General features: G+C 45.0%; 105 protein-coding genes. 60 read left to right on the forward strand and 45 right to left on the reverse strand.

The features are described 5' to 3' along the window. Window positions 1-209 precede the first annotated feature (209 nt). A complete protein-coding gene (locus FFR00_RS15885) occupies window positions 210-668 on the forward strand; it encodes a hypothetical protein (protein WP_137674398.1) in 459 nt (152 codons plus the stop codon). Between the two features lie 2 nt (window positions 669-670). Beyond that, window positions 671-1,483 (forward strand): bifunctional DNA-formamidopyrimidine glycosylase/DNA-(apurinic or apyrimidinic site) lyase, encoded by an 813-nt coding sequence (gene mutM, locus FFR00_RS15890; protein WP_137674399.1) that lies wholly within the window; start codon window positions 671-673, stop codon window positions 1,481-1,483. Here the strand turns inward: mutM and coaD are convergent. Beyond that, window positions 1,480-1,965, reverse strand: a complete 486-nt coding sequence (gene coaD, locus FFR00_RS15895; protein ID WP_137674400.1) for a pantetheine-phosphate adenylyltransferase — start codon at window positions 1,963-1,965, stop codon at window positions 1,480-1,482. The two genes, mutM and coaD, sit on opposite strands and share 4 nt — an antisense overlap. A gap of 120 nt (window positions 1,966-2,085) precedes the next feature. Between coaD and FFR00_RS15900 the strand changes: the two genes are divergently transcribed. Together FFR00_RS15900 and FFR00_RS15905 are read left to right on the forward strand one after the other, a co-directional pair. Continuing rightward, complete coding sequence (locus FFR00_RS15900; protein ID WP_137674401.1) at window positions 2,086-3,123, forward strand: glycosyltransferase family 9 protein; 1,038 nt, start codon at window positions 2,086-2,088, stop codon at window positions 3,121-3,123. A gap of 4 nt (window positions 3,124-3,127) precedes the next feature. Next, on the forward strand, window positions 3,128-4,201 hold the full coding sequence (locus FFR00_RS15905) for a glycosyltransferase family 9 protein (protein WP_137674402.1): 1,074 nt from the start codon (window positions 3,128-3,130) through the stop codon (window positions 4,199-4,201). A gap of 2 nt (window positions 4,202-4,203) precedes the next feature. On the opposite strand, the gene FFR00_RS15910 is transcribed toward FFR00_RS15905, so the two are convergent. Together FFR00_RS15910 and FFR00_RS15915 are read right to left on the reverse strand one after the other, a co-directional pair. After that, window positions 4,204-4,989, reverse strand: coding sequence for a glycosyltransferase family 2 protein (locus tag FFR00_RS15910; RefSeq protein ID WP_137674403.1), 786 nt, complete (start codon window positions 4,987-4,989; stop codon window positions 4,204-4,206). Further along, entirely contained in the window at window positions 4,986-6,026 is a 1,041-nt protein-coding gene (locus FFR00_RS15915) for a glycosyltransferase family 9 protein (protein WP_235836246.1), read from the reverse strand. The genes FFR00_RS15910 and FFR00_RS15915 overlap by 4 nt, the downstream gene beginning before the upstream one ends. Before the next feature lie 110 nt (window positions 6,027-6,136). Between FFR00_RS15915 and FFR00_RS15920 the strand changes: the two genes are divergently transcribed. Further along, complete coding sequence (locus tag FFR00_RS15920) at window positions 6,137-6,862, forward strand: 3-deoxy-D-manno-octulosonic acid kinase (protein WP_161985189.1); 726 nt, start codon at window positions 6,137-6,139, stop codon at window positions 6,860-6,862. On the opposite strand, the gene waaA is transcribed toward FFR00_RS15920, so the two are convergent. The 6 genes from waaA to rfaD are packed head-to-tail and all read right to left on the reverse strand — an operon-like array spanning window position 6,852 to window position 12,876. Then, window positions 6,852-8,108: a lipid IV(A) 3-deoxy-D-manno-octulosonic acid transferase gene (gene waaA / locus FFR00_RS15925; protein WP_137674406.1), complete on the reverse strand. Its 1,257-nt coding sequence runs from the start codon at window positions 8,106-8,108 to the stop codon at window positions 6,852-6,854. The genes FFR00_RS15920 and waaA overlap by 11 nt on opposite strands. 19 nt (window positions 8,109-8,127) lie before the next feature. Next, window positions 8,128-9,459: a 3-deoxy-D-manno-octulosonic acid transferase gene (locus FFR00_RS15930; protein WP_137674407.1), complete on the reverse strand. Its 1,332-nt coding sequence runs from the start codon at window positions 9,457-9,459 to the stop codon at window positions 8,128-8,130. A gap of 2 nt (window positions 9,460-9,461) precedes the next feature. After that, entirely contained in the window at window positions 9,462-9,866 is a 405-nt protein-coding gene (locus tag FFR00_RS15935; protein WP_137674408.1) for a GtrA family protein, read from the reverse strand. A 3-nt stretch (window positions 9,867-9,869) separates the two neighbouring features. Then, complete coding sequence (locus FFR00_RS15940) at window positions 9,870-10,802, reverse strand: glycosyltransferase family 2 protein (RefSeq protein WP_137674409.1); 933 nt, start codon at window positions 10,800-10,802, stop codon at window positions 9,870-9,872. 37 nt (window positions 10,803-10,839) lie between these two features. Beyond that, entirely contained in the window at window positions 10,840-11,871 is a 1,032-nt protein-coding gene (gene waaF, locus FFR00_RS15945; RefSeq protein WP_137674410.1) for a lipopolysaccharide heptosyltransferase II, read from the reverse strand. 48 nt (window positions 11,872-11,919) lie between these two features. Beyond that, window positions 11,920-12,876 carry an ADP-glyceromanno-heptose 6-epimerase gene (gene rfaD, locus FFR00_RS15950; protein WP_137674411.1) on the reverse strand — a complete coding sequence of 319 codons (957 nt, stop codon included), beginning with the start codon at window positions 12,874-12,876 and terminating at the stop codon, window positions 11,920-11,922. 156 nt (window positions 12,877-13,032) lie between these two features. Between rfaD and FFR00_RS15955 the strand changes: the two genes are divergently transcribed. From FFR00_RS15955 to FFR00_RS15980, 6 genes are all read left to right on the forward strand, one after another. Next, a complete protein-coding gene (locus FFR00_RS15955; RefSeq protein WP_137674412.1) occupies window positions 13,033-13,677 on the forward strand; it encodes a TetR/AcrR family transcriptional regulator in 645 nt (214 codons plus the stop codon). An 82-nt stretch (window positions 13,678-13,759) separates the two neighbouring features. Continuing rightward, window positions 13,760-14,953, forward strand: coding sequence for a glycine C-acetyltransferase (locus tag FFR00_RS15960; RefSeq protein ID WP_137674413.1), 1,194 nt, complete (start codon window positions 13,760-13,762; stop codon window positions 14,951-14,953). A 2-nt stretch (window positions 14,954-14,955) separates the two neighbouring features. Further along, on the forward strand, window positions 14,956-15,981 hold the full coding sequence (tdh, locus tag FFR00_RS15965) for an L-threonine 3-dehydrogenase (protein ID WP_201798763.1): 1,026 nt from the start codon (window positions 14,956-14,958) through the stop codon (window positions 15,979-15,981). A gap of 189 nt (window positions 15,982-16,170) precedes the next feature. Further along, the gene (locus FFR00_RS15970) at window positions 16,171-17,589 is read left to right on the forward strand and encodes a capsule assembly Wzi family protein (RefSeq protein ID WP_137674415.1); all 1,419 of its coding nucleotides are present in this window, start codon (window positions 16,171-16,173) and stop codon (window positions 17,587-17,589) included. Continuing rightward, window positions 17,570-18,118, forward strand: coding sequence for a hypothetical protein (locus FFR00_RS15975; protein WP_137674416.1), 549 nt, complete (start codon window positions 17,570-17,572; stop codon window positions 18,116-18,118). The genes FFR00_RS15970 and FFR00_RS15975 overlap by 20 nt, the downstream gene beginning before the upstream one ends. A gap of 132 nt (window positions 18,119-18,250) precedes the next feature. Next, complete coding sequence (locus FFR00_RS15980; protein WP_137674417.1) at window positions 18,251-19,426, forward strand: CDP-glycerol glycerophosphotransferase family protein; 1,176 nt, start codon at window positions 18,251-18,253, stop codon at window positions 19,424-19,426. 15 nt (window positions 19,427-19,441) lie between these two features. Here the strand turns inward: FFR00_RS15980 and FFR00_RS15985 are convergent, their stop codons facing one another. Then, window positions 19,442-19,870: an adenylyltransferase/cytidyltransferase family protein gene (locus FFR00_RS15985; protein WP_016400128.1), complete on the reverse strand. Its 429-nt coding sequence runs from the start codon at window positions 19,868-19,870 to the stop codon at window positions 19,442-19,444. A gap of 194 nt (window positions 19,871-20,064) precedes the next feature. Between FFR00_RS15985 and FFR00_RS15990 the strand changes: the two genes are divergently transcribed. Both FFR00_RS15990 and FFR00_RS15995 read left to right on the forward strand, forming a co-directional pair. Next, entirely contained in the window at window positions 20,065-20,838 is a 774-nt protein-coding gene (locus FFR00_RS15990; protein ID WP_137674418.1) for a glycosyltransferase family 25 protein, read from the forward strand. A 42-nt stretch (window positions 20,839-20,880) separates the two neighbouring features. Then, window positions 20,881-21,903 carry a glycosyltransferase family 9 protein gene (locus tag FFR00_RS15995; RefSeq protein WP_137674419.1) on the forward strand — a complete coding sequence of 341 codons (1,023 nt, stop codon included), beginning with the start codon at window positions 20,881-20,883 and terminating at the stop codon, window positions 21,901-21,903. A gap of 34 nt (window positions 21,904-21,937) precedes the next feature. On the opposite strand, the gene FFR00_RS16000 is transcribed toward FFR00_RS15995, so the two are convergent. Further along, on the reverse strand, window positions 21,938-23,062 hold the full coding sequence (locus tag FFR00_RS16000) for a glycosyltransferase family 9 protein (protein WP_137674420.1): 1,125 nt from the start codon (window positions 23,060-23,062) through the stop codon (window positions 21,938-21,940). Between the two features lie 24 nt (window positions 23,063-23,086). Further along, window positions 23,087-24,865 carry a polysaccharide deacetylase family protein gene (locus FFR00_RS16005; protein WP_137674421.1) on the reverse strand — a complete coding sequence of 593 codons (1,779 nt, stop codon included), beginning with the start codon at window positions 24,863-24,865 and terminating at the stop codon, window positions 23,087-23,089. 256 nt (window positions 24,866-25,121) lie between these two features. On the opposite strand from FFR00_RS16005, the gene FFR00_RS16010 reads away from it, so the two are divergent. Both FFR00_RS16010 and FFR00_RS16015 read left to right on the forward strand, forming a co-directional pair. Then, window positions 25,122-28,163, forward strand: a complete 3,042-nt coding sequence (locus tag FFR00_RS16010) for a bifunctional diguanylate cyclase/phosphodiesterase (RefSeq protein ID WP_137674422.1) — start codon at window positions 25,122-25,124, stop codon at window positions 28,161-28,163. A gap of 113 nt (window positions 28,164-28,276) precedes the next feature. Then, complete coding sequence (locus tag FFR00_RS16015; RefSeq protein WP_137674498.1) at window positions 28,277-28,969, forward strand: class I SAM-dependent methyltransferase; 693 nt, start codon at window positions 28,277-28,279, stop codon at window positions 28,967-28,969. 408 nt (window positions 28,970-29,377) lie between these two features. On the opposite strand, the gene FFR00_RS16020 is transcribed toward FFR00_RS16015, so the two are convergent. From FFR00_RS16020 to FFR00_RS16065, 10 genes are all read right to left on the reverse strand, one after another. Further along, window positions 29,378-29,788 carry a GNAT family N-acetyltransferase gene (locus FFR00_RS16020; protein WP_137674423.1) on the reverse strand — a complete coding sequence of 137 codons (411 nt, stop codon included), beginning with the start codon at window positions 29,786-29,788 and terminating at the stop codon, window positions 29,378-29,380. Then, entirely contained in the window at window positions 29,785-30,978 is a 1,194-nt protein-coding gene (gene fabV, locus FFR00_RS16025) for an enoyl-ACP reductase FabV (RefSeq protein ID WP_137674424.1), read from the reverse strand. Before fabV ends, FFR00_RS16020 begins: the two co-directional genes overlap by 4 nt. A gap of 101 nt (window positions 30,979-31,079) precedes the next feature. Beyond that, entirely contained in the window at window positions 31,080-32,723 is a 1,644-nt protein-coding gene (locus FFR00_RS16030; RefSeq protein ID WP_161985190.1) for a diguanylate cyclase, read from the reverse strand. A gap of 188 nt (window positions 32,724-32,911) precedes the next feature. Beyond that, window positions 32,912-34,384 (reverse strand): dihydrolipoyl dehydrogenase, encoded by a 1,473-nt coding sequence (locus FFR00_RS16035; RefSeq protein ID WP_137674426.1) that lies wholly within the window; start codon window positions 34,382-34,384, stop codon window positions 32,912-32,914. Between the two features lie 74 nt (window positions 34,385-34,458). Next, a complete protein-coding gene (locus FFR00_RS16040) occupies window positions 34,459-35,187 on the reverse strand; it encodes a glutathione peroxidase (protein WP_137674427.1) in 729 nt (242 codons plus the stop codon). Between the two features lie 267 nt (window positions 35,188-35,454). Beyond that, window positions 35,455-36,312 (reverse strand): ABC transporter permease, encoded by an 858-nt coding sequence (locus FFR00_RS16045; RefSeq protein ID WP_137674428.1) that lies wholly within the window; start codon window positions 36,310-36,312, stop codon window positions 35,455-35,457. Window positions 36,313-36,314: 2 nt separating this feature from the next. Then, window positions 36,315-37,556: an ABC transporter permease gene (locus FFR00_RS16050; RefSeq protein WP_137674429.1), complete on the reverse strand. Its 1,242-nt coding sequence runs from the start codon at window positions 37,554-37,556 to the stop codon at window positions 36,315-36,317. A gap of 43 nt (window positions 37,557-37,599) precedes the next feature. Further along, on the reverse strand, window positions 37,600-38,646 hold the full coding sequence (locus FFR00_RS16055) for an ABC transporter substrate-binding protein (RefSeq protein WP_137674430.1): 1,047 nt from the start codon (window positions 38,644-38,646) through the stop codon (window positions 37,600-37,602). A gap of 18 nt (window positions 38,647-38,664) precedes the next feature. Continuing rightward, window positions 38,665-39,774, reverse strand: coding sequence for an ABC transporter ATP-binding protein (locus tag FFR00_RS16060; protein ID WP_137674431.1), 1,110 nt, complete (start codon window positions 39,772-39,774; stop codon window positions 38,665-38,667). A gap of 207 nt (window positions 39,775-39,981) precedes the next feature. Then, window positions 39,982-40,881 carry a LysR family transcriptional regulator gene (locus tag FFR00_RS16065; RefSeq protein ID WP_137674432.1) on the reverse strand — a complete coding sequence of 300 codons (900 nt, stop codon included), beginning with the start codon at window positions 40,879-40,881 and terminating at the stop codon, window positions 39,982-39,984. A 126-nt stretch (window positions 40,882-41,007) separates the two neighbouring features. Between FFR00_RS16065 and FFR00_RS16070 the strand changes: the two genes are divergently transcribed. Next, entirely contained in the window at window positions 41,008-42,003 is a 996-nt protein-coding gene (locus FFR00_RS16070; RefSeq protein ID WP_137674433.1) for an NADP-dependent oxidoreductase, read from the forward strand. 55 nt (window positions 42,004-42,058) lie between these two features. Here FFR00_RS16070 and FFR00_RS16075 read toward each other — a convergent pair whose 3' ends face one another. After that, on the reverse strand, window positions 42,059-42,676 hold the full coding sequence (locus FFR00_RS16075) for a glutathione S-transferase family protein (RefSeq protein WP_137674434.1): 618 nt from the start codon (window positions 42,674-42,676) through the stop codon (window positions 42,059-42,061). 106 nt (window positions 42,677-42,782) lie between these two features. On the opposite strand from FFR00_RS16075, the gene FFR00_RS16080 reads away from it, so the two are divergent. From FFR00_RS16080 to FFR00_RS16120, 9 genes are all read left to right on the forward strand, one after another. Then, window positions 42,783-43,664, forward strand: coding sequence for a LysR family transcriptional regulator (locus tag FFR00_RS16080; protein ID WP_137674435.1), 882 nt, complete (start codon window positions 42,783-42,785; stop codon window positions 43,662-43,664). A 28-nt stretch (window positions 43,665-43,692) separates the two neighbouring features. After that, entirely contained in the window at window positions 43,693-44,637 is a 945-nt protein-coding gene (locus tag FFR00_RS16085; protein WP_137674436.1) for a chemotaxis protein, read from the forward strand. Between the two features lie 62 nt (window positions 44,638-44,699). Continuing rightward, the gene (locus tag FFR00_RS16090) at window positions 44,700-45,416 is read left to right on the forward strand and encodes an ABC transporter substrate-binding protein (protein ID WP_137674437.1); all 717 of its coding nucleotides are present in this window, start codon (window positions 44,700-44,702) and stop codon (window positions 45,414-45,416) included. A gap of 84 nt (window positions 45,417-45,500) precedes the next feature. After that, on the forward strand, window positions 45,501-46,319 hold the full coding sequence (locus FFR00_RS16095) for a DUF2797 domain-containing protein (RefSeq protein ID WP_137674438.1): 819 nt from the start codon (window positions 45,501-45,503) through the stop codon (window positions 46,317-46,319). 40 nt (window positions 46,320-46,359) lie between these two features. Then, window positions 46,360-46,644 (forward strand): hypothetical protein, encoded by a 285-nt coding sequence (locus FFR00_RS16100; RefSeq protein ID WP_137674439.1) that lies wholly within the window; start codon window positions 46,360-46,362, stop codon window positions 46,642-46,644. 45 nt (window positions 46,645-46,689) lie between these two features. Continuing rightward, the gene (locus FFR00_RS16105; protein ID WP_137674440.1) at window positions 46,690-47,442 is read left to right on the forward strand and encodes a DUF2796 domain-containing protein; all 753 of its coding nucleotides are present in this window, start codon (window positions 46,690-46,692) and stop codon (window positions 47,440-47,442) included. 1 nt (window position 47,443) lies between these two features. Further along, complete coding sequence (locus tag FFR00_RS16110; RefSeq protein ID WP_137674441.1) at window positions 47,444-48,160, forward strand: ABC transporter ATP-binding protein; 717 nt, start codon at window positions 47,444-47,446, stop codon at window positions 48,158-48,160. Further along, entirely contained in the window at window positions 48,147-49,373 is a 1,227-nt protein-coding gene (locus FFR00_RS16115; RefSeq protein ID WP_137674442.1) for an ABC transporter permease, read from the forward strand. Before FFR00_RS16110 ends, FFR00_RS16115 begins: the two co-directional genes overlap by 14 nt. Window positions 49,374-49,385: 12 nt before the next feature. Then, complete coding sequence (locus tag FFR00_RS16120) at window positions 49,386-49,865, forward strand: DUF3299 domain-containing protein (protein WP_137674443.1); 480 nt, start codon at window positions 49,386-49,388, stop codon at window positions 49,863-49,865. Here FFR00_RS16120 and FFR00_RS16125 read toward each other — a convergent pair. Then, complete coding sequence (locus FFR00_RS16125; RefSeq protein WP_137674444.1) at window positions 49,862-50,107, reverse strand: DUF6868 family protein; 246 nt, start codon at window positions 50,105-50,107, stop codon at window positions 49,862-49,864. The two genes, FFR00_RS16120 and FFR00_RS16125, sit on opposite strands and share 4 nt — an antisense overlap. A 71-nt stretch (window positions 50,108-50,178) precedes the next feature. Further along, the gene (locus tag FFR00_RS16130; RefSeq protein ID WP_137674445.1) at window positions 50,179-51,138 is read right to left on the reverse strand and encodes a DUF2914 domain-containing protein; all 960 of its coding nucleotides are present in this window, start codon (window positions 51,136-51,138) and stop codon (window positions 50,179-50,181) included. Between the two features lie 329 nt (window positions 51,139-51,467). Between FFR00_RS16130 and FFR00_RS16135 the strand changes: the two genes are divergently transcribed. Beyond that, the gene (locus FFR00_RS16135) at window positions 51,468-52,211 is read left to right on the forward strand and encodes a gamma-glutamyl-gamma-aminobutyrate hydrolase family protein (RefSeq protein WP_137674446.1); all 744 of its coding nucleotides are present in this window, start codon (window positions 51,468-51,470) and stop codon (window positions 52,209-52,211) included. A gap of 20 nt (window positions 52,212-52,231) precedes the next feature. After that, on the forward strand, window positions 52,232-53,509 hold the full coding sequence (locus FFR00_RS16140) for an FAD-binding oxidoreductase (protein ID WP_137674447.1): 1,278 nt from the start codon (window positions 52,232-52,234) through the stop codon (window positions 53,507-53,509). 84 nt (window positions 53,510-53,593) lie between these two features. On the opposite strand, the gene FFR00_RS16145 is transcribed toward FFR00_RS16140, so the two are convergent. After that, window positions 53,594-54,610 carry a substrate-binding domain-containing protein gene (locus tag FFR00_RS16145; protein ID WP_137674448.1) on the reverse strand — a complete coding sequence of 339 codons (1,017 nt, stop codon included), beginning with the start codon at window positions 54,608-54,610 and terminating at the stop codon, window positions 53,594-53,596. A 308-nt stretch (window positions 54,611-54,918) separates the two neighbouring features. On the opposite strand from FFR00_RS16145, the gene hemB reads away from it, so the two are divergent. Next, entirely contained in the window at window positions 54,919-55,926 is a 1,008-nt protein-coding gene (gene hemB, locus FFR00_RS16150; RefSeq protein ID WP_255437913.1) for a porphobilinogen synthase, read from the forward strand. A gap of 40 nt (window positions 55,927-55,966) precedes the next feature. Continuing rightward, window positions 55,967-57,259: a hypothetical protein gene (locus FFR00_RS16155; protein WP_137674449.1), complete on the forward strand. Its 1,293-nt coding sequence runs from the start codon at window positions 55,967-55,969 to the stop codon at window positions 57,257-57,259. A gap of 36 nt (window positions 57,260-57,295) precedes the next feature. On the opposite strand, the gene FFR00_RS16160 is transcribed toward FFR00_RS16155, so the two are convergent. The 4 genes from FFR00_RS16160 to purE all read right to left on the reverse strand — a co-directional run bounded on the left by FFR00_RS16160 (window position 57,296) and on the right by purE (window position 61,052). Further along, window positions 57,296-58,195 (reverse strand): DMT family transporter, encoded by a 900-nt coding sequence (locus FFR00_RS16160; protein WP_137674450.1) that lies wholly within the window; start codon window positions 58,193-58,195, stop codon window positions 57,296-57,298. A 49-nt stretch (window positions 58,196-58,244) separates the two neighbouring features. Further along, complete coding sequence (locus FFR00_RS16165; protein WP_137674451.1) at window positions 58,245-59,261, reverse strand: GGDEF domain-containing protein; 1,017 nt, start codon at window positions 59,259-59,261, stop codon at window positions 58,245-58,247. A 202-nt stretch (window positions 59,262-59,463) separates the two neighbouring features. After that, on the reverse strand, window positions 59,464-60,540 hold the full coding sequence (gene purK, locus FFR00_RS16170) for a 5-(carboxyamino)imidazole ribonucleotide synthase (protein WP_137674452.1): 1,077 nt from the start codon (window positions 60,538-60,540) through the stop codon (window positions 59,464-59,466). A 14-nt stretch (window positions 60,541-60,554) separates the two neighbouring features. Then, the gene (purE, locus tag FFR00_RS16175) at window positions 60,555-61,052 is read right to left on the reverse strand and encodes a 5-(carboxyamino)imidazole ribonucleotide mutase (protein ID WP_137674453.1); all 498 of its coding nucleotides are present in this window, start codon (window positions 61,050-61,052) and stop codon (window positions 60,555-60,557) included. A gap of 308 nt (window positions 61,053-61,360) precedes the next feature. On the opposite strand from purE, the gene FFR00_RS16180 reads away from it, so the two are divergent. Continuing rightward, window positions 61,361-62,155 carry a hypothetical protein gene (locus FFR00_RS16180; protein ID WP_137674454.1) on the forward strand — a complete coding sequence of 265 codons (795 nt, stop codon included), beginning with the start codon at window positions 61,361-61,363 and terminating at the stop codon, window positions 62,153-62,155. Between the two features lie 4 nt (window positions 62,156-62,159). Here FFR00_RS16180 and gppA read toward each other — a convergent pair whose 3' ends face one another. Continuing rightward, window positions 62,160-63,647, reverse strand: a complete 1,488-nt coding sequence (gene gppA / locus FFR00_RS16185; protein ID WP_137674455.1) for a guanosine-5'-triphosphate,3'-diphosphate diphosphatase — start codon at window positions 63,645-63,647, stop codon at window positions 62,160-62,162. A gap of 21 nt (window positions 63,648-63,668) precedes the next feature. Then, window positions 63,669-64,958, reverse strand: a complete 1,290-nt coding sequence (gene rhlB, locus FFR00_RS16190) for an ATP-dependent RNA helicase RhlB (protein WP_137674456.1) — start codon at window positions 64,956-64,958, stop codon at window positions 63,669-63,671. A gap of 194 nt (window positions 64,959-65,152) precedes the next feature. Between rhlB and trxA the strand changes: the two genes are divergently transcribed. From trxA to fre, 6 genes are all read left to right on the forward strand, one after another. Further along, the gene (trxA, locus tag FFR00_RS16195; RefSeq protein WP_137674457.1) at window positions 65,153-65,479 is read left to right on the forward strand and encodes a thioredoxin TrxA; all 327 of its coding nucleotides are present in this window, start codon (window positions 65,153-65,155) and stop codon (window positions 65,477-65,479) included. 203 nt (window positions 65,480-65,682) lie between these two features. After that, window positions 65,683-66,948, forward strand: coding sequence for a transcription termination factor Rho (gene rho / locus FFR00_RS16200; protein ID WP_137674458.1), 1,266 nt, complete (start codon window positions 65,683-65,685; stop codon window positions 66,946-66,948). A gap of 39 nt (window positions 66,949-66,987) precedes the next feature. After that, window positions 66,988-67,890 (forward strand): hypothetical protein, encoded by a 903-nt coding sequence (locus FFR00_RS16205; protein ID WP_137674459.1) that lies wholly within the window; start codon window positions 66,988-66,990, stop codon window positions 67,888-67,890. Window positions 67,891-67,920: 30 nt separating this feature from the next. After that, entirely contained in the window at window positions 67,921-69,387 is a 1,467-nt protein-coding gene (gene ubiD, locus FFR00_RS16210) for a 4-hydroxy-3-polyprenylbenzoate decarboxylase (RefSeq protein ID WP_137674460.1), read from the forward strand. Continuing rightward, a complete protein-coding gene (locus FFR00_RS16215; RefSeq protein WP_201798760.1) occupies window positions 69,387-69,659 on the forward strand; it encodes a 2Fe-2S iron-sulfur cluster-binding protein in 273 nt (90 codons plus the stop codon). Before ubiD ends, FFR00_RS16215 begins: the two co-directional genes overlap by 1 nt. Window positions 69,660-69,663: 4 nt before the next feature. Beyond that, window positions 69,664-70,359: an NAD(P)H-flavin reductase gene (gene fre / locus FFR00_RS16220; RefSeq protein WP_137674461.1), complete on the forward strand. Its 696-nt coding sequence runs from the start codon at window positions 69,664-69,666 to the stop codon at window positions 70,357-70,359. Window positions 70,360-70,432: 73 nt separating this feature from the next. Here the strand turns inward: fre and FFR00_RS16225 are convergent, their stop codons facing one another. The 4 genes from FFR00_RS16225 to hemC are packed head-to-tail and all read right to left on the reverse strand — an operon-like array spanning window position 70,433 to window position 74,475. After that, the gene (locus tag FFR00_RS16225) at window positions 70,433-71,602 is read right to left on the reverse strand and encodes a heme biosynthesis HemY N-terminal domain-containing protein (RefSeq protein WP_137674462.1); all 1,170 of its coding nucleotides are present in this window, start codon (window positions 71,600-71,602) and stop codon (window positions 70,433-70,435) included. Continuing rightward, the gene (locus FFR00_RS16230; protein WP_161985191.1) at window positions 71,602-72,777 is read right to left on the reverse strand and encodes a uroporphyrinogen-III C-methyltransferase; all 1,176 of its coding nucleotides are present in this window, start codon (window positions 72,775-72,777) and stop codon (window positions 71,602-71,604) included. Before FFR00_RS16230 ends, FFR00_RS16225 begins: the two co-directional genes overlap by 1 nt. Further along, window positions 72,764-73,531: a uroporphyrinogen-III synthase gene (locus FFR00_RS16235; protein ID WP_161985192.1), complete on the reverse strand. Its 768-nt coding sequence runs from the start codon at window positions 73,529-73,531 to the stop codon at window positions 72,764-72,766. Before FFR00_RS16235 ends, FFR00_RS16230 begins: the two co-directional genes overlap by 14 nt. A gap of 11 nt (window positions 73,532-73,542) precedes the next feature. Beyond that, window positions 73,543-74,475, reverse strand: coding sequence for a hydroxymethylbilane synthase (gene hemC, locus FFR00_RS16240; protein ID WP_137674465.1), 933 nt, complete (start codon window positions 74,473-74,475; stop codon window positions 73,543-73,545). Window positions 74,476-74,724: 249 nt separating this feature from the next. Here hemC and FFR00_RS16245 point away from each other — a divergent pair, with 249 nt between their 5' ends. Next, window positions 74,725-77,199, forward strand: coding sequence for a class I adenylate cyclase (locus FFR00_RS16245; protein ID WP_137674466.1), 2,475 nt, complete (start codon window positions 74,725-74,727; stop codon window positions 77,197-77,199). 3 nt (window positions 77,200-77,202) lie between these two features. Here the strand turns inward: FFR00_RS16245 and cyaY are convergent, their stop codons facing one another. After that, on the reverse strand, window positions 77,203-77,523 hold the full coding sequence (cyaY, locus tag FFR00_RS16250; protein WP_174235967.1) for an iron donor protein CyaY: 321 nt from the start codon (window positions 77,521-77,523) through the stop codon (window positions 77,203-77,205). An 80-nt stretch (window positions 77,524-77,603) separates the two neighbouring features. Here cyaY and FFR00_RS16255 point away from each other — a divergent pair, with 80 nt between their 5' ends. The 7 genes from FFR00_RS16255 to uvrD are packed head-to-tail and all read left to right on the forward strand — an operon-like array spanning window position 77,604 to window position 84,381. Further along, the gene (locus FFR00_RS16255; RefSeq protein ID WP_137674468.1) at window positions 77,604-77,732 is read left to right on the forward strand and encodes a lipoprotein; all 129 of its coding nucleotides are present in this window, start codon (window positions 77,604-77,606) and stop codon (window positions 77,730-77,732) included. A gap of 28 nt (window positions 77,733-77,760) precedes the next feature. Beyond that, a complete protein-coding gene (lysA, locus tag FFR00_RS16260) occupies window positions 77,761-79,014 on the forward strand; it encodes a diaminopimelate decarboxylase (RefSeq protein ID WP_137674469.1) in 1,254 nt (417 codons plus the stop codon). A gap of 4 nt (window positions 79,015-79,018) precedes the next feature. Beyond that, a complete protein-coding gene (gene dapF, locus FFR00_RS16265) occupies window positions 79,019-79,849 on the forward strand; it encodes a diaminopimelate epimerase (protein ID WP_137674470.1) in 831 nt (276 codons plus the stop codon). Continuing rightward, on the forward strand, window positions 79,846-80,550 hold the full coding sequence (locus tag FFR00_RS16270) for a DUF484 family protein (protein WP_137674471.1): 705 nt from the start codon (window positions 79,846-79,848) through the stop codon (window positions 80,548-80,550). Before dapF ends, FFR00_RS16270 begins: the two co-directional genes overlap by 4 nt. A 9-nt stretch (window positions 80,551-80,559) precedes the next feature. Then, window positions 80,560-81,453, forward strand: coding sequence for a tyrosine recombinase XerC (gene xerC, locus FFR00_RS16275; protein WP_137674472.1), 894 nt, complete (start codon window positions 80,560-80,562; stop codon window positions 81,451-81,453). A 12-nt stretch (window positions 81,454-81,465) separates the two neighbouring features. Then, on the forward strand, window positions 81,466-82,173 hold the full coding sequence (locus FFR00_RS16280; protein ID WP_137674473.1) for an HAD-IA family hydrolase: 708 nt from the start codon (window positions 81,466-81,468) through the stop codon (window positions 82,171-82,173). A gap of 33 nt (window positions 82,174-82,206) precedes the next feature. Further along, the gene (gene uvrD, locus FFR00_RS16285; protein WP_137674474.1) at window positions 82,207-84,381 is read left to right on the forward strand and encodes a DNA helicase II; all 2,175 of its coding nucleotides are present in this window, start codon (window positions 82,207-82,209) and stop codon (window positions 84,379-84,381) included. A 29-nt stretch (window positions 84,382-84,410) separates the two neighbouring features. On the opposite strand, the gene rarD is transcribed toward uvrD, so the two are convergent. The 3 genes from rarD to FFR00_RS16300 form a co-directional block, all read right to left on the reverse strand. Next, window positions 84,411-85,319, reverse strand: coding sequence for an EamA family transporter RarD (gene rarD, locus FFR00_RS16290; protein WP_137674475.1), 909 nt, complete (start codon window positions 85,317-85,319; stop codon window positions 84,411-84,413). A gap of 96 nt (window positions 85,320-85,415) precedes the next feature. Beyond that, window positions 85,416-86,012, reverse strand: a complete 597-nt coding sequence (locus tag FFR00_RS16295; RefSeq protein ID WP_137674476.1) for a hypothetical protein — start codon at window positions 86,010-86,012, stop codon at window positions 85,416-85,418. Window positions 86,013-86,125: 113 nt separating this feature from the next. Continuing rightward, entirely contained in the window at window positions 86,126-86,590 is a 465-nt protein-coding gene (locus FFR00_RS16300) for a thioesterase family protein (RefSeq protein ID WP_137674477.1), read from the reverse strand. A gap of 143 nt (window positions 86,591-86,733) precedes the next feature. On the opposite strand from FFR00_RS16300, the gene recQ reads away from it, so the two are divergent. The 4 genes from recQ to polA all read left to right on the forward strand — a co-directional run bounded on the left by recQ (window position 86,734) and on the right by polA (window position 93,416). Then, window positions 86,734-88,521: a DNA helicase RecQ gene (gene recQ, locus FFR00_RS16305; RefSeq protein WP_137674478.1), complete on the forward strand. Its 1,788-nt coding sequence runs from the start codon at window positions 86,734-86,736 to the stop codon at window positions 88,519-88,521. A gap of 32 nt (window positions 88,522-88,553) precedes the next feature. Beyond that, a complete protein-coding gene (locus tag FFR00_RS16310; protein ID WP_137674479.1) occupies window positions 88,554-89,975 on the forward strand; it encodes a YdiU family protein in 1,422 nt (473 codons plus the stop codon). After that, window positions 89,963-90,271, forward strand: a complete 309-nt coding sequence (locus FFR00_RS16315) for a hypothetical protein (protein ID WP_137674480.1) — start codon at window positions 89,963-89,965, stop codon at window positions 90,269-90,271. Before FFR00_RS16310 ends, FFR00_RS16315 begins: the two co-directional genes overlap by 13 nt. 388 nt (window positions 90,272-90,659) lie before the next feature. Continuing rightward, window positions 90,660-93,416 carry a DNA polymerase I gene (gene polA / locus FFR00_RS16320; RefSeq protein ID WP_137674481.1) on the forward strand — a complete coding sequence of 919 codons (2,757 nt, stop codon included), beginning with the start codon at window positions 90,660-90,662 and terminating at the stop codon, window positions 93,414-93,416. Between the two features lie 742 nt (window positions 93,417-94,158). On the opposite strand, the gene FFR00_RS16325 is transcribed toward polA, so the two are convergent. Further along, window positions 94,159-95,229, reverse strand: coding sequence for a glycoside hydrolase family 43 protein (locus FFR00_RS16325; protein ID WP_201798761.1), 1,071 nt, complete (start codon window positions 95,227-95,229; stop codon window positions 94,159-94,161). A gap of 283 nt (window positions 95,230-95,512) precedes the next feature. After that, on the reverse strand, window positions 95,513-96,148 hold the full coding sequence (gene yihA, locus FFR00_RS16330) for a ribosome biogenesis GTP-binding protein YihA/YsxC (protein WP_373681412.1): 636 nt from the start codon (window positions 96,146-96,148) through the stop codon (window positions 95,513-95,515). 137 nt (window positions 96,149-96,285) lie between these two features. Between yihA and FFR00_RS16335 the strand changes: the two genes are divergently transcribed. From FFR00_RS16335 to hemN, 5 genes are all read left to right on the forward strand, one after another. Continuing rightward, the gene (locus tag FFR00_RS16335) at window positions 96,286-96,903 is read left to right on the forward strand and encodes a cytochrome c (RefSeq protein WP_137674483.1); all 618 of its coding nucleotides are present in this window, start codon (window positions 96,286-96,288) and stop codon (window positions 96,901-96,903) included. 108 nt (window positions 96,904-97,011) lie between these two features. Further along, window positions 97,012-97,644: a methyltransferase domain-containing protein gene (locus FFR00_RS16340; RefSeq protein ID WP_161985193.1), complete on the forward strand. Its 633-nt coding sequence runs from the start codon at window positions 97,012-97,014 to the stop codon at window positions 97,642-97,644. 10 nt (window positions 97,645-97,654) lie between these two features. Next, complete coding sequence (gene yihI / locus FFR00_RS16345) at window positions 97,655-98,179, forward strand: Der GTPase-activating protein YihI (protein WP_137674485.1); 525 nt, start codon at window positions 97,655-97,657, stop codon at window positions 98,177-98,179. A 5-nt stretch (window positions 98,180-98,184) separates the two neighbouring features. Beyond that, window positions 98,185-98,631, forward strand: a complete 447-nt coding sequence (locus tag FFR00_RS16350) for a DUF2489 domain-containing protein (protein WP_137674486.1) — start codon at window positions 98,185-98,187, stop codon at window positions 98,629-98,631. Window positions 98,632-98,643: 12 nt separating this feature from the next. Continuing rightward, on the forward strand, window positions 98,644-100,017 hold the full coding sequence (gene hemN / locus FFR00_RS16355; RefSeq protein WP_137674487.1) for an oxygen-independent coproporphyrinogen III oxidase: 1,374 nt from the start codon (window positions 98,644-98,646) through the stop codon (window positions 100,015-100,017). Window positions 100,018-100,044: 27 nt separating this feature from the next. Here the strand turns inward: hemN and znuA are convergent, their stop codons facing one another. Next, entirely contained in the window at window positions 100,045-100,926 is an 882-nt protein-coding gene (gene znuA / locus FFR00_RS16360; protein ID WP_137674488.1) for a zinc ABC transporter substrate-binding protein ZnuA, read from the reverse strand. A gap of 112 nt (window positions 100,927-101,038) precedes the next feature. On the opposite strand from znuA, the gene znuC reads away from it, so the two are divergent. From znuC to aroE, 6 genes are all read left to right on the forward strand, one after another. Next, complete coding sequence (znuC, locus tag FFR00_RS16365; protein WP_235836247.1) at window positions 101,039-101,806, forward strand: zinc ABC transporter ATP-binding protein ZnuC; 768 nt, start codon at window positions 101,039-101,041, stop codon at window positions 101,804-101,806. Window positions 101,807-101,808: 2 nt separating this feature from the next. Continuing rightward, complete coding sequence (gene znuB, locus FFR00_RS16370) at window positions 101,809-102,597, forward strand: zinc ABC transporter permease subunit ZnuB (protein ID WP_137674490.1); 789 nt, start codon at window positions 101,809-101,811, stop codon at window positions 102,595-102,597. Continuing rightward, on the forward strand, window positions 102,597-103,172 hold the full coding sequence (locus FFR00_RS16375) for a Sua5/YciO/YrdC/YwlC family protein (RefSeq protein ID WP_137674491.1): 576 nt from the start codon (window positions 102,597-102,599) through the stop codon (window positions 103,170-103,172). The genes znuB and FFR00_RS16375 overlap by 1 nt, the downstream gene beginning before the upstream one ends. Window positions 103,173-103,200: 28 nt before the next feature. After that, a complete protein-coding gene (hemF, locus tag FFR00_RS16380; RefSeq protein WP_137674492.1) occupies window positions 103,201-104,139 on the forward strand; it encodes an oxygen-dependent coproporphyrinogen oxidase in 939 nt (312 codons plus the stop codon). 118 nt (window positions 104,140-104,257) lie between these two features. Next, entirely contained in the window at window positions 104,258-104,638 is a 381-nt protein-coding gene (gene maoP, locus FFR00_RS21990) for a DUF413 domain-containing protein (RefSeq protein WP_137674493.1), read from the forward strand. A 99-nt stretch (window positions 104,639-104,737) separates the two neighbouring features. Then, window positions 104,738-105,556, forward strand: a complete 819-nt coding sequence (gene aroE, locus FFR00_RS16390; protein WP_137674494.1) for a shikimate dehydrogenase — start codon at window positions 104,738-104,740, stop codon at window positions 105,554-105,556. Here aroE and FFR00_RS16395 read toward each other — a convergent pair. After that, complete coding sequence (locus tag FFR00_RS16395) at window positions 105,546-105,989, reverse strand: GNAT family N-acetyltransferase (RefSeq protein ID WP_373681413.1); 444 nt, start codon at window positions 105,987-105,989, stop codon at window positions 105,546-105,548. The genes aroE and FFR00_RS16395 overlap by 11 nt on opposite strands. Window positions 105,990-106,091: 102 nt before the next feature. On the opposite strand from FFR00_RS16395, the gene FFR00_RS16400 reads away from it, so the two are divergent. After that, window positions 106,092-106,352 (forward strand): DUF1488 domain-containing protein, encoded by a 261-nt coding sequence (locus FFR00_RS16400; RefSeq protein WP_137674496.1) that lies wholly within the window; start codon window positions 106,092-106,094, stop codon window positions 106,350-106,352. Here FFR00_RS16400 and FFR00_RS16405 read toward each other — a convergent pair. Continuing rightward, the gene (locus FFR00_RS16405) at window positions 106,349-106,885 is read right to left on the reverse strand and encodes a gamma carbonic anhydrase family protein (RefSeq protein ID WP_137674497.1); all 537 of its coding nucleotides are present in this window, start codon (window positions 106,883-106,885) and stop codon (window positions 106,349-106,351) included. The genes FFR00_RS16400 and FFR00_RS16405 overlap by 4 nt on opposite strands. Window positions 106,886-107,315: the final 430 nt, after the last annotated feature.

Here is a 107,315-nt window from a genome sequence, read left to right on the forward strand (position 1 = left end):
GCGATATACAACACGATGAGACCGCACCTGAGTTTAAATATGGAAACGCCCAATCAGGTGCATAATAGAAAAGGCCAGCTACTGGAGCTGGCCTAAAAACCGTCAACCTATTTTAGGACGGGTCATTTTTTTAGTGCTTTGCAGGCTTGCTTGCCCTTTACTCAACAATTACTTCGCGCTTATGATGAAGTGAGAAAGGGAGATGTGCGATGAAAATGAGCCGCCGTGGCTGGAACAACATCATAATATTTGCTGTTGCCTCAATGATTTTGATTTTTAAGTACGTAGAGTTAAACAATCAGCAATCGGAGTCTGAACAGCAACTTGCTGGCCAGCTATTGCCTCAAGGCGCGACCATACTTCGCATAGAGCTACCTGAGTTGGTGATTGAGCGAGTGGGTACCCAATGGCGCAGTGAGCCGCCTACAGAGCGCTCTATCGCGGTGATAGATGCTTGGTTACATATCACCCTAGAGCCATGGCAAAACGCCTTAGGTGGCGCCGCGAGTAGCCAAGGCGTACATATTTACCTTGCCAATTCGGCTGCTCCTATCGAGTTAACCTTATTTGAGTTAGGCCAGCAACGTTGGCTGACTAATTGGCAAGGCCAACTATTGAGCCTTGACGAAGACAGCTACCACGCCCTTTTTCCTACTACGAGTTTATAAACATGCCTGAGTTACCCGAGGTTGAAACCAGTCGACGTGGTATTAGCCCGCATATCGAACAACAAGTCATCAGTGAGATCATTGTGCGCCAAGCTAAATTGCGTTGGCCGGTGCCTGAGCTTATCCAATGCTGTGTAGGCTTGAAAGTATTGGCGGTAACACGCCGCGCTAAATACTTGCTGATTGAAACTGAAGCCGGCCACATTATTATTCATCTTGGCATGTCTGGTAGCCTGCGCATTGTAGATAGCGGTTTGGCCGCTGAAAAGCACGATCATGTTGATATTGTATTGGCCAGCGGTAAAGCGCTTCGTTTGAACGACCCTCGCCGCTTTGGCTGTGTGTTGTTTAGCCAGTTGCCTATCGAGCAGCATAATTTATTGGTTAATTTAGGGCCAGAGCCTTTAACCGACGAATTTACTTTTGAGCATTTGGCTGCCCACGCGGCTAAACGTAGCGTAGCGGTTAAGCAGTTTATTATGGATAACAAAGTGGTGGTGGGGGTAGGGAATATCTACGCCAACGAAGCATTGTTTAGAACCGGTATTCATCCAAAACGCGCTGCCAACAAAGTCAGTAAAGTGCGTTTAGAGCTGCTCGCCGACAACATTAAGCAAGTATTAGCCGAGGCGATTGAGCAAGGTGGGACGAGTTTAAAAGATTTTACCAACGCTGACGGTAAGCCCGGTTATTTTAAGCAGACATTGGCGGTGTATGGCCGTGAGGGCGAGGCTTGTGATAGTTGTGGAGAGTTAATTAAGGCACTACGTATTGGTCAGCGTAATACCTTTTATTGTCCGCATTGCCAGCGTTAACTCGCAGCAAGTTTAGCGCTGACAGCTTGAGCAACTTGTGGTGATACAAAGCGTTCAATATCGCCACCGTGTTTAGCTACTTCTTTAATCAAGCTCGATGAAATAAACGAAACCCCTTCGCCTGGGGTTAAAAATACGCTTTCTAGGTTTGGGTCTAACTGGCGGTTCATATCCGCTAGTTGCATTTCATACTCAAAATCTGAGCCGGTACGCAAGCCACGCAGCAATACGTTCGCATCTTGTTTTTTGGCTAAATCAACCAATAAGCCAGTAAAACCAATCACTTCAACATTATTTGCTTTGGTTACGGTTTGTTCCAACAACGCTACCCGTTCTTCTAAACTAAACAGTGGTTGTTTGCTAGGGCTGGCGGCCACTGCCACAATCACTTTGTCGAACATTTTTGCAGCGCGCTTTATTAAATCACTATGGCCATTGGTTACAGGATCAAAGGTGCCAGGATAGATAACCCGAGTTGTCATGAGTATTTGCCAAAAATTAATGTTAGCTGGATTATAACCCGCTCAATCGATTGGGGAAAATTCTTGAGCATACCTGCAAGATTGGTCACAATGCGCAAGCTTGGTCATTAGGGTAGAAAAATGCAAAAACTGTTGGTAGTGCGAAACGATAAAATAGGCGACTTCATGTTGGCATGGCCCAGTTTCGCTTTACTAAAGAACTCCCTACCCAATTGCGAAATTAGTGCTTTGGTGCCTAGTTATACGGCACCTTTGGCAGAGTTATGTCCCTGGATCGACAAGGTGATTATTGACTGTGGAGCAGAGGCTGATGGCCAGGCTCAAGCAAGCTTGTTACAGCAGGTTAAACAGCAGCAGTTTGATGGTTACTTGTGTTTTTTCTCGACTATGCGCAATGCTTGGCTAGGCGCAAGAGCGGGTATTAAGCATCGTTGCGCACCCGCCACTAAGTTGGCTCAGTTTTTATTTACTCAGCGAGTAAAACAGCGTCGTTCTCAATCACGTAAACCTGAATTTGAGTATAATCTCGATTTAGCTAAGGCTTTTTTAGCGAAACACCAAATCGACGCTAAAGCGTCAGACGCCCCTTTCTTGTCTTTTTCGCCCGCACAAATAGAGGCGCGTAAAAATAGCGAATTTACCGGATCGCAGCCCATGGTGATGGTGCACATTGGCAGTGGCGGCTCAGCCAATAATTTAAGCGTGGAGCAGTATTTTAGTTTAATTGATTGCTTAGCTAAGCTAAATCTTGAGCTACATTTTGTGATTACCGCTGGCCCCGGAGAGTTGGTAGCAGCGCAAGATCTGGTGAATCAATTGGCAAAAGCCGAAGTCTCACATCAGCTGTACTTTTCTGAAGAAGGCCTCACTACCTTTTGTGAAGTATTGGCTTGCGCAGATATGTTTATTGCTGGCTCCACGGGTCCACTGCATATCGCAGGTGCGTTAGATGTACCTACGGTGGGTTTTTTCCCTAGCAGACGCAGCGCCACACCGTTGCGCTGGCAACCTCTGAATAGTGCAGGTCGGCATATTTCATTTTCTCCACCTGCTGGTGAGCTAACTCAGGAAGACATGAGTTTAATTAATGTGAGTGATTCAGCAGTGAAAATTAATCTTTGGTGGCAAAAGCTACACGCTAGTGATCCGGTAGAGTAAATCGATGAGCATAACTAAAAAAATTCGCACCGCGTTACGCCAGTTTGACGCCAAGCGTCGTAATAACTCAGTGGCATTAGAAGCTGGTTTTCTAAAACTGATTGGCGGTCGCAAAGGCCGACAACAAGAAATACTGCCCCCAAAACAAGTCAAGCGGGTGTTGATTGTTCGCAATAATAAACGTATCGGCAATATGTTTTTTTTACTGCCTTACGTAAACAAAGTGATCGAAATGTATCCCGATGCAAAGGTTGAGCTATTGCTTACCGATCCTTGGCAGGGACAAGTGTTTGAGAACTTAGGCCTAAGCAAAATCCACTATTCACAATTTGGCTTAAAAACACTAGGTGGATTTTTTAGCACCATGCGAGCTTTGCGTAAACAAACTTATGATGTGGTGCTTATACCTTACAGCGGTTCTAGTGATCGCATCGTCACTGCCTTAGTTACTGCGAAGAATGTATATGGCTACGATGATAAGGTGAACGGTGCAGTTTGTAGCCATACCTTCAAGCAAACTCGTCGATACAAACATTATGCTTTGGGCTGCATGGAGCTACTAGAACAATTACACAAAGCCGAACCTAGTGATTATTATGCCCGTTTGGTGTTAAGTGAGACTGAACAAACGCTCGCTCGTAGCGAGCTAGTGGAGTTGATAGGCCATGAAAATAACAAGCCCTGCTTAACCTACTTTAGAGGTGCTCGTGGAGCCAAAGTGATCGCTGACAAGGATTGGCAGATCTTGTTAGGTAAGTTTAAGAAGTACTATAAGAATGAACTGAACATCATTGAAATTTTGAGCCCTGATGTTGTCAAACCGTTAGCCGATGCAGATTTCACTTATTCAAATGGTGACTTGCGAAAGCTTGCTGCATTTTTGCAACAAGTGCCGTTATTTTTCTGTGGTGATACTGGACCATTGCACCTAGCAAGCTCTGCGGGAGCTTATTGCGTAGGCTTATTTACGGTGACTAACGTTACGCAGTATGGCTGTTTGGGTGAGCACGCAGTCAACGTGACAAATTTAGAGACGATAGACGCCTCCAAACTACTACTAGAGCTAGGGCTTACTTAGCCTTATTTTCGGTAATGACGATCGTTTTGCCTAGCCCATAAGTCAGCGTATTTCACAAAGGTAGAATGCGCTGATAGTACCGCTATCAAAAAGCCTGATTTTCCATCTAAAAATCCACGTTTAAGCAAATACATTTTGGCAAAGCAGCCAATGGCATGTAAAACGCCTTGGCTAATAGTGGCCCGCTTCCCTTTTGCTTCTCGCTGATCTGCCCATGCCTTAGCATAACCCGCTGATTTCACTAAGTAGTGATGGATTGAGTCATAAGTGTAATGCAGTAAATCGCCATTCAGATGTTTAAGCGTACTTTCATCTGGAAGCATCAGTTTTTCATGGACTAAAGCATCGTTGTATTGAGTTAACTTGGTAGGATGAAGCCTTAGTACTTTATCGGGGTACCAGCCGCTATGAGACAAAAACTGGCCAAATACCCAAGAGCGTCGTGCAACGCTATAGATGCAATTATTATCTTTTTGTACAACCTGTTGTATCGAACTCGCCAACTCTGGTGTGACCCGTTCGTCGGCATCTATCCAAAAGCACCAATCTGTGTCGACTTTTTGTTGAGCTAGTTGACGTTGCCTGCCGAATCCTTGCCAATTGGTGTGCTGATGAAACTCAGCCCCGAGTTGCTCAGCAATCTCTTGGCTATTGTCGATGCTGCCTGAATCAAACACAATCACCTTATCCGCCCACGCTAATGACTCGATACAGTCTTTAAGATTGAGCGACTCATTCTTAGCGATAATGATCGCTGTAACTGTGGCTTGTTGATTCATTTCGCTCATAGTTGTTGCTCTTGTTTAATGATTTCAAACATCTCGATGACGGCATCGAGTGTAATGTGTTGCATGGCATTGGCATCTTTCACCCTGCTGCGCCAACTGAGTTGATTGGCTGGTTTGCCCTGTTCTTTTTCAATGAGCTGCTGCCATACACTCACCACATACTGGCGGTAATGATAAGGCCCAGTGCGTTGCGGATTGTGGTGAGCATATAAACCTAATACTGGGGTGTTTACTGCCACCGCCATGTGGGCTGGGCCTGTATCTGGAGATATTAGCAGACCTGACTGCGCTATAAGAGCCCACAGTTGACTTAATGAGGTTTGCCCACACAGGTTATTGAGTTGTTGATTACAGGCTTGATTGATGTGTTTGGCAAGTACCACTTCATTTTTGGCAGGGCTACCAATTAAGCTCACTTGAAAGCCCTGTTTTAGTAGGTATTGGGCAATACCTACATAACCTTCAAGAGTCCAATTTTTATAGGATTTACTGGCTGCTGCACATATAAGTATATGTTTGCCTTTATCGTTACTTTGAGTGTTAAGTAAGTCTTGAGCGAATTCAATATCTTGCTTGCTTAAAGGAACCTGCCAATGCACTGGCTTGGGAGCAACATCTAGCTGCGAAAGAAACTGCAAGAAGCCATCCAATACATGAGGGGAACTGGCGGGTAAGACTTTTTCGTTGGTGAACAACCATTGGCCGTCTTTGGCTCGGCTTTTATCAAAACCAATACGCCGTTTGGCCTTGATATAGCAACTCACCAAACTGGATCTTAGTGCCGCTTGCATGTGCCATAAGATATCAAATTGCTGATTCGCCAGTTGTCGCCTTAATGCGAGTAAACCTTTCAGGCCTTGTTTTTTATCATATTCCACAACTTTAATGTCGCTATACAGTGCTAGTAGTTGTGCTTCAGCTTTGCCGCAAATCCAGGTTATTTCTACCTGTGGAAGAGCTTGTTGAAGTTGCTGCACTACTGCAAGCGCATTACATACATCCCCAATGGCGGATAAGCGTAGGATGCAAATTTTCAAGGCAGGCTGGTTTGTTGTCATTTTGCTAAAAGTGGCGGATTTTCTTAAGTATTATGCTTTTTGCGGTGCGCGATGTAAAATTGTTGGGATTTGTTTCACAAGCGAAAACTATGCAGATTGAAAAACAAAAAACTCCCGACGGCTGGCTATTCTATAACTCTACCGTGTGGCAACAAGTAAGCGACGCGTATTTTGAAGCGCGCCATTGGCAGCAAAATAGAGCGGTAGTGGGCCAAGCAATTGGTAGAGGTAAAACCTTGTTTTTCCGTTTTGAGCATCGAGAGTTTGTACTGCGCCATTACCACCGTGGTGGTTTAGTCTCTAAGCTGAGCAACGATCGTTATTTCTATTCCAGCTTGCATAGAAGCCGAGTGTGGAAAGAATTTGCCTTGCTGATGAAATTAAAAGCGCTGGAGTTACCTGCTCCGGTGCCTGTTGCGGGCAGAGTGAAGCGCACCGGCTTAACTTTTCAGGCTGATCTTATTCTTGAGCGGATTAGTGGGGCAAGAGATTTAGCACAGATGCTGAGTGAGCGACGTTTACCATTGAGCTTGTGGCAAAAAATAGGCGAGACCATTGCATTGTTTCATCGCTCTGGGGTTTACCATGCCGATCTCAATTTGCGTAATATTATGGTCGATGATCAGCAAAAGGTATGGTTAATCGATTTTGATAATGGTCGACTTTGTCGCCCGCGTAAAAAATGGCAACAGGCTAACATTGCTCGCTTTTATCGCTCACTGGAGAAAGAGCAGGCTAAGCCGGGCTATTGTCATTGGTTAGAGTCTGATTGGCAACACCTACTAGCAGCTTATAAACAAGCGCTTAATGGTTAAGCAAGGCATCTAAACTGCGCGCTAACGCTCCCTGGTTTTGTTTAACAATGCCAAGGCCTGCCTCTCCCGCTTTTTTTCGAGCGTTTTCATCACTTAGCCATGCTTTAATCCAATTGGCTAGCTGTTCGGTGTCAGCGCTTAGTTTTAAGGCGCCACAAGCTTGTAGTTGTTGGCTAATATCAGAGAAATTGAAGTCATACTCACCTGCCACACAAGGTAGACGCATAGCAGCGGCTTCCAAGTAATTGTGACCTCCTATGTTAACCAACGATCCACCAATAAATGCTGTATCCGCACAACCATACATCAGCATCATTTCGCCCATACTGTCGGCCAAGTAAACGGCTTGGTCTGGTGCTACGGTTTGCTGCAAGCTTCGGCGAGAGTATGAAAACCCTCGATCTGCAATGAGTTCGGCCACTTGCTCAAAACGCTCTGGGTGGCGGGGGACTAATACTAATAAGCTATCGGGTAATTGGTTTCGTACCTTTTGCATAATATCCAGTATTAGCTCGTCTTCGCCTTTATGGGTGCTTGCCGCTATCCATACTAAGCGCTCACCTAATAGCTGCTTTCGGATCTCTGTGGCTTGTAGTTGCAAAGCATCGGTATTGGGTAAGTCATATTTTATCGAGCCACTGACTTGCAGGTTTGCGGCTGCAACGCCCAATTGATTAAAACGTTGTGCGTCATCTTGGTGCTGGGCTAATACCAAACTAAGTTTGGTGAATAAGCTCTTACTAAAACCAGCGAAACGCAGGTATCGCTGGCAAGAGCGCTGTGACATGCGTGCGTTAATTAACGAAACAGGAATGTTATTGCCTTGGCATACATTTAGCCAGTTAGGCCAAAGTTCGGTTTCCATAATCCATAGCTGTTTAGGCTGATGTTTATTTATGAATAGCTTCACGCAGGGCCATAAATCAAAAGGTGCGTAGCGATGGGTCACTAGCTCACCCAGTTTAGCTCCAACCTGCTCTGTGCCGGTAGCTGTGGTAGTAGTAAGCAGAATATTCAACGAGGGCTGCTGTTGTTTGAGTTGCGTGATTAACGGCGTAGCCGCAATGACCTCTCCCACTGAAACAGTGTGAAGCCAAATATCTACTTGGCTAACTTTAAGACTGAAGCCGAAATGCTCAAGCCAGCGTTTACCTACGTTAGGCTTGCCGACTTTGGGCCAGTAGAGCTTGTACATGGCTAGCGGCAGCAGCGGAATAAGCAATAGGTTATAGAGCAGACGCATCATAAAAGGGGCCATCTTAGATTTACTTTACTGCTTGGTCGTTGACAATATTCTGCTCTTGAATGTAGCTTTCTACCTGTTGTTGATAGCTATGGGTATGAGAGAATTTATTGCTGTCATGGCTGGCCACCAGATTAACCAAAATGAAGTATCCGGCGACTAAACAACTTACTTTTGCTAAACGCTCTGGCCTTTTAGTTTGCCAATGCTCTGCGTAGTACAACACTGGAAATAGTGCGAAGCCAAAAGTAATAATTAAATGCCAGTAAGAAAAGACTATCGGCGATAACATCGCTGAAATAATAATGCCTACAAAGGCTGAGAAGGCGTAGTGTATTAGCCAGTCAGCAGGTGAATAGGCTACGTTATTTCGTGAACGCCAGTGAGGTTTTATCACTCGCCATGCTTTTCTGTTTACAGCCCAGGCGGCTATAACAGTAAATCCACCTACAGTATATAGTAGCGCTTGCCAAAGATAGTTTATGAGGGCTCTAATCCATTCAATATCGGTTAGCCAAAGAAAATTAGCATCGACAATAATACGGTTGGTAAACAAAAATGAGCTATAGCGTAGCCAATATAGGGCCGCCTTTAGAACAGGGTAAACGTGCACCATTCCCCAAGCCAAATAGCGATCGCTGCGTTGAGATTGAATGTCAGAGTTTTGCTGCATCTCTATAAAGTAAGGAACAAGACTAGCCAAAACCGCCACACCGCCAGCGATTAAACCCCACCAATTCACTTTGATAATACCGCGATAATATAGATAAGCTGACATCACCGCCAAAATAGGCCAACAGTAGTGTAATTGCATGGTCAAACCGATGGCTAATACATGTAGGAAGCTGCAGATAAATGAGCTTTGTTGGCGCATTTTAAACGCTGTCCAACAATGCAGTGCAGCAAAAAAGCACAAATAAGCGGGGTTATACATCAAGCTATCAAATAGAAACCAAGGGTTAAGCAAATACAGCACTAAAAATGCTAATCGTACTACTGGGCTAAAGACTTGCTTGATAACCGCATCAAATAAGAAAAATGAGGCAAGCCTTAAGGCTATTAGTAGTAACATTGGCGCCCATGGCGAATCCCATATCAATAGTGGCAGTCCTACAATGTAAGTGGACAAAGACCCTGGCACATTACCAACCACACTAGCTGCGTTACCATAACTCAACCAGTTGTCTTGATAAGCACCCAAGTAGCCTTTTATCAACATCTGGTCTTGGTCGCCATTAAGGATCTGATGAGAAGCGTAAATGACGGATAAGGCCGTTGCTAGAGTGACTATTAGCCAAAAAATGCTAGTAAAGTGTTTTTCGATGTGTTGATTTAAGGGCACGGTAGTACTCATTTTTATTGTTGTTTAGACGTTTCAGTTTTAGAAAACGTCCAGAAACGATGAATGACAAAAGTGATGGCGGGCAGCAATACAATCACCAATCCCACTTTAACAAAGTTTGGATAGTGGGTTAACTGCGAGGAAAGCCAAACAGACAGGCATAATGCCCCTAGTTGAACTGCAAAGAAACGCATAGCGTTGTTAATGGCTAAGGCTTTTTGAAATACCCAACGCGTTTGCACGAGGTAAGAAAAAATAAAGGCTAGGCTAAAGCCAACAAAATTTGCTAATGCAAAGTCTTGTGGTAGCTGCGCCAACACTAACAAGGCGATTGAGAAGTGAATTAAGGTTGCTACTCCTCCTGTTAGGCCATACCTAACAATTCTTAATGTAAGCAATTTGCTGATGAGCTGCGTCATAACCTAGTTATCTTCTTCAACGATATAGATAGGACGACGTTTGGATTCCATAAAGAGTCGTCCAATATACTCTCCCATCACTCCTAGACCAATAAGCTGAATACCACCGAGGAATAAGATGATAGTGATAATCGACGCATAACCCGGGTCATCGATACCGTAAATCAAAGTCTTGATAACGATTAAGCTGCCATAAATAAAGGCTAAGAACGAAATAAGGCAGCCAATATATAACCAAATGCGTAGTGGCGCAGTGCTAAAACTGGTGATGCCCTCTAAGGCTAAATTCCATAGTTTCCAGCCGTTAAAACTGGTTTCGCCTGCAGCTCGAGGGTCGCGTTTGTATTCTACTATTTTAGTTTTAAAGCCTACCCAAGAGAAAATACCCTTCATAAAGCGTTGGTTTTCTGGCATTTGTTGAATAGCGCTGACAACACGACGTGTCATCAAACGGTAGTCACCAACATTCTCCGGGATCTTAACGTGAGAAATTTTGTTGTGAAACTTGTAAAACAGCTCAGCACTAAGTTTTTTTGCAAAGCTATCACTGGTTCTATCTATACGTTTTGCCACCACTACATCGTAACCATTGTTCCACTCTCGGATGAAGTCGTGGATGAGCTCTGGGGGATCTTGTAGGTCTACATCAATCGGAACAATTACCTCGCCCTTTGATAAATCAATGCCAGCGGTAAGTGCCGCCTCTTTACCGAAGTTTCTGGCAAGGTTGATGACGCGTATACCGCTGTGCTCCGTTTGTAAGCTTTTTAGTTTGCTTAAGGTTTGATCTCTGCTGCCGTCGTTAATAAAGATGACTTCGTAACTAAGTTGAGTTTTATCTAGCTCAGGTAGCATCGTGTCAATAAATAAGGCAACGGTGTCTTGTTCGTTATAACACGGGCAAATTATTGAAATAACAGGAGTGTTAGAACTCATAAGATTCCTTTTAAACGGCTAATGGGGATAAGTGTAGCTAATTAAGAAGTTTAGCTATAGCGGAAATAGCTCGTTCGGGAGCTAGCTCCGTTAAACATTTTAAATGACCAAATTGGCAAGTTTTTTTAAAACACGGACGGCATTCAATGTTGGTATGTAAAATCTTGGCTTTATCGGTCAGTGGCGGCGTATATTGTGGTGACGAAGAACCATAAACGGCGATTAAGGGAAGTTGCAGTGCCGCTGCAATATGCATTAATCCTGAATCATTACTGATTGCTAACCTTGCTAAGGCCATTAGGTCAATGGCTTCCGCTAGTTTGGTTTTACCTGCTAGGTTGTGGCAATGGCTTTGTAAGGCGATTGGCAAATGCTCGATGATTTGCTCGCCTACCGTTTGGTCTTTGTCTGACCCAAAAATCCATACCTGCCCTTGATATTGCTCAATCCAATGGGCTGCTACTTTAGCGTAGTGTTGTTCTGGCCAGCGTTTGGCAGGGCCAAATTCAGCGCCTGGGCATAGGGCGAGTATTGGCTGTTGAGTATTAAGTTTTAGCTGTTCTAGCGCTTGTTGTTGATTGTTAATGTTTGCGGCTAGTGATGGGTGTTGATAACTTGGCAGTACGCTAGCATCGATCATTTTATCTTTAGGGTGAGCTAGCGAAACATAGCGCTCTACCATTAGTGGGAAAGCCTGCTTGTTGCTACGTAAATCGTTCAGCAAGCCATAACGGCTTTCGCCTTTCCAACCGGTGCGTTGTTTTATACCTGCAAACCAAGGGATTAATGCGGCTTTAAGTGAGTTTGGCTGAGTTATCGCCCAGTCATAGTGGCTTTGCTTGAGTTGTTTGGCTAGCTTCCAGCGAACCGCTAATTGTAAGTCACCATGACCAAGTGGCATACGCAGAGCGTTATCTACCTCCGGCATGCGCTCTAACATTGGACGACACCAATCTGGGGCGAGCACATCAAGTTGAGCTTGTGGATGCAGTTGCTTAAGCGCGTTGTACAAGCTTTGCGACATCACCATGTCGCCCACCCAAGAGGGGCCCACCACCAAAATTTTCATCGTTTACCTAAATAAAAGGGAGCCTGTTGCTCCCATTGGTTTTGAGAACTACTTGTTTAGCCACTTCATGTATTCGGCAACACCTTGCGCTACATCTTTAAAGGCGTTTGGGTAACCTGCAGCACGCAGCTTATCAATATTGGCTTGAGTGAAGCTTTGGTAGCGACCTTTTAAGTGTTCAGGGAAAGGGATGTACTCAATCTCACCTTTCTGATGATAATTAATCACCGCTTCGGCTACCGAGCGGAAGGGTTCAGCTTGGCCTGTACCTAAGTTGAAAATGCCGCTTTGTTCAGGATTTTTCCAAAACCAAAGATTTACTTTTACAACATCGCCAACATAAACGAAATCACGGCTTTGTCCGCCATTGCCGTAGCCGTCGTAACCTTCAAACAATTTAGGATTTTGTCCGTCGTTTACTTGGTTGTTTAAGTGGAAAGCAACGCTCGCCATACTGCCTTTGTGCTGCTCGCGTGGGCCATATACATTGAAGTAACGGAAGCCAACGACTTGCGATTCAATCTCTGGTAACAAACGGCGAACGTAGTTATCAAATTGTAGTTTTGAGTAGCCGTAAACGTTTAGTGGTCCTTCGTACTGCTTTTCTTCAATAAAGGTATCGGTATCGCCGTAAGTGGCTGCAGACGAGGCGTATAAGAAAGGAATACGGCGATCTAAACAATAATGAAGTAACTCTTTTGAGTACTCATAGTTGTTTTCCATCATGTACTTACCGTCCCACTCAGTGGTGGCGGAACATGCACCTTCATGGAAAATGGCTTCAATTTTTTGGCCATATTCAGCGCCAATATCTTCACCTGATACAATACGCGCAATAAAATCGTCTTTGTCGAGGTAGTCGGCAATCTCTAAGTCGACAAGATTAACAAACTTGGTGCCGTCTTTTAGGTCGTCAACCACAATAATGTCGTTATGACCTTGCTCGTTTAAGCTCTTTACAATGTTGGCGCCAATGAAGCCCGCCCCACCTGTTACGATAATCATAATACTACCATTCCAAAAATTGCCGTTAATCTAAGGATTTTATGCTGTGGCGAGGGGAATAGCAATTGCCTCAACAGCAGAAGCTAGCGAAGAAAAACTGGATTTTGGCAGCGTTTACAGGTATCACAGTAGTATAACGGAGAACTTTTTAGCCAAATGAAAACTAAAGATAAAATCATTCACACTTCTTTACAGCTCTTCAATGAACGTGGCGAACGCCAAATTACTACTAATCATATCGCGGCTGAGCTAGGCATTAGCCCTGGCAATTTGTATTACCACTTCGGTAACAAGCAAGAGATTATCCGCAGTATTTTTCAATTGTATGTAGAGCAATTAGAAAACAGCTTTAGGCCGCATGCCGACCAGTTACTGAGTCTTGATCATTTAACCCAATATTTAGACGCCAGTTTCGAGTTAATGTGGCGTTTTCGCTTTATGTACGCCAACTTATTGGAGTTACTGGCGCGAGACCCTGAGCTAGAAACACAGTACCAAAACATGCAGCTAGAATTGTCTAACTGGAGTCGAGATATTTTGCTGCAGTTAAAAGAAAGCCGCTTTATTAGTGGTGATGACGCGACTATGGCTGAGTTGGCAGACAGCGTTAAGTTCATTATTGGCGCGTGGATTGGCTATCAAAGTGCGCAGTTAAAGGGCGGTGAAATTACTAAGCCTCGGCTCTACCAAGGAGTACTAAAAATACTGTTTACCTTAAGGCCTTACTTTACCGAAGAGTCTATGAGTATTTACCAGCGCTTGTATGACCACTACGTAAAATGTGCTGAACGTAGCGAATAGTTTTTAATTGAGATTAAAGGCTGTATTTGCCAAATAAAGCACTATAATTCAGCTAATTTTCTGGATTTAAATAGGGTTTGGTATGACAGCCGCTTTCTCAGCATTCATTTCACAGCAACTGCAGCAAGTTAAAGATGACGGTTTATATAAAAGTGAACGGGTCATTAGTTCGCAACAGCAAGCCTCTATTGCGGTTGACCAAGGCCAAGTAGTTAACTTTTGTGCCAATAACTATTTAGGTTTAGCCAATTCTCCAGCGCTTATTCAAGCAGCCAAAGATGGCCTAGATAGCCACGGCTTTGGCGCTGCTTCAGTGCGTTTTATTTGTGGTACTCAAGATATTCACAAGCGCTTAGAGCAAGGCTTGAGCGAATTTCTGGGTATGCAAGACACCATTCTTTACTCTTCATGCTTTGATGCCAATGCGGGTTTATTCGAAACCTTGCTGGGCCCTGAAGATGCCATTATCTCCGATGCCTTAAATCACGCATCTATTATCGACGGTGTTCGCTTATGTAAAGCGAAACGTTTTAGATATGCCAACAACAACCTTGCTGAGTTAGAGCAATGTTTAAAAGAAGCTGATGCAGCAGGTGCTCGTTTTAAACTTATCGCCACCGATGGTGTATTTTCAATGGATGGAGTTATTGCCAAGCTCCCCGGCATTTGTGACCTGGCGGATAAGTACAATGCGATGGTGATGGTAGATGATTCTCACGCTGTGGGCTTTGTTGGTGAGCAAGGTCGCGGTACCCATGAATACCATCAAGTGATGGATAGAGTCGACATTATTACCGGAACTTTAGGTAAAGCTATGGGCGGCGCTTCGGGTGGTTTTACATCTGCCAAAAAAGAGGTGATAGATTGGTTGCGCCAGCGCTCGCGCCCGTATTTGTTTTCAAACTCCTTAGCACCGTCGATTGTGAGTGCGTCTTTAAAAGTGTTGGAATTACTTGCCGAAGGAGATGTTCTGCGTAAGCAGCTTTGGGATAATGTTAGCTACTTTAGGACCGAAATGAGCAAGGTAGGGTTTACCCTTGCAGGCGCTGATCATGCGATTATTCCAGTGATGTTAGGCGATGCCAAACTGGCCAGCACCTTTGCTGACAAATTACTAGAACGTGGTATTTATGTGATTGGTTTTTCCTTCCCAGTGGTACCTAAAGGTCAAGCGCGTATTCGTACGCAAATTTCTGCGGCACATACGCCAGAACAATTAGCCCATGCGGTTAAAGCCTTTACCGAGGTAGGTAAAGAGCTTGGAGTAATAGCATGAGCATTAAGGCCTTAGCGAAAACCAAAGCTGAGCCAGGCATTTGGATGACTCAAGTTGAGATGCCAGAGCTCGGTCATAACGACTTACTGATTAAAATTAATAAAACCGCGATTTGTGGCACCGACGTACATATTTACAACTGGGATGAGTGGTCGCAAAAAACCATTCCTGTGCCTATGGTGGTGGGTCATGAGTATGCCGGTGAAGTGGTGGATATAGGTCAAGAAGTTCGAGGTTTTGCTATTGGCGACCGCGTATCCGGCGAAGGCCATATTACTTGTGGCCATTGCCGAAACTGTCGTGGTGGTCGTACTCACCTGTGCCGTAATACCGTAGGCGTGGGCGTTAATCGCACCGGCTGTTTTTCTGAATACTTAGTGATACCTGCAGTAAATGCTTTCAAGTTACCCAATGAGATTAGTGATGATTTAGCGGCTATTTTCGACCCTTTTGGCAATGCTGTTCACAGTGCCTTGTCGTTTGATTTAGTGGGTGAAGATGTGCTTATCACCGGTGCTGGACCCATTGGTGTTATGGCGGCCGCCATTTGCAAGCATGTAGGTGCCCGCCATGTAGTGGTTACCGATGTTAACGATTACCGACTAGACTTGGCCAAACAAATGGGCGCGACTCGGGTAGTGAATGTAGCTAAACAGTCGCTTAGCGGCACTATGGCTGAGTTGAAAATGACTGAAGGTTTTGATGTAGGCCTTGAAATGTCTGGTGTGCCCAGCGCTTTTAGCTCTATGTTAGAGCTGATGAATCATGGTGGCAAAGTGGCAATGCTTGGCATTCCGCCTAGTGATATGGGCATTGATTGGAGCCAAGTCATCTTTAAAGGTTTGGTTATTAAGGGTATCTACGGCCGAGAGATGTTTGAAACATGGTATAAAATGGCATCTTTGGTACAATCTGGCCTCGATTTAAGCCCCATTATTACCCACCACTATAGTGTTGATGATTTTCAACAAGGCTTTGATGCTATGCGCTCAGGACAAAGTGGCAAAGTTATTTTGGATTGGCGCTAAATGCCTAAATGTTTACAAAAGTGACAACTAACTTGACTGTTCCTTAGAGGTAAGTGACAAATATCATATCGACAGTTTGTTGTACCTTTTGCTAAGGTGGTTCAGGCATTAGCTTAGGTAAATATACAGTGTTGCAGTTGTTGTTTTGAAGCGCACTCCACATTATAGGTTGTAAAAAGGAATTTCCCTTTGTTTTCAAAAATTAGTCACTTAAGGCGCTATATTCTGGCGGGGTGCCTTGCTTTAATTAGTTTTGGCGGGGTAGCGCAAGTATCCCTGTACCTACCGCTAAATCAAAATCGGATTATAGAATCTGATATAGAAAAACTAATCACTATCACATCAGCTCCAGGTATGAAGCGCCCTTACCCAGTTACTCAAGTTAGGCATTATGCGGAGATGATTACTGAGGTTTATCCTGCACTGTATAAGCGTATTGATAGCTATTTAAAGCGTTATGAGCAAAACCTTGCTTTAACCGATGCCAACTTAGAGCTAGCTGTAGGCAATGGTGAACAGAGTATCGCTAATGCGCGAGGGCAAAAGGTTGAGGACAATATTCAAGGTAGCTTGAGAGGGCACTGGAGAGCAACTGATTGGGCCGCATTGTCCTTAGGCGCTCATTACACCCAAGCTAATCAGCTCAACCCCACTGAAACATTTGTTGCTTTAGGTTTCGATTGGATGCAACTAGATGTAGGGATGCGTGAGCATTGGTATTCCCCTTTTAATGACTCATCGATGTTGATGAGTACACATGCACAAGTATCTCCTTCTATCACTCTTAGTAACTCTAAACCGCTAACATCTTGGCGTTTTCAATATGAAATCTTTTACAGCAAGTTAGAAGAAGTCGATTGTATCAACGTAAAAGGGGAGTGTCGTAAAGACCGTCCTGAGTTGATTAGTTATCAAATTACTGCGATGCCTGTAGATTGGTGGCAGATTGGTTTTAGCCGTAATTTTCAGTATGGCGGTGATGGTGTGAACCGGTCTTTTGGCGATATAGTAGAAGCGCTTTTTTGCCCGACTTGTGTACAGCATAATGAAGCCGGGGAAGACGCTTGGGGTAACCAACAGATGGCTATTCACAGTCGTTTTAATGTCGATGTTGGCCAACCAATGAGCATCTATTTCGAGTATGGCGGCGAAGATATTGCTATTGGGCGAGATAATCGTTTAGGTAATATTACTTTTGGCGCAGGGGTTTACTTACCTTTGCTCACCGAGCAGTCATCTTTACGTCTAGAATGGAATAGCTGGCAATCTCAGTGGTATAACCATTGGATGTATCGAAATGGCTTTACCAATAATGGAAATGTGATGGGGCATTGGGGGGGCGGTAACCGAAAAGATATAAATGAAGCTCCGGGTGCACATGCTTTTTCTTTTCAGTATCAATATACATTAAGTAACCAAGAGCAGTTGTTTTCTACTCTTCGCTTTATTAAGAATGAAGAGCACTATTCTGACTACAGCCTTGGTTACGAGTTAGACATGATGTACGGATTTAAGCTATTTGGTCAAAATGTAACGGCTGGATTCTTAGCTGGACGCGATACTTCTAAAGACTCTTATGGACGATTGTATGCACAATATCACTTATAAAATAGGACTCGCAGTATTCTTAGGTGCTACTTTTGCCTCTAATGCCAAGCCTTTATCGATAAAAGATACCCAGTTTGTACCTAGTGTTCATGTTGGTTTAGGTGTACATAGAATTGGTGACCACCGAGGTTATGAAAATTTTGCTGCGGGTGACATAGCTGTTGAGTATCACGGTATTCTTTCAGACAAATTTGAGTTAGGTTTTGGTGGTGGCTTTGTCGGCGATCTTACTGACTTCGAAGCACAGAACTCTTATTGGTATATTAAAGCCGTTGATGCGCGCTACCGATTTTATGAGCAATTCCACATAGGTGCTTTTGCGGGTGGTTCATACAGTAACCGATTTAATAAAGCTTATGGCATGTTATTAGGTGGGTACATTCGCTACGACTTATCTGACACATGGTCACTCAGCGCTGAATATCGCGAGACTTCAAATGATACCGACAACAACTTAGGTTACCCAGAAGGTGAGTTCAATATTCGAGACTATGACTTGTTGCAGCTGCGTTTGTCGTACAATTTTTAGTTTACTATGTTAGAACGGCTAAACGCCGAGCTTTAGGTCAGTGTTTAGTCTTTAGTTTGTTATAGTTTTCATGTGGTGGGCAACTAAACTTCATCACTTGAACCGCTCGATTGTTACTCTATAGGATAATGTGTGGCTAATTTAGCTAAAGTTTCAACAGCTACCTTGTTAGCTGAAACCGCGAGAATTGCGTACTTTGTTAGCAAACCATTTTTCAAGAAGAAAATTTGGTTGTTATGTGAAACAGAAACTCAGGCTCAAGAAAATGGTTACGAGTTATTTCGTTGGATAAAAAGCAATGCGCCGTCTATCGAAGCCTATTATGTGATTCGAGATGATTCGCCTTCTATTAACAAGTTTCAATCGAATGAAGAGTGGCTCGCACTCGACTCGTGGAAGCAATATTTCTATATGTATCACGCCGAGGCTATTATCTCGACTCATGGTCTTTGGATGATTCCTGATGAGTTAGGCATTTTGAAAAAGCTGACTCGAAAAACCTTAAACGCTAAGCGAGTGATGCTTAATCATGGGGTTGGGTTTCTAAAAAATGGCAAGCAGTTTTATCACAAGACCATATTTCCGCTTAACTCTCAAATTATGGCTTTATCACCGAAGCATAAAGCTATTTTTACTGAAGAATACGGGTATGAAGATAGCGAGGTGGTAATCGCTGGCTATCCTCGCTTTGATGGCATGACTGATTTGAGCGCCGAGGCCAAATGGCCTAATTTAATCGTCTATATGCCAACATTCAGGGATGATGAACAGAACTTAGGCGATGCTTTTCAAGAAACCGAGCTGTTTAAACAAACCAAAGCCTTATTAAACAGTGACAGCTTTAAACAGCACTTGGAAGACAATGACGCCCACATTGCTGTCTATCTTCATCAAAATATTCAGAAATATTCTCAATATTTAGACCCATTCTCTTCTCCTCGTATTCATATCCTTAGGCAAGGTGAGCTTTCTGTCACTGAACTGTTAAGGATGGGTAAGCTACTGATTACTGACTATTCAAGCGTATTCTTTGACTTTGTCTATATGAATAAGCCGTTTATTTCTTATCAGTTTGATTGTGAGAAGTTTATTGGGGCTAGGAAAAACAAAGCGTTTATCGATATACGACGTGATCTTCCAGGTTACGTGGCAGATACGCCAGCAGAGTTAGAAGAGAAAATTAAAATGGTGTTTGCTAACCAGTTTATTCCTCAAGATGATCATCTGTTAAAAATAAAAGAATACTTTAGTTTTCAGGACCAAAAAAACTGTGAACGTGTGTTTAATGCGATTAACCAGCGCGACTAGTCTCGCTGGTTAATCTTAGCTTTGCTCTTTATACATGTTTTCTAATACTTTTCTTAAGATTGAGCTTGATGTGTGCTCTGTATAAGAAAAGTAAACAATTTCCACGCCTATTTCTTTGAAAGAGGTTTCGAGTTTTGTCCACTTCTCGGTGCCTTTCCAATCATCACCAACAAACATTCTATCGAACTTTAAGTTGTTCCACGCTTCCATTTTGTCGTAGTTTACTTGTGGGGCAACTTCATCAACAAACTTAATCGACTCAACGATTTTTAGTCGCTCTTGAAACGGAATGATGGGTTTCTTACCTTTTGCTTGTATCGACAGTTCGTCAGTAGTTACACCAACGATAAGATAGTCACATTCTAGCTTAGCGCGTTGTAATACATTGAGGTGACCAATATGGAACATATCGAACACACCTGTGGTGTAACCAATCTTTTTCATGCTTCACTCTGCTTATTAAAAGAAACAGTTTTGAGTTTTTAGTGCTCATTCTGAGGCTTAAGGAGTTCTAGTGCGATATAATACAACGATTAATCGTTATATGCGCTATGTAAAATCGACTTGATTGATTGTCTCTCACTGATTCATTTGTTTGAAAGCGATGGTTTATTTTGGGTGGCTACCAAGGTTTGTGAATGAAAATATTTATTATTAGTTTGGCTCGTTCAACAGGGCGCAGAGATCTAATTACTAAAGAATTAGCTAAGGCGGAGTTGGATTTTGAGTTCTTTGATGCGGTAGATGGCGTTAAAGGAGAGCACCCGTTATTTCAAAAATATGACGAAGCAAGAGCTAAGTGGCAGGGCGGTGCTGGCCTTAATGCTGGTGAGTTAGGTTGCTTTGCTAGTCATTATTTGATGTGGCAAAAGTGTATCGAGCTTGATGAGCCCATATTTGTTTTCGAAGATGATGTACTTATTCCCGATAATTTTTACGATGTGTTTACCTTGCTAGATGAGGTTTTACCACGTTATGAATACATTAAACTGGGCCGTGGTCGATTACGGTCTTTGTGGCCTGTTGGTGAATTTGTAGAGGAAGAGCCGCTTGGACCTCTGCAGATAGTAAAATATATGCGACAAACTGATTGTGCTCATGCGTATGCGCTTACTCCCTCCGCCGCTAAACGTTTCGTAAAAAATGCCAGCTCTTGGATACATCCGGTGGATGATTACATGGATAAAGAGCAGCTGAGTGAGGTCTTACAATTTGGAGTTGAACCACGCTATGTGTTTCAGCGTGGTGAAGATTCAGATATCAAGCAAACAATAGATGTGAATACGAAGAAAAAAAAGCTGAGCACTATCAAACGTATTCGTCGAGAATATTATAGATATAGAGACAAATATGCCTGCAATTGGATTAACTATTGCTATTGGTTTAAGCATAAAACAGGTTTGTTTAAATAGAGAATTTAAGTCTTAGTTTATTAGCTAAGTAGCGGAGTATTTTTGAAGAAATATTGGATTGAGCGTGGTGGTTATGCGAAAGCTAGTGCGAAACAACAAATAGCGCGAGTAGATTTTAATAAAGTAGAACGTATCGCTATCATTCGCTATGCTGCTTTAGGCGATTTAATTCTGGTAAGGGCTTTTATTGTTGAAGCTAAACGCCTTTTTCCAAATGCGAAAATTGTGTTGTCGGTGTTATCTCACTACAAAATTGGTATGCCCGATGATCTTGTTGATGAGATCCACGTTGTAGAAACGGCAAGAGAAAAGAAACTGAGCCTATTAAAAACGCGGAAAGATATTCAAGGTTTAGGTCAATTCGATTTTGTTTTTGATCTTTCGTGTACCGCCCGCTCTCGAGCATTTCTAATGTTTGCGCAATGTCGATTCAAAGTAGGCTTTCCTTATAGTGTTATTGAGCAACGAGTGTTTCATGACTTTTGTGTTTTCCGCAGTGACCTTAGTACAGAGTTAAATTGTTGTATTGACCAGCTCAGAGTCTTTGGTCATAAACCCTTGGCTACTCCTGATTTTGCTTTGGAGGTTAACGAAGTGCCTAGGTTGGGCGCCAAGCAGGCCAAGATAGGTTGGTTTGTGGGTGCGTCTACTGTAAAAAAACAGTTTGACCGTGCAACTTGTCTCGCGTCAATTAAACTGGTTAATCAGCGTTACCCTGATGCCGAGATCATTTTTTATGAGGGTGTCGGTAAAGAAGAGAAAGCGGACTTTTTGAGCACAGAAGGTATTAAAAATCTACGAGTAGTGGAAGCTGGTTCATTAGAGTCGCTGCGTAAAGAGCTAGTGAACCTTGATGTGCTTGTTTCACCAGATACTGGTGTTAGAAACCTAGCCATTGCTACGCACACTCCTACTTTGGGGATTTTTATGTGTACGCCAGTTCATCGCTATTGGCCACAGATAAACGGTTTACATCAAGTCGTTTATAAGCTCGGTGGAGAGCACCCCTCTGCTCAATGTATCGTTGATACATTGGCTGAGCATTTAGTAGATTTATCCGACTAGAGCGGTGTTAATAGCCATAGTGTAAAGGAATTGATTACATAGAAACGTTTCCTTCGGTTGTTACTATGTTTTCTCTAATTGTCCGTTCTAACTCTTTATGAGAAAAGTCGTTAATGTTTGATTCGGTTATCGACGAGAGCGGTTTCTTACAAAACACTGTTTTGGAGTTGGGGTGGTTCGGGTGCCACATTTGATACTCATTGGGGCCATACAAGTAAATAGCAATAAGTGGTACTTCGAAAGCTTTTGCTATATGCACGGTAGCTGTGTCTACACTAACTAACAGTTTTGCGTGTTTAATAAGACAGGCGCTGTCATCAATATGAGCGGAATTACTCATGAACTGAGCATTAATCGACTTTAACTCTGTTTCTATGGTGGTTAGTTTATGTAATTGGTCTGGGCTGCAAAGTACTACAAGCGGGTGATTTGGATAGTAAATATTGAGCTCCTTGCCTATTTTCAGAATATTATCTGCTGTTAAGCATCGACTATTGGCACTACCGAATGGGTTTATACAAATGTAGGGGCGGTCAATATCATCAAGATATTTGGATACTCGAAGCTCGGACCGGTGATTTATATTGTAGGTGTACTGGGGCTCCATAATGTTTAACCCCATAACTTTTGCCACAGCAAGGAATTGTTGCTGGTAATGCTGGTTTTCGCAATCAGCCAATATATTATAGTTTATGATTTTTGCGTCTTTCTCTAGTCCAATGTAATTGTGAGCCTTGAGTAACCGCAATGCTAAAATGTCTCGAGGTTTCATAAAACGACCCAAGAACACAATGGTGTCTTGTTGAGGGATTTCTTTTAGCAGTGATGGTACAGAAAGTAAGTTCGGCCTTTTTTTATATAGGTAAACATTGTCAATATAGGGATTGGTTTCGAATAATCCTTTAGCGTTTTCAAGAGTGAGTACCGAAATTTCTAGCTTTGGATAAAATGCTTTCAACTCTTTATAAATAAAAGAAGAAATGACGCTATCCCCTATTTTTCCATCTGTTCTCCAAAACAATATTCGTTTTGATGATTTAGGCTCGAGCTCTGAAATAGTCTTTGTGTCAAAGATCATTAAAGCTAGTTTCTTTCTCAATGTGTCTGAGAAAAGTTTAATGGGGTGTCTTAAATCGAAGATTCTAGAGATAATGCTCATGTTATTTTCAGCTTCTATAGTTTTTTAGTACTTTGCTTTTCGGTAGGTATAGTTTCCTCTTATTTTGCGCCACAAGCCAAACTTAGTGGTGCTTGGAAACATTACAATCCGGCGAATTTGTTGTAGATCTTGATGCAGGCCTATTGGACCCGAATCTGTGGCTACTGTATAAGCATAGCCAGCTTGTTTAGCTAATTGCTTTGTTTGCTGGTTATGATTGCCATAGGGGTAAGCAAAGGTAGTGAGCTCACGTCCTAGCAAGCTCTCTAAGTCTTTTTTGTTTTGCTCTATTTGGTGCTGTTGCTCAGGCTCGCTCAGTTCAGCGAGTTTGGGGTGATTCAGGGTGTGCCCACCAATCTCTACAAATCCACTTTGGTCTATGTCGCGCATAGTTTCTGGGCTCATCAACTCAAAGCGTTGATCAGGTTTTGTAGGGTGGCTTACATCCCATTGGTTATGATCTGTGCCACTTACCGCATAAATTACTGCTTTAAATTGGTATTTTTTGAGTAAGGGTAATAGCAGGTCATAATTGTCTTGGTAGCCATCATCAAAGGTGAGAATGATATAGCGTTTTCCGTGATCGAAGCGATGTTCTAATCCTATTTTAGCTAACTCTTTGAAAGTAATTGGAGTCAATCCCATAGCTTTAATGGTTTGAAAATGCTCTTCTAAGCGTTCTTCAGTAACGTAAGTGCCATACACCCCGTGTTGGCTGTCATTATTTATTACCCGGTGATACATGATGATCGGTATTTCACGCTTTTTGGTGTAAACATAGGCACTTTGGTAAACGTTTAATAGCTTCTTACATACTTCATCTAAATCGTATTCAGCTTTAATATTTGTGATTAATTCGTCGCTAACGCTGGCACTAACTATCGCTTGCTTAAGCTGGTTTGCGACTGATTCATAATCTATATCAAGTTCCGTTTTACCTTCTAAAGCAATATCGCCAAAGTTACTCTCAAGTGCTGTAGGTAGGTTATCCAAGTTGATCAATCCTAATGCTTTAGCTTCGCCCACTGCAAACACAGGCTTTTGGCACAACAGCGCTTCCATTGCGACACGCCCGGCACCTATGACCAAATCAGCTTGGCTAATTGTCGAGCGAATGTTGTCGCTGTATCCACAAAACTCTACTTTGTTTTCAAACTCAGCAAAGCGTGGCTCCACTTTACTACCGCTAATCACTTGTACTTGGTTGGCATCTAAATCAATGCATTGTTTAAGCAATTGATAAACAAGCTCGCCTTTGGGACCGGTTAATCGCCCGATGATTTGAATAATGGGTTTATCGTTATTGGCAGCTGGGAGCGGAGAAAATTGTTGGCTATCAACGCCATTGCGAACCACACTGACTTGTTCGCTAGGCACGCCTAAGTCACGAATAATTTGCTGAGCGATGTTTTCACATACTGCGACAGCATGATAACCGAGGGCGTGAAACTTTTTGCGTGAACGGTGCACTGGTTGGCGACCATGCACACTGGTAACCATTGGCGTGTTAGTTAACTTACAGGCGATATAAGAAGACCACCCAGAAGCACGGCTATGTGCATGGACCAGTTGAATTTTATATCTAAGAATTAGATAGATAAGGTAGAATACGTGCCATACTCTGCGGGGTAAGCTGCGTTTATTGAAACGTAATCTAAAGTGTTGTCCTTGATGGGGGCAACTTAAGGTATCAGAGACGTAAAATACTTGATGTCCTCGCTGAGTTAGCCGATCGCCAACTTGAGTGGCGTAGACTTCGGCTCCGGTCACTTCGAGTTGTGATAGAGCCATCAAAATATTCATAAATATGATAAACCTTGCTGTAGTTTGATAGCATATTCTACAGAAGAGGCTTGGTTCCGCCTAGTAGTAGGTTCAAGCTCTGAAAATATGAGTAAAAACGGATAGTTGGTGACAAAGGTGGCGGTTTATTTCTGTGGGTAAGTGTTTAACAAGCGGCTCTTCACTCATCAACTCAAAGTTCAGCTATTTGGGTTTGCTTGGCTTGCTGTTACTTTGTTTGGTTTGTTCTGCTGAAGCCCGCACTGCTCGAGTCCTCATGCTCAATTCTTACCAGGCGGGTATGCAATGGGATGCCAGTTTTGACTTAGGCTTGCGCCAGCAAGTTGGCGACCGTTCGGTATGGATGTTTAACCACCGTATTGAACCTTCTCCTAATCAAGACCCCAGTTACCGCTTAGCCCAGTTTGATTTACTGAATGAAATTATTCTCTATTACCAGTTTGATTTAGTGGTGAGCGTAGGTGAGCAAGCGCTTAATATTGCTCTCGCTTTGCAAGATGAGGGCATCTTGCAAGCCCCCATTGTGGCTGCTGGCGCTGACTTGTCTGCCTATATGGGGCCGCGAGAACGGCGAATTACTGGTATTCATGAGCAACTCGCTATTCGCGAAAACCTGTTACTTATTCGTCAATTAATCCCCGATTTAGAAGCCGTTCACTTATTGATTGATGACCAGCCTGGCAGTGAACATATTCGCAAAGAATTTATTCAATTGGCCGATCAGCTAGCTATTCCCTATACCCTTTGGCAAGAGCAAGATTACGAAGAAGTAAAAGCTAAAACGTCGTTACTTAGTGCCAATGAGGCGATTTTATTGGGGGTTTTACAACAAGCGCCAACCGGGAAAACTCAGTTAACCGAGCAACGGGTTCAGTCTTTATCTATGGTATCGCGCGCGCCCATGTACAGCCTTTGGGAGTATGCGGTGGGTAATGGTGCGGTCGGTGGATTTGTTACCCAGCCTAAACCTTTAGGCGAAGCGATTGGTAATATGGTGTTAAAAGTATTGCTTGGTACCGACGTACGTGATGTTGCGATTAATACGCGCGGTCCGCAAACCTACTTGTTTGATAGTACTCAACTAAACCGTTGGAAGGTGTCTCGGGCTAATTTAGCCACAGGAAGTGAGTATTTAAATCAGCAAGCTTACCAATCTTGGTCGCAGCGCTACCAAACGAGTTTGATGATGACAGGGCTGAGCTTGTTCGCTGGGCTACTGTTGTTTGCTTTGTGGCGGGCTTACGGCCGCGCTAGAGCACATTTGGTGCAGCAGAAAAAGCAGTTATCGTCGGTATTTAGTAAAACCGAGCAAGCCTGCGCGCTGTTGGACGAGAACGGCCATGTCTTGTTAATCAATCAAGCACTAATGGATTTATTGGGTGACCGCGCGGGTTTTATTATTGGAAATTCATTGCTCGATAGCCACATTTGGGAACATCAGTCGGCGCTTAAGCAGCAGTTGCGAGAAGGTATTGCTAAAAGTTTGAGTGGCGACGCGGTGCATTTTCAAGCCGAGTTTGATCAAGGCAAACACAGTATTCTGTATGATTTTGCTATGAGCCCGCAGCTCGACCACAGCAATCGGGTTGAGCAAGTGGTACTGGAAATGAGAAACCTTGCACTGATTCAGCAGCAACATCGTCAACTTAAGCAAAGCGAAACCCATTACCGATTACTGTTTGAACAAAGCCCAGCCTTGTTAATGTTGGTGAATCGCTTGGGGGTGATTGTTTGTTGTAACAAAGTGGCGGCTAAGCATTTGGGTTATCCCCGTAAGCAACTAGAACTGTCGCAATTACGCAGTTTATACGATGAGGCAGAGCAGCAAACGACTTTGTTGGAATACCTAGACACTGTGGGCAAGCACAAAGTTACTCGCCAAATTGCTTACCGCAACAGTAAAAACCAGCAACTTTGGTTTAAAGAGTCGTTTGTGAGAATGGCTGAAGAAGACGTATTTATGTTGGTATGTGAAGACGTTACCGCTACTCGCAGCCTAGCCGAAGAGTTGGATTTTCATGCAAACTTTGATTTGCTCACCGGTATATACAACCGTGGCTTTTTTGAGCGGCGTTTAGAGCTACTACTAGGATCAAGCCAAGATAACCAACTGCACGCTTTGTTGCTCATTGATTTAGCTCAGTTCAAAGTTATCAACGATACCTTTGGTCATGGCTCGGGTGACCAAGCACTTAAACAGGTTGCCGGAGTCTTAGAGCAGCTATTGCCTCGCTCAGCCATTGTTGCCCGTTTGGGAAGCGACGAGTTTGCCATCTTATTAGAGGCTTGTTCGCAGCAAGACAGTTTAGATTTTGCTAATCGGGTTATCGACAGACTTAACGATAGTCATTATGTGCGTGATGAGCGGATGTTTAGTTTTGGTTGTAGCATTGGCTTAACCTTGTTTCAGCAGCAACAAGGTTCAGCTCAAGAGCTGATTGCACAAGCCGATAATGCCTGTTTCACGGCTAAATCTCTTGGTCGAAATCGGGTTTATTTGTACCAAATGGATGACCAAATGCTGCTCGAGCGGCAAGGGCAAATGGAATGGGTCACTCGTATTCAACAAGCGCTGCGCGAAGAACGCTTCTTGTTATACGCGCAAGCGATAGTGCCGGTTACCGCTATTGATGATGATTATCTGCATTATGAAGTGCTACTGCGAATGATTGACGAAGCGGGTCGAATTGTACCGCCTGGGGCCTTTTTACCAGCCGCTGAAAATTACAATTTGGCTGACCAAATTGATAAAGTCGTTATTGCTAAAAGCCTGCAATGGTTAGCCGAAAATCCTGGCCACCTTACCCGATTAAACATGTGTTCAATGAACCTGTCTGGGCAATCTTTAGGTAGTGCCGAATTCGTTGAATGGCTGCTAAATACGCTAGAAAACAGTGCGTTGCCAATGAACAAATTGTGTTTTGAAACCACTGAAACCGTAGCGATTGCCAATTTAGATATTGCTACCGAGTTCTTTAACAAAGTAAGGCAATTGGGCTGTAAAATTGCTCTGGATGATTTTGGTTCGGGGTTATCGTCGTTTGGTTATCTTAAAAACCTGCCGATTGATTACCTGAAAATTGATGGCATCTTCATTCGTGATTTAGAGAATGACCACATGGATGCGGCAATTGTAAAAAGCATCAATCAAATGGCGCATGTTATGGGTAAGAAAACCATTGCCGAGTTTGTTGAGAACGATGGGATTAATCAAATTCTGTCGGAAATTGGTGTCGATTATGCTCAGGGCTACCATTTTGGTAAGCCAGTACCTATCGAGATGTTAGTGCTTAACTAGCCGCGACTAGATAAACTAGCCACCTTATTTTTTCTTGGAGAGCTCGATTGAGTAACCAGCAACCACGTTTATTTTGTGAAGACAGCGCTAAGCCAGAATATGCCGCGTGTTTAGTGCAGCGTTTTGCATTGCAGCTGTGTACGCAACTACCTGCTAGTGGTTTTTGCTTGATACTTGATGAAGATAGCTTGCGTTTACGCTGGTGCGATGAGGCCAAGTTGGGAGATATCTCTGTGGACTTTCTTGCCGGCAGGGCTGCTCATCGTCGTCAATATGGCGGTGCAGAAGCCGTTAGCAAGGCCGTAGGTGTTAAGAAGGGTCAACGCCCTAGTGTAATTGATGGAACCGCTGGTTTAGGCCGTGACGCCTTTGTGTTGGCTAACCTAGGCTGCCAAGTCACCATGCTTGAGCGTTCTCCGTGGGTAGCTGCTTTGTTAGCCGACGGTTTGCGCCGTGCAGAAGCTGACTCGACGATTGGTGAATGGGTGAGTGAACGAATGAGCCTAATTCACGCTAGTAGTATTAGCGATTTACCCCAGCATCAGTTACAGGCTGATGTAGTGTATTTAGATCCCATGTATCCACACCGCAAAAAATCGGCGCAAGTGAAAAAAGAAATGCGTATCTTTCAACACTTGGTGGGTGCCGATGTTGATGCAGATCTATTACTTGAGCAAGCCTTTGCTGCAGCTACTAAACGTGTAGTCGTAAAACGGCCTAATTACGCCGAGCCTTTAGCCGGTAAAGCGGCACAGAATCATCTTGAAACCAAAACTCACCGCTTTGATATTTATTCAATCAACTAGCGTTAGCTAAAGTCATTTAAAAACTGTATTTGGCGGCTCTTGGTTGCACAATAAATCCATTATCTATTGATATCTCTCAATATTTTTTCGCTAACCTGCGCTTATAGCGATATCGCCCTTACAGATGGTTGGTTGATATAAATGAGCAAAAACAGCAGCTTAAGTTCAAGCTATGAGCTTACAGCTCAATTCCTTGATCTGGATCACGTATCGGTTGACTTTAAGTGAGCTCGATCTAGTTTCTTGTGATTGAAAAGGAAAATACTTGCATCAAGAAAACGCTATCATTACTCTATTTTTATCGCGCCAAGGATTGGAGCGGTATCGAAAGAAATAAGATCTGACCTTTGTTGACCGACAGAAAAACTGGAGAAGCGATTGCTTCTCCTTTTTTTTGTGAAAAATTACTTAGCGCAGTGGTTTCGACATTTTCACGTAGTCTACACCGTGTTTATCAAATACCTCACTGGTCACGCTGAAACCCAAACCTTGATAAAAGCTAATCGCGCTGCAGCGAGCGTCAAACCAAAATAGTTCCAGCATGGTGGATTGCTGTAGTGCAACTAAATGTAGCAACATATGGCTGCCAAAGCCCTTGCTTTGATGTTCAGCTAAACACGCAAATTTACGCAAGCGAATATGCTTATTTTCTACAAATAAAGATGCCACCATGATGAGTTTTCCGTCCAGCCAGCCACCGTAATGTTGGCCAGTGGCATCTTCGGCCACACGGCAAAATGCTTGGTCATGATCTGGCCAAAGTACCTGCTGACGAATGTCTAAGGTTTGCTCTGCGTCTATGCGAGTAATAGTTATCATGGCTGTAGTTTTTCTAATTCACTCATATCAACACTTTGTTGGTAGTTAATACCCTCTACAGCAAAGCCATTCAGGCGCATAAAGGCAGCTTTGTACCCACTAAAATCAGTGAGTTGTTTAAAATTAGCTGGGCTTATCGCGTTATAACGTTGATCGATTTGTTGCTGAACTTGAGTGCTGAGCTCTAGATCATCGATGCGGATTTGCTTAAGGCTATCAAGGCGTACTTGGCCATCTTCAGGGTATAGGTGTTGGCTAAACAAGCGGTAAGCTTGCTCAATACATTCTTCATGAATACCGAGCTCTTTCATCACTTGGTAGAGCAAGGCGATGTAAGGTGACATCACCGGGATATATACACTGGCTTTGGTGACTAAGGCTTTACAAACACAAGCGTAGGCATGGCCATTGAGCTGCTTGTTGAGTTGAGTGTCTAACTCTTGTGCGGTGGCGTGCAGGTGCTGTTTTGCGCGGCCGATGGTACCGTCACGATATATTGCTGCAGTGCGCTCTGGCCCAACGTAGGAGTAGGCTATGGTATTGCACGCTTCGGCTAGCACGTCTGCTTGCTGTAAGGCATCTATCCAGTTTCGCCATTCATCGCCACCCATGACTTTGGTAGTGGCTTCTACTTCTTCGGTATTGGCTACCTCAACGGATTGCGCTTCTAGTTGTTCTGTTTCCAAATTGATGCTGTAACCATGCATCGCTTTGTCGGTTGTTTTGAGTACCGATTGCCACACTCCTGACGCCGTTTTTCGCTTGCCGGTGGCAAGGCTATAAATCACTAAGTCCACTTTGCCACCAAACTGATTTTTGATGTAGACAATGACTTGCTCACGCATGGCTGGGTTAAACGCATCGCCTACAAAGTTTTTGGCTATTAAACCTCGTTGCTCGGCTAATTCTCTGCAGTAGATATTGTTGTACCAACCGGCGCTACCCACGCCTTTTTCACTAGGGCCGCGTTCAAAAGATACCCCAATGGTGTCAGCACCTCCGCCAACAGCGAGGGCAAGTCTTGAGGCTAAACCAAAGCCAGAAGACGCACCCAATATCAGTACTTTTTTGGCGCCATTAAAAGGCGCTTGTTGCTGAATATAATCGGCTTGCTGCTGAAGATAGGCTTTACATCCAGGGGGATGGCAATTACGCGCTACGTTACCGCTTAGCTGCGGAGAAATTAGCATGATGGCTCCAAGAATAGGGTCGTAGAAGATCCAGTGTAGCGTACTTTATCGGCGGAAATCGCAATCAATATCAAGCTAAGTTTGCTCAGTACGTTGCGAGTTTACAGCGACTCTTGAATGGCTAGCGGTTTGGTCTTTCGTTTGCGTTGCGCTTTCTGCTGATACATGGTCATGTCGGCGCGATAAAACAGTTGCTCAGGGTCTTGGCATTCGTCAGTTGTGGCACAACCAAAGCTGATCCCACTATGCGCTGAGCCATTGAGCTGGACTATTTTATCGGCAATGGCGAGTTTTTCGTCCATGTCGCTGCGGTTTAAATGTATAGAAAAGGCGGCAAATTCGTCTCCGCCGATACGGAATAACTGCACTTTTTCTGTTAGCACCATGCTCAGCGCTTCCGCCACCAGTTTAATCAGCTTGTCACCTTCTTGGTGGCCAGATTGATCATTAATACTTTTTAAGTAATCGATATCGACTAAGGCTAAGCATGTAGATTGGCTGTCGGTAAATTCAATATTGTTTACGTACTCATTAAATGCGTAGCGGTTTTTTAGATTGGTGAGTGCATCGAGGCGCGCGGCATCACGTTCTTGATTGAGCTGTTGAGTGACCAGCAACGATTCTAAAGTGAGCCGTTTAAACTTGTAGTGTAAAGCTAAAGACATAAACAGGGTGCTAAGTACGCAGCTAATAATTACCGAGAGATCAGCAGCCAATAGGGTTGTGCTATTTTTTGGCACCATAGACATAGTGAGTAGCATGGCTGGAATCAGCAGCAATAACGTCGATAGAATAAACATTTGAGCTTGTTTTGAACCCTGGCGCCAGCACTGCAGCGCGCTGGCTAAGGCTAACGAGATCCATAACACAACTACGCTATAAATCAGCACCACCGCATAATTAACCCAAATGGCAGCAATGGGGACGGCAATAATACTCAGCCCCACAATATAGCGGCTGGCATGCCATAGTCGTGGAGCGTACTTTTCTAAGTTGAGAAATCGGCTATAGAACAACACGCTAAATACCGGAATCGCTAAAATGGGTAACAGGTGGATGCTGAGTAGTTTGATGTGAAAGAGGTGTACCCCAACATGAAAGATAAACCCCAACGATAAGGTAATTGAAAACAAATAAGTGCTGAAATAAGCAAACACCCTATCTTGTTGCACTAAACCTACCGCCCCATTGTAAATAGCTAGAATGAGCAGGGCCCCTAAACAGAGAGTAATAACACTGGCTCGCCAATGATAAAGCTGGGTCATTTCAGATTTTAGGCCAAAACTCAGTTGCGGCTGGTCGGTATAGTACTGGCTGGAGATACGAGTAATCAGCCAATAACCGCCTAAAGTGGGCGTATCTATGTGTCGCGCATAGCTGAATAGGTAGTCGTAGGAATGCAAATAACCACTGCTCAGGTGGCGAATTTGATTACCTTCTGAATACAAGTAATAGTCGATGTTTTCTATTACTGGTCCCTCTACATTGGTGATCCATTGATTGGGCTCTGTAATATTCAATTTTTTAACTAACCAGTAGCTCCCACCGGTGAGGCTTACCCGCTCTGCTTTGTTTAGTTTGTTTAACCAAAGCGGAATATCGCTGTAACGATGCGGCAATACTTGCTGGTCTTCTGCATAATAGATCTGTTGCGAACTAGCACTGAAAGGAGCAGCAGATAGCGATGGCGCAAAGGCCACAAGTGCCGCTATAACTAGCGTAAGTAAACATCTAAGAAAAGACATAAGCGTTTGTATCGACCATCCTTGTACCCACAAAACTGTCATTAGCATAGAGGAAAGCGCCGCTAATGATAAGTGCTGTTATCAATAGTTGCTGATGCTACCATTTTTATTGATTTTTGTATCACTAGATATAAAAAAGCCCCTGTTGCTTAAGTAAAAGGGGCAATGTACTTGTTAGATGAATTGGATTAGCTACCTACTCCACACTCCATACAAGCATCAATCATTTCTGGGCCAAGGTGCAGCTTAGCGTTTAAGTCACGTAGTGCGGTGCGCACTCCTTCTTCAATCACCGGGTGATAAAATGGCATATCTAACATTTGTGATACGGTCATTTTTGCCTGATGCGCCCAAGCTAATAAGTGAGCTAAGTGTTCAGCGTTAGGGCCAATGATTTCGGCACCTAAGAAGCGTCCGGTACCTTGTTCGCCATAAAGGTGAGCGATACCTTTATTAACTAACATCACGCGGCTACGCCCTTGGTTTTCAAAGCTCACAGCGCCTACTTCAAAACAGCCACAGTTACCTAGGCGCTTTTCAATATCGCGGTAGCTCTCGCCAACCATCGCAATTTGCGGGTCACTAAATACCGCAGCAATAGAGCTACGGCGCAGGCCTGCTCGTATGTCGTTGCCTCTGCCGGCATTATCGCCAGCAATTTTGCCTTGGTCTGCGGCTTCGTGTAACAAAGGAATTTGGTTGCTGGCATCACCGGCAATAAAAATATTGCTGAGTGAGGTTTGCAAGGTGTAGTGGTCGGCTACCGGTACACCTCGTTGATCCAGTTGAATATCGAGTTTGTCTAAACCAAGCTTATCGGTATTAGGTTTGCGACCAGTTGCAGCAACTAAGTAATCTACTTCGGTTTCAACAGTGTCGCCTTGCTTATCAATATAGCGAAGCTTTACGCCCTGTTCGCTGCGTTCAATGAGCTCTACCTTGGCATCAGAATCTAAGTAAAACTCTTCGCTATAAGTGGTATTGGCGTAGTCGGTTAAGGTTGGATCTGTTAGTGGGCCTACCGCACCGCCAACGCCAAACATTAGCACTTTTACTCCCAAGCGATGTAAGGCTTGGCCAAGTTCTAGTCCAATAACACCTGGGCCAAATACTGCTACTGATTCTGGTAGGCTGTCCCACTCAAAAATGTCGTCGTTAACTAACAAACGATCACCTAATTCAGCCCAGGGTGCGGGGAATGCTGGGCGAGAACCACTGGCTATAACGATGCGTTTAGCTTCTACAATCGTGGAGCCGCCATCTGAGTGACTCACATTGAGGTGGTGCTGGTCTATAAAGTCGGCATAACCATCTAGTTTGTGCTCAGGGTCAATGCCTTCCACCGACTCTAATACAAATCCTACAAAGCGATCGCGTTCGGCTTTTACGCGTTGCATTACCGCATGTCCATCAATTTGCGGTTTACCAAGGTTTACCCCAAATTGGGCTGACTTTTCATATTGATGCGCATTTTCAGCCGCGGCGATCAGTAGTTTACTCGGCATACAGCCCACTCGCGCACAGGTAGTGCCGTAAGGACCAGCCTCAATCATTAATACTGAATCAGTATGCTCTTTAGCGGCTCGATAAGCTGCAAGGCCAGCAGTTCCGCCACCGATCACAGCAACATCTACAGTTTTTTTAGCGCGTATATTAGACATGGTTACTACCTTTAAAAATACCAGCGAATGGGAAAGTACAGGCGAGTAGACCGACTCGCCTGAGTTTTTATTGCTTACGCTAAGTAAGCTTCTAAGTCGTCACTGCCGCCAATGTGCTTACCGTCTACAAATATTTGTGGAACAGTGCTGCGACCGCTTAGTGCTTTTAGGCTTACGCTGGTGGCGTCGGTGCCTAATACTACTTCTTCAAAAGATAAACCTTTGGCTTTAAGTAAGTCTTTGGCTTTTGCACAGAATGGGCAGCCTGGTTTAGTAATAATGCTAATGGCTGCAGGTTTCTTGGCATCGGCATTAATGTAGTTAAGCATGGTATCTGCGTCTGATACTTCAAACGGGTCGCCCGCTACGTCAGCTTCAATGAACATTTTTTCGATAACACCATTTTTCACCAACATTGAGTAGCGCCAGCTGCGCTTGCCAAAGCCTAGGTCAGCTTTGTCTACTAACATGCCCATGCCTTCGCTGAATTCACCATTGCCGTCTGGCACTACAGTGATGTTTTCAGCTTCTTGGTCGGCTAACCAAGCATTCATTACAAAGGTATCGTTTACGCTTAAACAAACAATCTCATCAACGCCATTTTCTTTTAATACACCGGCTAGCTCGTTGTAGCGTGGTAAGTGAGTTGATGAACAGGTTGGAGTAAATGCACCTGGTAAAGCAAATACTACAACGGTTTTGTCTTTAAATAGTTGCTCGGTAGTAATGTCTACCCATGCATCGTTTTGACGAGTATGGAAAGTGACACTTGGAATGGTTTGGCCTTCGCGATTCTCTAACATAATGTTCTCCAAAAGTTTTAATAAGTTGTTTCCGTTTGATGTAGCTAGTATCGATTTTTACGTGCAATAAGTAAAAACGATTGAATCTATTTTTATGATAGCCTTCAACTATCAAAGTGGATATCCAAGCATTTGCTTGCCAAGCATAGTGCTGAAATAAGGATTTTGAGGAGTGAGTTTAGAAAATACTGATGATATTTTTGTTATTGATCAATTTAGCTAAGTGCTTTTAGTTAGTGATGGTAAGCGATTGAATTACAGTGGTAATCAGCTATCGAGCTCGCCACTTTGAATTCGCTCGCTACGGGCGCGTAGATACTCAATGGTAAATAGCAACATAGCGGAAATGATAATGAGTAAGGTCGCTACCGCGAGTATGGTGGGATTAATTTGCTCACGTAAGCCAGAGAACATTTGTCGAGGAATTGTTCTCTGTTCCGGGCCGGCTAAAAAGAGCACCACCACCACTTCATCAAAAGAAGTAATAAAGGCAAATAAAGCACCAGAGATAACACCTGGACGAATGAGCGGCATGATCACCTTGAAAAATGTCATGGTAGGGCGCGCTCCCAAGCCTAACGAAGCATTCACCAAAGAATAGTCAAAGCCCGACAACGCGGCATTTACGGTGATTAACACAAAAGGTGTACCGAGTGCTGCGTGAGCAAGAATCACCCCCAGATAAGAGCCCGCCAAATTGAGTTGGCTATAAAAGAAATACATACCTGCTGCGGTAATAATCAGCGGCACAATCATTGGCGAGAGCAAAATCGCCATCCACAACTTTTGCCAAGGCATGGCGGGGTTGCTTAAACCAATCGCGGCTAAGGTGCCTAATACAGTGGCAATAAGGGTGGCAAAAATACCAATGATGAAGCTGTTCTTAATCGCTAGCAACCACTTGTCATCATGCCAGATTTCGGCGTACCACTTGAGCGAATAAGCTTCTGGTTCTAAGGCCAGCATGCCTTCGGTAAAGCTGAAAAAGGGTTCTACATTAAACGACAGGGGAATAATCACTAAGATAGGCAGCATCAAAAAAGCCAGTACCAGCAAAGAACAAAAACGTAAGCCGTAGTGAGCTAGTATGTGCCAAAAGGTGAAGTACTTCGGATAGCTTTTCATGCTTAGCCCAACTTAATGTTATTCACGCCCACTAGGCGGTCGTAGATCCAATACAAGGCAATAATCAGTGCCAGCAATAAGGAGCCCAAGGCTGCGGCTAACTCCCAGTTGTTCGACGACTGCATGTGGAAGGCAATAATGTTAGAAATCATCTGCCCATCGGTACCCCCTACAATGGCTGGGGTAATGTAATAACCAATGGAAATAATAAATACCAGCAAGGCGCCTGCGCTAACTCCCGGTACGGTCATTGGTAGGTAAATTTTTATAAAGGCTGGTATGGGTCTCGCGCCTAACGACAAGGCTGCACGTAAGTAGCTGGGGTCAATATTTTTCATCACGCTATATAGCGGCAAAATCATGAAGGGCAGCAAAATATGGGTCATAGCGATAATGGTGGCCGCTTGGGTATATAGCAGCTCAAAGGGCTCATCAATCAAGCCCAGCGACTGTAAGCTTGAGTTGAGCACGCCATTAGTTTGTAAAATGGCAATCCATGAGGTGGTTCGCACCAAAAGCGAGGTCCAAAATGGCAGTAGTACCAGCACCATCAGCCGATTAGCTATTTTGCTAGGTGCAGTGGCCAGGTAATAAGCCAATGGATAGGCTAGCAGCGCGGTTAACAAGGTGATGTAAATGGCTATCTTTAAGCTTTTCCAATAAAGCTTTAAGTAAATTTGGGTATCGCGTTGCTCAATCTCTCCTGCGGGATTACGTTTTAAATCGAAAGTAGTGAGGTAATAGCTATCGGTGAATGGCTGACCAGCCCGTTTAACTGCGCGCCATAGGTCAATGTTATGCCATTTTTTTGAGTAACTCAGTAATACGCTATCGCCATTTTCTTGTAACTCTTCTAAGGTTGTTTTCTTTAGCTTTCGCGCGCTTGATTTAATCAAGCTAGAGCTGCCGGGTTTAAGTCGGTTTACCTCTTCGGCTAATTTACCAGAGAGCCGCTGTTTGGATAAATCTTGTAACTCAATCGCAAATTGCTGCAAAGCTGCTGATGGCGGAAGAGCATCGCCCGCTTCATCCCAGTTTTTTAGCTCAGCTAAACTCAGTGGTATCAGTTGGCTAACCGTAGGGTGGTAAACGCTGCGGTACAACATGGTGGCAATCGGTGAAATAAAGGTGATGAAGATAAACACCAACAGCGGCAGGGTAAACAACAACAATAAGCGCTTTTTACGATTAAGCAGCCGCTTACTCTCGAGTATTTCTTCAACGCTTAGGCTGTTGTTATTCATCTTCACCTTCAATTTCAACTAGGGTTACTGGCGTAGCTTGCGCTTACTTAAGTAACCATTCGTTAAACTTCTCACCCAGTGACTCGCCATAGTCGGCCCAGAAATCACCTGACGCCTTTAGGCCCTCATCTAAATGCGAAGACGGTAGCTTGGGAATGACCGCTTTATCTACATAAGCGTAAGATGAGTTACGGGTTGGGCCGTATGCTACTTCAGGCATGCCACTTAAAGGCTTAGAGCCAGTAGCGAAGCGAATAAACTCCATCGCCAAATCTTTTTTCTTGGTGCCTTTTACAATTGCCCATACGTCCAAGTCGTATAGGTGAGCGTCCCACACCATTTCAAAAGGCTTACCTTCGCTTTGAATGGCATCAAAGATTCGGCCATTAGCCGATTGCACCATTACCGCGCCACCATCATTGAGCAATTGTGGCGCTTGTGACCAGCTATCGAACCAGACAATGTCATCGGCAATGGTGGCCAGTTTGGCAAAGGCACGTGCTTGGCCTTCGTCGGTTTCTAATACTTCATAAACCTGCTCTTTTGGCACGCCATCAGCGATTAAAGCCCACTCAAGGTTTACTTGAGGGCGCTTACGTAGGGCGCGTTTACCTGGGTATTTCTTGGTATCAAACAAATCGGCAATAGAGCTAGGTTGGCCGCCCTTAATGGTGTCGTTATTAAAGGCATACAATACCGTCCATACAATATTACCTACACCACATTCGTTGGCTAATGCCGCTTCGCTAAAGTCTTTGGCTGCCGGAGTGCCATCGTCACCGGGGGGTAAACTGTCGTGGTCAATCACTTCCAGCAAGCCCTCAGAACAGGCGCGCTCTAAGTCAATTACCTCTACATCAATCACATCCCAAAGAATGTTGCCACTTTCTACTTGGGCTTTAATTTCGGCAATTCCGCCGGAGTAGTTTTCAAACAGAATTTTGTGGCCAGTTTCTTCCATAAACGGATCTAGCATGTGTTTTTGCTGGGCTGCACCATAGGCACCACCAAAAGAAACCGCAGTGAGTTGGTCTGCGCTGGCAACATTACATGCAGTTGCAAGGGCAATAACGGGGAGTAAACGTTTCATAGGTACCTTCCTTTACCATTAAGAGCTCGGGGGTGGATTAAAAGCTAACCCGTCATTAACGGACCACGTTAGTTTAGTTGGCGCACCAGCAGTAATGCTGGGCGCATCGTGATCGTTGAGCACTTTTACCATCAGCTCAGTTTTGTCACGAAGTTTGAAGAAGTAACGAATAAAGTCGCCTACATAAAGGCGGGTAATAAATTCAGCTTCAATACTATTTTCAAAGCTATGTTTGTCACTTTGGATGAAGAGGTTTTCTGGGCGGACTGCCAGTACACAGGCTTCGCCTGTTTCGGGGCAGTCCATCGCCTGGCCAGTTACTACACTACCGTCACTGAGCTCTACTTTCGCTAAGCCTTGAGCGCGATTGAGTACCTTGCCCGACAGGTGATTATTTTCACCAATAAAGTCGGCTACAAAGGCATTTTCTGGGCGTTCGTACAATACATCTGGGGCGGCACATTGCTGCACCACGCCATCGTTAAATACTGCGATGCGATCCGACATGGTGAGCGCTTCGGTTTGGTCGTGAGTCACGTAAATAGCGGTGAACCCAATGGATTCGTGCAGGCGCTTAATCTCTAGCTGCATTTGCTCACGCAAGTTTTTGTCTAGAGCGCCTAAGGGTTCATCCATTAATACAATTGAAGGCTCAAAGATAAGCGAGCGAGCCAAGGCCACCCGTTGTTTTTGTCCGCCAGAGAGATGACCCGGATAGCGTTTACCAAAGCTATCTAGTTCTACTAGGGCTAAGGATTCCGCCACGCGGCGTTTAATTTCTTCTTTAGGTAGCTTGCGAACCACTAAGGGGTAAGCCAGGTTTTCAGCCACGGTCATGTGTGGGAACAACGCATAATGTTGGAACACCATGCCAATATTGCGGTTGTAAGGAGCCACGTTGGTAATGGCTTGGCCGTTCACGAGGATGTGCCCGCTGGTGACATCCTCAAAGCCAGCTAACATCATCAAACAGGTGGTTTTACCGGAGCCGGAGGGGCCTAGTAAGGTAACAAACTCGCCTTTACGAATGTCTAAATTGAAGTTTTTTACTACTAGGCTGCGCTGGTCATAACTTTTTTTAACATCAACAAAGCGCACATATTGTTGGTCAGAGACCGGCTCGCTCATACACAGTTCCTTTTGCTAAGAGCTTGTTGCTAAAAGTAGACCAAGTTATTAAGAATTTCTATTAACACTAGCGTAACAAATAACCTTGCAGAGAAAAGTGCAAAGTTTGAGCAACTTAGCAATCACCGCGAAATAATCTACTGGCTTACATTCGTCGTTTGGTTGAAACATTTGTGTCATTTAACAATAGGCTGAATATCTGTCTAGTTACAGGGTTAAACGAGAAACTAAAAAATCTACAGCAACTTTTACTTTTGGGATCTGATATTTAAGCCCTTGGTATAAAAGAAAAATTCCTGAGGATTCCGCTGTAGATACTCGAATGTCTTGGCCCACATCAATCGTTACTAAACTGCCTTCGGCGAGCTGTTGGCTAATTCCCCATTCGGGGAGCAAGGCAATGCCTTCTGCGTTGATGGCGGCATTCACTAAGCTTGTACCATGATTAGAAATTAAGCGAATGGGAGCGCTTAATTCTTGCCATTGCTGCTGGTGTTTGTAGTACCAAGGTAATACTTTTTCAGGGCTGCGATAGCGAAGACTAGGGTGAGCGTTTAAGTCCGCAGGTGTATGAGGTAAACCATGTTTGGCCAAATACTTTGGTGCAGCGCACAACACAAAATGATTATTAGATAGCTTTTTAGCAATAATCCGATCATCAGGGGCATTACCCGCGCGAACGGCAATATCGATCTGGTCGCGACGTAAATTACTGAGTTGGTCACTAAAGTGTAGATCGAGAACGATATCTGGATACAGCTGAGAAAACTCGCTAAGAATGGGGGCTAAACAAAGTTCTCCGTAACTAGGCATGGCACTTATCGATAACATGCCACTAGGGTGTTGTTGCTGCTGCTTTAACAAATCTTCTGCATCATTAAGGCCATGTAAAGCGGGCAAAATTTGCTGGTAATACAGGGCACCTAACTCGGTCAGTTTCACTTGGCGGGTACTACGCTGCAATAATTGCTGTTTTAGCATGGATTCTAGATCTGTAATCCGTCGTGATACCGATGAGGGTGGAACATTAAAGGCTGCTGCAGTTTGGGTAAAGCTGCCAGATTCGGCTAAATGGGCGAAGTATTGTAGTGCGCGTAACTTATCCATAAGGTTTTATTTTTGTCTAAAAGGCAATAAAGTTTAGCTGTAAGGGCTATTTATTCCAAGTTATGCATCTATTTATACTATTTCCACTAATAATGAACGGCTAAGGCCACTCAAAAAGGATGCGTAATGTCTAGTTATCAATCAATTCACTTAGTGAAACGCCCGGTTACCAGCATTGAAGCCAGTTGTTTCGAAAGCCAGCAGCACGCTGTACAGGCTTTGCAAGAAGGTCAATTTAGGGTTAAACAAACCCATATGTCTTTAGACCCTGCCATGCGCGGCTGGATGAGTGACGACCGTGATAGCTACATTCCACCTGTAGAGTTGGGTGAGGTAATGCGTGCCAGCGGTATCGCTGAGGTGGTTGAGTCGTTAAACCCTAGTTTCCCGGTTGGCTCTAGTGTAATGGGCATGTTTGGTTGGGCCGAGCAAGCCATTAGTAATGGTGCTGGCGTAAACATTGTGCCGCCAGGTTTACCTGCTGAAGCCGTATTGGCAGTGCTTGCACTACCAGGCATGACGGCTGCACAAGGTTTGTTAGAGATAGGTAAGCCTAAAGCGGGTGAGACCTTATTGGTGAGTGGCGCTGCGGGTTCGGTTGGTTCTTTAGTGGGACAAATTGCTAAAGCGGAAGGTTTGCGGGTGATTGGTGTTGCTGGCAGCGATGAAAAATGTACATGGCTGGTGGATGAACTGGGCTTTGATGGCGCAGTTAACTATAAAACCGACAACATTGCTGCCAAAGTGGCTGAGTTGACACCCAATGGTGTAGATATTTATTTCGAGAATACCGGCGGTGCGATTCAACAAGTTGCAGTTGATAACATGAATGCACACGGTCGTATTGTGGTGTGCGGCATGATTGCTGATTACAACACTGACACACCTTCAGCGGGACCAAACTGGATCGCTATTGTGAAGAAGCGCCTAAGCATACAAGGCTTTACCATGCCAGATCACTTCGACAAAGCGCCGCAGCTTATGCAGCAAGTAGGTGCTTACTTGCAAGCGGGTAAGTTGCAATATCGAGTGCATGTATTAGACGGTTTAGAGTCTGCTATAGAGGGTATTAACCTGCTGTTTAGTGGCCAAAACCAAGGAAAATTAATCGTTAAATTGTAAGCGCGTTTGACCAAGCCGATATTAGTGGCTTGGTCCTTTTTTAAGCTTATTTACATCACGCTAATAAAGCTGATTCATCGTCTATCGAGACATAATTGTCTAACTGAAAAATGCCCTTACACCACGCTTGAATTGCGGGGTAGCTAGCCAAACTAAACTCGCCCTCTTCAGCCACGTGGGTATAGGCATACAAGGCAATATCGGCAATGCTTAAGCGCTCATCCACTAAATAACGGTGTTGGCTTAAATGCTTTTCCATTACGTCTAAGGCGGCATAGCCTTGACGTTTTTTATCCGCCAGTTGGGCGCGTCGAGTTTCATTCAAGCCAGCATGGCCTAGCCAAAACCGCACTGAAGCAATATTGGGTTCGTGACTGTATTGCTCAAAGCTCATCCATTTTAAAACTTGCGCTTGCTGCCAAGGGTCGGTAGGCCAATATTGGCTGCCCTGTGCCAGATAAAACAATACCGCATTAGATTCAGCTAAGCAGCGACCGTCGTCTAGCTGCAATACCGGAATTTTGCCATTGGCATTGAGCGCCAAAAATTCAGGTGTATGGCTTTCTCCAGCAACAATATCATAGTGTTTTAGCTGAAAAGGCTGAGCCAATAGGTTGAGTAATAAACGAATTTTGTAGCCATTTCCTGAGGGAAGGTAATCATGCAGAATCATAGCGGCTCCTTGCTAAGTGGTTGATGGCTTTAGTGTGGCAAGTTGCTTGTAGTTTGAATAACGATTATTTTTGATAGCAACTATTAACAAGAGTGATGGGTAATAAATGGATATTGATGCCTTACGCAGCTTAGTGGCTTTTGTTGAAAGTGGTAGCTTTACTCGAGCCGCTAGCCAAACCTTTCGCACTCAATCGGCGATTAGTGCACAAATGAAAAAGTTGCAGCAAGAAAGCCAAAGCCTCTTATTTGAAAAAGAAGGCAGAAGTTTAGTACTGACTCCAGCAGGCCAAGCCTTAGCCAGTTATGCGCGACGCATTGTGAGTTTGCACGACCAGGCTGTCACCGAGCTTAAACACAATCACGCTAATGTAGAGTTACGAATTGGCTGCCCTGATGATTACAGTGTGTCGGTATTGCCGGTGTTGAGTGAGCTATTGCAACAGCACATTCCTCACTTATGTTTGCGTTTGCACGCTGGGCCTAGCTACCAGTTGCGAGAGCGCTTAGATAGTGGTGAGCTGGATTTAGCCATTCTCACTCGCAGTCCAGATAGCGACGAGGGTTACTTGCTAAGGCACGATCAAGGCGTTTGGGTAAGCTCAAAACATCAAGACCTCAGCCAGCAACGGCCGATTCCTATCGCGCTATATGAAGCAGACTGTAAGTTTCATAGTAGCGCCATAGATGGTTTAGATAAGGCCGAGCTGCCTTATCGCTTACTGGCTACCAGTGCAAACCATAGCGGATTATATGGTATGGTTTCGCAAGGGCTTGCGCTAGCAGCAATGGCGCGATCTAGCAAAGGTGAATTGCAAGAATTGTGCGCTAAAACAATGCCGCCCTTGCCAGCAATTGATATTGTAGTTGTCAGTGCTACCCAGCCTCACTCGGCTTGCGGCAGCGCAGTTATAAAACAAATTTGTGAGCAGTTTCGCCAACTTGACCCGCTTGTAATAGAGCGTTCAAGGGCGACTGCCATTAGTTGATCGTTATCCGAAAAAGTAAGGATGCTTCATGAGTAGCGCCACGAGTCAGACACAAGGTTTATTGCATTTTAGGTTGTCGCTAAACCAATTATTTGCAATTGGCACCTTAAAGGTACGAGAGATTGTTCCTTATACTCGGCTTACCGCCCTGCCTCATTCTCATGAGCATGTATTAGGCTCTGCTTCCTTACGTGGGCAAACTATTTCGGTGATTGATATGGCCGCAGCTGTAGGTTATCGGCCGATTGCCGAAGACGAGCGCGATGCCTGTTCAATCATTATTACCGACGTAAGCCGCCAAACGGTAGGTTTTTTGGTGCGTGGTATTGACCGTATTACCGAGTGTCGCTGGCGCGATATCGATCCACCACCAAGCACCTTAGGTAAAGATGCTTACGTAACCGGCGTTACGCGGGTAGACGATAAGCTGATTCAGCTGTTGGATATTGAAAAGCTAATTGCTAGCGTATTTCCAGACGATGAAGACCGAATTCGCGTATCGGTCAGCCTGCCTGATCAAGCTATTCTTAGCCAACTTAAAATTTTGCTGGTGGATGATTCTGCCACGGCGCGTAAGCAGTTATCTAGCGCCCTGGATAGCATTGAAATTGACTATCAAATGGCTAGCGATGGTGCTACTGCTTTTAAAATGATGCAGCAATCTGCAGCCGCTGGACAACCGGTAGATGTATTAGTAAGTGATATTGAAATGCCAGGCTTAGATGGTTACGAACTGACGTTTGAAGTGCGTAGCGACCCCGGTGTAGCAGACGCTTACATTATCTTGCATACCTCACTATCAAGTGAAATTAGCGTAGACCGCGCGAGCCAAGTAGGTGCTGATGAAGCCTTAACTAAATTTGACGCGGCTGAACTGATCGATGCCATGTTACGCGGCGCGGAACGTGTTTCAGACAGTGAAACAAGGAGCTCCTTAGCAAAAAAGAACGGAATCCTTGAGGGGATCTTTTAAGGCTTTATACCGCGTTAACTGGGCTATGCTTATTAATACTTACTGATAAGCATGGACGGCTTATGCCGCGATTATCCATTTTTTTATTGTTGTTTAATACGCCCTTTGTCGCAGCTAGCAATATCAACATCGCCACCGACTTTTGGGAAGATTTCAGTAATCGAAATGGCATCGGCTATTATTTTTCATTAGTCGAACGTATTTTCCCCGACTACAGCTATACCGCCCACTTTATGCCCTACCCACGCAGCGTAGCAATGCTAGAAAAACAGCAGGTTGATCTTGTGTTTGGCGCTTCAGCCGATGAGTTCGATAAGGCCAATTGTTCACAATACTTAATTGAACGTGATGTCACCGATATGCTGGTTTCAGCCACATTTGCCAATAGCTATCAATCATTAGACGATTTAGTGGGGAAGCGTGTAGTGTCTCACCTTGGTTACGATTGGGCTGACTCTTTGCCAGAAGGGACAAGCTACGATGAGTACTCAGACTTAAGCCAAATGATTAAATTACTTAAAGTTGGCCGTGTAGATGCGATCTTGGATTATCGAGATGATGTTGAGGCATTGCTAGATAGCTCTCCGTCACTGAAAGGGGACTTTGCATTTATCGATAGTGTGTTTGGTTATGGCACTACTTTTTGTTTTTCTACCACTGAAAAAGGCGCAATGTTATTAAATCAGTTTGAACAAGCCATGCCCTTGCTTATTGAAAGCGGTGAACTTCATCAAATAATGATGGATACAACCGATAGTGATGTAGATTACCCCTACTAACCTTATACATGTTTTGAGGCTTGGACGCCGCTGAGCTTTGCTTTACACTGCTCTGCTAAATAGTTATTCAAAGAGTAGAGTAAGATGCAGGGTCATTTATCTAAAATGCGCGCCGAACTGGCCGAGCAAGTACAATATTATTTGCCGGTAGGTGAACAAGAGCTGCACCTTAACCCCCTGATCGGACAATCTTTCGCCTTTGAATTTACCGGTAACATTCATTGCCGAAACTGCGGTAAAGCCACCAAAAAGAGCTATTCGCAAGGCCATTGTTTTGTTTGTATGCGCAAACTAGCGAGCTGCGATATGTGCATTATGAAACCCGAAACTTGCCACTATAGCGAAGGAACGTGCCGTGAGCCCGAGTGGGGCGAAACCCACTGTATGATTCCGCACTATGTTTATTTAGCGAATACTTCCGGTTTAAAGGTGGGCATTACTCGCCATACTCAAATTCCTACCCGTTGGATTGACCAAGGTGCTACTCAAGCGTTACCTATCTTTAAAGTGGCAACACGCCAATTGTCTGGTTTAGTGGAGATTGAATTAGCTAAATTGGTGGCTGATAAAACTAACTGGCGGGCTATGCTAAAAGGCGACGCGATTGAATTAGATTTAGTGGCTGAGCGAGAACGATTGTTGCCACAAATTGGTGATGCCTTAGCGGAACTCGCAGAACGTTTTGGTTTAGATTCAATTACCGCATTGCCCGACGAGGCGGTGGTAGACTTACACTTTCCAGTTGAACAATACCCAAGCAAAATTAGTAGCTTTAACTTAGATAAAAATCCTTTAGTAGAAGGTGAGTTACAAGGTATTAAAGGCCAATACTTAATTTTTAACAATGGTGTGATAAACATACGTAAATTTGGATCTTATGAAGTAAAACTGCTTGAATCCTAGTTAGGGTTAGTTGTTTAAGAAGTACACAAGGTAACTGATAATGTTAAATCCCCGCAGGCAACAAGGCATAACTTGGATACTGATTTTTTCAGTATTTGCCTTTGCCTTGGCGTGGGGCGAGCATCAGGCTGAGCGTTTAGACCCAGATCATTCAGAGCTCCATTGTCAGCTGTGTTTTAACTTAGAAAAACTCGCTACTGCCTTGGTTAGTAGCGCCTTAGTGATTGCGTCGTTAATGATTGCGCGGTCTTTTATTGCCGTTAATTACGCTTTTAAAAATGCCCATAGTCTAGCGGCTAGCGCGCGCTCGCCCCCTGCCATTTAACTAAATCTATATTCTTTTATTTTTAGCTAACAATGGATACCTATAATGACCTTTAAGCCTTTAATTGCGGCCAGCTTTGGCCTGCTTAGTAGTGCAGCATTTGCACAATCCGCTCACCAACACGGCGTGGCCGAGTTATTTTTTGCCGCCGCTGGTGAGGAGTTGGAAATTGAAATTCTCTCACCTGCCGACAACTTTTTAGGCTTTGAACATGCGCCTGCCAACGAGCAACAACACCAGATATTGGATGATGCAAAAAAGCAGGCTGCTCAAGCCATGCAGTTGTTTGTATTTAATGGCGGCCAATGTGAGTTGGAAAAAGTTGGCCAACATTGGGGTGACTTAGACCAAGAAGACGAACATCATGATGAGCATGCTCATGACAAGCACGATGATCACAAAGACCATGACGATCATGCTCACGACAAGCATGATGAGCACAAAGACCATGACGATCATGCTCACGACAAGCATGATGAGCACAAAGACCATGACGACCATGCTCACGACAAGCATGATGAGCACAAAGATCATGACGACCATGCTCACGACAAGCATGATGAGCACAAAAATCATGATGACCATGATGGGCACGAAGCGCATGGCGAGCATGCTGGCCATTCAGACGTGCGCCTTACCTATCACTTCCACTGTCATGAGTTAGCTGAGCTAAGCAGCTTCGATTTACAGTTGTTTAACTACTTCCCTCGTATGCAGAAAATTCAGGTGCAGGGAGCGAGTGATCGCGGGCAAGTAGCAATAGAAGCCACACCAACGCAAAACAAGGTAAAACTATAGTATGAGCCACTCTGCTTCTCTTTTACGTTTAGATGAAGTGGTGTTTGCGTGGCCGGGTGAACAACACCCGGCTATTCACATTCCTCATTTAAACATATCGGCAGCTAGTCACACTTTTATTCATGGGCCAAGTGGTTGTGGTAAATCAACTTTGCTCAGTTTAATCGCGGGAGTGATTAGTCCACAGCAGGGTTGCTTAACGTTTATGGGAAAAGACTGTGCAAGCCTGCGTGCTGCTCAGCGAGATCAGTTGAGAGCAGATAATATTGGCTATGTTTTTCAGCAGTTCAACTTGTTGCCTTATTTGTCAGTGGTAGAGAATGTGGCGCTAGCTTGTCAGTTCTCCAAAGTGCGTAAGCAGCGAGCGTTGAGCCGTTCAGCCACGATATTAGAAGAAGCACGTCGCTTGTTGGCGCATTTACAGCTGCCCGATAAGCAGCTAGAGCAACCGGTCGGTCAGCTAAGTATTGGCCAGCAACAAAGGGTGGCGGCTGCGCGTGCAATGATTGGCTCACCGGCACTGATTATTGCTGATGAACCCACTTCTGCTTTGGATAAAACCAACCGTGAACATTTCATGAACTTACTCATGGCAGAATTAAGCCACTGCGATAGCAGCTTGTTGTTAGTAAGCCACGACCATGAGCTGGCTGAACGTTTTGAACAAGTGGTGGATTTACCCAAGTTAAATTTAGGAGGCCAAAATGAGCTTGCTTAAATTAGCCGGACACAGTTTGTGGGCAAGGCGCGGTACTGCCTTACTCAGTTTATTTACCATTGCCTTGAGTGTGGCTTTGTTACTCGGTGTTGAAAACCTGCGTACTCAAGCTAAATCGAGCTTTGCCTCTACCATTTCGGGGACCGATCTTATTGTAGGCGCTCGCAGCGGGCCAACCCAATTATTGCTGTATTCGGTATTTCGTATTGGTAACGCGACGAACAATATTTCATGGGATAGCTATCAAGAGATTGCCGGTCAAAAATCGGTTAAGTGGTCTATTCCTATTTCCTTGGGGGATTCACACCGAGGTTACCGAGTCATGGGCACCACCAATAGCTTTTTTGAGCACTATCAATATGCCAATAAGCAGCCGCTAAGCTTTGCTCAAGGCGAAGCCTTGAACGAAACGTTTGAAGTGGTGCTGGGTGCAGAGGTGGCTCGAAAACTCGGTTATAGCTTGGGCGACAAAATTGTAGTTGCGCATGGCATTGCCGCCGTTAGCTTTGTTAATCACGATCAATATCCTTTTGTGGTGAGTGGCATACTCAAACCTACCGGTACACCAGTAGATCGCACCGTGATAACCTCGCTGGCCGGTATTGAGGCGATTCACTTAGCGCCGCAGGCCACGCCATATAGCGAGCAACAACTTACTCCCTCTAGCATTACAGCGATGATGTTAGGCACTCAATCTAAGCTTCAGATATTTAATCTGCAGCGACAAATAAATCAATATAAAGGCGAAGCTCTATTAGCGATTTTGCCTGGTGTTGCCCTACAAGAGTTATGGGGAATCTTAAGCATTGCCGAAAGCGCGCTATTGGCAGTGTCGATTTGTGTTGTAATCACTGGTTTAATGAGCATGTTAACCACTCTTATGGTGAGCCTAAAAGAGCGTCGCCGCGAGATGGCAATATTACGCTCTGTGGGGGCCAAACCTCGGCATATCTTTGGTTTGCTGTTGATTGAGGCGTTGCTATTGAGTGGGCTGGGGGCAATATTTGGCCTTGCCAGTATGTATCTCATTTTGGGAGCGGCTAAGCCTCTTCTGCTGAATCAATTTGGCTTTTATTTAACACTTGCTTGGCCAACATTAGAGCAATGGTATTTGCTGTTGGCGGTAGTGGTTGTTGGCTTTATTGCTGGTGTTTTGCCTGCATGGCGTGCTTATCGTTACTCCCTGAGTGACGGCATGAGCATTAAGATTTAATAAGGAAAAATAATGAAACTTGCTTATTACTTAGTTGGTTTATTGATGCTCAGCCTACCTGTTCAGGCTGATGGCATTGACGTGTGGGATCAGCTATTACCGGAAAGCGAACGACAAATGGCACTGCCAGAGGTGGACCACAATGCGCCAATGGATCAAGCGGGTCAGCAAAACTTAAATGTGAGTGTGAATAAAGAGCTGGACGGCAAACCTATTCGCATTCCTGGCTTTATTGTGCCATTGGATAGTGAAGGGGAGCTGGTGACTGAATTTTTGCTAGTGCCTTACTTTGGTGCATGTTTGCATTACCCGCCACCGCCGCCTAATCAGATCGTTTATGTTACCTATAAACAAGGTTTGCAGTTAGAAGATCTTTGGGAACCGGTATGGGTAGAGGGTACCATTAATACCCAAATTCAAGATGTAGAAGGTGTGGCTACGGTGGGCTATTCAATTACTGAGCCGCAATCGATAGTGCTGTATACCGACTAATCTAACACTATACCTAGGGCGATATAAGGCACAATATAAAAGGCAATAATGGCCGTTTTATAGAGTGCCAAGCCCAGGTAGTGAAAACGGTCAAACTTCTCTACGCTAAGGTTAAACCATTTGGAATGCAGCTTGTACGTCCAGTCGTGGGCAAGAGTTAAAAAGGCGAACCAATAGAGCAATACCGCTACATTAATCAATGCGCCCCAACCTAGCGCACTGCGAATCAATTCAAGTTCCATGGCTCACCCTATTGTGCTTTAACACGAATGTTCAATTTACCACGACTACGCGGCGCTGCAAGTGACGAGGCTTACTCCACAACAAAGTTCTGTTCAAAAATTAGCTGTTGTTGCTGATTGAAAATGGCCACTCGCCAATGGCCACGGCTATGCTTATCAAATTGCTTACTGGAATTTGTGCGCCAACGTTGCCCACCAATGGCCAAATCTACGCTGGCACGCAAGCGTTCATCTTGGTACCAATGCACTTGAATCTGTTGGTCTTGCATGTTGCGTAGCTCGCTAAATAAGTAGATTTTGCTTTGTTGGTCTAGCTTCACCACCGTGAGGGAATCTACAGGTTCGCGTTGCTTTATTGCGCTAGTTAATTGCGCGCGGGGTAGCTGTTCAGTAAACCAGTTTACTTGCTCTGCAGTGGTGACCGGCTGTTCGCTTAATGCTGGAGTTGCAGGCTCTGCTGCTGCCGTTACTGGGTGTTGAGGCTCGTCCGTTATCGCTTCGTTTGCTAAGGCTTCGTCAGTTCGAAGATTTAACTCATTTTCTGTTTCAGCGCTAGTCGAAGTTGCCGGCTCTAATTCGACTATGGCTTGTATAGCGGGCTGCTCAATATTGTTCGCGCTGAGCGTGTCACTTGGCTGCTGCGCTGATGTTTGTTTTTCTGCAACCTGCTCTATTTCGCTTGTCTGTACTGTCTGTTTAGTCTGAACATCTATCAGAATCTCAGTGTTCGTTTCAGGCTCTTGTTTAGGCTGCATTGCTTCACTATCTAGGTTTTCGGTGGTTACTGTTTCCGCTAAATGTACTGGCTCGCTGCTGGCAGTTTGGGCAGCAAGAGCATTAGAAGGCGCAGGCCAAAATTGCGCGATTAAGCCACCGACAAGCAGTAATAAAAAAAGTACGGCGGCGACAATCTTGCGAATGTCGAAAGGAGGTTTAGGTGCTAAAACCTTATCAATGCTGTTTTGTTGTGCGTTCGGCGCGGCAATGGGCGCTGAATTGAGTTGGATTTTAATGCTTACGTGTTCGGCCATGATTGAGGGTGAGCCCCATACTCCTTAATTGTTGCCGGGCAATTTTACCTATTAAGCTACTGGGCTGCCATTGATTTACTCGATTCCTGCTAAGCAGCAGTGAAATAGCAAATCCATTAATGAATAAGCTGTTCAGTATAAGCGCAGTCTTTTTCTAGCTGGCGGCATGATCAAATGCTGTTTAAAGACGCAACTCATTCGCCTTACTCGAATTTTGTCTGGTTTGTTTGATTGTCCAAAGCTCAAGGTGTTAAATATAATTTACATCTTTTGATTTGTATGCCACTTTAACCCTAAGCTGAATAGGCTATGTTTGAGGGAGTATATTGATGACAGAAAGCCAAAAGCAACCATTGATAGGTATCATCACCTGCCATAAACCACTAGGGCTTTATCAGGTACAAAGTGTTAATCAATTTTATCTGAACGCTTTGGCTGAATATGGCGCGAGCCCAGTGATTTTACCGCATCAACTAACAGGTGAAGCGCTGCATTCGCTATTAGCGCAACTGGATGGTGTATTGCTCACCGGCAGTCATTCTAATGTGCATCCAGAGTTGTATGGTGCGACTCACCAAGAACCGCGTTTAGACGGCGGTAGAGATAGATTAGCTTTTGCTATTGTCGAATATTCTAAACAGCATGCTCTTCCAGTATTGGGTATTTGCCGGGGCTTTCAAGAGATGAACGTAGCGCTTGGCGGCAGTTTGCACCACAAGGTTTATCAATTAGCGGGTGCGATTGAGCATAGAGAGCCCGAGAGCGAAAACTTTTCAATAAAATACGCTGACCAACACTCACTTAAGCTTGCCGAAGACAGTTGGTTGGCTGGTTGGCTTGATTGCCAGAGCATTGAGGTGAACTCTTTGCATAACCAAGGTGTAAATCGCTTAGCGGATTCATTGATTGTAGAGGCGCAGGCGGAAGACGGCTTAGTGGAAGCTTATCGGCTGGCTCAGCATCCTTTCTTTTATGCCGTGCAGTGGCACCCTGAATGGCAAGCCACTCGCAACCCGATTTCGCAGGCCATTTTTACCCAGTTTGTTAAAGCGGCTAGCTTACACCAGCAATAGAGTGTCGTTAAGGAGTCAACATGCTTAACCATACCGCTTCGTATTATGCCGCCAGTGCCAACAATACGCGCCAGTTTCCTCAGCTACAGCAGCATATTCGTTGCGATGTTTGTATTATTGGTGCCGGCTTTAGTGGCTTATCATCGGCGCTGCATTTAGCCGAAAAAGGCTTTCATGTAGTAATACTGGAAAGTGTCAAAGTAGGCTTTGGCGCCACTGGGCGAAATGGGGGACAAATCGTCAATAGCTACAGTCGAGACGTTGATGTCATTGAGCAGCGTTACGATAAAAATACAGCGCAAGCGCTTAATGAAATGATCTTTGAGGGCGGCGAGATTATTCGCTCACGAATTGCCGATTACCATATTGAGTGTGACTACCAGCAAGGTGGGGTATTTGCGGCATATAATGCCAAGCAACTGAAAGGCTTAGCTGGACAAAAAGCGAACTGGGAGCGCTTTGGTAATCATCAACTTGAGTTATTAGATAAAGCTCAGTTAGCGAAAGTTGTTGGCACTCAAGCATACCAAGGTGGCTTGTTAGACATGAAAGGCGGGCATATTCATTCGCTTAACTTAGCCTTAGGAGAGGCAGAGGCGATTTTGTCCTTAGGTGGAGAAATTTACGAGCAGTCTGCAGTGCTTGATTACCAAGCTGGTGAACCAGCTAAAGTGACCACCGAGCATGGCAGCGTAGCGGCTAACTATTTGCTGTTTGCTGGAAACGCGTATTTGGGCGAGTTAGAACCCAAGCTAAGTGACAAAGCCATTCGTTGTGGTACTCAAGTGGTGGCTACAGAGCCGCTGAGTGATGATTTATGTGAGCAATTGCTACCTCAAAACTATTGCGTAGAAGATTGTAATTACCTGTTGGATTATTATCGAATTAGTGGCGACAAGCGCTTATTGTTTGGTGGTGGTGTAGTCTATGGGGCAAAGCCTTTGGCCTCAATTGAAAAACAAATTAGACCCAAATTTGAGTCTTTATTTCCGCAGTTAACTGGCGTAAATATTGATTATGCATGGACCGGTAACTTTTTGCTTACCTATTCACGAATGCCGCAGTTTGGCCGCCTAGATAGCAATATTTATTATCTGCAGGGTTATAGTGGTCACGGCTTAACTTGTACCCATTTAGCCGGAAAATTGCTGGCTGAGGTATTAAGTGAGCAATCGCAACGTTTTGATGTATTTGCCTCGCTTAATCATTACCGCTTTCCAGGAGGGCGACACCTGCAAGTGCCTTTTACCGCCTTAGGTGCGGTGTATTACAACCTGCGCGATAAGTTGGGAATATAGGATGTCACCGATTTTATTTTTACGGCGATGTAGCACCGAGCCAAAGACTCGATACATCATGGTATTGTCTTGCGTGCAGTAGCGCTAAGTGGCGTTTTGGAGTTGCTTGTGTACCGCTACAGAGTCGCGTTTTACCAGGGTAGGTACGTATTTATGAATGGGCGCTACGGGCTCTCCAGCGGCTAAGGCTAAAGACATTTCAGCAGCCTCCATCGCCATCATCTCAATGGGGTAGCGCATGGTGGTGAGTTTTGGCCGTAAATAGCGTGATAGCAGCACGTCATCAAAACCAATGACCGATACATCTTCAGGGACTCGATAACCGTTATCGCACAATACGGTGATAGCCCCAGACGCCATTGAATCGTTGTAAACAATCAGAGCTGAAAAGTCTAAACCACGTGCCAATAAATTTTGTGCGGCAATTTCGCCGCCAATTTCATTGGGATCTGATGATGCAATAGCGTGTTCCGATAACGGCATACCATGCTCACTTAAAGCGGCCTTTGCGCCTTGTAAGCGTAAACGTGGATCTTCGATGTCGTAGTTGCTGGTAATGCAGGCAATGTTTTCGTGGCCTTGTGCTAGCAAGTGCCTAGCGGCTGCTTCGCCACCAGCTTGGTTGTCTAACCATACGCAGCGATGAGCGATCTCTGGAATATAACGGTTAATCAGTACCATTGCCGGTACAGCTTCTGCGTAGTCAATTAAGGCTTGATTACTCAAGGCCTTAGAATGCACAACGAGAGCTTGGCAGCGCTGTTCCAGCAAGGTTTCAATAGCGCGTTTTTCACTTTCGGCACTCACTAAGCCGTTGCTAATGAGCAACTGAATGTTGTTATTGCGAGTGACCTTTTCAACGCCGCCAGCAAGGGTGGCAAAAAACGGGTCGGTCAATTCGCTAAATACTAAACCAAGAGTAGGATTGGTTTGAGTGACTAAGGCTCGCGCATTGGCGTTGGGGCGATAACCCAGTTCTAGCATCACCTTTTTCACTAAATCACGGTTTTTGGCGCTAACCTTAGGACCATTGTTTACCACGCGTGATACGGTGGCGACAGAAACACCGGCGGCAGCTGCTACGTCTTTAATTGTGGCCATTTATTCTCCAAAAACTAATCGATTCATGACTTGGCTCGCTTACCTAAAGTAAGGTATTGCACCTGCGTCACTCACTGTGACATTACGCCATGTTGTATCACTAATTTAACAAATGTCAGCTTAATGTGGAAACGTTTTCCTTGGCAGTTGGCGCTTATCCCTGATATTGGGCGTTTTAGCTTACATTCCATGAGCAACTTGCAGCTGTTTGATAAGTGTTAAGAAAGTTGTTGGCTACGCTTGCCGAGCAAGCCATAGCCGCTTAAAGTAGCGCTAGATGTACAATGCTAAATTTTAAGGAGCGCTGAGTGAGCGTATCAAGAGTTTTCCCTGCAACCCGTATGCGTCGTATTCGTCGCCATGATTTTTCTCGTCGCTTGGCCTGTGAAAATCAGCTTCGCGTTGATGATCTGATTTACCCGATGTTTGTTATTGAGGGCGAAAATAAGACCGAGAGCATTGCATCGATGCCGGGTATTCAGCGTTTTAGTATCGATTTATTATTAAAAGAAGCAGAGCAATTGGTTGCCTTAGGTGTGCCAATGATCGCTTTATTCCCGGTAACACCTTTAGACCAAAAGTCATTGTTGGCCGAGCAAGCTTACGCTGACGATGCGTTAGCGCAACGTGCAGTGAAAGCGCTGAAACAAGCCTTCCCTGAACTAGGATTAATGACCGATGTTGCCTTAGACCCGTTCACAACCCATGGGCAAGACGGCATTATTGACGAGCAAGGTTATGTGCAGAACGACATCACCACTGAGATTTTGGTCAAACAGGCCTTATCACATGCGGCCGCTGGTGCCGATATGGTGGCTCCATCAGATATGATGGACGGGCGAATCGCCGCTATTCGTGAAGCGTTAGAAGATGCTGGTTACCATAACACCATGATTATGGCGTATTCGGCTAAATACGCCTCTAGCTATTATGGCCCGTTTCGCGACGCAGTAGGCAGTTCTGGCAACTTGAAGGGCGGCAACAAAAAGACCTATCAAATGGATCCTGCAAATGGCCAAGAAGCCTTACATGAAGTGGCTTTAGACATTGAAGAAGGCGCCGACATGGTGATGGTGAAGCCTGGCATGCCTTATTTAGACGTAGTACGCCAAGTTAAAGACACTTTTGCAGTGCCCACTTTTGCTTACCAGGTAAGTGGTGAGTACGCGATGCATAAAGCGGCAATAGACAATGGCTGGTTAGCCGAGCGACCTGTGGTATTAGAATCACTGCTCGCCTTTAAACGTGCTGGCGCTGATGGGATTTTGACTTACTTTGCCAAAGACGTGGCACAATGGTTAGCCGAAGACCAGTAATTATGTCCCTCATAAATGGCCTGAATGTGCGTAATTTCTAATGAAAAAGCTGTTAGTTTCACTCTTCGCTTTGGTGCTTATACTTTCGCTGGCAATTGCCAGCGTAGTTGTCTTAAGTGTATCTAAGCAAGCCTCTATTTCTACCCCTAGATCGGTAAGCCCGCAACAAGTGGCGGATGCTAAACAATGGCTGCAAAGTAATGTAGTCCAGTTTAGTAAGGCCCAGCAAGCTAAAGATATTCAGTTAAGCCAGCAGCAAATGCAGGGGCTGTTAGCCTTGGCGTCTAAAGCTTTTAGTGGCTTAAATGCAGAAGCGCATTTTGCGCCAGAGTATTTGCAGCTTCAGGCAAGCGTTGCTCTCCCTAAGGGGATCTACCATGGGTATATTAACAGCCATATTACGCTGTTATCCTCTGCTGAAGGTTTGCGGTTTGGTGATTGGCAAATTGGTGGGCTACGGCTACCCGGAAGCATTGCTAAAGCATTGTTAACCCGTGGTTTGGAGGCGCTGTTTCCCGAGCTTCAATTTGAAGAGTTGATAGCTGGGCTTAGTCAGGTAGACATTGACGCTCAGCAAGTTAGCGCCAAGGTGCAACCAGTGGCTGACTTAGGTGTGCGTGTGGCTAGCGTGTATAAAAATGTTAGTCAGTGGCAAAACCCTGGCGTGAGTAAGCTGCCCGTAGACGTGTATTACCAAAAACTGCTGACACTTAGTCAACAATATGGCCAACAGCAGACTATTTCACTTTACGATTATCTTTACCCCTTAAGTTTTGATGTAGCAATGCGTGGCGAACAAGGGGAGCTGTTAACCGAGCAGCAGGCGCTAGTATGGGCTATGGCGATGTTTTTCAGCCAAGGACCTTTTCAACAGTTAATAGCCCAGCGTTTTGAACAACAGATAAGCTTACAAGCCGCCCCTACTAATGTGACTTTAGCAGGGCGTAGAGACCTACTCTTGCACTTTGTTTACTCGGCTGGATTGAGCATGGCTGGAGAACAAGGATTTAGTGCGTCTATTGGTGAATTTAAAGAGCTGTTTGACTCGCTCGAGGGCGGGAGCGGCTTTAGCTTTGCTGATTTGGCCGCCGATAAGGCAGGTATTGTATTTGCCGAAACGGCGAAACAAAAAAGCAAAGCAAAACAGTTTTTAACTGTGATGCGCAATGCGCGTTCCGAAGAGGCATTTTTTCCGCGAATTGATGATCTTACTGAAGGTATTAGCGAGCCTGATTTTGCTCACATCTACGGTTCAACTGATTCTGAGTTGTATCAGCAGAAAGTATTTTTTATCGATCAGCGGATTGCTAATCTTCCGGCATTTAAGGACTAGGGTAATCACGAGGCTGTTGTTATTTACCATCAAGGTTTAGGCGAAAATCAATAAAGCGCTACCCAAAACACATAAGGCAGCGCTGCACCACGCCGAGCGAGTGGGTGCTTGTTTGGTGACAATCCATAACAAAGGTAATACCAATACTGGTGAGGTCGAAGACAATAGTGCGACGACGGATACGTCGCCATAGCGTAAAGCAAATAACATAAGAGTCATGCCTACAGCCATGGCTAAAAAGCCATTGGTGGCAATCATCATAAAGAGTCTTGAGTTAAGAGGATTTTGGGCTCGGGCTAGTTTATTGCCACTTAACCACAACAGCCAATGAGCAGAAAAAGCACTAAACATGCGCAAAGCGGAGCCTGCCACCGGGTCTATTTGAGAAAACTCTGGTGCACTCATTAAAGGCTTGAGCATTACCGTACCCAAGCTTTGACATAGTGCAGCAGTTAAACCCAAGGCCACAGCAATACCTACCGGACCGGAAATCTTCTCCCAACTATGTTGGTCGGGTTTGCGGCCAAAGGCTACCGCTAAGGCTACACCCAAAAATAAGCAGCCTGCGCCTAGTAACGACCAGCCAAATAGCGCTTCATTAAAAAGCCATACTCCCAAAAACGCCGAAAATGCCGCATGGCAAGCAAATAGCAAACTCGCTCGCCTGGGGCCAAGCCGATTCATGCAGGCAAATAAGGCGGTATCTCCAACAAACACTCCAATAAAACCAGACAAGGCAAACAGACTCGCTTGCTCTAGGGTTATCACTTGCCATTGGTTGTTGAACAAGGCTGCACTAAGTAGCATTACGCTGACTAAACCCATGCGCCAACGGCTATAAGCAAAGGCGCCAAGCTGGCGGCTAGGAGTGACCGATATTAAGCTAGTGCATGCCCATAAAGCAGCCGCCAAAAGGGCTAACCATTCGTAGTTCACAGATGAATCCTAAAGTTGGCGTTTGCAAAAACAGAGGCGTTGATTGCGTTTAAGCGGGCATTGCTTGTGTTTGGTCGGTCCAAAATGCCACAAAGGTATTGCGCCCGTTCCGTTTGGCAGCATACATGGCATTGTCTGCGTCAATCAATAGTCTGGAAAGGTCTTTTCTTTGGGTTTCAAAGGCAATACCCATGCTAATGCTGATGGGGGTGTTATGTTGCTGGTGTAACCAGGCGTTATTGGCCACGTGACGGACGATTTTTCTGGCGAGGGTTTGCGCTTGCTGGCGTTTGCAATTGGGCCACAATATACAAAATTCATCGCCACCAAATCGAGCAAACTTTGCTTCTTCTGGCAACACTTGTCGCACGCAGGCCACAACATGTTTTAAGGCTTGGTCGCCGGCGTGGTGGCCAAAGTGGTCGTTAATGGCTTTAAACTTATCAATATCAAAAAGCATGACTGCCATGCTGAAAACCGACTCATTTTCCAATTTTAGTTGGCGCTCTAACTCGCGACGATTTAATACGTTGGTCAGAGAGTCGATACGAGCTTGTTTAGCTAAGTGCTGGTGGGCACGCTGGGTATCAATAGAAAACAATTTGGCCACTAGACTCAGCAATATGGCGCAGTTGATAAATACCAACGCCATTGAGCTTTGTTGCTGTTCTAGATCGCTTGGAAACATTGGGGCGTTTGGCCAATAAAATATGGCTAAAAAGGCTACCGAAATAAGCACCAAAATAGCATTGCGAATCGATGGTTTGTCTTGCCAGAGTAAAAAAGCCACTGGGTATAGCACAATGAGGTGGAAGAAGATTAGCGATTCAATGCCAAACCAGCGTGTAGACGCGAGGGTGACGTCTAATACAAATACCGTTAGCATCCAAGCTCGAGCAAGGTCATTCTGATTTAGCCAATTGAGTAACAGCGTAATGCAATAACCGACAATAACCATCGCGTTTACTAGCCAAAATTCAGCAACATTTATCTGGTACTCAGAGGCTTGAACAGCCACGTTGAGCATCAACAATGGTAGACCAATAACAATAAATAAATTGGTCATTCGCACTGCGTGGCGCTTTCCTTTGCGCGTGCCAATGTTGAGAATTTTATTGAGCAACCGTGATCCTTACAGCTTCTACTCTAATGAACGCTTATTTTAAAAGACTTCAAATGAAACTAATGTGAAACAGCTTAAATCGTCGCCGTTTTATCACCAACAAAATAGGCAGCGGTGTAAAGCTAGCTACACCGCTGCTGTATTGCTAGTCTAGGTGCTTGATCAACCATTCAATGGCGTCGGCATAAACCGGTGTCATTAAAGGTTCTAGCTGCGCTAAGCTTGCAAGCAGCTGGCTTCTGTTGGCAATGCTAATGTTGATATGCCCTACTTTACGTCCTGGGCGTACGTCTTTGCCGTACCAAAACACTTCTATGCCAGGCACACTTAACCATTGCTTGTTAAAATCTACCCCAATAAGGTTAAGCATAACGCTTTGGGTTTTCACTAGTGGTTGTACTAAAGGTAAATCGGCCACTGCGCGAATATGTGCTTCAAATTGGCTTAAGCTTGAACCCGCTTGGGTCCAATGGCCACTATTGTGAACCCGTGGAGCAATTTCATTAATCAGCAGTTGATCGCCAACCTGGAAACACTCCATGGTCATTACACCCACATAATCGAGTCCATCCATTAGTTTACCAAGCATGGCTTCGGCTTGGCTCTGAAGCCGCGCTTTGCTGGCTACTGGAGAAACCGTGGCTAGCAGAATACCCTCGTGGTGCTGGTTAATGGCCAGTGGGTAAAACGCTGTGTCGCCGTTAGCGTGGCGCATTCCAATTAGTGATACTTCTTCATCAAAATTGATGGCTTGCTCAGCAATACAATGGTCGAGCCAGTCTTGAGGAATAGCACGTTGCTCTGCGTTACCTTGCTGTTTTAGCCAGTGCTGGCCTTTACCATCGTAACCACCAGAGCGCTGCTTTAACAACACTCGTTCGCCAAGCTCGGCAAATAAGTGCTCGGCACTGTGTTTTTGTTTAACATCTACCCAAGGCGCTGTGGCAAGGCCTAGGGAGTCGAGCAGTTTTTTCTGGCTTGCGCGGTCGGCCAATTGGGCTAAGGCTGGGCCATTTAGAAAGCGCGGGTGTTGAGTTAGTTGCTCAGTCGCCGATGTTACCGGCCAGTGCTCGCGCTCAACGGTGATAATGTCGTTGTCGGCGATAGCAAAAGTGCCTGTCTCATCGGTTTCAATTGGGCAAACTTCTATGTTGAGCGGCTGGGCAGCATGCTTCAACATGGCACCAAGTTGGCCAGCGCCTAAGATCCAAATTTTGTTCATTGTACTCACCTAACTTACTCGGCTACTCGTGGATCTGGGTGGGCTAACACGGTTTCAGTTTGCGTGGTGCGAAAATGTTCAATGCGCTCGGCTAACTCTGCATTGGTCGTCGCTAAAATTTGAGCGGCAAACAAACCTGCGTTGTAAGCACCTGCGGTGCCAATAGCCAAGGTACCAACTGCTACACCTTTAGGCATTTGGGCAATTGATAACAAGCTGTCCATGCCATTTAAAGCTTTGCTTTGAACGGGAACACCTAGCACTGGTAAGCGCGTTTTTGAGGCGACCATACCGGGTAAATGTGCTGCGCCGCCTGCGCCGCCAATAATAACCTTAATGCCGCGGTCAGCTGCGTTAGCTGAAAATTCCATAAGCTTGTCGGGAGTACGGTGAGCGCTAACCACTTCAACCTCAAATTCAACGCCTAATTGTTCTAGAACTTGGGCGGCGTTTTCCATTGTTGGCCAATCACTTTTTGAACCCATGATGATGGCAACTTGCGGTTGTGGCATTGTATTCTCCTCGACTTAAATAGCACAGTGGTAACACGTTTTTATGGCAGCCAGCGAAATGTTGACTGCTCGCGGGCGCAGTTTGCCAGCCTAGTCCGCTAAGGTCAATATTAGCGCAGTGCTAGCGAATAAAAGCATACTTTAACTAGGTTGATTGCTGTCGAACTGAACTAAATCACTAAACCTTTGAGGTATTAATTATTTTTTGTTCACTCGCTGAGCAAGAAGTAGTGATTTTGAGCTACTGTTAGATTAGTGCTTAATGCCAGTGTTAGTGATTAAGCCATCGGCCTCTAGGGAGAGACGCTATGTGGAAATTTTTGGCAGGTTTATGTTTGGTCTCTGCTCAGGCATACGCTGCTACTGTTGAATTACGCCTACCTGCATATTCAGACGATTCACACATTTATTACCATGAGTTACTTGAGCAAGCGCTTATTGAAGCGGGTCATACACCGGTGATTGATGTGCCTTCATCTAATTTGCCGCAAAAGCGCGCAGAGTCAATGTTGCGTAATGGCCAACTAAGCCTTGTCTGGTTGTTGGCGTCTGAAGAGCGTAATCAAGATCCAAGCCTGGTTGCTATTAATATGGGCTTAACCAACGGTTTAATTGGCCACCGCTTGTTATTGGTTCCTCGTTCTGAGGTTGATGCTTATCGTTTTGTACGAAGTTTAGAGGAATTTAGAGATCTTAATAAAACCGGTGGTTTTGGTAAAAACTGGTTTGATGTAAAGGTATGGCAAGCTAACCAACTAAAAACTGTGGAAGTAGACGGAGAGTGGCGCCGTTTATACAAAATGGTGGCAAATCATAAACGAGGAATTGATTACTTCTCTAGGGGATTTACCGAGATTGTTAACGACTCTCTGCAGCACCCTTACTTAGCCATAGAGCCCTATTTAGTTTTGCAGTATCAACGTGATTTTCAGTTCTACGTGAGTAGCTCAGAGCCAGAGCTTGCGCCAATCATCGAAGAAGCCTTAAAAAAAGCAGAAGACAGCGGATTGTTAGATAAGCTCATTGAGGAGTATTGGCGAGAAGACTTCGATTTACTTAACTATCGCAAACGGGTAGTGATTGAATTAACCACCCCAAAATAGGCGTTTAACAAAGCGCCTCGATAATCGCTAGCGGAAAGCCTGCTTGGCTTTGTACTTTCGCTTCATGTTCCAACTCGGCCGCCCGCAATGGATGCTGTTCGTTCCATGTTGGCGGGAAGCATAGTTGCCAGTCATTTTCAGCCTGCAGCACAGTAATTTTAGGCACGCTACCTTGAGTGCGGCGCATGCATACGATAATGGCAATGCGCAATAGGCGCGCGAGCACTAAGGCTTCGGGCTTTTTCAAAGCATGTTGCTGGGCGAGCAATTCAGCTTGCCAATCTCCTCGCTGATTTAGCAACAAACTAGAGACAAAGTGTTTTTGAGCGCTGGTAAAGCCGGGTAGGTCAGAGTGATCAATAATATAGGCAGCGTGTTGCGGCGCTTTTTTGAATTCAATGTTCAAACCTACTTCGTGAAACATTGATGCCCACTTCAACAAACTTAAGGCGCGATTGCTTAAACCGGGGCTAATTTGCTGGGCCATGCCTAGCGCACATTGAGCAACTCGCTCTGCATGTTGCTTATCAATGCGATGGCGTTTTACAAAGCTCTCGGCGGTACGTGCCCTTACGCTGCTGGTTTCTTTCTGGCTTAATAAGCCGTACACCAAACCCTCGCGTAATGCTCCGCCAGCGAGAATTAAGCCTTCAATTTGTAAACTTTCGAATAGCGCAATAATGATTGCTAAACCCGAAGCAAATACCGGTTTACGTTCTTCGGCTAAGCCCTGAATATCAAGTTTATCTAAGTTGCCGCAAGCGACAACTTGCTGCTGTATGGTTTTCAGCTTTGAGTAGGTGATTCGCTCGTCTAAACCTTGGGCAGTTATAATCTCTAGTAGGGCTTGAATAGTGCCCGATGCCCCTAAGCTAGACTGCCAACCTAGGCGGCGGTAGTCACTGAGTACCGGATCAATGACTTGTTTGGCTGCATCGATCGCTACTTCAAAGTTTGCATCGTTTAGTCCTGTCTGGAAAAAACGCTTTAGCCAGGTTACACAACCCATATCTAAGCTGTTCAGCAATAAGGTTTCGCTTTGCTCACCCACAACTAACTCGGTGCTGGCTCCACCAATATCAATCACTAAACGCTTACCGCTGCCGCTACTAGTATGGGCTACACCACGATAGATAATTTTAGCTTCGGTTTCGCCGCTAATGATGTGAATTTTATGATTGAGGATTTTTTCGGCTTGGACTAGAAAAGCATCGGCATTAGTGGCGCGGCGTAAGGTTGCGGTGGCCACTATTTTTATTTGTGCTTCCGGAATATCTTGTAGTTGCTCAGCAAACAGGCTTAAACATTGCCAACCTCTTACCATGGCAGCATGGTCGAGTTTGTCGTCGGCATCTAAACCTGCTGCTAAACGCACTTTACGTTTCACTTTAGCAATGGTTTGCACGCTACCACTCAACTCCCGCACGATTAACATGTGGAAGCTGTTGGAACCTAAATCAATGGCTGCATAAAGGGGTGAAACTTTAGACACTGTATTCCTTGTGCTTAGTGTTTAATGGCGGTGGCGACGCTGATTAGAATGACCACTGTTACCGCGACTATTGCTACGGTTACCACTACGGCTATTGGTGTTTTTAGCGCGATGAATACGTTGTGCTTTTGGCAAATCACGCATCAATGCTTCGCTATCGTATTGGCTAACAGGCACCGGATGTTTAATGTACTCTTCAATCGCGGGCAAGTTAAATACATATTCTTCACAGGCTAGGCTAATGGCGTGACCGCTAGCACCAGCACGACCAGTACGGCCAATACGGTGAACATAGTCTTCTGCATCGTCAGGTAGATCGTAGTTAAATACGTGAGTTACCGAAGGAATATGTAAACCACGAGCCGCAACATCGGTGGCCACTAGTACGTCTATCTTACCATCAGTAAATTGTTCTAAAATTTGCACACGTTTGCGCTGCGGTATATCACCGGTTAATAAACCAACGCGGTGTTTGTCGGCACTTAAATGCCCCCAAATATCTTCACAACGGTGTTTGGTATTGGCGAAAATAATCGCGCGCTCTGGCCATTCTTCTTCAATAAGCGTTTGCAACAGCGCCATTTTGTCATCGTTAGAGGGGTAAAATAGCTCTTCTTGAATGCGCGCTCCAGTCATTTGTTCCGGTTCAACAATCACGTGCTCCGGCTCGTTCATGTGTTCGAACGCAAGCTCTTTCACTTTGAAAGATAAGGTGGCAGAGAACAGCATGTTTAAGCGAAGTTTAGGTTCTGGCATGCGGCGCATTAAATAGCGAATATCTTTAATAAAGCCTAAATCGAACATGCGATCGGCTTCATCAAGCACTAAAGCTTGTACACTATTAAGGCTAAACGCACCTTGTTTGAAGTAATCAATCATTCTACCGGTAGTACCGATCAGAATATCTACGCCTTCATCTAACGTGGCACGTTGGCTAGCATAACCTTCGCCACCATAAACTAAACCCAGTTTTAAATCTGTTGCTTTCGCTAGTAGGCGGGCATCATTATGAATTTGAATCGCCAGCTCGCGAGTCGGAGCAAGTATTAATGCTCGAGGTTGATTTTGTTGGCGCGTTTCAGGAGCTGCTGTAATTAGCAGGTGATTAAACGTGGCAACTAAAAAAGCTAAGGTTTTCCCCGTACCGGTTTGAGCTTGGCCTGCAATATCTTTACCTTTGGTTAAAATAGGTAGGCTTTGGGCTTGGATCGGGGTGCAATTGTGATAGCCGTGCTGCTCTAAGGCTTCTAATACCTTATCTTGCAGTCCTAACTCGGCAAATCGTAGTTCAGTTAAATGTGTTTTGCTCATTGCGTAAGCATATCACAGCTAAGTGGCACTACCAGCACGCATTCTTTGTTAAATGCGCGCGTAAGTCACTTATGTTAATTGGTAGTAGCTTAGATTCCCTTGGAATGAGCTTGGGCTTGCATTCATTGGTCGGATGTTTTCAAATAGTCAGGTAAATTATCTATATAGATAGCATAGAATATTTGGAGTAATAAATGAGCGACAAGTTAGTTCAGCTAAGCGACGACAGTTTCGACGCAGACGTACTTAATTCAAGCACACCAGTACTAGTTGATTTCTGGGCTGAATGGTGTGGACCGTGCAAAATGATCGCACCTATCCTAGATGAAGTGGCTAACGAATATGACGGTAAAGTTGTCGTTGGTAAACTAAACATCGACCAAAACGCAGGCACACCACCTAAGTTTGGTATTCGCGGTATTCCTACTTTGTTGTTATTTAAAGACGGCAAGGTAGCCGCAACTAAGGTTGGCGCCTTATCAAAAGCACAGTTAACTGCGTTTTTGGACGAGAACCTATAGTAACATTGTGAGCAGGTCGACATTCGTTGCCTGCTTTTGCTGGATCTTTCTCCACATTAGTGCTAATTTTATTTTCGAATTTTTCCTACGCCCGTTATTAAAGGCTATCCCTTGGCCGACTAAACAGTCGAGTAAGCATCTCCACTTTACCTAACTCACGCTGCTGTCAGCCTACTTTCGATAAAAATTGAATACTCACCATTATGAATTTAACTGAGCTAAAAAATACCCCGGTCCATGATCTGATTACGCTAGGCGAATCAATGGGCTTAGAAAATCTGGCCCGATTACGTAAGCAAGATATTATCTTCTCGATCTTAAAGGCTCACGCGAAAAGCGGCGAAGCCATTTTTGGTCATGGTGTGCTGGAAATCTTACAAGATGGCTTCGGCTTTTTGCGTAGCGCTGACAGCTCTTACTTAGCGGGCCCCGACGATATTTACGTTTCCCCAAGTCAAATACGTCGTTTCAACCTGCGTACCGGAGACACGGTAGAAGGTAAGATTCGTCCGCCAAAAGAAGGTGAACGTTATTTTGCCTTACTGAAAATCGGCATTGTTAACCACGACAAACCAGAAAACTCGCGCAATAAAATCTTATTTGAAAACTTAACGCCGCTACACGCTAACGACCGTTTGCGTATGGAGCGTGGTAATGGTTCTACGGAAGATATCACTGCCCGTGTATTGGATTTAGCTTCTCCTATTGGTAGAGGCCAGCGTGGTTTGATTGTTGCTCCGCCTAAAGCGGGTAAAACCATGTTGCTGCAAAACATTGCACAAAACGTGGCATTTAATCACCCTGAGTGTGAATTGATTGTATTGCTAATCGATGAGCGCCCAGAAGAAGTGACCGAGATGCAACGTTTGGTTCGCGGTGAAGTTATTGCTTCTACCTTTGATGAGCCAGCGAGTCGCCACGTTCAAGTAGCCGAAATGGTTATTGAAAAAGCTAAGCGTCTAGTTGAGCACAAAAAAGATGTGATCATCTTGCTTGATTCAATCACTCGATTAGCGCGTGCTTATAACACCGTTATTCCTTCTTCAGGCAAGGTACTAACCGGTGGTGTAGACGCGAACGCATTGCACCGTCCGAAGCGATTCTTTGGTGCGGCTCGAAATGTTGAAGAAGGTGGCAGTTTAACTATTATTGCTACTGCTCTTGTAGATACTGGTTCTAAAATGGACGAAGTGATTTACGAAGAGTTTAAAGGTACCGGTAACATGGAGCTGCACTTAAGCCGTAAAATTGCAGAAAAACGTGTTTACCCTGCCATCGACATTAACCGTTCAGGTACTCGTCGTGAAGAGTTGCTTACCAGTGCCGAAGAACTACAGAAAATGTGGATCTTACGCAAGATTGTTCACCCAATGGACGAAACTGGCGCAATGGAATTCTTAATTGATAAATTGGCAATGACCAAAACCAATGACGAATTCTTTAATGCGATGAAAGCACAGAAGAAATAAACAAAAAACTGGCCGTTAATTCGGCCAGTGTCATTTTGGATGATGAAACGTTTACTGCTAGTTCTAGGGCTATTTTTTCAATTATCTGTTCATGCTGAGCAGCAAGGTCCTAATCCTCTTTCCCAACCGCTTTACCAAGATGTTCCATTGATGATCCTGCAACGCAGTGTTGATACGCTAATGCAGAATCAACCCGCTTGGATTATTGATTTACTGCCCTACTTACGCCCCGAAGACCGCGAAGCACTGTTGTTTGAAAGTTTGCTATATCTACACCAAAACAACCATATTCCCGATCAAACCCTAAAAAACTGGTTATTAGAGTTAGCTTCTGAGCGCCCTAAAATTAGACAAGCAGCGGTGATTGATGGTTACGAGGTGATTAGGCCCACGTTTGATTACCCAGCTTTAGCACGCAGCCTTATTTTAAATAAAACCTCAGCCGAACGTTCGCAAACTTATCTTAGTGAGTTGCTGCGAGATGATTTTTCATGGTCGCTCATTTTCCGTAAAAATAATCCCTTACTATTAGCTCAACAGTTAGATCTAATACGGGCATTTTCGCAACTTAATGTTGAGCAGCTGCAATACGTTAAACAGCATATGCCAAACCGTTTGTATTTTCCCGATAACAACGTCAGGGTGTCTTTGGCGGTGGGTATTGGAAGCGATGAGGCGATTGCTGAAGTCTTAAGTTTACCCATGGATCAGTACAGCGTGTCTTTGTTAGAGTGGTTGGTTCAACAATTACCGCCAGAGCGCGCATTTAGCTTGTTGCAAGGCGCAGCAAACAATCCCGAATTATTGTATTTTTCTTATAGCGCTATCGCCCGTTTAGGGCGGCATTATCCGCCAGCGGCACAGTTTATATTGGCGCAGTTTCGAGAGTCAGAACATCAAGAGTTGGCTGCCATGGTAATGATTGAGATGCAGTCTCAATAGTCATTAGGGTTCTATCATTAGGTTATTGGAATGAAATATAAAGACTTAAGAGATTTTATTGATTTGCTAGAGCAGCGTGGTGAGCTTAAGCGAATTAGCCTTGAAGTCTCTACCGAGTTAGAGATGACAGAAATATGTGACCGCACCCTTAAAGCAGGCGGCCCAGCGCTGCTGTTTGAAAATGTGAAAGGCCATAGCATGCCGGTGTTAGGAAACCTATTTGGTACGCCAGAGCGGGTTGCACTAGGGATGGGGCAAGAATCAGTTGCAGCGCTACGCGAAGTCGGCACTTGGCTGTCTTACTTAAAAGAGCCCGAGCCACCCAAAGGTTTGAAAGAACTGTGGGAAAAGCTGCCTATCTTTAAGCAAGTTCTCAATATGCCCACCAAAAAACTGCGTTCTGCGCCTTGCCAAGAAATTGTTTGGACCGGTGGCGAGGTTGATTTAGATAAGTTGCCGATTCAACACTGTTGGCCAGGCGATGTGGCGCCTTTGGTGACTTGGGGTTTAACCATTACTCGTGGCCCTTATAAAAAACGCCAAAACTTAGGGATTTATCGCCAACAGAAGTTAGCTAAAAATAAACTCATTATGCGCTGGTTATCACATCGTGGCGGGGCCATCGATTTTCGCGAGTTTCAAGAGTTGAACTCGGGTAAACCGTACCCGGTTTCAGTGGCCTTAGGGGCTGATCCTGCCACTATATTAGGCGCGGTAACACCAGTGCCTGATACCTTATCAGAATATGCTTTTGCAGGTCTGTTACGTGGCGGCAGAACCGAAACAGTGCAATGTATTAGCAATGATTTAGAAGTTCCGGCTAGTGCCGAGATTGTACTCGAAGGCTATTTAGAGCCTAATGAAACAGCGCCAGAAGGCCCTTATGGTGACCACACCGGTTATTACAACGAAGTGGATGAGTTTCCGGTATTTACCATTACTCACATTACCATGCGAAAAGACCCTATTTACCACAGTACTTATACCGGTCGTCCGCCAGATGAGCCCGCTGTGCTTGGGGTAGCGTTAAACGAAGTGTTTGTGCCTATTTTGCAAAAGCAGTTTCCAGAGATTGTTGATTTTTACTTGCCGCCAGAAGGTTGCTCATACCGGATGGCCGTTGTCACCATTAAAAAGCAATATCCAGGGCATGCCAAACGGGTGATGTTAGGTGTATGGTCTTTCCTTAGACAGTTTATGTATACCAAGTTTGTGATTGTTTGTGATGATGATATCAACGCGCGCTCTTGGCAGGATGTAATATGGGCTATCACCACTCGTATGGACCCATCGCGCGATACTACATTGATCGACCATACACCCATTGATTACCTAGATTTTGCCTCTCCTGTATCAGGCTTGGGCTCAAAAATGGGAATGGATGCGACTAATAAATGGCCGGGTGAAACTAACCGTGAATGGGGCGAAGTAATTGAAATGGCGCCAGAAGTGAAACAGCGAGTAGATAGTATTTGGGCGCAATTGGGCATAGACTAGTGGCCAATTGTTATCGGGTTAGTATTGCAGGTAAAGTTTTTACTGTAGAGCCGCAACAAACTATTTTACAAGCGGCTTTGTCTCACGGTATTAGCTGGCCTTATCGTTGTCAGCAGGGCGGATGTTGCAGTTGCTTAGCACGACGTACTTCAGGCGAAATTGATTACCAAGGAATGGCGCCAATGTTAAGTGAAAGAGAACAAGCCGAAGGATGGTTTGTTGCTTGCTTAGCCAGTGCAAAATCAGATTTGAGTGTAAGTTTAGAAGGGTGAAAGTATGAAGCGCATTAGTTGTAAGGTTGCATCGGTCTCGCCGATTTTAGATGACATTTTTAATGTTGAGTTACAGCCACAAGAAAGCGAAAGCTTTGTGGCGGGTCAATACTTGCAAATTGTTATGGCGGAAGACGATAAACGTCCGTTCTCGCTTGCTAGTTCACCTGAGCAAGGTGATGTTTTTGAGCTGCATATTGGTGCGCCAGAGGGCAACCCTTATGCTCGTCAAGTTATTGATAAGCTACAAGCTAGTGGCGAAATTGAAGTTGAAATGCCATTTGGTCATGCTGGTTTTGATGAAGAGAGTCAGCGTCCGATTTTGATTATGGTGGGTGGAACGGGCTTCTCTTACGCCAAATCCATCATTGAACATATTATCGATTCAGAGCAAGATCGAGAGATCTACTTGTACTGGGGCGGCCGTAACTTAGGCGGGCTGTATTTGCACGAGTTAGCTTATCAGTGGGAAGAGCTAGACCAAGTTAAGTTTGTGCCGGTACTTGAGCAGGCTATGCCACAGTGGACCGGTAAAAAAGGTTTAGTGCACGAAGCGGTGTTAGAAGATTTTGCTGATATGAGTGGCTTGGAAGTCTATATTGCTGGTCGTTTTGAAATGGCTGATGTAGCGCGTACAGCCTTTACCAAGCAAGGTCTACCACTTGCTCAGCTGCATGGCGATGCTTACGAATTTATTTAAGCAAGGCTGCGTTAATTGACATAAAAATGGCGAGCTGAGCTCGCCATTTTTGATCTTAATTTAGCACTAAGGATTAGTTGCTTAGAGCTTGGCGATAGTAGTGAATCGCCTGCTCTGGCTCGTCTAACTGTCTGTGTACTTCCGCTAAGCCTTGGTAACACTGGCTGTTTGGTGCTAGCTTTATGCTTTGTTCAAAGCGCTCTTTAGCTTCGCTCCATTGTTGTTGCTGGCTGTGTAATTGACCAATCAAACACTGCAAGTCGGCATTATTCGGGTGTTTGCGGATTAAGCCCGTTAACTGCTGCAACAGTGGGTGAGGATCGCTTAATTTCAACTCAGCTGCCACTTCAAGTAATTCAATATCAGCATGTCGATTTAACAAATCCCCCAGCAGTTGGTAAGCGGCTGCATTGTCTCCCGAGGTAATCAAGGCGCGGCAAGCGGCGGCGGCAATCGTCATTTGTTTCTTTTGCTTACGCGGCATGCCATTCCAGTGAGTCGCTACCGCATCAGAGCCTTGGCTATTGGCCAACTCTAAGAATAAACTCTTATAAGCTTCAGATAACTCACTTTGGTAGTGCTGGTTATCGATTAACCCCGCCTTGTTTGCTAACGGTAACAAATCGATATAACGCTGCCATAAACCCAGGGCGGGGAATATGCTCATTTGCATGCGCTTGATTGCTGCTTGTTTCAAATTGTCGTGCGGTAGCTGCTCAATACTGGATAGCGCAGCACTGTAATTTTGCTGTTTAAGTTGTAAGCGTGCTTGAGTAATTAACACCGCAGAATCGTTATTGGTAAGTCGAGTAGCTTGCTCTAAATACTTATCACGCTTTTTATCTTGCCCTTGTTCTTGGGCCGCTTCTGCAGCCGTTAAGTAGTTTAGCGCTGGCGCATCACTATACGTAGCGGCTTTACTTACCAGCTTTTCAGCGTGCTGATAATCACCGCGCATCATCGCTAGCATGCCTTGCTGCGTATGATTAATCGCTTTTTGCTTACGGCGATGTCCCCACCATGCTCCACTGCGTGAAAAGCTTAGCCATAACCAGCGGGCTAGCCATAAACTCAGCAGCAATACACAAAAGCAAATAAAGCTTAGGAATAACGCGCTGGTGACCGACATTTCTATGGTGTAGTTATCAAAGGCAATCAGTACGTAGCCTTTGTTACCCGCTAGCTGTGGGCCAAGGGCTAGGCCTATGGCTATACAGACTAGAAGAATCAGAATTTTAAACATTACTCGGCTCCTTCAAGTGAAGGTATTAACCGTTGTTGGCGTTCTTTAATCGCTTGTTCGGCAGCGCCTAAGCTACTTAATTGTTCGGGTAGCTTATCTACAATATCTAATTGTTGGAGCTGTTTTAAATCTTCAACCATCGCTTGGGCTTGGGTATTTTGAATAAAGAACTCACTCACCCATTGCTCGGCTCGTTGCAACTTGGCTTTAAACAGTTCGCCCTGTGAGCGGAATAGAGCTTGTTCGGCTTGCTGTAGTTGTAGCTTAAGGTTCTCTTTTAAATACCAAGCATGTTGAGGCTCAATTAAGGCTTCAACTTGGCCATCACGGCGGCGTACTGTGATAAAGTTTTCGCTAAATTTGCGCCAGCTTTTGCTTAGGTTGTCTTGCCAGTCTGCACTATCTGCACTTAAGTCATTGTCTTGTTGCTCTACCACCTCGGGTAATTCAATCTCGGCCAACTGTAGGCTTTCAGCTTGTTGCAAAATGCTTTCTAGTCTAAACGCGATACCTTCTTTGTCGACTAAAGGCACCCCTTTTAGTAATTGCACATCATTGTTTATTGCTCGGCGTAACGGCAGTAAATGTGGGTCGTCTGCATTATTAATACTGTTATCGGCTTCTAGCAACAAAGCGATGGCGGTGGCGGGATCTTGTTCTAGCCACAGTTTATTGGCTGCTAATTGCAGTAGGTAGCTGGCTTCGTTTAGTCGCCAGTGGTTGGCGTCTTTAATATTCAATAGCGCCAATTGACGCTCGATGGTTTTGCGATTCTGTTCGGTAAGTTCTAACTGGGCTTTTAAGGCCGCCATGGCCTGATTTTGGCCACTCACTTGTTGTTCAATGTTAGTGAGTTGGTTTTTGTTGTTGGTTTGCGCACTCAGTAAGTTTTGTTCTTTGGCTTGCAGGCTAGTTTTCAAGAGTTGTAGTTGAGTATCAGCATGCTCTCTAAATTGGTGGCCATGCCAGTACAAACCAATGGCGATACTGACACTGAGAATAATCGCCACAATGGCTAAAATCTTTGCCGTTTTATCGGTTTTAGCGGCTGGTTGTTTATTTTGGACAGGGGCACTGGCAGCTGGCTCGTTGGCAGTGGTTGTTTCTGTAGCACTCTTAGAATCGCTAGGATTGGTAGCCTTTGTTTGACTATCTGATTGTTTATTTTTGGTCATTTTCATTCCTTGCAGATGACTGTATTCGCGCCAAAGCGTCGATACAAGCCTTATCTGATGCGCCGTCGCACAACACTATGTGCATAAAACCCAAACTTTTAGCATACTCAAGCAAACGCTCACTCGGCACCAACAATGTGGTCTGTTTAAGCCAAGTCAACTGCTGTGACTTACTCATAAGGGTAGTTAGGTGTTTCAATATTTCACCACTAGTAGCCACAATAGTGTTGATCTGTGACCGCCATTGTTCAAGTTGTTGCCAAGAATAATTGAGCAAATGGCGTTGATAACAGGTGAGATAATTAACGGTAATTTGCTGCCTTTGCAGCTGTTCAGCGAGCCACTCTCGGCCGTGTTGGCCACGCAAAATATGCGCATGTTGAATGCCATTCAGTTGAGATTCGATGAGCTGCAGCATGCCTTCGCTATCTTGGCGGTTGGGGACTAAGGCGTTTACCCCATATTGTTGCCAGCATTCAGCTGTCGCTTTACCTACTGCTAAATACTGGCAATGGCTTGGCCAAATACGGCCTTGCTGTTGGAGGTGGTGCTGGCATGATTCTACAGCGTATTGGCTCACCGCAATAATAAGCGTGGAAGGCGTAGCGTGTTCTAATCGCGGTATCAGTGAAGTGAGTTCATCGCTTGGTTTAATTTCAAGCATTGGCGCAGCACTCACGCTAAAGCCTTTCGCCTCTAGCGCTGTTACACAACGTTGATTATGCGGCTGAGGCCGCGTAACAAGTATCTGCACCAATAATCCTCTTACTGCTGTTGATAAACCGCCTGTAAAATAGGCGCAGCGCCGGCATCCAATAATTGCTCAGCCAAGTTCAAGCCTAGCTGTTCAGCATCACTACTGGCACCGCGAATTTGCTTTTCTATTACTTTAGAGCCATCAACTGCCCCGACTAAGCCACGTACAAACAGTTGCTCTCCTTCTAGTTCGGCGTAACAGCCAATAGGAACTTGGCATCCACCTTCTAGGCGACGGTTCATGGCGCGCTCTGCTGCTACTCGTGCTGCGGTCGCGTTATGGTTTAAAGGTTTAAGCAATTCCAGTAAGGTTTGATCGTTGCTTCTACATTCAATTCCCACTGCACCTTGGCCGCCTGCAGGTAGTATTTGCTCGGGTGCTATAAAAGTACGAATGCGTTCAGCCATTTCTAAACGCAGCAAGCCTGCACTGGCGAGAATAATGGCATCGAATTCGCCAGCATCTAATTTGGCCAGGCGAGTATTCACGTTACCACGTAAATCTTTAATGGTTATGTCTGGGCGCTGGGCTTTTAGTTGGCATTGGCGACGTAGGCTTGAGGTTCCCACTACTGCGCCTTGTGGCAAGGCATCAATATTTGAGTATCGATTACTTACAAAGGCATCGCGAGGATCTTCGCGTTCACAAATGCAGTGCAAACCTAAACCTTCGGGGAATTCCATCGGTACATCTTTCATCGAATGTACCGCAATATCGGCAAGATCTTCTAACATTGCCACTTCGAGTTCTTTAATGAATAGCCCTTTGCCGCCAATTTTTGCTAACGGCGTGTCGAGGATTTTGTCACCGCGGGTACTCATGGGAAGCAGTTCTACGATGAGATCTGGATGATGGCGTTCTAATTCGGCCTTTACAAAATGGGCTTGCCACATAGCTAATGGACTCTTGCGAGTCGCAATTCTCACTTTCTTCACAGACACTTACCTCTTTATTTGGTCATCGGATAGTATCACCAGTTAGTTTTTTGCCCAAGTAGGCATTACCAGCCAGCTATTAAGTAAAACTTTGTTTTAGCTTAGGTCTTAGTGTTTCTAGTTTGTATAAAATATACGCACTAAAAGTGTGCGTATCTGTTTACCACTATTATACTAACTGTTAAGATGATCACACTTTAGTGATATCTAAATTACATTCAATAATAACGCTTAGAGCGCCAGGTAGCCCAAACTTTGCAAGATACTATTGCCTCTCTACTGGAGAAGGCTACTCGAACTAATCAACACCGTAAGCAGCTGGCATTACAAACCATGCCTGCCGCTGTGCAGCAGGTTTTTGAACTGCTGCCATCGATGTTGCATTATTCGCACCCTTGCATACCTGGATTTATTGAAGGTGACGTACCCAGCGGTGTATGCCAGTTTGAGCCTAGTGCTCGTCATGCTATCTATTTGCAACAACACTTTTTGTGTAGCCCTGAGCAGCCTAAACAATGCGAGATTTTGGGCCTTTACTCTATGGGCAGCACGGCCACGGTAGGACAAACCGAATCTTCTGATTTAGATATTTGGGTATGTCACGATACCGAGCTCGCCTGCGAGCGAGTGGCCTTACTTACCGAAAAATGTGAGCAAATTAGCTCTTGGGCTGCCCACCAAGGGGTAGAGCTGAATTTCTTCATGGTAGAAGAAAATCAGTTTAAAACGGGCTCAATTAGCGAGTTATCTAAAGATAATTGCGGCAGTGCCCAACATTTATTATTGCTCGACGAGTTTTACCGTACCGCCTTGCCGCTTGCGGGTAAGCAGTTGGTATGGTTTGCAGTGCCTAGTGAGTTAGAGCAAAGCTACGATAGCTTTGTACAACAGCAGTTTGAGTTAGGCGTATTTAACCATGAGCAATGGTTAGATTTAGGTGGCTTAGACACCATTCCTGCTGAAGAGTATTTTGGCTCGGGTTTGTGGCAGTTGTACAAGGGTATTGATTCCCCGTACAAAGCGGTGCTTAAAACCATGTTAATGGAAGCCTACTCGGCCGATTATCCAAAACCGAGTTTACTGGCGGTAGAAGCCAAGCGCTTAATGCAACAGGGCCAAGAGTTTGGCTTAGAGCAAGATGCCTATTACTTAATGCTGAGCAAAGTGACCCAGTATCTTGAGTCGATAGAAGATCACGCGCGACTCGATTTGGTGCGTCGCTGCTTTTATCTAAAAAATTGCGAATGTAGCCCTCTGCCGAGTGACTTGTTAGATGTTCGCTCGCTGACTTGGCAACAGCGTTTTATGGCGAAGCTTGTAAAACAGTGGAAATGGCCTCAACAAAAAATTGAGCACCTTAATTTACGTAGAGCCTGGAAGGTACAAGACGTACGCCAAGCGCACAGTGAATTACTCGACGCCTTAATGTTGAGCTATCGAAACTTGATTCGTTTTGCGCGTCGTAACGATATTAGTGAATCCATCAACCCGGAAGACATTGGTATATTGTCGCGTAAGTTATATGCGGCATTTGAAAGCTTGCCGGGCAAAGTCACGCTGATTAACCCGCAGATATCACCTGATTTATCTGAACCAAACTTAAGCTTTATTCATGTAGAAAAAGGCCGTAGCACAGCTGAAGGCTGGTATATCTACAAGCAGCCATTAACGGGTTTAGCCATTGTTGGTCAACCGCCCTTAGAACATGCTACTTATGTGTCTAAATTGGTGGCGTGGAGCTATTTCAATCAGCTTAAAACCGACCAAACTCAACTGAGTTTGCATCGACATAATGGCGACTTACATCTCGAAACCTTAAACCAATTTGCCGAAGATTTACGCCGTGCCTTTCCGGTGAACGTAGATGCCGCCAGTAACTTAGCTCTCACTCGCCCCTGCGAAATTCGTCACTTGGGTGTCTTTATCAATTTAGAGAAAGATCCTACCTCCAACTGGGGCGGTAAGGTGATTGAGTTTGATGCTATCTCTACCGATGTATTTAGCTTTGGCCGCGACTCAGATTGTTTAGTTGGCTCGGTAGATTTAGTGTATCGCAATACTTGGAATGAAATTCGGACTCTGCATTTTTCCGGTGATAGCGCCGTGGTAGATGCATTGACTACTATTTTGGGCAAAATGCACCGTGACGCTAATATCCCTGAGCATATCGATGTATTTTGTTATGCCGAAAACCTACGCGAACAAATTGGCGCTAACTTTAAGCAGTTGTTGGTAGAGAGTATAAAAAGCCGCTTACAACCTTTAGATAAACGCATTGTTAAAACCATTGTATTGGGCAGCGACAAATACGGTTTGTTTATTGAAGACCGCGGTGTATCGGTTAAGAAACTGGAGAACGGCGTAGAGTTTTACCGCCAGCTTTCTAATAATAAGTTACAGCGCTTGCCCTTGCAGTTAAATGCCGGCAATACTAAAAAAGTGCCTAATGTTGTAGAAGCGCATGCCAGTGAAGGCTTAGTGCAGTATTTCTTCGAGAATCTAGAAAATGGTTTTAACATCTATATCGTAGATGAGCACAACCGCATTGAAATGTATCAAGACTTTGAAGGCAGTAAAGAAGAGTTGGTGCAGGGCATTAATCGCTTCTACACCTCTTCACGTGAGCAATATGGTACTCGCCATGAAGTAATAAACTTTAACTTGCCACAGTTCTACGACATTGTTGCTATCGAAGGCCAATGGCAAGTTGAGTCTTACCGCAGTAGCTAGCGCTTAATCAAAGCTTAACTGTTCGCCACTTTGCTTGGTGATTGATTCCACCAAAAACGACCAAAATTCCACGCCACTTCTATTACATATCCACTGCTGTTCAGTTTCATGCCATTCGAAATGGAAACCACCAAACTTAGTGGCTAACCAAAGCTGATGCAAAGGCTCTTGTTTGTTTATCACCATTTTACTGCGGTTTTCGAACTCTAAATTAAGTACCCCGCCGTTAACATCACACTCAATATCGAAGTCGTCACTGTCCATGGTTTGTTCGATACGTTCAAAGGCTTGGTCTACCATTTGGTGATATTGGCTATCATTCATCACAATCATCCTATCCTATTGCTTTTCTTGCTTCGAATGCGGATTATAGAGGGCATTCAAAAAAGAATCATGGCTTAATCATGAACAAACAAGCAATCGCCGTTATTTTGCTTAGCATCGGGCTTAGTGCCTGCGGTCAAAAAGGACCGCTTACTCACCCGCAAGCCGCGCCAGAGAGCGCCCCCGAGCAAGTAACTCCAAGCGAGTAAGCAACGCAACACAATAAAGGACAGATCATTGGATTTTTTTAGTTATCAAAACGAGCAGTTAAACGCTGAACAATGCTCGGTAGCTGATTTAGCACATACCCACGGTACGCCTCTGTACGTATATTCTCGTGCCACCATCGAACGTCATTGGAAAGCCTTTGACAATGCCGCTGGTGAGCGTCCACATTTGATCTGTTATGCCGTTAAAGCCAACTCCAATTTGGCTGTGTTAAACGTGATGGCGCTTATGGGCTCGGGCTTTGATATTGTCTCGGGTGGTGAACTCGCACGGGTGATAGAAGCAGGCGGTGATCCGGCTAAAGTGGTGTTTTCTGGCGTAGCAAAAACCGAAGCCGAAATAGCCGATGCGCTTAATCACGGTATTTACTGTTTTAATGTTGAGTCTGAGCCTGAGCTCGATCGCATTAGCAGTGTTGCTCAACGCTTAGGTAAAGTAGCGCCCATTTCTCTGCGCATTAACCCTGATATTGACGCGGGTACGCATCCTTATATCTCTACTGGCCTTAAAGAAAACAAATTTGGGATCGCGATTGAGCGCGCTCCACAAGCTTATGCTTATGCCACTAGCCTTAAAGGCTTGAATGTAGTGGGCTTAGATTGCCATATCGGCTCACAACTTACCGAGATAGCGCCTTTTGTAGAGGCGATTGATAAGTTACTGGCTTTAATCGATCAACTTGCCGAACAAGGCATTGTTATCGAGCACCTCGATGTGGGTGGCGGCTTGGGTGTGAACTACGATGATGAAACACCGCCAGAACCTGCCGAATACGCGAGTGCATTAGCTGAGCGATTAGGCGAACGTAAACTGAAATTATTGTTCGAACCGGGCCGCGCGATTATGGCTAATGCTGGCATTTTGGTATCAAAAGTCGAGTTTTTGAAAATGTCGGAAAGTAAAAATTTCGCCATTGTTGATGCCGCAATGAACGATTTATTACGTCCAGCCTTATACAGCGCGTGGCAGCGTATTGTGCCAGTGATAAAGCGACCAGAGTTAAGCAGCGCCAATTATGATGTTGTAGGCCCTGTGTGTGAAACCGGTGACTTTTTAGGTAAAGACCGCGAGTTGGCGATTGAGCAAGGCGATTATATTGCGGTACGTTCAGCAGGAGCATATGGCTTTACTATGAGCTCTAACTATAACTCTCGCTGCCGAGCGGCTGAGATAATGGTAGATGGCGAAAAAGCTCACTTGGTACGCAAACGTGAACCTTTAGTGTCTCTTTGGGCCGGCGAAACGCTGCTGCCTGAAGGATAAGCCAATGTTAGTAAACTTTACTAAAATGCACGGCTTGGGGAACGACTTTGTGGTTATCGACAATGTCACCCAAAATGTGTTTTTTAACCAAGAAGTGATTAGTCGCTTGGCTGATCGCAACTTTGGTATTGGCTTCGATCAATTTTTGGTAGTGGAGCCGCCCTACGACCCTGATCTAGATTTTCATTACCGTATTTTTAATGCCGATGGCAGTGAAGTAGAACAATGCGGTAATGGCGCACGTTGCTTTGCCCGCTTTGTAGTGAACAAAGGGCTAACCAATAAACGCAATATTGGGGTAAGCACCAAGTCTGGCAACATCGTTTTGCACGTAGAGAATGACGGACAAGTGACCGTTAACATGGGCGTGCCGGAGTTTGAACCGAGTAAAGTCCCGTTTCGTGCTAAAAAGGCCGAAAAAACCTATATTCTTCGTAATGATGAACAAACGGTATTTGCGGGTGTAGTGTCTATGGGCAACCCGCATTGCGTACTTGAAGTTGATGATGTTAGCCAAGCGCCATTAGAAACCTTAGGTAAAAGCTTAGAGAAACATGATCGCTTCCCGCAAAAAGTTAACGTGGGTTTTAGCCAAATAATCGATGATAAAAATATTAAGCTGCGGGTATTTGAACGCGGTGTAGGCGAAACCCTTGCTTGTGGCACGGGTGCATGTGCCGCTATGGTGGTGGGTCGCCAACAAGGCAAGCTTGCCGAGACAGTGAATGTAGATTTGCCCGGTGGGCGTTTACAAATTCAATGGGCTGGCGAAGGTAAACCGGTGAAAATGACCGGCCCAGCTACAATGGTTTTTGATGGTCAGGTGCATATATGAGTGAGTTCGATCTTTCGCAACCGCTGTTAATAGATGAAAGCTTGGTGGTCGAGTTCTTGCTCGACAACCCCGATTTTTTTGCCCGCCATCCCAGTTTAATTAAACAGCTACGTTTACCGCACAAAGAAAAAGGTGCGGTATCGTTAGTTGAACTACAAGTACAACGCTTGCGCGATAAAGTACTCAGTTTAGAACAAGAAATTACTGATCTTATGACCGTCGCTAGTCTCAATGAGCGCATTTATCACGTCTACGTTGATCTGCTACCTGACTTAATGGCCTGTGATTCTTTTGCCGAATTACAACACCGTTTAAGTCGCGCTTTAGTGGATGACTTAGGTGTCGAGTGTGTATCAATGCGCTTAAGCCAAAAGTTGTTCAATCTTGAAGAATTGCCAGAAGAATACGGTTTAGAGCATGAGCAAATCGAGCGAATCAGAGTCACTCGTCTTAGCCAGCAACCGCATTATTTTGGCCGTATGTCTAAGGGTGAGTTAGCGGTATTATTTGATAATACTGACGACATTGCTTCGGTAGCATTGATGCCTCTGGGTATTAACGCTGAACTCGGCTTTTTTATTGCCGCTAGTCGTGACGCCGACCACTATGTGGCTGGTATGGACAGCTTACTGCTAACCCAGTTATGCCAAGTGATTAACAGTTTGCTATTGCGCCTTGTTCCGTTAAACGCTGAGCAATAAAGGCTTCCCATGCAGGATGATATAGAGCTGTTTCTCCATTATTTAGAGGTGGAGCGACGTTATAGCCCTGCCACTATTAGCTCCTACCAACGTAGCTTATTACAACAGCTTAAACATCTTAATGGTTTAGGTTGCCAGGCTTGGCAGCAAGTAGAAACCGCGCATATCAGAAGTGTTTTACTCAAACTTAAAACCAGCGGTTTGTCGGCCCGTTCTATGGCGAATAAGCTCTCAGCCTTACGGAGTTTCTTTAATTATTTACTGCAGCAACAAAAGGTAAGTCTTAACCCCGTTGCTGGTGTCGCTGCGCCGAAACAAAGCAAACCCTTACCTAAGAACCTAGATGTAGACTCGCTTAATCAATTGTTATCGATGGAAGGTGACGACTTGGTAAGCAGCCGCGATTTGGCGATGATGGAGCTGCTCTATGCCAGTGGCATTCGATTGGCCGAGTTGGTGGACTTAAATGTTACAGACATCAATTTTGAACAGCAGCAAATTATTGTTACCGGTAAAGGTAACAAGCAGCGCTGGGTGCCTTTTGGCGGTAAGGCCGCAATAGCTTTAAAACATTGGCTTAAGCAGCGTCGTTTATTGGTAATGGATGAAGAAGAACCCGCCTTGTTTGTGAGTGTTCGCCAACAGCGTATTAGCCACCGTACTGTGCAGAAGCGCTTGCAACATTGGGCACAACAAATGCAACTTACGGCAACCCTTCATCCGCACAAATTACGCCACTCTTTTGCTACTCACTTGCTTGAAAGCAGTGGTGACTTACGTGTCGTGCAAGAGTTGCTAGGCCATGCAAACTTGTCTACCACTCAAGTGTATACTCATCTTGATTTTGCTCACCTAGCCACCACCTATGACGCGGCGCACCCGCGAGCAAAACGTAAATCTTAAGCGAGCTAAAGCATGATTTTTTACCGAAGTTGGTCACCTGTTCAGGCGCTATCTTTTGATTTAGACGATACCTTATACGACAACTGGCCTTATATTCATCGCGCCGAGCAGTGGTTAATTAATCATTTAAAAACTGAGGTGCATGCGGTTGCACATTTAACCACTAGCCAATGGCAAAGTTACAAACGCCGTATCATTAAAAAGCACCCTGAACTAAAGGGTGACGTTAGCGCTTGTCGGGTAGCTTGGCTAAGTTTAGCGTTTGTAGAACATGGTATGCCGAGTACTGAAGCGCAAAGCTTAGCAGAGCAAATTTTCCAGCAATTTTTAGCGGTGCGTAGTGACTTCACTGTTCCTGAGTCAAGCTTGGCATTGCTGCGAAAACTCAAAACGCGTTATCGTTTAGTGGCCATTACCAACGGTAACGTAGATATTGATAAGATTGGTTTGGCTGGGGTGTTTGAATTAGAACTCAAAGCCGGCGGGGCGTTTAAGGCTAAACCTGCCGCCGATATGTATTTATATGCCAGCCAGGTATTAGGGTTGGCGCCGCACCAGATAGCCCATGTGGGTGACCATTGTGTGACTGATGTGGCTGGCGCCGCTAAAGCGGGCTACCGTTCTATCTGGCTCAATCAACACAGCCAAAAAGCACGAAAACTGCAAGCCTTGCCCGATATCGAAATCAGCCAGCTGGCACAACTGCAACACCTGTTATAATATACAGTTGTTTTTACCCCTCAAGAGAGCACCATGGATATTTCTGAGCTGTTAGACGGCCTTAATGATAAGCAGCGCGAAGCCGTAGCTGCTCCCCCAAGTAATATGTTGTTACTGGCCGGTGCCGGTAGTGGTAAAACGCGCGTATTGGTGCACCGTATTGCCTGGTTAATGCAGGTAGAGAATGTTTCACCGCTATCTATTTTGTCGGTGACTTTTACCAACAAAGCTGCAGCCGAAATGCGCTCGCGGGTAGAAAAGTTAGTGGGCAACCGTTTCCAAGGCATGTGGATGGGGACGTTTCACTCCTTGGCGCATCGCTTATTACGCGCTCATAGTCGAGATGCTGGCCTGCCTGACGACTTTCAAATTATTGACTCCGACGACCAATATCGGCTGTTGCGCCGTTTAATTAAAGCGATGAATTTAGACGAGAAGCAGTGGCCAGCCAAGCAAGTTCAGTGGTATATCAATGCGCGCAAAGATGAAGGCCAACGCGCCGAGCATGTTGATTACAGTAATAATCCGATTGAGCGTCAGCAGCTAGAAATTTATCAGGCCTACCAGCAGGCTTGTGACCGCTCAGGTTTGGTCGATTTTGCCGAGCTGTTATTACGCGCTCATGAGTTGTGGCTAAAACAACCGCATATTCTGCAACACTATCAGCAGCGTTTTCGACATATTCTGGTAGACGAATTTCAAGATACCAACACCATTCAATACGCTTGGCTACGCATGTTGGTTACCGATCAGAATAACATCACTATCGTGGGCGATGATGACCAATCTATTTATGGTTGGCGCGGTGCAAAAATTGAAAATATTCAAAGCTTTGAATTAGATGTACCTAAAGTAAACACCATCTTGCTGGAACAAAATTACCGTAGTAGTGCCAATATTCTTAAGGCGTCTAATCACTTAATCGAAAACAACCAAGGGCGCATGGGCAAAAGCCTGTGGACCGACGACAAAGAAGGCGAGTTAATCTCTATCTATACCGCCTTTAACGATATTGACGAAGCTCGCTTTGTGGTTGCGCGTATACAGCAGCGAGTTGAAGAACAAGGTGCCAGCCTAGCTGATTGTGCCATTTTGTACCGAAACAATGCGCAGTCGCGGGTTTTGGAAGAAGCCTTGATGCAAGAACGCTTAGCCTACCGAATTTACGGCGGCCTGCGTTTCTTCGAGCGCCAAGAAATTAAAGATGCTCTGGCTTACCTACGCTTAATTAGTAATCCCCATGACGATGCCTCTTTTGAACGGGTGGTAAATACACCGACCCGTGGCATTGGCCAGCGCACCATTGAGTTATTGCGCCAAGCCGCGCGTGAGCAACAGTTAAGCCTATGGCAAGCGGTTGATTATTGTTTACAGCAAAATGCCTTGTCGGGTCGTGCGGCTAACGCAGTGAAACAGTTTATTGAATTGTTAGGCCAGCTAAAGCAGCAAACCCAAGAATTAGCATTAGGTGAGCAAACCGATTACGTGATTAAAGGCTCTGGCCTATTAGCCATGTACCAAGCGGAAAAAGGCGAAAAAGCCCAAGCGCGTGTAGAAAACTTAGACGAACTGGTCACTGCGACTCAGCAGTTTACTCAAATGGAAGAAGACCAAGATCTGTCTCCTTTAGTGGCGTTTCTCTCTCATGCGGCTTTAGAGGCCGGTGATAACCAAGCGGAGGCCGACGAAGCTGCAGTGCAGCTGATGACTTTGCACAGCGCTAAAGGTTTGGAGTTTCCAGTGGTCTTTTTGGTGGGTGTGGAAGAGGGCATGTTCCCAAGTCAGCAATCAGCCGAGGAGTCGGGTCGTTTAGAAGAAGAACGTCGCCTTTGTTATGTGGGCATGACCCGCGCCATGCAAAAGTTGTATTTATGCCACGCCGAAAGCCGTCGCTTGTGGGGCAAAGAAGTCTTTCACGCTCCTTCACGTTTTTTACGTGAGTTACCGAGCGAATGTTTAGATGAGATTCGTTTGAACACCGCAGTAAGCAGGCCAGTGCAACAAGGGCGTTTTTCTCATCAAATTCAGCAGGCTGCCTTTGATGATAGTGGCTTTAACCTTGGCCAGCGGGTCTCTCACCCTAAGTTTGGCGCAGGTATTGTGCTTAACTACGAGGGCTCTGGACAGCAAAGCCGCGTACAAGTGCAATTTGAAGAAGCCGGCGCTAAGTGGTTGGTATTGGCTTATGCGCGATTAGAAAAGATCTAAGCGTTAAAGAGAAACAAAGTAACAGCAGCCTACTGGGCTGCTTTTTTTTGTTGGCGTTGTTTGCGCTGGTTACGTAAGGCATCCCAAGTAAATACCCCTAAACCCACCCAAATAAAGGCAAAGGTGAGAAGTTTCATCGGTTCTAGCTCTTCACCGTAAACGCTGGTGGCTAACATAAACATCAATGATGGGCCGATATACTGGAAAAAACCAATGGTGGATAACCGTAAGCGGGTAGCTGCGGCAGCAAAGCACAGTAGCGGCAAGGTGGTAACTATGCCTGCGCTCAGTAACAACACATTAAGGCCTGTACTGTTATTGGTTAAGTGACTGGTTGGCGAATCAGCAAATATCCACAAATAAGCGGCAGCTAGCGGCAACAACCACAGGGTTTCTACAAATAAACCCGGTAGCGCACCCAGGTTAACCTTTTTCCGTAACAAGCCGTATATACCAAAACTTACCGCCAAACTCATGGCTATCCAAGGTAAAGAACCATAGCTAATAACCTGAATTAATACACCGATTAAAGCTAAGCCAATGGCTGCCCATTGGGCACGACGAAAGCGCTCGCCCAAAAACAGCATGCCTAATATCACGTTAAATAAAGGGTTGATGTAGTAACCCAAGCTGGCATCTAACATCCGATCGTTGTTAACTGCCCAAATAAAGATTAACCAGTTAATGCCAATAAGTACCGAGGTTAACGCCAAGGTCGCTAACTGTTTAGGGCGTTTAATCACCGCACTTACCGCCGACCATTGTTTACCCACACCCAGCAATACAGTGATAAATAAACAGGACCACACCACTCGATGCGCCAAAATCTCGTAAGCGGGCACCTCGGTCAGGCTTTTAAAATAGACGGGAGCAATTCCCCACATAATGTACGCGGCGAGAGCAAATATAACGCCGTGTTTAGCGGTTTGATTAGGCATAAAAAAGGAAAAAGGGAGAAAAGTCAGAGTAGTGTAGCAGGCGATTAGCTAAGCAGCCATATAATAAAAGGCTGTAATCAGCCTAGTTTCCGCTTATTACACTGCTGACGAAGTTTCGCAGTATAGCTTTTGCCAAATCTCAAAAAGAGCTGAGTCTTGCTGACAAAGAGTGCCGAGTTGTTTAAGTATTTTGGGCGTATTAGCCACTGGCTCTTCAAGTAGCAGGTGCAGTAGGTGTCCCAGCACACCATGAATAAAGCGATCGTTTAGCGGCTCATGGTAACTTTGCCAAGCTCGAACACAACTATACCCAGGAATAATATCGTTGGCGTAACTGGCGAGTATGCGCAAAGGCCAAGGGCGCTGAATTTCATCTTGCTTGTTTAAGCACTCTAAAAGTGGCTCTTGAATATGTAAATAACGCAGTCGGCAGCGATCGCGTTCGTTTAAGCAATCATCATGAATTTGCTCAAAGTGTTGCAGCTCTTGTTGGGGTTTTACAAATATACCTAATTGCTTACATTCAACAATTCGGTAATCAGGGAAGTGAGCAAAGTCACCGTATCCATTTAACTCGTGTTCTAACCATAGTTCCAAATCCTCATGTTCTAAGCTACTTGCGTGTTGCTGTGCTTCTAACAATAGTGCATCTAAGGTTTTGATTAATTGGGGAGAACTGAGAGTTGTACTCATGACTTTGCAAGCCCTATGTTGCAGTAGATTAGCTTGTTCAAGTATAGCTATAACTGGGTGAAATACTTGAAAATTGACGCAGAAATTACAGTTTAAATGGCAACTAAGCGTGGCTAGCCAACCAAGTAAGTGCCGGTACCAAAGGCAATGTGAGTACCCTCTTGATTATGTAGTTCCATACGAGTCACCGTGACTTTGTTACCGGAACGTATTACTTCTGCAGAGGCATAAAATACCTCACCAATACCGGGGCGCAAGTAGTCAATGCGTAAATCGATGGTGCCGGTTTTGCTGATTCGAGCCGATAATTCTTTGCTAGATAAATCTTCTAAGCGGTTGATCGCAGCCGCCGCAGCCGTCATTCCACCGGCTACATCCAAAATAGTTGCAGTAACCCCCCCATGCAAGATGCCATGAATGGGATTGCCTACTAACTTAGGGTCCATAGGCAATTTTAGCTTTACACCAGACGCACTGTATTCAACAAGATCAATGCCAAGTAACTGATTAAACGGCATTTGATTAATGAAAGTATCGGCGATGGCTTGTCGCCACTTTTGTTGTCGTGAGCTGGTCATCTTGCTTCCTTACAAAATTAAACGCTTGTTTAAATACTGTATAGTGAGAAAAGAATAAAGGCAAACCAAGACAAGACCGCAGCGCTTGATTACAATGGCCGACCGATTAAGTCACAACCCGGTTTTTGGATGTTTTACCTGTAATGCAACGCGCCCAGCAAGTTCTACAAGATGTCTTTGGTTTTTCCGAATTTAGAACCGGGCAAACGGCCATTATCCAGCGTTTGCTGGAAGACCAAGACTGCCTAGCGATTATGCCTACAGGTGGTGGTAAATCTCTGTGTTTTCAAATTCCGGCTTTGGTTAAACCGGGTTTAACCGTCGTTATTTCACCGCTTATCTCATTGATGAAAGACCAAGTAGACAGCTTGCAACACAATGGCGTTAATGCGGCTTACCTTAACTCTAGCTTAGAGCGTGACCAGCAGTTTCAAGTTTATAAAAGCTTGCAACAAGGTGAGCTAAAACTACTCTATATTTCACCGGAGCGTTTAATTAATGGGGATTTCTTGCAGCGCCTGCAAGAGCTATCTTTGGCGATGTTTGCCATTGATGAAGCACATTGTATCTCTCAGTGGGGCCATGATTTTCGGCCTGAATACAATGCATTAGGCTGCTTGAAACAAAACTTCCCTAATGTTCCTTTGGTGGCTTTAACCGCAACCGCCGACGACACCACGCGTTTAGATATCTTGCAGCGGCTTAACTTAGGTGAAGCCTTTACCCATATTTCAAGCTTTGATCGACCAAACATTCGTTATACCTTGCAAGAAAAGTATCGCCCATGGCAGCAGCTTAGTGAGTACGTAAAACGACGCCGCGAAGATAGTGGCATTGTGTATTGCAGTAGCCGTAAACGGGTTGAAGAACTGGCGTTGAAGTTAAGTGCTGAAGGTTTACGCAGCGCCGCCTACCATGCTGGCTTGCCTATTGCGCAACGCCAATTAGTGCAAGAGCAGTTTCAGCGAGATGAAATTGAAGTAGTGGTGGCCACTGTCGCTTTTGGTATGGGTATTGATAAACCTAATGTGCGCTATGTATTTCACTATGATATTCCGCGCAATATCGAAGCCTACTACCAGGAAACCGGTCGTGCTGGTCGTGATGGCACCGAAGCAGAAGCGGTATTTCTTTATGATCCTGCCGACGCTAACTGGGTGCGCAGAATTATTGAAGAGAACGAAAACGAACAACAGCGCCGCGTTGAAAGCCATAAATTTAACGCGATTGTGGCATTTGCCGAAGCGCAAACCTGCCGCCGCCAAGTATTGCTCAACTACTTTGGTGAGTATTTGGCTAAACCCTGCGGTAACTGCGACGTATGTTTAGATCCCCCCAAACAATATGACGGTCTGCAAGATGCGCAAAAAGCCCTGTCTTGTGTTTACCGTTTAGGTCAGCGCTTTGGTATTGGTTATGTTATCGAAGTATTGCGTGGCAGTATGAGCCAGCGTATTTTGGAACAGGGTCATGACAAACTCTCTACCCACGGTATTGGTAAAAGTGCTAGCCACGAGCACTGGATGAGTGTGTTAAGGCAGTTGATTCATTTAGGTTTGCTGCAGCAAAATATTGCGCGTAGCTCGGTACTACAATTAACCGAAGCTGCACGGCCCTTCCTTAAAGGTGACCAAGCTTTGTCGTTAGCCGTGCCGCGCTTAAACACCACCAAGCAAAGTAAAAAGACTGCCAGCTATGGGGTATATGATAAGCGTTTGTTTGCCTTGCTACGTAATTTGAGAAAGCGACTCGCCGACGAAGAATCGGTGCCGCCTTTTGTGGTGTTTAACGACGCCACCTTAATTGAAATGGCCCAGCAATTGCCGCAAACTCAGCATGAAATGTTAGCCATAAGTGGCGTGGGTTTGAAAAAATTAGAGCGTTACGGTTATCAATTCATGGGTTTAATAGACCAATACCAAGCCAGTTAACGGCGAGTTAGTTGCCAAAAAGAGGATCACATATGGAGTTTGTGAATCGTTTTTCCACCGCATTGCCCGAGCTCTGCCATCAGCAGCAGCCTACGCCTTTGCAAGATCCTGAGTTGGCCATTGTTAGCCATGATGCCGCAGCATTGCTTGGCTTTGACAAAACCTTTATGGCTGGTCCCGAAGCCTTAGGTTTAACCGCTGGCAAGCTATTAATTGAAGGCATGCAGCCGGTATCTACGGTGTATGCTGGTCATCAGTTTGGCGGCTATTCTCCGCAATTAGGCGATGGCCGAGCGTTGCTACTCGGCGAGCTTAAAACAGCGCAAGGCGACTACTGGGAACTGCAGCTAAAGGGCTCTGGGCTCACTCCTTTTTCTCGCCAAGGCGACGGAAAAGCTGTATTGCGTTCCACCATTAGAGAATTTTTGGCCAGCGAAGCGATGGCTGCACTAGGCATTGCGACAACTCGCGCATTGAGTTTGTCGGTGGGCAGTGGTTTAGTTCAACGAGAGCGTTTTGAGAAAGAAGCGATGTTAGTGCGCATGGCGCCTAGTCATATTCGTTTTGGCCATTTTGAATACCTTTATTATCAGCAACAAACTCAGCCCTTAAAGCGTTTAATCGATTTTTGTTTAGAGCACTATTTTAGTGATTGCCTAACACACCAAAATCCAGTGTTGGCAATGTTGCAGCAGGTAGTCGATAGCACTGCGTTAATGATTGCCAAATGGCAAGCCGAAGGCTTTTGTCATGGAGTGATGAATACCGACAATATGTCGATACTCGGGCTCACCATTGATTATGGTCCTTATGGCTTTTTAGATGATTATAATCCCGGCCACATTTGTAATCACAGCGATCACTATGGCCGTTATGCCTTTAACCAGCAGCCTGGTGTAGGTTTATGGAATTTACAGCGTTTAGCCCAAGCCTTGTCAGACTATGTACCTAGCAACCAAGCTGAACCTTTATGGATGCGCTATCAGCAAACAATTAACCAGCACTATCAGGGCTTGATGTTAAGCAAACTAGGGTTGACGCAATGGCAAGATGAAGACGAAGCGTTGTTGGGCCAATGGCTTAGCTTATTGGCCGAACAGAAAGCTGACTATCATCAAAGTATGCGGGCTTTGGCTGCACCTTTAGCACAGCTACCCGAGACATTTTCGGTAGCGTGGCACACATGGTTAGGCCGTTATTCAGAGCGTTGTCAGCAAAATGAACGCAGTCAGCAACACCGTATTGCGGCTATTAAACAGCACGTACCAGAATATGTATTGCGTAATTATTTGGCGCAACAAGTAATAGAAAAAGCAGAACAAGGCGATTATGCAGAGTTACACGCCCTGCATCAGGCTATGTCTCAACCTTTTACCCAGCAGCACGGCGCACAGCGTTTTGCGGCACCGCCGCCAGATTGGGGGAAGTGTTTGGAGATCTCATGCAGCAGTTAACGCCCTTATTTGAAGTGCTTGAAGAGCATGGAGTGATTAAACTTAATCACTTATTTGAAGAACAGCAGTTTTTGGCTCAAGCGCAAGACTTTATTGAACAACAAGCTTGGCCTATTTCGTTTGCCGAACAAGGGGCCGATTGGTTGGTACTGGGCTTTTACCTAGAGCAGCAATTGTGGTGGTGGCGTTTTGATGCCCTAACCGAAAGTGCTTGGTTTGAATGCGCGAATAGTGAGCACTTTCAAGCCAGCTGTACGCCCTTACTGGCTGTGTTAAAACATGCCAGTTTTGGATAAACAAAATTAAATTTTCAGGCTGGTTAAAATGTGATCCATTACAAGGTTTCGCTCAGAGGAATCTTCTATATTAATCCACCTGCTTGAGCTGAGTTGATTATTAATTCACCGGCATAGGCAAGAAAAGCAATGTCATGGAATGATGTTTTCCACAATAAGGAAAGTGTTCACCGCTCCAATTTTTTGCCTTTCAATCTCCGTAAGTAACTGAAATAAATGATTTTACGATTTCTCCATTAAGCTTGTGATTTTTTCGCGAGAGAATGCTTGCTGTTTGTCAACAGAGTTATCCACAATTTATCCGAGGCTACAACGCTTAGCTCTGGTGCATTTAGGGTGGCTGTGGCATCATCGAGCGCAATGAAAATCTGAACTTTGGATCTCGGTTATGGCAACCCTCCCCGATCAGCCTTTGGTATTAGTTGATGGCTCTTCTTACTTGTACCGCGCATTTTATGCTCCCCCTCATTTAACCAACTCAAAAGGCGAAGCCACGGGCGCTGTTTACGGTGTTATTAATATGCTGCGCAGTTTGCTTAAGCAGTTTCAGCCTGAGCATATAGTGGTGGTGTTTGATGCCAAGGGTAAAACCTTCCGAGATGACATCTATAAAGAGTACAAAGCAAATCGCCCCTCAATGCCTGATGATTTGCGTAGCCAAATTGAGCCGCTGCATGCGGTCATTAAAGCGATGGGTTTACCAATGGTTGCTACGCCCGGTGTAGAAGCCGATGACGTTATTGGCACCCTGGCTAAACAAGCTTCAGCCGAAAACAAAGCCGTAGTCATTAGCACTGGCGATAAAGACATGGCGCAGCTAGTGGATGACAACATCACTCTGATCAATACCATGACGGATACGGTAATGGATCGAGAAGGCGTGATAGAGAAATTTGGCGTACCGCCTGAGCTAATTATCGATTATTTAGCTCTAATGGGCGACAAGGTCGATAATATTCCCGGTTTACCAGGGGTTGGCGAAAAAACTGCACTGGCGATGTTGCAAGGCATTGGTGGCGTAGAACAATTATTAGCTGACCCCGATGCCGTTGCTCCGCTGGGTTTCCGTGGCTCTAAAACCATGCCAAAGAAATTGCGCGAGCACGGCGAAGATGCGCGTTTATCTTATCTCTTAGCCACCATTAAGTGCGATGTGGACGTAGGCTTTAGCATGGACGACATGCAGCGTACGGCAGAAGATAAAGATGCCCTAGTAAAACTATTTGGTGAGTTAGAGTTTAAACGTTGGCTGAGTGAAGCATTAAGCAAGGGATCGATAGCAAGCGATGCAGCTGATGCACCCGCTGAAGATGCCTCGCCAGCGCCTGCAATAACCGGCGAATACGAAACAATTTTAACTGAGCAGCAGTTTGAGCAATGGTTTAAGCAGCTAAATAGCGCAGACTTGATTGCCATTGATACCGAAACTACCTCGCTTAATTACATGCAAGCCGAGTTAGTCGGTTTGTCGTTTGCAGTAGAAGCAGGCAAAGCCGCTTATTTACCGGTGGCTCATGACTACTTAAATGCGCCAGAGCAGCTAGAACGCGATTGGGTATTAGAAAAGCTGAAACCTTTATTGGAAGATCCCAATAAAGCGAAAGTAGGACAAAATCTAAAGTACGACGCGAGTGTACTGGCACGTTATAACATCGATTTACAAGGCATTAAGTACGACACCATGTTGGAGTCATACGTGCTTAATAGCACGATTACTCGCCATGATATGGACTCCTTATCTCTACAATACTTGCAACATAAAACCATCAAGTTTGAAGATATTGCAGGTAAAGGCGCTAAACAACTTACCTTCAATCAAATTGAGCTAGAAGTGGCTGCACCTTATGCCGCAGAAGACGCCGATGTCACTCTACGTCTGCACCAAACCTTATGGGCAAAATTGGAGCAAGAGCCAAAACTTAAAAGTCTGTTCGAAGAAGTAGAGCTGCCTTTAGTGAGTGTATTGTCTAAGACTGAGCGTCAGGGAGTGCGTATCGACAGCCAACGATTGGCAGCGCATAGCTTGTCGCTAGGCGAGCGCATCGACGGTTTAGAGAAGCAGGCGCATGAGCTAGCGGGTGAACCCTTTAACCTAGGTTCTCCTAAGCAATTGCAAACTATTTTGTTTGAGAAAATGGAACTGCCAATTGTTAAGAAAACACCAAAAGGTGCACCCTCAACAGCCGAAGAAGTACTGCAAGAGTTAGCCTTAGATTACGCCTTGCCTAAAGTGATTTTAGAGTACCGTAGCCTATCTAAACTTAAGTCGACTTATACTGACAAGCTACCAAAAATGGTAGAGCCAAGTACAGGCCGTGTACATACCTCATATCATCAGGCCGTTACTGCTACTGGTCGTTTTTCGTCTACCGATCCTAACTTGCAAAATATCCCTATTCGCCATGAAGAAGGGCGTAAAGTGCGTCAGGCCTTTATTCCCGCTGATGGCTATAAGTTAGTGGCGATCGATTACTCACAAATTGAGTTACGGATTATGGCCCACCTTTCACAAGATCCTGGCTTGTTAAAAGCGTTTGCGGCTGGCGAAGATGTGCATAAAGCCACTGCCGCCGAAGTGTTTGGCAAGGAGCTAGAAGCGGTGAGTGCTGACGAACGCCGTAGCGCAAAAGCGATTAACTTTGGCTTAATTTATGGCATGAGCGCGTTTGGTTTAGCTAAGCAGTTAGGCATTGCCCGTGCTGATGCGCAAAACTACATGAATCGCTATTTTGAGCGTTATCCAGCAGTGCATGATTACATGGATAGTACTCGTGATTTTTGCCAAGAGCATGGATATGTAGAAACATTTTTTGGCCGCCGTTTATACCTACCCGAGATTAACTCGCGTAACGGAATGCGTAAAAAAGCGGCTGAGCGCGCGGCGGTCAATGCGCCAATGCAAGGTACCGCCGCCGATATAATTAAAAAGGCGATGATCGCAGTAGCCGATTGGTTAAGCACTCAACCAGTAGAACATTGCAAAATGTTGATGCAGGTTCACGATGAATTAGTGTTTGAAGTACTCGAGTCAGAGCTAGAGCGAATTGTTCCAAAATTAACGCAATTAATGGAACAGGCTGTTACGCTCGATTTACCTTTGGTGGCTGAATCTGGAGTGGGTGAAAACTGGGATGAAGCCCACTAGGCGATAAATTTATATCAATAGAGGAGGCTTTAGCCTCCTTTTTTTGTGCCTTTTTTATTTCAGATTTACTTGGTAATTTTGAAAACCTTTTCGCGTAATTTTAAAACTCATATATACCTCTAAAGTGAAATTTCCTTACAAAAAGTGCTTTATTTTTCATCGATGATGCTCTAGAGTAACTCTTGTAGGGTACAGAGGTAAGATGTTCTATCTTTCAGACCTTTATTTCACGTAGTTGAAAAAGGCTATTTTGCCGCCTCGACAGTCATCTGTCGGGGCGTTTTTTTATCTAAATTCCAGTCACCGTGCGGAGTTAGGGCCCTTAATTTATTGTGTCCCTGTTTCAGTCAAACCTACTCGCCGCCGATTGTTTCTTTTTTTCTTTTATTTGGTTGTTTAATTACGATATTTGGAAATATAAGCTCGTAATTCTCCGCTATTCATCTTTATTTATTACAAGAAACACTGCTTTAGTCACAGCTTCTGGCTACATGGTGAAATAAAAAATACAACTTTTTAGAAAGTAGTGTGAACTAATTCATTTTCAGCGGGTCATAATTAGTGCAATTGGAATAGTGCTTTCAGTTTTTAAGAATTCTTTTCTTACATGCCTCATCAAACGATGGGGCTTTTTTTTGCCTGTCATTTACAGTATAAACTGCTGTGGCCAATGACATGGAAAAACGGTGTTTTGGAGACATAAAAAACGCCACGAGTGTGGCGTTTTTTCAGCTGCGTATTACTAGTCGTAATAAGGCTTAATCACCTCAATTTTGCCCGCGTCGTCAATATTTAACTCCGCCATCTTAATACTGCGTAAATGGGTTTGTCCGGCAGATAGTGTGCTGTCGTGGTAGAACAGATACCATTTGCTTTGGTATTTAACGATAGAGTGGTGAGTTGTCCAACCCAATACTGGCTCAAGAATAACGCCTTCATAGCGGAATGGCCCATAAGGAGAGCCACTGCTCGCGTAAGCAATTTTGTGAGTATCACCGGTTGAGTAAGACAAATAGTAGCGCCCGTTGTGCTTATGCAGCCATGGGCCTTCAAAGTAACGACGTTCGTTATCTCCGGCTAACAGCAAGTCGCCATTTTCATCAACAATGTCGATCTCTTTTGGTGTTTCAGAAAACTCCAGCATGTCGTCGGTCATTTTAGCAACGAAAGGCTTTAAGGCGATTTCGTTATCGGCTGGGAATTGCTCTTCACCAAACTCACCGTTACGCCAGTTTTGTAATTGACCACCCCATAGACCACCAAAGTACATGTAGTGGCTACCATCGTCGTCTTTAAATACCGCAGGGTCGATACTAAAGCTGCCTTCAATAGCGTTTGCTTGCGGAACAAATGGCCCCTCTGGACAGTCGCCTACAGCAACCCCAATTTGGAAAATGCCATCGTAGTTACGGGCTGGAAAGTATAGGTAGTACTTGCCATCTTTCTCGGCGGCATCGGGTGCCCACATTTGCTTTTCAGCCCAAGGTACATCTTTTACATCTAGCGCATTACCGTGATCACTCACTACGCCAAATGGACGGTCGAGAGAGAATACGTGGTAGTCACGCATATCAAAGTGATCACCGTTGTCATTCAGTGGCTGGCCGTTATCTACATCGTGAGATGGGTAGATGTATAGCTTGTCGTTAAATACATGGGCAGAAGGGTCTGCCGTATACATATGGGTTACTAGCGCGCCGCTAATGGGTTTTAACTGTTCGGCACGTGCCTTGTCGGCTGTGGTTACCGCTTCAGCGTCGCTGATCTCGCTAGGTTCTTCAATCCTAGTCTCGGTTGCATCATTCACGCTCATGGTGTTTCCTCGTTAAGTTTTGCGCCAGTATAGCGATCTGCATTCTCATAACCTTTACGTTCTTCGGTAGCCTAATTGCAAAATTTTCCCATCGACGACAATTTCTCATAAAACTATGAGCGAGTGCACAGCTAGTGGGTTTGGCTATGAAACTTCATGAAACAAAAAGCGGGTTCAACCACGACAAGCGATGTGTAGCATTTTGTTTTTGTGGGAACAGTGAGCGAGAATAAAGAGGGGGGGAGATTTAAGGCTTGCTGCGGTTGAGCAAGCCTAGCGGCATTTACTCAGCGCTTTGAGCTTGTTCTTCTACATGTTGGTCAAACCAAGTTACAAGGGCATTTTGCAGTAAATCTAGGCCTTGTTTCTTTAACGAGGAAAAACCTTCTACACGAACGTTACCACCAAACTCTTTGGCGGTTTCTCGGCCTTTTAAAATAGCCGCTTTACGCGCGCCTTGTTTTAGCTTGTCTGATTTGGTTAGCAAGGCAAGTACAGGCAAATCACAATCTACCGCCCATTGAATCAATCCGGCATCGGTATCTTTAAATGGATGGCGAATATCCATAAGTACCACTATGCCTTTTAAGCTTTGGCGATCTTGTAAATACTCCGACAAGGATTTTTGCCACTTTTTCTTCACTTCTTCTGGTACCTGAGCAAAACCATAGCCCGGTAAGTCGATTAAGCGAAAACCGTCCATTATTTCAAAAACGTTAATTAATTGAGTACGCCCCGGTGTTTTACTGGTTCGTGCTAAACTTTTTTGGCGGGTTAAGGTATTTAATGCACTCGATTTTCCAGCATTTGAGCGGCCAGCAAAGGCGATTTCAATCCCGCTGTCTTCGGGCATGGCGTGAATATCGGGGGCGCTGGTAATAAAGTGGGTGTTTTGAAAATGATATTGCGCCATGGCGATGTTGAGCTCCACAAGGAAATTAGGGTAATACATTACGTTTTTGGCAAAATTGTGTAAAATAATGCCGTTACTGGACTCGCTAAGTGTATCACGGGCACCAGTGTGTGGTTTGGAATAATACTAATAAATGGAATGTCATGAAAAAACTTACCTTAGTTTTAATGTTAATGGCGGGTGTAGCCAGTCCGGTTTGGGCGAAGGGAGATGCTGTGGCCGGAGAGCAAAAATCAGCAACTTGTAAAGCTTGTCATAACGAACAAGGCGAAGCAGCTGGTTATCCTAAATTAGAAGGCCAACACGCCGGTTACTTGGTGAAACAGCTAAAAGAATTTAAAGCCGGCGCAACCAGCGGCGGTACAGAAGGGCGTAACAACGCCGTAATGGGTGGCATGGCAATGCCATTATCTGACCAAGATATGCAAGATTTGGCGGCTTATTACTCAGGCCAATCAATGAGTCCAAACACTACCGCACCAGAGTTTGTAGAAGCGGGCCAGAAGTTATATATGGGTGGCGATTTAGAGCGTGGCATTGCTGCATGTACTGCTTGTCATGGCCCTCGTGGTGTTGGTCAAAGCTTAGCGGGCTTCCCACGAATATCTTCACAATACGCAGGTTACATTAAGAGCCAGTTAGAATTGTTCCGTAGTGGAGAGCGCGCCAACGACATGAACGGCATGATGCGAGACGTAGCTGCAAAACTAAGCGATAAAGATATTGAGTTGTTATCGCAATACCTTGGTGGTTTACACTAAGCGTTAACTGGGCAGCGCTCGCTGCCCAGCTCTATTGATTTATTATTCGCCATCTTAGCGCTTAGTGTTACACTTGCGCCCCTAAAAAATACGGCAAGGTGCTGATTGGTGAAATGTCCACTTTGTTGTGCCGCATCACCAAGCGATTTTTATCGCAATAAATGTAGTCAATATTGGCATTGCCCAAGCTGTGATTTGATCTTTCTAGACCCAAATGACCTGCTAAGTGCAGACGCTGAAAAAGCGCATTACGATTGCCATAATAATGATCCGCAAGACCAAGCGTATTTAGGTTTTTTACGGCAAGTTAGTGAACCAGTTGTGGCAGCACTAACGCACCAAGCAATTGGCTTAGATTTTGGTTGTGGGCCGGGCCCAGCTTTGGCACTGTTGCTAGAGCAAGCAGGGCATCAGTTACTGAACTATGATCCAATATATTATCCCGATGAGCAGCTATTAACTCAGACTTATCGGTTTGTGACGTGCAGCGAAGTGGCAGAGCACTTTAATTTTCCAGAGCACGCTTGGCAGCGTTTGATATCACTGGTTCAGCAGCCGGGTTTATTAGCCGTAATGACTAAACGCCATAGTGGAACTAAGGTTTTTCCGCAGTGGTATTATAAAAATGATCCTACTCATGTGGCGTTTTATAGTGATAAAACATTTGCGTGGTTAGCCGAGCATTATCAGATGAAGTTGGAGATAGTGAGCCCCAGTGTGGCGCTATTCCATAGAGTTTAAGGTAAATAACATGGCCAGAAAAAAGAATCGTAAAGGTGGGTTAATCGGGGTACGCAAGGACCCTGATTTTAAGTCTAAACGAGTTGCTGTTCCTGAAACGGTAACTAAAGGTAAGGGTAAAACCTCGGGCAATCGTCAGCAAGAAGCTGAGCAAGTTAAGCAAGACACCATTGCCAAGCAAAAAACTGATCCACGCCACGGCAGCAAAACACCGGTTGTACTGGGTGTTGCTAAACCTGTAGCGGCGAAAAAAGTGGCTAAGCCAGCACCTGCTAAGCAGCCATTGACGCCAGAAAAAGAGTTAGCTCTGTTAGAAGCCGATACGCGCCTCGAAAGCCTGATTGATGTATTAGAAGAAGGCGGTGAAATTAGCAAAAAAGAACAGCAATGGGTCGATTTACAATTAGCTCGCCATGCTGAGTTGCTGGCTGAGTTAGGCCTATCGGAAGACGCCGAAGAAGCCGAAGCTTTAGACGATGACGAGCAGCTATGGCGCTCGCTAAATAGCTCTTCTTTGGATCAGTATAAGGATTAATACAGATGGTCTGGTGGCTGGTGGCAGCAACAGTAATTGTTGTAGCGTTGGCAGTATATGCGGCGTTATTGGTGGGGCGTTTGTTGGGGCAACGAAAAGTCATTCAACACGCGGTGGCCAAGCGTAATGAAAACCTAGTAAACGACATTCGTTATATTGCTAAAGCCATGCAAGAAGACCGCTGCGGCTTATCGGAAGGTGTGATAAGAGTCAGCAATTTGTTGCTTGCTCTGCAAACGCCAGAGCTTATTGATTGGGCGCAACGCTTTCCGTCGGTGTTTCAGTTATACAATGCGGTAAAAGAATTGCCTACTCATGAGGCGCGCAATACCCTGCCGTTGCAGCAGCGTATGCGCCAAGATCTTGAGCGAGAAGCTGAAGAAAAAGCCTTAGAGAAACTTATATTGCAAGAAGCCGAAGCACTGACACAGCTCAGTGTAAACGCGCTCTAGGAGATAACTCAGATGTCAGTATCAACGGTGGATTGGGATCAGCAACTAATCGAGAAGTACAACTACTCGGGACCACGCTACACCTCTTATCCTACGGCCTTAGAGTTTAATGAAGAGTTTGGCCAAGCCCAGTTTACCGTGGCCAGTGAAAAGTTTCCTGAGCGAGATTTATCACTGTATGTGCACATTCCTTTTTGCCATAAGCTTTGCTACTACTGCGGCTGTAATAAGGTGATTACCCGTCATCAACACAAAGCTGATATTTACCTTGATTACTTAGAGCAAGAAATAGCCCTACAAGCGCCACGATTTAAGCAACGCAAAGTGAGCCAAATGCATTGGGGCGGTGGCACACCAACTTACCTTGAGCCCGAACAACTAAAACGACTCACTAGCCAGCTGTTTAGTCAGTTTAGTTTTGCTGAAGGTGCAGAAATTAGTATTGAAGTTGACCCGCGTGAGATTGAGCTTTCTACTATCGATTTGCTGGCCGAATTAGGCTTCAACCGTTTAAGCCTAGGTGTGCAAGACTTTAATAAACAAGTACAGCAAGCGGTTAATCGAGACCAAGATGAAGATTTTATTTTTGCCTTGGTAGAGCGCGCTAAAGCAGTGGGCTTTAACTCGGTAAATATCGATCTCATATACGGTTTACCGCACCAAACCCGTGATAGCTTTAAGCAAACCTTAGCGCGGGTGATTGACCTAGACCCAGACCGTTTATCGGTATTTAACTATGCCCATTTGCCGAGCCGTTTTGCTGCTCAGCGAAAAATAGATGAAGCTGCAATGCCAAGCAGTGATGAACGCTTAGGTATACTACGTGACAGCATTGAGTTTTTAACCACTCACGGTTATCAGTTTATTGGTATGGACCACTTTGCCAAGCCAGACGACGAATTGGCGATTGCCCAGAACAAAGGCGAGTTACATCGTAACTTCCAAGGTTATACCACTCAGGGTGAAGCCGACTTATTGGGTTTAGGTGTTTCGTCTATTTCTATGTTGGGCGATGCTTACAGCCAAAATCAAAAAGACTTAAAAACCTACTACGCACAAATCGACCAACAGGGTCACGCACAGTGGAAAGGCATAGCACTTAATCAAGATGATTTGATTCGTCGCGAACTGATTAAAACCTTGATCTGTAATTTTCAATTATCGTTTAGCGATATTGAACAACAATTTAATTTGGATTTTCAGGCTTACTTTGCTGAAGACCTCGTGTTACTCAAACCTTTTGTTGAAGACGGTTTAGTGAGCATGAGCAATGAAGAGATTATAGTGACCAATAAAGGGCGCTTACTGATCCGAAATATTTGTATGTGCTTCGATGTTTATTTTCGCAGCCAGGCGCGGCGGCAACAGTTTTCTCGAGTGATTTAAAAAACGGAGCCTAGGCTCCGTTTTTTATTAGTGGCTTAAGCAATCTGAGTAAGCATCGGCTAACTGCTGCAGTAATTTAAAGTAACCGTCTTTATTATTGTTCACGCTTATACCCAATGGATCGAGCATGCTAATTTTAGCCCCGCTGTGTTGGCTAATGCTTTCTAGCAAAGCGCCGTCAAATTGGGGTTCAGCAAAAATACACTTGGCTTTACCTTGCTCCAGTTGCTGGCGAATGTTCAGCAGGCTTTTTGCGCCAGGGCGACGCTGAGGATTGATGGTGAATTCGCCTAAGCGATTTAAAGCAAACTGGCGCTCAAAATAACTATAACCATCGTGAAAAACAAAATACCCTTGTTGTTGAACCGGCGCTAATTGCTGACTAATGCTTTGCTCAAGCTTATCGAGGTGTTGATTAAAGCGCGTTAACTGTTGCTGAAAGTGTTCGCTAGTCTCCGGCATTTTACTTATTAATTTTTCGGTGATGGCGGCAGCTATCACTCGGGCTTCGCTTGGGCCCAACCAAATGTGCGGGTCAACATCATGATGGTGGCCCTCATGATCATGATGCTCGTGGCCTTTGTCACCATCAATGAGATCCAAACTCGGCAAATCAAGCAATGCCAACTGAGAAGTATCGGTTTGACTAAGAGGTTTACTTAAAAAGGGTTCTAGTTCATCACCGACCCAAATTAATAAATCGGCTTCACGAATCGCTCTTACATCAGAAGGGCGCAAAGCATAATCGTGTGGCGATACGTTAGGGCTTACCAAGTAATCAACGGCTAATTCGCCTTCAGTAAGGCTGGTTACAATTAGCTGTAGGGGTTTAATACTTACCAGTATGTTTGGGTTGGTAGCCCAACTTGGCGCAGCAATTAACATAACGATAAAAAACAGTTTACGCATAAAGGCTTTTTGAGGTGATTTGGTAAAATAATACGATAGTGTAACATCTAGTGTAGAATAGCGCGCCCCACGCTAAACTCGCTGGGGACATACACGCTAATTTTTCTATAGGATGCAGGGATTGACCACCTTACTCTCACTGAACAACATCTGTGTTAGCTTTGACGACCGCATGGTACTCGACCATGTTTCGTTGGAACTTAATCGCGGCCAAATAACTACCTTAATTGGCCCTAATGGCGCAGGTAAAAGTACCCTCATAAAAGTGATTTTGGGTTTAATCTCGGCAGATTCGGGCAACATCGCGCGTGCCTCTAAGCTACGCATTGGCTATGTACCGCAAAAAATTAGCCTTGATGAGTCCTTCCCGCTAACCGTAGAGCGCTTTCTTAAGCTGGCTCGTCATTCATCGAAAGCGGGTTTAACCAAAGTAATTAGTCAGTTAAGCATTAGTCGCTTGCTCGACCGACAAATGGTGCGTTTGTCTGGCGGTGAAATGCAGCGAGTATTGCTGGCGCGAGCGCTGCTTGGTGAACCGCAATTGTTGGTGTTAGACGAACCGGTGCAAGGGGTAGATATCTCTGGGCAAATAGAGTTATATCAATTGATAGCTGATATTGCCCAGCAAATTGGTTGTGGCGTATTGTTGGTCTCTCACGATTTACATCTAGTGATGGCGGGTACCGACCACGTTATTTGTTTGAACCATCATGTTTGTTGTCATGGTGAACCAGAAAGTGTTGCTCAGCACCCTGAGTTTGCGCGTTTGTTTGCCCAAAATGAACGGCAACAATTGGCCGTGTATACCCACCATCATGTTTGTGATGAACACGACCATGAACATCATCACCCGCAGCCCAGCTCTGAAGAGAATAACTAAGCATGGATGACTTTTTAATTAATGCCTTACTGGCGGGTTTAGGCATTGCGGTACTCGCTGGGCCTTTGGGTTCTTTTATGGTGTGGCGCCGTTTAGCCTATTTTGGCGATACCTTGGCACATGCTTCATTACTGGGTGTTGCTTTAGGTTTATGGCTGCAAATTAACCCAGTGATAGCCGTGGTATTTAGTGGCGTAATGTTGGCGGTGATTTTGTTGTCACTGCAACGCTATAAGCAGCTGGCTAGCGATACTTTGTTAGGTATTATGGCGCACTCTGCCCTGTCGTTAGGTTTAGTGGTTGTGGCCCTAATGGACAACGTGCGTATTGATTTAATGGCTTATTTGTTCGGTGATTTACTGGCCGTTACTCAGCAAGACTTATTATGGATTTGGGGCGGTGGTGCCGTGGTATTGGCTATTTTACTTAGCCAATGGAATAAGTTGTTATCGGCTACGGTTAATGAGCAAATTGCCGAAGTGGAAGGGGTGAATGTTGGTTTAATGCGCGCTTTATTACTGCTGTTATTAGCAGTGGTAGTGGCGATTGCCATGAAAATTGTTGGCGCATTAATTATTAGCTCCTTGTTATTAATCCCTGCAGCGACTGCCCGTCGTTTAAGTCGTTCGCCGGAGCAAATGGCGGTATTTGCCATCGTATTTGGTGCTATCTCGGTGGTCTTAGGTTTATGTTTGTCTTGGTATCAAGATACGCCAGCAGGGCCTTCGGTGGTGGTATGTGCCGCACTACAGTTTTTGTTAATTCACAGTTTGGTAAAAGTGCAAAAATAATGACCCAGCCTACTCAACGCCCCATCACCACAAACACCAGTGAAGTCGTCACTGTTCTACAGCAAGGCGCAGTGATAGCCTACCCAACCGAAGCGGTGTTTGGTTTGGGCTGTGACCCAGATAACCAACAAGCAGTATCAAAAATTTTGCAGATAAAGCGCCGTCCAGTGGAAAAGGGGCTGATCTTGTTAGCCTCAGAGCTTGCGCACTTATTACCCTATATTGATTATTCAGCCCTAAGTGCCGAGCAGCAGCAGTTATTGGTGAGCAAGCAAACTCGGCCCACTACTTGGTTAGTGCCCGTTTCAGCCGCTACACCCAAGTGGATTTCTGGTCAGTTCAGCAGTGTTGCGGTGCGTTTAACCTCACACCCACTGGTGGCTGATATCTGTCAGCGTTGGGGCAAGCCTTTAGTGTCTACCTCGGCTAATTACAGCGGAGAAATACCAGCTGCAAATGCTGAGCAAGCTGCCTTGTTAACGGGCGTAGACTTAGTGGTTGACGGCCCTTTGGGTAAGGCTAAGCAAACCAGCCAAATCAAAGATATTTTTACTGGCGAAGTGATTCGCGCTTAACCCTTAATTACTAGGTGAAGGATCCGGCATGCAAGACGTTAACATTGAAGCAGTGCGACAGTTTTTTTTGCAGTTGCAACAAACTATTTGTCAGCAACTTGAGCAACAAGACGGCGAAGCCAGTTTCTTCCACGACGATTGGCAGCGTGACCCAGCCGAGCATAATGGTTTAACCGGTGAAGGACGTACCCGCGTACTTACCAATGGCAAGGTGTTTGAACAAGCCGGGGTTAACTTTTCCCATGTTTGTGGCAAACAAATGCCAGCATCGGCCACTGCACAACGCCCAGAACTAGCCGGTCGTCATTTTGAAGCCATGGGGGTGTCTTTGGTGATTCATCCTAACAATCCAATGGTGCCAACCTCACATGCTAATGTGCGGTTTTTTGTGGCAGAGAAAGAAGGCGAAGCACCTATATGGTGGTTTGGTGGCGGCTTTGATTTAACCCCTTATTATGGTTTTGACGAAGACTGTATTTCTTGGCATCAAACTGCTGCAGACTTGTGCCAACCTTTTGGTGAAGAGGTATATCCAAAATACAAAGCGTGGTGCGACCGCTACTTTTACTTAAAACACCGTAACGAAACTCGTGGCGTTGGTGGCTTATTCTTTGATGATCTTAACGAAACCGGCTTTGCCCAAAGTTTTGCTTTTACTCAAGCGGTGGGAGAAGGCTTTTTGAAGGCCTACTTGCCCATTGTTGAACGACGAAAAAATACGCCGTTTAATGAGCAACAGCGTGACTTCCAATTGTATCGCCGTGGTCGTTATGTAGAGTTTAACTTGGTCTACGACCGGGGCACCTTATTTGGTTTGCAGTCGGGTGGGCGAACTGAGTCTATTCTTATGTCTTTACCGCCTTTAGTTAAGTGGCGATACAATTGGCAGCCAGAAGCAGGTAGTGCAGAAGCGCAACTTTATCAACGTTATTTGATGCCGCAAGACTGGCTAAACCCGTCAGTTTGAACACTGTAAAAAAAGCGACTTATTTTCTTGCCAAAATGACCACTATGGATTAAATATTTTAAGGCTTAGTGTTATCAAACTAAGCCATAAAAATGTCTTATTAGTTGAGTCTTAAGCTATGAATGGATCGTTTTTAGCAAAACGTCGGTTTTTCGATGACAAACACTTTCGCCGTGGCTTTTCTCGCAGCGGCGCCTTCACCATTAAAGAAGCAGAGTTATTAGAACGCTGCGGTAGTGCCTTTAAAGAACTCGATGAATCTACTCGCGAACCTATTGACGATATTGAGTCGATTTTTATATCAGTATGTCGTGGTGTGTCAGAGCCAGAAACCGCTGAACAAAAAGTGTGGCTAAAATATAAAAAGCTTACTGGCCGCAAGGCATTTCATGGTTTGGTCAGTAATCCACCCAAGACCGGTGCCAACGACGCGCCAGTAAATGATGATAACAATGAGGTGGATGATGTTGATGCCCCTGAGTTAGACGAAGACGATTAAGACCAAGCCAAAAGGTGCGCTATATTTTCAAGATTGCGCTTTGGCTTTTGCTTAAAGCCTTGTTAAGGTGACTTATTATTTGTTTATGTAGTGCGCCTAATGGATTTATACGCAGTATTTGGCAACCCAATTAGCCAATCAAAATCTCCTTTTATTCATACCTTGTTTGCCCGCCAAACCCAGCAACAGTTAACTTACACCGCCATTGAGCCTGCAGAAGACGGCTTCGCTCAAGCGCTAACTGCGTTTTGGCAAGATGGAGGAAAAGGTTGCAACATTACCGCGCCATTTAAAGAGCAAGCTTATCAAGCTGCGCAGCAACATACCGAGCGGGCTTTATTAGCTGGTGCCGTGAATACCTTAAAACTCACCGACGATGGTGTGATATTGGGCGACAATACCGACGGTGCGGGTCTTGTGGCAGATCTAATTGCTAATTTTGGAGAGCTTAATGGTTTACGTATTTTGCTGTTAGGTGCTGGTGGTGCGGCGCGAGGTGTATTACGCCCACTATTAGAGCAGCAACCCAGCGAAGTTCTCATTGCCAATCGTACCGTAAGTAAAGCAGAAGCCTTAGCAGAACGTTTTAGTGACTTTGGCAATATTAATGCGAGCTCTTTTGAAGCCGTCGCTGGCGAGTTTGATATTGTGATCAACTCAACCTCAGCGGGATTAAAAGGTGAGCTTCCTCCGCTTAAGGCCGAGGTGATTACCAAACATACCCGTTGTTACGACATGACTTATTCGGCTGAGCTTACCGCTTTTAATGCCTGGGCCAGCGAACAAGGCGCTGCTAAAGTTGTTGATGGCTTAGGAATGTTAGTGGGCCAAGCGGCTGAAAGCTTTACGGTATGGCGCGGTATTCGCCCTGGTTTTCGTCAAGTATTGCGCGAGTTACGCCGCAACCTTAGTCGTTAGCTTTTATTTCCATGCCTACGTGTGGAATATTGTCTTCAAGATAGGGCTTCGTGCAGATATCGAAACCAAGGCTTTGATAGAAATCTTCTAGATAACGCTGGGCAGAAATATGAATAGTGGCGGCTGGCCAATGTTGTTGGCAATAGTTTATAGCGTGGCGCATTAATTGTTGGCCGAGTCCTCTGCCACGAGCGGCTTTAGCCGTCACTACTCTGCCAATACTCGAATCAAGAGGCTCTGGTGGAAAAACTCTGGCGTAAGCGAGCAATTGACCATCTTCACTGCCTAATAGATGTAAGGCCTGTGGGTCACGTCCATCCACATCTTGGTAAGGGCAGTCTTGTTCCACAACAAAAACGGCTTCACGCAGGGCGATCATTTGGTATAGCTGCTGAGTACTTAGCTCCTCAAAACGTAACCATTGCCAATTTATCATCTATATTTCACTTGCAGTTTGCATATACCGAAGCAACACTTTAAAAAGACTTAGCATAAATAACAACAACTAAGCCTTACTAGGCGGAGCCGCTATATTATGAATCAAAGCATTATTATAAGTGATGACCAGCGCTGGCAAGCGGTGAATCAACAGGTCGAATTCAGTGCTCAAGTCATGGGGGCGAAAGTACAATGTGCAGTACGTAAGAGTACCCTCGAGCATCTAGTCGGCTTACCGTTAACTAACGACGACAAAATGCTAGAGGCCTACCATAGTGTTCAATTCGATATCGAAGAATTGCTAGAACAAAAGTTACAACAAGAAGATTTTGAATCAAACGGCAATATTATTGTTTAAAGTTGTTCTTCTAAGTACTTCTGCTTTAAACGAACATAATTATCAGCTGATTCACTTAAAAAGGCTTTTTCTTTGTCATTTAATGGTCGAGCTTGTTTCACTGGGCTACCCATATATAAGTATCCAGACTCCAAACGTTTATGAGGTGGCACCAAACTACCCGCACCAATCATTACATCGTCTTCTACAACAACGCCATCCAATACTATTGCTCCCATGCCAACCAATACTCGGCTACCAATAGTGCAACCATGCAGCATTGCTTTATGACCCACGGTGACATCCTCACCAATAATTAAGGGATAGCCATGCGGAGGGTTTTCAGTTTTGCGAGTTACATGTAGCACACTGCCGTCTTGTACATTAGAGCGAGCACCGATCTGTATGTGGTTTACATCGCCACGTGCAGCGACCAAGGGCCAAATGCTTACGTCGTCACCTAGTTTGATTTCTCCGTACAGCACCGCGCTTGGGTCAACCCATACTTCTTTACCTAAAATGGGGCTAAAACCAGAAAAAGACTTCACGCTCATTACTTACTCCACTTATGATTAGCTCGCTATAGTTTCAGCTTACGTCATCCTTAGTGGAATAAAAACTGCCTAATCGTGCTTTACTGCTATTTAAGACTAATGGTTAATTCCTTGTTTTACCCTATAGTCGGTAGCCTATAGGTAAAGAACGAGGGTTTAGTGAGTCGAGTTTTCTACAGGCTGCTACGTCTAAAATGATCAAATATGGGCATGATAAGTGTGTTTAATGAGCGCTTGGTGCAAATAGTGTTCATAAAGGCAGTTATTTTCATTTTTCTGTAATAAACGCTTGCGCTACAGAATCGGATCCCTATAATGCGACTCCACTGACACGGCAAGCGGCGCTGCAAAGCGATGTAGAAACGATGTCAGGGTTGGTAAGGCCTGAGGCTTTATTAACGGCGCAAAAACTTCTTCTTAATTAATATTA

Origin of the sequence: Agarivorans sp. Toyoura001, assembly GCF_005405585.1 — a bacterium.
GTDB lineage: Bacteria > Pseudomonadota > Gammaproteobacteria > Enterobacterales > Celerinatantimonadaceae > Agarivorans.

What these genes read in the sequence shown, in the direction of transcription:
- FFR00_RS15885 (WP_137674398.1), top strand. Translation starts at nt 210, where the DNA reads ATGAAAATGAGCCGCCGTGGCTGGAACAACATCATAATATTTGCTGTT.
- mutM (WP_137674399.1), top strand. Translation starts at nt 671, where the DNA reads ATGCCTGAGTTACCCGAGGTTGAAACCAGTCGACGTGGTATTAGCCCG.
- coaD (WP_137674400.1), bottom strand. Translation starts at nt 1,965, where the DNA reads ATGACAACTCGGGTTATCTATCCTGGCACCTTTGATCCTGTAACCAAT.
- FFR00_RS15900 (WP_137674401.1), top strand. Translation starts at nt 2,086, where the DNA reads ATGCAAAAACTGTTGGTAGTGCGAAACGATAAAATAGGCGACTTCATG.
- FFR00_RS15905 (WP_137674402.1), top strand. Translation starts at nt 3,128, where the DNA reads ATGAGCATAACTAAAAAAATTCGCACCGCGTTACGCCAGTTTGACGCC.
- FFR00_RS15910 (WP_137674403.1), bottom strand. Translation starts at nt 4,989, where the DNA reads ATGAGCGAAATGAATCAACAAGCCACAGTTACAGCGATCATTATCGCT.
- FFR00_RS15920 (WP_161985189.1), top strand. Translation starts at nt 6,137, where the DNA reads ATGCAGATTGAAAAACAAAAAACTCCCGACGGCTGGCTATTCTATAAC.
- waaA (WP_137674406.1), bottom strand. Translation starts at nt 8,108, where the DNA reads ATGATGCGTCTGCTCTATAACCTATTGCTTATTCCGCTGCTGCCGCTA.
- FFR00_RS15930 (WP_137674407.1), bottom strand. Translation starts at nt 9,459, where the DNA reads ATGAGTACTACCGTGCCCTTAAATCAACACATCGAAAAACACTTTACT.
- FFR00_RS15935 (WP_137674408.1), bottom strand. Translation starts at nt 9,866, where the DNA reads ATGACGCAGCTCATCAGCAAATTGCTTACATTAAGAATTGTTAGGTAT.
- FFR00_RS15940 (WP_137674409.1), bottom strand. Translation starts at nt 10,802, where the DNA reads ATGAGTTCTAACACTCCTGTTATTTCAATAATTTGCCCGTGTTATAAC.
- waaF (WP_137674410.1), bottom strand. Translation starts at nt 11,871, where the DNA reads ATGAAAATTTTGGTGGTGGGCCCCTCTTGGGTGGGCGACATGGTGATG.
- rfaD (WP_137674411.1), bottom strand. Translation starts at nt 12,876, where the DNA reads ATGATTATCGTAACAGGTGGGGCGGGCTTCATTGGCGCCAACATTGTA.
- FFR00_RS15955 (WP_137674412.1), top strand. Translation starts at nt 13,033, where the DNA reads ATGAAAACTAAAGATAAAATCATTCACACTTCTTTACAGCTCTTCAAT.
- FFR00_RS15960 (WP_137674413.1), top strand. Translation starts at nt 13,760, where the DNA reads ATGACAGCCGCTTTCTCAGCATTCATTTCACAGCAACTGCAGCAAGTT.
- FFR00_RS15975 (WP_137674416.1), top strand. Translation starts at nt 17,570, where the DNA reads ATGCACAATATCACTTATAAAATAGGACTCGCAGTATTCTTAGGTGCT.
- FFR00_RS15985 (WP_016400128.1), bottom strand. Translation starts at nt 19,870, where the DNA reads ATGAAAAAGATTGGTTACACCACAGGTGTGTTCGATATGTTCCATATT.
- FFR00_RS15990 (WP_137674418.1), top strand. Translation starts at nt 20,065, where the DNA reads ATGAAAATATTTATTATTAGTTTGGCTCGTTCAACAGGGCGCAGAGAT.
- FFR00_RS16000 (WP_137674420.1), bottom strand. Translation starts at nt 23,062, where the DNA reads ATGAGCATTATCTCTAGAATCTTCGATTTAAGACACCCCATTAAACTT.
- FFR00_RS16005 (WP_137674421.1), bottom strand. Translation starts at nt 24,865, where the DNA reads ATGAATATTTTGATGGCTCTATCACAACTCGAAGTGACCGGAGCCGAA.
- FFR00_RS16010 (WP_137674422.1), top strand. Translation starts at nt 25,122, where the DNA reads ATGCTCAATTCTTACCAGGCGGGTATGCAATGGGATGCCAGTTTTGAC.
- FFR00_RS16020 (WP_137674423.1), bottom strand. Translation starts at nt 29,788, where the DNA reads ATGATAACTATTACTCGCATAGACGCAGAGCAAACCTTAGACATTCGT.
- fabV (WP_137674424.1), bottom strand. Translation starts at nt 30,978, where the DNA reads ATGCTAATTTCTCCGCAGCTAAGCGGTAACGTAGCGCGTAATTGCCAT.
- FFR00_RS16030 (WP_161985190.1), bottom strand. Translation starts at nt 32,723, where the DNA reads ATGTCTTTTCTTAGATGTTTACTTACGCTAGTTATAGCGGCACTTGTG.
- FFR00_RS16035 (WP_137674426.1), bottom strand. Translation starts at nt 34,384, where the DNA reads ATGTCTAATATACGCGCTAAAAAAACTGTAGATGTTGCTGTGATCGGT.
- FFR00_RS16040 (WP_137674427.1), bottom strand. Translation starts at nt 35,187, where the DNA reads ATGTTAGAGAATCGCGAAGGCCAAACCATTCCAAGTGTCACTTTCCAT.
- FFR00_RS16045 (WP_137674428.1), bottom strand. Translation starts at nt 36,312, where the DNA reads ATGAAAAGCTATCCGAAGTACTTCACCTTTTGGCACATACTAGCTCAC.
- FFR00_RS16050 (WP_137674429.1), bottom strand. Translation starts at nt 37,556, where the DNA reads ATGAATAACAACAGCCTAAGCGTTGAAGAAATACTCGAGAGTAAGCGG.
- FFR00_RS16055 (WP_137674430.1), bottom strand. Translation starts at nt 38,646, where the DNA reads ATGAAACGTTTACTCCCCGTTATTGCCCTTGCAACTGCATGTAATGTT.
- FFR00_RS16060 (WP_137674431.1), bottom strand. Translation starts at nt 39,774, where the DNA reads ATGAGCGAGCCGGTCTCTGACCAACAATATGTGCGCTTTGTTGATGTT.
- FFR00_RS16065 (WP_137674432.1), bottom strand. Translation starts at nt 40,881, where the DNA reads ATGGATAAGTTACGCGCACTACAATACTTCGCCCATTTAGCCGAATCT.
- FFR00_RS16070 (WP_137674433.1), top strand. Translation starts at nt 41,008, where the DNA reads ATGTCTAGTTATCAATCAATTCACTTAGTGAAACGCCCGGTTACCAGC.
- FFR00_RS16075 (WP_137674434.1), bottom strand. Translation starts at nt 42,676, where the DNA reads ATGATTCTGCATGATTACCTTCCCTCAGGAAATGGCTACAAAATTCGT.
- FFR00_RS16080 (WP_137674435.1), top strand. Translation starts at nt 42,783, where the DNA reads ATGGATATTGATGCCTTACGCAGCTTAGTGGCTTTTGTTGAAAGTGGT.
- FFR00_RS16085 (WP_137674436.1), top strand. Translation starts at nt 43,693, where the DNA reads ATGAGTAGCGCCACGAGTCAGACACAAGGTTTATTGCATTTTAGGTTG.
- FFR00_RS16090 (WP_137674437.1), top strand. Translation starts at nt 44,700, where the DNA reads ATGCCGCGATTATCCATTTTTTTATTGTTGTTTAATACGCCCTTTGTC.
- FFR00_RS16095 (WP_137674438.1), top strand. Translation starts at nt 45,501, where the DNA reads ATGCAGGGTCATTTATCTAAAATGCGCGCCGAACTGGCCGAGCAAGTA.
- FFR00_RS16100 (WP_137674439.1), top strand. Translation starts at nt 46,360, where the DNA reads ATGTTAAATCCCCGCAGGCAACAAGGCATAACTTGGATACTGATTTTT.
- FFR00_RS16105 (WP_137674440.1), top strand. Translation starts at nt 46,690, where the DNA reads ATGACCTTTAAGCCTTTAATTGCGGCCAGCTTTGGCCTGCTTAGTAGT.
- FFR00_RS16110 (WP_137674441.1), top strand. Translation starts at nt 47,444, where the DNA reads ATGAGCCACTCTGCTTCTCTTTTACGTTTAGATGAAGTGGTGTTTGCG.
- FFR00_RS16115 (WP_137674442.1), top strand. Translation starts at nt 48,147, where the DNA reads ATGAGCTTGCTTAAATTAGCCGGACACAGTTTGTGGGCAAGGCGCGGT.
- FFR00_RS16120 (WP_137674443.1), top strand. Translation starts at nt 49,386, where the DNA reads ATGAAACTTGCTTATTACTTAGTTGGTTTATTGATGCTCAGCCTACCT.
- FFR00_RS16125 (WP_137674444.1), bottom strand. Translation starts at nt 50,107, where the DNA reads ATGGAACTTGAATTGATTCGCAGTGCGCTAGGTTGGGGCGCATTGATT.
- FFR00_RS16130 (WP_137674445.1), bottom strand. Translation starts at nt 51,138, where the DNA reads ATGGCCGAACACGTAAGCATTAAAATCCAACTCAATTCAGCGCCCATT.
- FFR00_RS16135 (WP_137674446.1), top strand. Translation starts at nt 51,468, where the DNA reads ATGACAGAAAGCCAAAAGCAACCATTGATAGGTATCATCACCTGCCAT.
- FFR00_RS16140 (WP_137674447.1), top strand. Translation starts at nt 52,232, where the DNA reads ATGCTTAACCATACCGCTTCGTATTATGCCGCCAGTGCCAACAATACG.
- FFR00_RS16145 (WP_137674448.1), bottom strand. Translation starts at nt 54,610, where the DNA reads ATGGCCACAATTAAAGACGTAGCAGCTGCCGCCGGTGTTTCTGTCGCC.
- FFR00_RS16155 (WP_137674449.1), top strand. Translation starts at nt 55,967, where the DNA reads ATGAAAAAGCTGTTAGTTTCACTCTTCGCTTTGGTGCTTATACTTTCG.
- FFR00_RS16165 (WP_137674451.1), bottom strand. Translation starts at nt 59,261, where the DNA reads ATGACCAATTTATTTATTGTTATTGGTCTACCATTGTTGATGCTCAAC.
- purK (WP_137674452.1), bottom strand. Translation starts at nt 60,540, where the DNA reads ATGAACAAAATTTGGATCTTAGGCGCTGGCCAACTTGGTGCCATGTTG.
- purE (WP_137674453.1), bottom strand. Translation starts at nt 61,052, where the DNA reads ATGCCACAACCGCAAGTTGCCATCATCATGGGTTCAAAAAGTGATTGG.
- FFR00_RS16180 (WP_137674454.1), top strand. Translation starts at nt 61,361, where the DNA reads ATGTGGAAATTTTTGGCAGGTTTATGTTTGGTCTCTGCTCAGGCATAC.
- rhlB (WP_137674456.1), bottom strand. Translation starts at nt 64,958, where the DNA reads ATGAGCAAAACACATTTAACTGAACTACGATTTGCCGAGTTAGGACTG.
- trxA (WP_137674457.1), top strand. Translation starts at nt 65,153, where the DNA reads ATGAGCGACAAGTTAGTTCAGCTAAGCGACGACAGTTTCGACGCAGAC.
- rho (WP_137674458.1), top strand. Translation starts at nt 65,683, where the DNA reads ATGAATTTAACTGAGCTAAAAAATACCCCGGTCCATGATCTGATTACG.
- FFR00_RS16205 (WP_137674459.1), top strand. Translation starts at nt 66,988, where the DNA reads ATGATGAAACGTTTACTGCTAGTTCTAGGGCTATTTTTTCAATTATCT.
- ubiD (WP_137674460.1), top strand. Translation starts at nt 67,921, where the DNA reads ATGAAATATAAAGACTTAAGAGATTTTATTGATTTGCTAGAGCAGCGT.
- fre (WP_137674461.1), top strand. Translation starts at nt 69,664, where the DNA reads ATGAAGCGCATTAGTTGTAAGGTTGCATCGGTCTCGCCGATTTTAGAT.
- FFR00_RS16225 (WP_137674462.1), bottom strand. Translation starts at nt 71,602, where the DNA reads ATGTTTAAAATTCTGATTCTTCTAGTCTGTATAGCCATAGGCCTAGCC.
- FFR00_RS16230 (WP_161985191.1), bottom strand. Translation starts at nt 72,777, where the DNA reads ATGACCAAAAATAAACAATCAGATAGTCAAACAAAGGCTACCAATCCT.
- cyaY (WP_174235967.1), bottom strand. Translation starts at nt 77,523, where the DNA reads ATGAATGATAGCCAATATCACCAAATGGTAGACCAAGCCTTTGAACGT.
- FFR00_RS16255 (WP_137674468.1), top strand. Translation starts at nt 77,604, where the DNA reads ATGAACAAACAAGCAATCGCCGTTATTTTGCTTAGCATCGGGCTTAGT.
- dapF (WP_137674470.1), top strand. Translation starts at nt 79,019, where the DNA reads ATGTTAGTAAACTTTACTAAAATGCACGGCTTGGGGAACGACTTTGTG.
- FFR00_RS16270 (WP_137674471.1), top strand. Translation starts at nt 79,846, where the DNA reads ATGAGTGAGTTCGATCTTTCGCAACCGCTGTTAATAGATGAAAGCTTG.
- xerC (WP_137674472.1), top strand. Translation starts at nt 80,560, where the DNA reads ATGCAGGATGATATAGAGCTGTTTCTCCATTATTTAGAGGTGGAGCGA.
- FFR00_RS16280 (WP_137674473.1), top strand. Translation starts at nt 81,466, where the DNA reads ATGATTTTTTACCGAAGTTGGTCACCTGTTCAGGCGCTATCTTTTGAT.
- uvrD (WP_137674474.1), top strand. Translation starts at nt 82,207, where the DNA reads ATGGATATTTCTGAGCTGTTAGACGGCCTTAATGATAAGCAGCGCGAA.
- rarD (WP_137674475.1), bottom strand. Translation starts at nt 85,319, where the DNA reads ATGCCTAATCAAACCGCTAAACACGGCGTTATATTTGCTCTCGCCGCG.
- FFR00_RS16295 (WP_137674476.1), bottom strand. Translation starts at nt 86,012, where the DNA reads ATGAGTACAACTCTCAGTTCTCCCCAATTAATCAAAACCTTAGATGCA.
- FFR00_RS16300 (WP_137674477.1), bottom strand. Translation starts at nt 86,590, where the DNA reads ATGACCAGCTCACGACAACAAAAGTGGCGACAAGCCATCGCCGATACT.
- recQ (WP_137674478.1), top strand. Translation starts at nt 86,734, where the DNA reads ATGCAACGCGCCCAGCAAGTTCTACAAGATGTCTTTGGTTTTTCCGAA.
- FFR00_RS16310 (WP_137674479.1), top strand. Translation starts at nt 88,554, where the DNA reads ATGGAGTTTGTGAATCGTTTTTCCACCGCATTGCCCGAGCTCTGCCAT.
- FFR00_RS16315 (WP_137674480.1), top strand. Translation starts at nt 89,963, where the DNA reads ATGCAGCAGTTAACGCCCTTATTTGAAGTGCTTGAAGAGCATGGAGTG.
- polA (WP_137674481.1), top strand. Translation starts at nt 90,660, where the DNA reads ATGGCAACCCTCCCCGATCAGCCTTTGGTATTAGTTGATGGCTCTTCT.
- FFR00_RS16325 (WP_201798761.1), bottom strand. Translation starts at nt 95,229, where the DNA reads ATGAGCGTGAATGATGCAACCGAGACTAGGATTGAAGAACCTAGCGAG.
- FFR00_RS16335 (WP_137674483.1), top strand. Translation starts at nt 96,286, where the DNA reads ATGAAAAAACTTACCTTAGTTTTAATGTTAATGGCGGGTGTAGCCAGT.
- yihI (WP_137674485.1), top strand. Translation starts at nt 97,655, where the DNA reads ATGGCCAGAAAAAAGAATCGTAAAGGTGGGTTAATCGGGGTACGCAAG.
- FFR00_RS16350 (WP_137674486.1), top strand. Translation starts at nt 98,185, where the DNA reads ATGGTCTGGTGGCTGGTGGCAGCAACAGTAATTGTTGTAGCGTTGGCA.
- hemN (WP_137674487.1), top strand. Translation starts at nt 98,644, where the DNA reads ATGTCAGTATCAACGGTGGATTGGGATCAGCAACTAATCGAGAAGTAC.
- znuA (WP_137674488.1), bottom strand. Translation starts at nt 100,926, where the DNA reads ATGCGTAAACTGTTTTTTATCGTTATGTTAATTGCTGCGCCAAGTTGG.
- znuC (WP_235836247.1), top strand. Translation starts at nt 101,039, where the DNA reads ATGCAGGGATTGACCACCTTACTCTCACTGAACAACATCTGTGTTAGC.
- znuB (WP_137674490.1), top strand. Translation starts at nt 101,809, where the DNA reads ATGGATGACTTTTTAATTAATGCCTTACTGGCGGGTTTAGGCATTGCG.
- FFR00_RS16375 (WP_137674491.1), top strand. Translation starts at nt 102,597, where the DNA reads ATGACCCAGCCTACTCAACGCCCCATCACCACAAACACCAGTGAAGTC.
- hemF (WP_137674492.1), top strand. Translation starts at nt 103,201, where the DNA reads ATGCAAGACGTTAACATTGAAGCAGTGCGACAGTTTTTTTTGCAGTTG.
- maoP (WP_137674493.1), top strand. Translation starts at nt 104,258, where the DNA reads ATGAATGGATCGTTTTTAGCAAAACGTCGGTTTTTCGATGACAAACAC.
- aroE (WP_137674494.1), top strand. Translation starts at nt 104,738, where the DNA reads ATGGATTTATACGCAGTATTTGGCAACCCAATTAGCCAATCAAAATCT.
- FFR00_RS16400 (WP_137674496.1), top strand. Translation starts at nt 106,092, where the DNA reads ATGAATCAAAGCATTATTATAAGTGATGACCAGCGCTGGCAAGCGGTG.
- FFR00_RS16405 (WP_137674497.1), bottom strand. Translation starts at nt 106,885, where the DNA reads ATGAGCGTGAAGTCTTTTTCTGGTTTTAGCCCCATTTTAGGTAAAGAA.